At 63.6% G+C, this 115,343-nt stretch carries 90 protein-coding genes and 7 tRNA genes (1 of these 97 running past the window's edge); 64 read left to right on the forward strand and 33 right to left on the reverse strand.

Annotated elements, in window-relative coordinates:
• Positions 1-606: 606 nt before the first annotated feature.
• The 12 genes from Q3866_RS00005 to Q3866_RS00060 form a co-directional block, all read right to left on the reverse strand.
• Positions 607-4,164 (reverse strand): LPXTG cell wall anchor domain-containing protein, encoded by a 3,558-nt coding sequence (locus Q3866_RS00005; RefSeq protein WP_301828671.1) that lies wholly within the window; start codon positions 4,162-4,164, stop codon positions 607-609.
• Between the two features lie 682 nt (positions 4,165-4,846).
• Positions 4,847-4,922, reverse strand: a tRNA-Arg gene (locus Q3866_RS00010).
• A 58-nt stretch (positions 4,923-4,980) separates the two neighbouring features.
• Complete coding sequence (locus tag Q3866_RS00015) at positions 4,981-5,595, reverse strand: Yip1 family protein (protein ID WP_301828672.1); 615 nt, start codon at positions 5,593-5,595, stop codon at positions 4,981-4,983.
• Positions 5,582-6,478 carry a phosphoribosylaminoimidazolesuccinocarboxamide synthase gene (locus tag Q3866_RS00020; protein WP_301828674.1) on the reverse strand — a complete coding sequence of 299 codons (897 nt, stop codon included), beginning with the start codon at positions 6,476-6,478 and terminating at the stop codon, positions 5,582-5,584. The genes Q3866_RS00015 and Q3866_RS00020 overlap by 14 nt, the downstream gene beginning before the upstream one ends.
• Positions 6,479-6,630: 152 nt before the next feature.
• Entirely contained in the window at positions 6,631-8,232 is a 1,602-nt protein-coding gene (locus Q3866_RS00025) for an ATP-binding protein (protein WP_367881355.1), read from the reverse strand.
• Positions 8,233-8,256: 24 nt separating this feature from the next.
• Positions 8,257-8,976, reverse strand: coding sequence for a response regulator transcription factor (locus Q3866_RS00030; protein ID WP_293824451.1), 720 nt, complete (start codon positions 8,974-8,976; stop codon positions 8,257-8,259).
• A 123-nt stretch (positions 8,977-9,099) separates the two neighbouring features.
• Positions 9,100-10,329, reverse strand: a complete 1,230-nt coding sequence (locus Q3866_RS00035; protein WP_301828676.1) for a twin-arginine translocation signal domain-containing protein — start codon at positions 10,327-10,329, stop codon at positions 9,100-9,102.
• 7 nt (positions 10,330-10,336) lie between these two features.
• Complete coding sequence (locus Q3866_RS00040) at positions 10,337-10,603, reverse strand: TIGR03905 family TSCPD domain-containing protein (protein ID WP_293673072.1); 267 nt, start codon at positions 10,601-10,603, stop codon at positions 10,337-10,339.
• 114 nt (positions 10,604-10,717) lie between these two features.
• Entirely contained in the window at positions 10,718-12,064 is a 1,347-nt protein-coding gene (gene purB, locus Q3866_RS00045) for an adenylosuccinate lyase (RefSeq protein WP_301828681.1), read from the reverse strand.
• Positions 12,065-12,336: 272 nt separating this feature from the next.
• Positions 12,337-12,413 (reverse strand) — tRNA-Lys (locus tag Q3866_RS00050).
• A gap of 75 nt (positions 12,414-12,488) precedes the next feature.
• Positions 12,489-13,766, reverse strand: coding sequence for an aminopeptidase (locus tag Q3866_RS00055; RefSeq protein ID WP_301828682.1), 1,278 nt, complete (start codon positions 13,764-13,766; stop codon positions 12,489-12,491).
• Positions 13,767-13,936: 170 nt separating this feature from the next.
• Positions 13,937-14,011, reverse strand: a tRNA-Gly gene (locus tag Q3866_RS00060).
• 691 nt (positions 14,012-14,702) lie between these two features.
• Between Q3866_RS00060 and Q3866_RS00065 the strand changes: the two genes are divergently transcribed.
• From Q3866_RS00065 to Q3866_RS00080, 5 genes are read left to right on the forward strand one after another with little or no spacing between them, the layout of a single operon-like run.
• The gene (locus Q3866_RS00065; RefSeq protein ID WP_301828684.1) at positions 14,703-15,206 is read left to right on the forward strand and encodes a hypothetical protein; all 504 of its coding nucleotides are present in this window, start codon (positions 14,703-14,705) and stop codon (positions 15,204-15,206) included.
• Positions 15,207-15,266: 60 nt separating this feature from the next.
• Positions 15,267-15,944, forward strand: a complete 678-nt coding sequence (locus tag Q3866_RS00070) for a hypothetical protein (RefSeq protein ID WP_301828688.1) — start codon at positions 15,267-15,269, stop codon at positions 15,942-15,944.
• A complete protein-coding gene (locus Q3866_RS07780) occupies positions 15,941-16,213 on the forward strand; it encodes an LPXTG cell wall anchor domain-containing protein (protein WP_367881356.1) in 273 nt (90 codons plus the stop codon). Before Q3866_RS00070 ends, Q3866_RS07780 begins: the two co-directional genes overlap by 4 nt.
• Positions 16,203-17,534 (forward strand): hypothetical protein, encoded by a 1,332-nt coding sequence (locus Q3866_RS00075; RefSeq protein WP_301828690.1) that lies wholly within the window; start codon positions 16,203-16,205, stop codon positions 17,532-17,534. Before Q3866_RS07780 ends, Q3866_RS00075 begins: the two co-directional genes overlap by 11 nt.
• A gap of 53 nt (positions 17,535-17,587) precedes the next feature.
• Entirely contained in the window at positions 17,588-18,301 is a 714-nt protein-coding gene (locus Q3866_RS00080; protein WP_301828691.1) for a class B sortase, read from the forward strand.
• Here Q3866_RS00080 and Q3866_RS00085 read toward each other — a convergent pair.
• Complete coding sequence (locus Q3866_RS00085; protein ID WP_301828692.1) at positions 18,298-20,907, reverse strand: M28 family peptidase; 2,610 nt, start codon at positions 20,905-20,907, stop codon at positions 18,298-18,300. The two genes, Q3866_RS00080 and Q3866_RS00085, sit on opposite strands and share 4 nt — an antisense overlap.
• 155 nt (positions 20,908-21,062) lie before the next feature.
• The gene (locus tag Q3866_RS00090; RefSeq protein ID WP_301828695.1) at positions 21,063-22,037 is read right to left on the reverse strand and encodes a hypothetical protein; all 975 of its coding nucleotides are present in this window, start codon (positions 22,035-22,037) and stop codon (positions 21,063-21,065) included.
• Between the two features lie 292 nt (positions 22,038-22,329).
• Between Q3866_RS00090 and Q3866_RS00095 the strand changes: the two genes are divergently transcribed.
• Together Q3866_RS00095 and Q3866_RS00100 are read left to right on the forward strand one after the other, a co-directional pair.
• Entirely contained in the window at positions 22,330-23,370 is a 1,041-nt protein-coding gene (locus tag Q3866_RS00095; RefSeq protein WP_301828696.1) for a YafY family protein, read from the forward strand.
• Positions 23,367-24,476 carry a WYL domain-containing protein gene (locus Q3866_RS00100; protein WP_301828698.1) on the forward strand — a complete coding sequence of 370 codons (1,110 nt, stop codon included), beginning with the start codon at positions 23,367-23,369 and terminating at the stop codon, positions 24,474-24,476. The genes Q3866_RS00095 and Q3866_RS00100 overlap by 4 nt, the downstream gene beginning before the upstream one ends.
• 99 nt (positions 24,477-24,575) lie before the next feature.
• Here the strand turns inward: Q3866_RS00100 and Q3866_RS00105 are convergent, their stop codons facing one another.
• Positions 24,576-27,548, reverse strand: a complete 2,973-nt coding sequence (locus Q3866_RS00105) for a helicase C-terminal domain-containing protein (protein ID WP_301828700.1) — start codon at positions 27,546-27,548, stop codon at positions 24,576-24,578.
• Between the two features lie 84 nt (positions 27,549-27,632).
• Positions 27,633-28,592, reverse strand: a complete 960-nt coding sequence (locus Q3866_RS00110; RefSeq protein ID WP_301828702.1) for a D-alanine--D-alanine ligase — start codon at positions 28,590-28,592, stop codon at positions 27,633-27,635.
• 120 nt (positions 28,593-28,712) lie between these two features.
• On the opposite strand from Q3866_RS00110, the gene rlmN reads away from it, so the two are divergent.
• Positions 28,713-29,771, forward strand: a complete 1,059-nt coding sequence (gene rlmN, locus Q3866_RS00115; protein ID WP_301828704.1) for a 23S rRNA (adenine(2503)-C(2))-methyltransferase RlmN — start codon at positions 28,713-28,715, stop codon at positions 29,769-29,771.
• Between the two features lie 317 nt (positions 29,772-30,088).
• On the opposite strand, the gene Q3866_RS00120 is transcribed toward rlmN, so the two are convergent.
• The 8 genes from Q3866_RS00120 to rpmH form a co-directional block, all read right to left on the reverse strand.
• Positions 30,089-30,970, reverse strand: coding sequence for a ParB/RepB/Spo0J family partition protein (locus Q3866_RS00120; protein WP_301828706.1), 882 nt, complete (start codon positions 30,968-30,970; stop codon positions 30,089-30,091).
• The gene (locus tag Q3866_RS00125; RefSeq protein WP_293824431.1) at positions 30,963-31,763 is read right to left on the reverse strand and encodes a ParA family protein; all 801 of its coding nucleotides are present in this window, start codon (positions 31,761-31,763) and stop codon (positions 30,963-30,965) included. The genes Q3866_RS00120 and Q3866_RS00125 overlap by 8 nt, the downstream gene beginning before the upstream one ends.
• A gap of 49 nt (positions 31,764-31,812) precedes the next feature.
• Positions 31,813-32,568, reverse strand: a complete 756-nt coding sequence (rsmG, locus tag Q3866_RS00130) for a 16S rRNA (guanine(527)-N(7))-methyltransferase RsmG (protein ID WP_301828709.1) — start codon at positions 32,566-32,568, stop codon at positions 31,813-31,815.
• A gap of 756 nt (positions 32,569-33,324) precedes the next feature.
• On the reverse strand, positions 33,325-33,876 hold the full coding sequence (locus Q3866_RS00135) for a R3H domain-containing nucleic acid-binding protein (RefSeq protein WP_301828711.1): 552 nt from the start codon (positions 33,874-33,876) through the stop codon (positions 33,325-33,327).
• A gap of 81 nt (positions 33,877-33,957) precedes the next feature.
• Positions 33,958-34,716, reverse strand: coding sequence for a YidC/Oxa1 family membrane protein insertase (locus tag Q3866_RS00140; RefSeq protein ID WP_301828713.1), 759 nt, complete (start codon positions 34,714-34,716; stop codon positions 33,958-33,960).
• A 25-nt stretch (positions 34,717-34,741) separates the two neighbouring features.
• Complete coding sequence (gene yidD, locus Q3866_RS00145) at positions 34,742-34,984, reverse strand: membrane protein insertion efficiency factor YidD (RefSeq protein ID WP_293824424.1); 243 nt, start codon at positions 34,982-34,984, stop codon at positions 34,742-34,744.
• A gap of 2 nt (positions 34,985-34,986) precedes the next feature.
• Positions 34,987-35,301 carry a ribonuclease P protein component gene (gene rnpA, locus Q3866_RS00150; RefSeq protein ID WP_293673052.1) on the reverse strand — a complete coding sequence of 105 codons (315 nt, stop codon included), beginning with the start codon at positions 35,299-35,301 and terminating at the stop codon, positions 34,987-34,989.
• A gap of 8 nt (positions 35,302-35,309) precedes the next feature.
• Positions 35,310-35,444: a 50S ribosomal protein L34 gene (rpmH, locus tag Q3866_RS00155; protein WP_293673051.1), complete on the reverse strand. Its 135-nt coding sequence runs from the start codon at positions 35,442-35,444 to the stop codon at positions 35,310-35,312.
• Positions 35,445-35,954: 510 nt separating this feature from the next.
• Here rpmH and Q3866_RS00160 point away from each other — a divergent pair.
• The 7 genes from Q3866_RS00160 to gyrA all read left to right on the forward strand — a co-directional run bounded on the left by Q3866_RS00160 (position 35,955) and on the right by gyrA (position 46,914).
• On the forward strand, positions 35,955-37,163 hold the full coding sequence (locus Q3866_RS00160; RefSeq protein WP_301828715.1) for an ATP-binding protein: 1,209 nt from the start codon (positions 35,955-35,957) through the stop codon (positions 37,161-37,163).
• Positions 37,164-37,300: 137 nt separating this feature from the next.
• The gene (locus tag Q3866_RS00165) at positions 37,301-38,914 is read left to right on the forward strand and encodes a DnaA/Hda family protein (protein WP_301828716.1); all 1,614 of its coding nucleotides are present in this window, start codon (positions 37,301-37,303) and stop codon (positions 38,912-38,914) included.
• 245 nt (positions 38,915-39,159) lie between these two features.
• Positions 39,160-40,263, forward strand: a complete 1,104-nt coding sequence (dnaN, locus tag Q3866_RS00170) for a DNA polymerase III subunit beta (protein ID WP_301828717.1) — start codon at positions 39,160-39,162, stop codon at positions 40,261-40,263.
• A gap of 3 nt (positions 40,264-40,266) precedes the next feature.
• The gene (locus Q3866_RS00175) at positions 40,267-41,358 is read left to right on the forward strand and encodes a DNA replication/repair protein RecF (protein WP_301828719.1); all 1,092 of its coding nucleotides are present in this window, start codon (positions 40,267-40,269) and stop codon (positions 41,356-41,358) included.
• The gene (locus tag Q3866_RS00180) at positions 41,342-41,938 is read left to right on the forward strand and encodes a hypothetical protein (RefSeq protein WP_301828720.1); all 597 of its coding nucleotides are present in this window, start codon (positions 41,342-41,344) and stop codon (positions 41,936-41,938) included. The genes Q3866_RS00175 and Q3866_RS00180 overlap by 17 nt, the downstream gene beginning before the upstream one ends.
• Before the next feature lie 123 nt (positions 41,939-42,061).
• Positions 42,062-44,098, forward strand: coding sequence for a DNA topoisomerase (ATP-hydrolyzing) subunit B (gene gyrB / locus Q3866_RS00185; RefSeq protein WP_293673045.1), 2,037 nt, complete (start codon positions 42,062-42,064; stop codon positions 44,096-44,098).
• A 50-nt stretch (positions 44,099-44,148) separates the two neighbouring features.
• Positions 44,149-46,914 (forward strand): DNA gyrase subunit A, encoded by a 2,766-nt coding sequence (gene gyrA, locus Q3866_RS00190; protein ID WP_301828723.1) that lies wholly within the window; start codon positions 44,149-44,151, stop codon positions 46,912-46,914.
• A gap of 154 nt (positions 46,915-47,068) precedes the next feature.
• Here the strand turns inward: gyrA and Q3866_RS00195 are convergent, their stop codons facing one another.
• Positions 47,069-47,632 (reverse strand): bifunctional nuclease family protein, encoded by a 564-nt coding sequence (locus Q3866_RS00195; protein WP_301828725.1) that lies wholly within the window; start codon positions 47,630-47,632, stop codon positions 47,069-47,071.
• Between the two features lie 213 nt (positions 47,633-47,845).
• On the opposite strand from Q3866_RS00195, the gene Q3866_RS00200 reads away from it, so the two are divergent.
• The 7 genes from Q3866_RS00200 to typA all read left to right on the forward strand — a co-directional run bounded on the left by Q3866_RS00200 (position 47,846) and on the right by typA (position 60,156).
• Positions 47,846-47,922, forward strand: a tRNA-Ile gene (locus Q3866_RS00200).
• Positions 47,923-47,984: 62 nt separating this feature from the next.
• A tRNA-Ala gene (locus tag Q3866_RS00205) sits at positions 47,985-48,060 on the forward strand.
• A 249-nt stretch (positions 48,061-48,309) separates the two neighbouring features.
• On the forward strand, positions 48,310-49,563 hold the full coding sequence (locus Q3866_RS00210) for a hypothetical protein (RefSeq protein WP_301828726.1): 1,254 nt from the start codon (positions 48,310-48,312) through the stop codon (positions 49,561-49,563).
• Positions 49,445-49,771, forward strand: a complete 327-nt coding sequence (locus Q3866_RS07785) for a LuxR C-terminal-related transcriptional regulator (RefSeq protein WP_367881358.1) — start codon at positions 49,445-49,447, stop codon at positions 49,769-49,771. Before Q3866_RS00210 ends, Q3866_RS07785 begins: the two co-directional genes overlap by 119 nt.
• Positions 49,772-49,875: 104 nt before the next feature.
• On the forward strand, positions 49,876-57,297 hold the full coding sequence (locus tag Q3866_RS00215; protein WP_301828727.1) for an FctA domain-containing protein: 7,422 nt from the start codon (positions 49,876-49,878) through the stop codon (positions 57,295-57,297).
• Between the two features lie 332 nt (positions 57,298-57,629).
• Complete coding sequence (locus Q3866_RS00220; RefSeq protein WP_293673331.1) at positions 57,630-58,082, forward strand: hypothetical protein; 453 nt, start codon at positions 57,630-57,632, stop codon at positions 58,080-58,082.
• A gap of 235 nt (positions 58,083-58,317) precedes the next feature.
• Entirely contained in the window at positions 58,318-60,156 is a 1,839-nt protein-coding gene (gene typA / locus Q3866_RS00225; RefSeq protein ID WP_301828731.1) for a translational GTPase TypA, read from the forward strand.
• 81 nt (positions 60,157-60,237) lie between these two features.
• Here the strand turns inward: typA and Q3866_RS00230 are convergent, their stop codons facing one another.
• Positions 60,238-60,969: a trimeric intracellular cation channel family protein gene (locus tag Q3866_RS00230; RefSeq protein ID WP_301828733.1), complete on the reverse strand. Its 732-nt coding sequence runs from the start codon at positions 60,967-60,969 to the stop codon at positions 60,238-60,240.
• 148 nt (positions 60,970-61,117) lie between these two features.
• On the opposite strand from Q3866_RS00230, the gene Q3866_RS00235 reads away from it, so the two are divergent.
• The 19 genes from Q3866_RS00235 to purN all read left to right on the forward strand — a co-directional run bounded on the left by Q3866_RS00235 (position 61,118) and on the right by purN (position 79,052).
• Positions 61,118-61,208, forward strand: a tRNA-Ser gene (locus tag Q3866_RS00235).
• 43 nt (positions 61,209-61,251) lie between these two features.
• Positions 61,252-61,342: transfer RNA gene (locus Q3866_RS00240), tRNA-Ser, on the forward strand.
• A 131-nt stretch (positions 61,343-61,473) separates the two neighbouring features.
• The gene (locus Q3866_RS00245; protein ID WP_301828735.1) at positions 61,474-62,448 is read left to right on the forward strand and encodes a DUF4013 domain-containing protein; all 975 of its coding nucleotides are present in this window, start codon (positions 61,474-61,476) and stop codon (positions 62,446-62,448) included.
• 502 nt (positions 62,449-62,950) lie between these two features.
• On the forward strand, positions 62,951-63,244 hold the full coding sequence (gene rpsF / locus Q3866_RS00250) for a 30S ribosomal protein S6 (protein ID WP_293673335.1): 294 nt from the start codon (positions 62,951-62,953) through the stop codon (positions 63,242-63,244).
• A gap of 93 nt (positions 63,245-63,337) precedes the next feature.
• A complete protein-coding gene (locus Q3866_RS00255) occupies positions 63,338-63,829 on the forward strand; it encodes a single-stranded DNA-binding protein (protein WP_293673336.1) in 492 nt (163 codons plus the stop codon).
• A gap of 122 nt (positions 63,830-63,951) precedes the next feature.
• A complete protein-coding gene (rpsR, locus tag Q3866_RS00260; RefSeq protein ID WP_301828739.1) occupies positions 63,952-64,218 on the forward strand; it encodes a 30S ribosomal protein S18 in 267 nt (88 codons plus the stop codon).
• 13 nt (positions 64,219-64,231) lie between these two features.
• Positions 64,232-64,756, forward strand: coding sequence for a 50S ribosomal protein L9 (gene rplI / locus Q3866_RS00265; protein ID WP_301828741.1), 525 nt, complete (start codon positions 64,232-64,234; stop codon positions 64,754-64,756).
• A gap of 651 nt (positions 64,757-65,407) precedes the next feature.
• Entirely contained in the window at positions 65,408-66,808 is a 1,401-nt protein-coding gene (gene dnaB / locus Q3866_RS00270) for a replicative DNA helicase (RefSeq protein WP_293673338.1), read from the forward strand.
• Positions 66,809-66,948: 140 nt separating this feature from the next.
• Positions 66,949-68,235, forward strand: a complete 1,287-nt coding sequence (locus Q3866_RS00275) for an adenylosuccinate synthase (RefSeq protein WP_301828742.1) — start codon at positions 66,949-66,951, stop codon at positions 68,233-68,235.
• 146 nt (positions 68,236-68,381) lie between these two features.
• On the forward strand, positions 68,382-69,683 hold the full coding sequence (purD, locus tag Q3866_RS00280; RefSeq protein ID WP_301828743.1) for a phosphoribosylamine--glycine ligase: 1,302 nt from the start codon (positions 68,382-68,384) through the stop codon (positions 69,681-69,683).
• A gap of 6 nt (positions 69,684-69,689) precedes the next feature.
• Positions 69,690-70,391: an NUDIX domain-containing protein gene (locus Q3866_RS00285; RefSeq protein ID WP_301828745.1), complete on the forward strand. Its 702-nt coding sequence runs from the start codon at positions 69,690-69,692 to the stop codon at positions 70,389-70,391.
• Positions 70,392-70,395: 4 nt separating this feature from the next.
• Positions 70,396-72,189, forward strand: coding sequence for an ABC transporter ATP-binding protein (locus Q3866_RS00290; RefSeq protein WP_301828746.1), 1,794 nt, complete (start codon positions 70,396-70,398; stop codon positions 72,187-72,189).
• A gap of 134 nt (positions 72,190-72,323) precedes the next feature.
• Entirely contained in the window at positions 72,324-73,178 is an 855-nt protein-coding gene (locus Q3866_RS00295) for a hypothetical protein (protein WP_293673343.1), read from the forward strand.
• Between the two features lie 4 nt (positions 73,179-73,182).
• Positions 73,183-74,055, forward strand: a complete 873-nt coding sequence (locus Q3866_RS00300; RefSeq protein ID WP_301828747.1) for a PfkB family carbohydrate kinase — start codon at positions 73,183-73,185, stop codon at positions 74,053-74,055.
• A gap of 90 nt (positions 74,056-74,145) precedes the next feature.
• Positions 74,146-74,607 (forward strand): 5-(carboxyamino)imidazole ribonucleotide mutase, encoded by a 462-nt coding sequence (purE, locus tag Q3866_RS00305; RefSeq protein WP_301828749.1) that lies wholly within the window; start codon positions 74,146-74,148, stop codon positions 74,605-74,607.
• Between the two features lie 9 nt (positions 74,608-74,616).
• Entirely contained in the window at positions 74,617-75,654 is a 1,038-nt protein-coding gene (locus Q3866_RS00310; protein ID WP_301828750.1) for a class B sortase, read from the forward strand.
• Positions 75,655-75,668: 14 nt separating this feature from the next.
• Positions 75,669-77,228: an amidophosphoribosyltransferase gene (gene purF, locus Q3866_RS00315; protein ID WP_301828752.1), complete on the forward strand. Its 1,560-nt coding sequence runs from the start codon at positions 75,669-75,671 to the stop codon at positions 77,226-77,228.
• Positions 77,229-77,337: 109 nt separating this feature from the next.
• Positions 77,338-78,435 carry a phosphoribosylformylglycinamidine cyclo-ligase gene (purM, locus tag Q3866_RS00320; RefSeq protein WP_301828753.1) on the forward strand — a complete coding sequence of 366 codons (1,098 nt, stop codon included), beginning with the start codon at positions 77,338-77,340 and terminating at the stop codon, positions 78,433-78,435.
• Positions 78,432-79,052 carry a phosphoribosylglycinamide formyltransferase gene (purN, locus tag Q3866_RS00325; RefSeq protein ID WP_301828754.1) on the forward strand — a complete coding sequence of 207 codons (621 nt, stop codon included), beginning with the start codon at positions 78,432-78,434 and terminating at the stop codon, positions 79,050-79,052. The genes purM and purN overlap by 4 nt, the downstream gene beginning before the upstream one ends.
• Positions 79,053-79,276: 224 nt before the next feature.
• Here purN and rlmD read toward each other — a convergent pair whose 3' ends face one another.
• Positions 79,277-80,482, reverse strand: a complete 1,206-nt coding sequence (rlmD, locus tag Q3866_RS00330) for a 23S rRNA (uracil(1939)-C(5))-methyltransferase RlmD (RefSeq protein ID WP_301828755.1) — start codon at positions 80,480-80,482, stop codon at positions 79,277-79,279.
• 147 nt (positions 80,483-80,629) lie between these two features.
• Here rlmD and Q3866_RS00335 point away from each other — a divergent pair, with 147 nt between their 5' ends.
• The 7 genes from Q3866_RS00335 (at position 80,630) to Q3866_RS00365 (ending at position 92,124) form a co-directional block, all read left to right on the forward strand.
• Positions 80,630-81,604 (forward strand): L-lactate dehydrogenase, encoded by a 975-nt coding sequence (locus tag Q3866_RS00335; RefSeq protein ID WP_301828757.1) that lies wholly within the window; start codon positions 80,630-80,632, stop codon positions 81,602-81,604.
• A gap of 336 nt (positions 81,605-81,940) precedes the next feature.
• Positions 81,941-85,129: an FctA domain-containing protein gene (locus tag Q3866_RS00340; RefSeq protein ID WP_301828758.1), complete on the forward strand. Its 3,189-nt coding sequence runs from the start codon at positions 81,941-81,943 to the stop codon at positions 85,127-85,129.
• 294 nt (positions 85,130-85,423) lie between these two features.
• Entirely contained in the window at positions 85,424-87,409 is a 1,986-nt protein-coding gene (locus Q3866_RS00345; protein WP_301828759.1) for an InlB B-repeat-containing protein, read from the forward strand.
• Positions 87,410-87,784: 375 nt separating this feature from the next.
• A complete protein-coding gene (locus Q3866_RS00350; RefSeq protein WP_301828761.1) occupies positions 87,785-88,090 on the forward strand; it encodes an HTH domain-containing protein in 306 nt (101 codons plus the stop codon).
• A 161-nt stretch (positions 88,091-88,251) separates the two neighbouring features.
• Complete coding sequence (locus tag Q3866_RS00355; protein WP_301828763.1) at positions 88,252-88,476, forward strand: helix-turn-helix domain-containing protein; 225 nt, start codon at positions 88,252-88,254, stop codon at positions 88,474-88,476.
• Positions 88,477-88,861: 385 nt separating this feature from the next.
• The gene (locus Q3866_RS00360; RefSeq protein ID WP_301828764.1) at positions 88,862-90,919 is read left to right on the forward strand and encodes a translation factor GTPase family protein; all 2,058 of its coding nucleotides are present in this window, start codon (positions 88,862-88,864) and stop codon (positions 90,917-90,919) included.
• A 119-nt stretch (positions 90,920-91,038) separates the two neighbouring features.
• Positions 91,039-92,124: a hypothetical protein gene (locus Q3866_RS00365; RefSeq protein ID WP_301828765.1), complete on the forward strand. Its 1,086-nt coding sequence runs from the start codon at positions 91,039-91,041 to the stop codon at positions 92,122-92,124.
• A 300-nt stretch (positions 92,125-92,424) separates the two neighbouring features.
• Here the strand turns inward: Q3866_RS00365 and Q3866_RS00370 are convergent, their stop codons facing one another.
• The 3 genes from Q3866_RS00370 to deoC (Q3866_RS00380) all read right to left on the reverse strand — a co-directional run bounded on the left by Q3866_RS00370 (position 92,425) and on the right by deoC (Q3866_RS00380) (position 95,084).
• Positions 92,425-93,312 carry a sugar nucleotide-binding protein gene (locus Q3866_RS00370; RefSeq protein WP_301828766.1) on the reverse strand — a complete coding sequence of 296 codons (888 nt, stop codon included), beginning with the start codon at positions 93,310-93,312 and terminating at the stop codon, positions 92,425-92,427.
• A 12-nt stretch (positions 93,313-93,324) separates the two neighbouring features.
• On the reverse strand, positions 93,325-94,260 hold the full coding sequence (locus Q3866_RS00375; RefSeq protein ID WP_301828767.1) for a type I phosphomannose isomerase catalytic subunit: 936 nt from the start codon (positions 94,258-94,260) through the stop codon (positions 93,325-93,327).
• Positions 94,261-94,355: 95 nt separating this feature from the next.
• A complete protein-coding gene (gene deoC / locus Q3866_RS00380) occupies positions 94,356-95,084 on the reverse strand; it encodes a deoxyribose-phosphate aldolase (protein ID WP_293673359.1) in 729 nt (242 codons plus the stop codon).
• Positions 95,085-95,377: 293 nt separating this feature from the next.
• On the opposite strand from deoC (Q3866_RS00380), the gene Q3866_RS00385 reads away from it, so the two are divergent.
• The 7 genes from Q3866_RS00385 to Q3866_RS00415 all read left to right on the forward strand — a co-directional run bounded on the left by Q3866_RS00385 (position 95,378) and on the right by Q3866_RS00415 (position 101,058).
• Positions 95,378-95,803: a PTS sugar transporter subunit IIA gene (locus Q3866_RS00385; RefSeq protein ID WP_301828768.1), complete on the forward strand. Its 426-nt coding sequence runs from the start codon at positions 95,378-95,380 to the stop codon at positions 95,801-95,803.
• 126 nt (positions 95,804-95,929) lie between these two features.
• Positions 95,930-96,424: a PTS sugar transporter subunit IIB gene (locus Q3866_RS00390; RefSeq protein WP_293824354.1), complete on the forward strand. Its 495-nt coding sequence runs from the start codon at positions 95,930-95,932 to the stop codon at positions 96,422-96,424.
• A gap of 152 nt (positions 96,425-96,576) precedes the next feature.
• Positions 96,577-97,380 (forward strand): PTS sugar transporter subunit IIC, encoded by an 804-nt coding sequence (locus Q3866_RS00395; RefSeq protein WP_301828769.1) that lies wholly within the window; start codon positions 96,577-96,579, stop codon positions 97,378-97,380.
• A gap of 15 nt (positions 97,381-97,395) precedes the next feature.
• Complete coding sequence (locus Q3866_RS00400; RefSeq protein ID WP_301828770.1) at positions 97,396-98,241, forward strand: PTS system mannose/fructose/sorbose family transporter subunit IID; 846 nt, start codon at positions 97,396-97,398, stop codon at positions 98,239-98,241.
• A gap of 250 nt (positions 98,242-98,491) precedes the next feature.
• Entirely contained in the window at positions 98,492-99,418 is a 927-nt protein-coding gene (locus Q3866_RS00405) for a type I phosphomannose isomerase catalytic subunit (RefSeq protein WP_301828771.1), read from the forward strand.
• Positions 99,419-99,457: 39 nt separating this feature from the next.
• A complete protein-coding gene (locus Q3866_RS00410; protein WP_301828772.1) occupies positions 99,458-100,108 on the forward strand; it encodes a ribulose-phosphate 3-epimerase in 651 nt (216 codons plus the stop codon).
• Between the two features lie 233 nt (positions 100,109-100,341).
• On the forward strand, positions 100,342-101,058 hold the full coding sequence (locus Q3866_RS00415; protein WP_293673366.1) for a GntR family transcriptional regulator: 717 nt from the start codon (positions 100,342-100,344) through the stop codon (positions 101,056-101,058).
• Positions 101,059-101,302: 244 nt separating this feature from the next.
• Here Q3866_RS00415 and deoC (Q3866_RS00420) read toward each other — a convergent pair whose 3' ends face one another.
• Positions 101,303-102,031, reverse strand: coding sequence for a deoxyribose-phosphate aldolase (gene deoC / locus Q3866_RS00420; RefSeq protein WP_301828773.1), 729 nt, complete (start codon positions 102,029-102,031; stop codon positions 101,303-101,305).
• Between the two features lie 474 nt (positions 102,032-102,505).
• On the opposite strand from deoC (Q3866_RS00420), the gene Q3866_RS00425 reads away from it, so the two are divergent.
• The 8 genes from Q3866_RS00425 (at position 102,506) to Q3866_RS00460 (ending at position 112,492) form a co-directional block, all read left to right on the forward strand.
• The gene (locus Q3866_RS00425) at positions 102,506-103,828 is read left to right on the forward strand and encodes a hemolysin family protein (protein ID WP_301828774.1); all 1,323 of its coding nucleotides are present in this window, start codon (positions 102,506-102,508) and stop codon (positions 103,826-103,828) included.
• A gap of 339 nt (positions 103,829-104,167) precedes the next feature.
• Positions 104,168-104,827 carry an RlpA-like double-psi beta-barrel domain-containing protein gene (locus Q3866_RS00430; RefSeq protein WP_301828775.1) on the forward strand — a complete coding sequence of 220 codons (660 nt, stop codon included), beginning with the start codon at positions 104,168-104,170 and terminating at the stop codon, positions 104,825-104,827.
• A gap of 93 nt (positions 104,828-104,920) precedes the next feature.
• Positions 104,921-105,541 carry a hypothetical protein gene (locus tag Q3866_RS00435; protein ID WP_301828776.1) on the forward strand — a complete coding sequence of 207 codons (621 nt, stop codon included), beginning with the start codon at positions 104,921-104,923 and terminating at the stop codon, positions 105,539-105,541.
• Positions 105,542-105,622: 81 nt separating this feature from the next.
• Positions 105,623-106,084 carry a YtxH domain-containing protein gene (locus Q3866_RS00440; protein ID WP_301828777.1) on the forward strand — a complete coding sequence of 154 codons (462 nt, stop codon included), beginning with the start codon at positions 105,623-105,625 and terminating at the stop codon, positions 106,082-106,084.
• A 72-nt stretch (positions 106,085-106,156) separates the two neighbouring features.
• Positions 106,157-107,062, forward strand: coding sequence for a PRC-barrel domain-containing protein (locus Q3866_RS00445; protein ID WP_301828778.1), 906 nt, complete (start codon positions 106,157-106,159; stop codon positions 107,060-107,062).
• 67 nt (positions 107,063-107,129) lie between these two features.
• On the forward strand, positions 107,130-108,926 hold the full coding sequence (locus tag Q3866_RS00450) for a polysaccharide deacetylase family protein (RefSeq protein WP_301828779.1): 1,797 nt from the start codon (positions 107,130-107,132) through the stop codon (positions 108,924-108,926).
• 409 nt (positions 108,927-109,335) lie between these two features.
• Positions 109,336-111,177 carry a magnesium transporter gene (locus tag Q3866_RS00455; RefSeq protein WP_301828780.1) on the forward strand — a complete coding sequence of 614 codons (1,842 nt, stop codon included), beginning with the start codon at positions 109,336-109,338 and terminating at the stop codon, positions 111,175-111,177.
• Positions 111,178-111,301: 124 nt separating this feature from the next.
• A complete protein-coding gene (locus tag Q3866_RS00460) occupies positions 111,302-112,492 on the forward strand; it encodes an Nramp family divalent metal transporter (RefSeq protein WP_301829100.1) in 1,191 nt (396 codons plus the stop codon).
• A 127-nt stretch (positions 112,493-112,619) separates the two neighbouring features.
• Here Q3866_RS00460 and Q3866_RS00465 read toward each other — a convergent pair whose 3' ends face one another.
• Positions 112,620-113,594, reverse strand: coding sequence for a hypothetical protein (locus Q3866_RS00465; RefSeq protein WP_301828781.1), 975 nt, complete (start codon positions 113,592-113,594; stop codon positions 112,620-112,622).
• Positions 113,595-113,895: 301 nt separating this feature from the next.
• The gene (locus tag Q3866_RS00470; RefSeq protein WP_293673500.1) at positions 113,896-114,651 is read right to left on the reverse strand and encodes a DeoR/GlpR family DNA-binding transcription regulator; all 756 of its coding nucleotides are present in this window, start codon (positions 114,649-114,651) and stop codon (positions 113,896-113,898) included.
• Positions 114,652-114,824: 173 nt separating this feature from the next.
• Between Q3866_RS00470 and Q3866_RS00475 the strand changes: the two genes are divergently transcribed.
• On the forward strand, positions 114,825-115,343 hold the 5' portion of the coding sequence (locus tag Q3866_RS00475; RefSeq protein WP_301828782.1) for a transaldolase family protein. It continues 150 nt past the right edge of the window; the window shows 519 of its 669 coding nt (coding positions 1-519); its start codon is at positions 114,825-114,827; its stop codon lies beyond the right edge, outside the window.

A 115,343-nucleotide genomic window follows, 5' to 3' on the forward strand; every position in this document is an offset into this window, starting at 1 on the left:
CACGGGCGGCAACAACTCGGGTACCACGGGCGGCAACGGCTCCACCTCCTCCGGTGACTCGAGCTCCACGGGCGACTCCGAGGCCAGCGGCTCCGACGCGTCCACCCAGTCGAACCACTAGAGCAGCTCGACGCATAGGCAAGCCAGCTTCGAGGCCATCCTCTCCCGAGGGTGGCCTCACTTCTTATATGCGCAACGTGTCGGCAGCGAGAAGCGCAGTGTCACCGACCGCAAACGCCCCATCGGTTATGCACGTCTCGCAGCAGTCAGACATGTCAAACCAATGGCCAGATATGCCCACTCAAACCTGTCATCAGTTGTGCACGTTCAGCGTCTCCCAAACATGTCAAACCGATGGTTCCAATCAGGCTGGACACGACCAATGCCGAGAAGGACGCCGCCGCTTAAACGCACCATCGGTTGTGCACGTCCAGCGCGCCTCAAACGTGCCAAACCAATGGTGAGAACCACCCATCCCAACGCCCCATCAGTTATGCACATTCCACGCCAATTTAACGTGTCAAACCAATGGCGAGAAGCGCAATATAGCGAGGCCCTCGGCTCACAATCGAACCGAGGGCCCACACACCCGCTATGCAGCTCTCTCTAACTGCGACGGCGACGCATCAGCATGCCAACGCCCGCAACGGCGGCACCAATCACGGCTGCGGCAACGGGCGCCACGTACGAAGTCTCGTCACCCGTCTGCGGAATGGCATTCGAGCCGTCCTTCTTGTCGTTAGCCTTGTCACCAGCGGGAGACACCTTCGAGCCATCGTCCTGGCCCTGCTCCCCAGAGTCTCCGCCCTTGCCCGTATCACCGGTACCAGCGTTACCACCCTGGCCGCCAGGGCCACCATGCTCGCCCGAATTCGCCTTCTGGTACATCAGGGCAAACGGCGAGAAGGAATCGACCGCAAACTTCACGTAGCTCTTGCCGCCAATCTCGACCTTCTCGGCATCGATGGTCTCGGGAGGATTGCTCTCGAGGAAGATGCTCGGATCATCATCAGAGTCGCGGTCGAAGCCCTTGAAGTGCACAATCTTAAAGCTCGAATTGGAGCCAGCGTCCTCGGGCACGGGCCAGTAGACGTTCATCTTCTGGCCCTCGCCCATCGTCACATAGGCATTGCCGTTGGCCGTATCGACGAGGTCGAGGTACTTGAACTCGTAGGCGTACTTCCCGTCGGGATTCATCTTCTCGTCGAGATAGCTCTTGAGCGCAGAGTCATCCAGGCTCTCATCGACCATGAGCTTCACGCCCTCGGGCTCGGCGCTGATGCCAGAGTCATTGACGAAATACTCAGTTCCATCCTGAGCCACGCCCGCGAGGAAGCCATCGCCCTCGGCAGCGGCGGGCTCGCCATTGGCGATGTCCGCATAGACCTCGTCAGTGTTGGCACGGATCGTGAGGGTGCTCGAGCCAAGCTTTACCGGGCGGGAGATAGTCCTGCCATCGACAGTTGCAGTGATGCGCAGCTTGCTCACGTCGAGGCCGCCCGCATACGCGTTCACCTTGAACTGTCGGAACTGGTCGGTGACCGAGGCGACGAAGTCGGTGTTGTCCATGACGTTGCCGCTCTCGTCCTTAAATTGAACGCGGAATGGAATCGTCTCGCTGGTGCCATCCACCTGGCTCGGCAGAATCTTGTAGATGTAGACCTTGCGGCCGTTCATCGTGACGTGGCTCTGGTCCTCATTGCCATAGAGCTCGAGCGACCAACTGCGCGTGATTCCGGTGCTTGGGTCATTGTAGGTAAGCGCCACCTTATCCGTGAGATTCACGGCAGTGCCACCCGTGCTGCCAAGAAGGTCGTTGATGCTCTGAGGCAGCACAAAGTAGAAGCCCATCTCGGGGAAGTCGTTGCTCACGAACTTGCCGTCATCGCCAATGACACCGCTGTAGCCCTCGCCACCCGTGTAGACGGTGAGGTTCATCGGAGCCACCGTAGCCGAAATGGCGTCGACGTCGCCCTTGGCAATCTGCCACATGTGATAGGAGTCGTGATCGATGGGGTCGGCGTCCTCAACGCGCTTGAGGTAGAGGCCATCGCAGATTGCTTCGTCATTGCCCAGCACGAAAACCTCCTGAACGGGAGCGTCGTTATCCTGGGCGGCAGAGAGCACGTAGTTCTGCCCCACCTCGGGCATGGCAAGGTTCTCATAGTTGTCGGCCGCAACGGTATAGACCGTGCTGGAGCCAGTCGAGGTGCCGTCGACGCACAGCGGGATGTCTCCCCCATCGCTCGTACCGTCATAGTTCTTGCTCACAACGGGGAGGCGAATCTCGGCCTTGTTGCCCTGATAGTCGCCGCCAACCTCAGAGGCATTCATGAGGGCCATCGCGCCAGCATTGGTCACGTTACCATTAAACGTTGCCGTGCCCTTGCTTGCGAGAAGACCCTGCTCGCCCACGGAGGTATTGCCCTGAATCCACAGGTCAAAGTTGTGATTCTTTGCTCCCGACTCAGACGTGAACTCCTGGTTCCACGTACCGTCGATGGACGCGTTGCCATAGACCCACATGTGGTTGTCGCTCGTCGTGGTAAGCGTGCTTCCCTGCTCGATGTCGACGCCACGAACCCAGTCATGGTCCTCGAGGGTGACGTCGGAGCCATTGACCAGGTTCACGCTCTCACATTCCTGTACAAAGGAAGCGGTGGCCTCGGCACCATCAAAGGTCACTGTGGGCATCACGCCATGGTCGGGCAGCTTGCTTGCCCGTACGCCCGAGACACCAAGGCGGATGTTGGGCTTGCCTGTCACCGTAATGGTGGAATTGGCCGGAGCCGTCGCGGAGTCAGTACCAAAGAGCAGGGCCCAGTCGCCGCCGTTAACCGTAATCGATAGAGCGCCGGCGGACGAATCACCAACCTCGGTGTAGAGGCCAAAAATGCCAGCCTGGTCGTAGTCGCCGCCGTAGTAGCTATCCTTCAGCTCGACATTGGTCAGCGTCATGGAGAGCGCACCCGTGACGGCCGTGTCGTCGGCGCCATAGATGTTGCCAACATGGCTGCCGCGCACATTTACCTCTACATTGCCCTTAACGTCCGCATGCTTGGAGCCATAAATCTCAGGAGTATCGCCGCGGGTTGGCTCGGAGCCACGGTCCCAGCCCCAAACGTTCTCGTAGGCATCGACGGTCACGCTGCCGCCAACCTGGTACTGGCTGCTCTCAAAGTTAGACATCATGTCGCCGGCACCAAAGATTCCCCAGTTGGCGTTAATCCTGAGCACGCGATCGGTATTCTCATAGTCCGGCGAACCCGCGATGATATGGGCGCTGCCGTCAACGACGGACTTGTCGACGTACTCGCGCTGGGCGCTGATACCGTTGCATCGACCGGCACGCGCCTCAATGGTGAGGTCGCCTTTGATCTCGCAGCCGCTCGTTCCGTCAATTGCCGGGGTGCCGGTACCACCGTTGTCATAGACAAGCTTGGCGTTGCCGTCGACGGAAACATAGCTGGCAGCGGTGCTCGAGCTCGTTCCGTCTCCCAGCACGCTTGCCGGCGTCAGCTTGTTGCCGCCGCACATCGCAACGTTGCCGGAGACCTCGAGGTAGGTATCCCCGTGAACCGAGCCGGCAAGGCAACCACCCACGATGTTGTGAGAGCCGTTGGTGGAGCCAACGTTAACGGAACCGGTGCCGGCAATCACGAGATAGGTGCTATCGACATCGGCACCATTCGCGCCAGCGTACATCGTAATAGAGAAGTCGAACGTGCTGGCAGTGGTAAAGACCGTGCGATGACCGTTGCAGAACAGCATGCTGCCCTTCACGTGCACGTTGTCAAATGTGCAGTCGCCGGCAAGGTAACCGGTGTAATAAAAGTCGAGCGTAGCCTGGGTGTCGCCCGAGCTCGTCACGGTAATGCTCTTGCCCTCCGCACCAAAGGTGGCGCGGTAGTTAGACGCGGGGACCCTAAACGTTTCTCCACCTTTGAGTTCAATCGTTGCCCCGTCATCTGAGGATGAGGCAATGGCGGTCAGCGCCTGGGTCAGATCGTCGTTCGTCTCGACCGTATAGGTAGAGCCACTGACGGCGACGGACTGAGCCGCTGCGGCTGCCTGGGGCTCCACCTGTGGCGTATGGGCCTCCGGCTGGTTGGCCGAGGCATCGACCTCGTCGTTCGCCTCAGCATCATCGGTGGGCGCGGGCAAGGTGGGCGAGAGGGGAACCGGATTGGAGTCGTCTCCGCCATCGGAGGGCGCGGCGGGATTCTGCGCCTGAGCATCCTGAACGATATCGCTCAGTTGTTCGGCAAAAGCCGAGGTAGGAAGTGTGCTAAGTGCAAGTGTGACTGATAACAGGTACGCCAAGGCGCGCCGAGCCTTCGGCTTTTTCACGGGGCAGTCCTTTCTCCTTTGCGATATGCCAGTTAGTCGCTCAGTCAATGACACAGAAGGAGAAACCGATTGTCATACCGCCCCCAGTAGCAATTAAGTTCTAGCACCGTTGTATGAGGGCCGTGACAAGGGGGGGGGGTTAAAATTCCGCGAACGGTAATAGATTTGCCTCGTCTTACAACCGCGTTTTTGAGGACGGAAAGGCTGGTATGGCATTCATTCGACGGCCAACCTGACACGAAGGGACCGACGCACAAACCTGCCATCGGTTGCGCACGTCCAGTGCCTCCCAAGCGTGCCAAACCAATGGCGAGAAGGGCTTCCCCTAACGCGCCATCGGTTGTGCACGTCCAGTGCCTCCCAAACGTGCCAAACCGATGGGACGTTGTCGCAAACGTACGCAACCGATGGGACGAAAACGTGCGCTGCGGCACTCGTACCCACCACGCGCACAACAAAGCGGGCCGGGGAACGTATCCCCGGCCCGCGTCATGTCTGGTGCCCCCGGCGCGATTCGAACGCGCGACACCCGCTTTAGGAGAGCGGTGCTCTATCCCCTGAGCTACGGAGGCGGTTATGTCACCGGCCGGGCCGGCACGCGCGCAAGTGCGAGCGAACTATTATTCTACGCTACTTGCTCGACTTCTTCTCGGCGCGCTCGCGCTCCTCCTCATCGTGGAGGTTGGCAAGCTGCTCGCGGCGCTTCTTGGGACTCAGACTCGCGACCTTGTCCTGGGTCTCGTTGCGCAGCGGACGAATCTTCATCCACTCGTACACGAGCGAGGTGATGATGAACACATAGGCCAGCGCAAGCGAAATCACGGACAGGATGCCGCCGGTCGTCTGCAGGTTGTACATGTTGGAGCCATCGGACGCTCCAATGTAGCCGGAGGCAAACGAGCAGACCACGAAGACGAGACCCAGTACCAGGAAGACCCACCAGACGCGACGACGCTTCGCGTATAGCTCGTTGCGCTTGAGCAGGGCGTTGGTGAGGGTGTTAAAGATGTCCTCCTCCTCGCGCTCAGCGCGGCGGACCTCCTTCTTCTCCTCCTTCGTCATGCCGGCGGTCGACGTGGAGCCGTCAGGGTTCTTCTTCTTGGTGACAATGCGCACCGACGAGCCGGCATCGCGGACGGGCTTGGCCTTGGTCGGGCTCTTGCGCGTCATGCCAGACGAGACCTGCTTCTTCTCGCCCTCACCCTGAGGCATGTTTCGCTTGTTGAACGGACTACGCTGGGACATTGCTCTCCTTCATTGGAACGAACTTCTCGCCGGTGATGATCTCGTAGGCCTCCTGGTAGCGCTTCGAGGCACCCTCAATCACCTCGGCGGGCAGATGCGGCGGCTCGCCCGTCATGTCCCAGTTTGCGCACAGCCAGTCACGGACGTACTGTTTGTCAAAGCTGGGCTGGACGTGACCCTCGCTGTAGCCCTCCGCGGGCCAGAAGCGGCTGGAGTCGGGCGTCAGGCACTCGTCAATGATGGCGAGCTTGCCGTCAATGAAACCAAACTCGAACTTCGTGTCGGCGATGATGATGCCACGCGTCGCGGCATACTCGGCCGCGGCGTTGTAGATGGCCAGGGACGCGTCACGCAGCTGCGTGGCAACGTCCTCGCCCACGATCTGGGCGCAGCGCTCGAACGAGATGTTCTCGTCGTGGTCACCAAGGGCGGCCTTGGTCGAAGGGGTAAAGATGGGCTCGGGCAGCTTGGACGCCTCGGTGAGGCCCTCGGGCAGCTTGATGCCGCAGACGGTGCCATTCTCGTCATAGGTCTTCTTGCCCGAGCCGGTGAGGTAGCCGCGAACGATGCACTCGATGGGCACCGTCGTGGCCTTCTTCACGAGCATGGAGCGACCCAGCAGGTAGTCGGCGTACTCGGCGTACTCCGCCGGGTAGGTGGCCGGGTCGAGAGAGATGACGTGGTTGGACAGGATGTCTGCAAACTTGTTGAACCAGAACGCAGAGATGCGGGTTAGGATCTCTCCCTTGTACGGAATCTCGTCAGGGAGGATGAAGTCGTACGCGCTGATACGGTCGCTCGCGACCATGAGCAGCGAATCCCCGCAGTCGTAGATGTCACGGACCTTGCCTTGCGAATCTGGGCGCTTACCCATTGCTGCCATTCGATACCGCTTCCCCTCGGTTGAGTGACGCAAAACCGGCAATAACCCTTCCATTGTAGTAGAAAAAGCACCCCTCACCTTGCGATAAGAGGTGCTCGTATGCAGTCGCTCCGTTGTCGGCGAACCATCGATTCGTTGCCGAGTGGAGCGGCCTACTTGTCCTTCTCCTTGTCGTCGCCAGGAAGGGCGAACGGCTTCTCCTGGGTGCGCGGAATGTGGAGCGTGAACTTGGTACCCTTGCCCAGCTCCGACTCAACGCCGATGAAGCCGTGGTGGCGGTCGATGATCTCCTTGGTGAGCGCCAGGCCCACGCCCAGGCCTCCGCTCTCGCGCTCGCGGCTGGCGTCGGAGCGCCAGAAACGGCTGAACACGCGCGCGAGGTCCTCCTTTGCGATGCCGATGCCCGTGTCGGTGACCGAGACAATCGCGTCGCGGCCCTCCTGCGACACGGCCACCACCACGTAGCCGTCCTCCGGGGTGTAGCGCAGGGCGTTGGACATGAGGTTGATGACGCACTGGCGGATCATGTCGCGGTCGACCTCACAGAAGATCTCGCGGCGGCCGTTTTGCACGTCGAACTTGAGCTTGAGGCCGCGGTCGGCAAAGAGCTGCTCCTGGGCCTCGACGACCGAACGAACCAGCAGGACGATGTCGGTCTTCTCGGGATCGAACTTGGTGGTGCCGTTCTCGATGCGCGAGAGCTGCAGCATCGCCGAGACGAGGCGCGAGAGGCGACGAACCTCGCTGGCGACGGTCTCGAGGTGCTCGTCGTCGGCGGGAAGCACGCCGTCCTGCATGGCCTCGACCGTGGCGAGCATCGCCATGAGCGGGGTGCGCAACTCGTGGGCAACGTCGCTCGTGAGGCGGTGCTCGAGCTTGAGGTCGCGCTCGAGCGAGGTCGCCATGTCGTCGAACGTCTCGCCCAGCTGACCGATCTCGTCGTCACCCACGATGCCCGTTCGGGCCGTGAGGTCGCCCGAGCGAATCTGCGAGGCGGTCGAGGTAATCGACTTGATGGGCTTGGCGAGCTTGCGGCTCACCATGACGCCGGCGATGACGGCGAGCAGCACGGCCACGAAGCCCGCGTAGACCACCGCGTTGTACGAGAGGGTGCGGAACTCCGCGTCGCCCTTCGTGAGCAGCGCCTCGCTGCCGTAGGCCCACAGGCGAACGGAGCCCACGGTCTGGCCGCTCATGGTCACGATGCTCTTGTCGACCACAGACTCGGCGTTGGTGGGGGCCAGTGAGGTCGCACGGGTACGCGTGCCCGAGACGGACGCGCTGGTCTGGGCGGCGGGGTCGTCCTCGTGCTCGGAGCCGCGCGACCACGTGTCGTCGTAGATGATGTTGCCGTTGGCGTCTGAGACCTGGACGCCAACCTCGCTCGAGATTGACGAGGACTGCACCGAGCGTTCGACGTCCTCGTCGTTCCAGCCGGTGGTGGCGTCATAGGACTCCCCCAGGCTCTCGGCGATGACCGCGGCGTAGCGCTCCATGTTGGAGCGCGTGTACTTCATGAACTGGGCCTCCCAGTTCACGGCCAGCACCACAACGAGAATCACCGCCGTCATGCTCGAGACGGCGGCGAACATCAACGTCATCTTGCCGCGATACGACATGTGGCGCGGCTTTTGGTTGGAGAGCGTCTTCCACGACGCCTTCGAGGCATCAGAAGTCCTGAGCGCCTCGGGGATGTCATCCGCGGGGCGCTCCTGACGAATCTTCTTGCCTACAACGAACTTAGCGGGAACCAACTGGCCTCCCCCTCAGTTGTAGTTCTACTTGTCGCTCTTCTTCTCGGGCTCGGGGGCGTCGAAGCGGTAGCCCACGCCGTGAACCGTGTAGAGCCAGGTGGGGTTGCGCGGGTCGTCGCCGAGCTTGGCGCGCAGGTTCTTGACGTGCGAGTCGATGGTGCGCTCGTAGCCCTCGAAGTCGTAGCCCAGGACCTTCTCGACAAGCTCCATGCGGCTGTAGACCTGGCCGGGGTAGCGGGCCAGCGTCACGAGCAGCTTGAACTCGGAGGCCGTGAGGTCGACCTCCTTGCCACGCACGGTGACCTTGTGCGCCGAGATGTTGATCACGAGGTCGCCGTAGTCGAGCACCTCGAGCGTGGGTTCGTTGTCGACGCGGGCGCGGCGAAGCAGCGCGCGCACGCGGGCAACGAGCTCGCGGGGCGAGAAGGGCTTCACCAGGTAGTCGTCGGCACCAAGCTCGAGGCCAATGATGCGGTCCTCGACCTGGTCCTTGGCGGTGACCATGATGATGGGCACGTCGGACTGGTCGCGAATGGCGCGGCAGACGCGCTCGCCGGAGAGCTTGGGGAGCATGAGGTCGAGAACGACGAGGTCAAAGCCGTGCTTCTCGAACTCGTCGACGGCGGCCTGGCCGTCTCCGACCGAGCGCACCCAGTAGCCCTCGCGCTCAAAGTAGGCGGCGACGGCCTCGCGGATGGCCTTCTCGTCCTCGACCAGCAGAATCTTCTTTGTGTCCGAAGCCATGACGGCCTCCCTGTCAGCATTAGCGCCGCGACGCTCGAAACGAAGCGGCATTCCTATTCACAAAGTTTACCCCATCGGGGCACCTCGATAACCATCTTGGCCGCGAGCGGCGCAAACGCCCAGCTAGAGCGCCCAGGCGCGCACCTGGACGGACGCCGGGTAGCCGGTCTGCTCATCCTTGACGGTGGCAAAGGTCACAAAGGTCGAGGTGGTTCCCATGCTTGCGGGGTAGTCGCCGTAGTCGAGCGCGCGGCTGGGGGCGGCAAGCGTGGCGTAGGTCTGGGCGTTGGTATCGACGATCACGTGGCCTGCGCGCGTCTTGATGAGATAGACGCCGCCCTTGCCCGCGCACACCGCGGCCGGCTCGCGCGGCAGGGCCACGAAGGAACCGTCGCCCGAGCCGATGTAGGTGCCCATGTTGCCCAAAAGACCGCCCGTGCCGTAGTTGGCCTCGATGGAGAAGACGAAGTTGCCGTCCATGAAGGTGGCATACATGGGCGAGACGGACGCCGGCAGCACCAACTGGTTTACCTGCGTGGACAGCCCGCTCTCGAGCGTGTAGGCCGTGATGCCAAAGTAGCGGCCCTCGTTCGCGCGCACGCGCGGCACAAGCGTCACGTTGCCGTCCGAGACGGTGGGGGCGCAGGCAAAGCGGCCAGAGGAGCGCACGACCTCGTCGGCCGAGGAGGCACCTGCCTGCCACAGGTAGCACGAGGAGCTCTCGCTTGTCTTGCTTCCGCTGGTAGAGGGCATCACAAGCCAGATGACGCTCGAGCCTGAGCAGCACACGAGCGGCGGGTCGTAGTCTGCGTCGGCCTTCCACAGCGTGTTGACCGTGCCCAGCGCACCGTCGGCAAGGGAGGCAGCAAACAGGCGCCACTCATGACTCACGATGTCGAGCTCAGACCACGCGAACACGGAGTCAGAGCACTGCGCGTCATAGATCACGAAGTTGCCGCCCGTACGCGCCACGTCTACCAGCACCACGTTGGCGCCCGAGGCAACCGAGATGGCTCCGGCGCTCGTCATGGCCGAGGGCGTCTGGCTGGGAACCACGTAGGGCTTCCAGGAACCCTCGCTGGGGCGCAGCGTGCAGCCCAGCGGCAGGTTCCACGAGCCGGCCTCGGCAAGCGACGTGGTGCCCTTGCCGTCCTCGGCCTGACTGTATGAGCCCTCGATGTCGCCGGAGCCCACCACATAGGTTGCCGTACCCGAGTCAACGACGACCGGGTCGGACGTGGTTTCCGCGGGCTTCGAGCAGCTCGACAGCACCGACACGGCCGCGGCGCCCGCGGCGGTCGCGGCCGTGCCCGCCAGGAACGAGCGGCGCGATATGTTGGGAAGGATCGACATGGGTCCCTTACGCCTGGGCCGCGGCACGGGCCGCGGCAAGGCCAACCGTAAGCTGGTCTGCGCAGGAGGTCTTGCGCGGGCCGCAGGTGTTGCCGGCCAGGATCTGCGAGATCTCGTCGACGGAGTGGCCGGCGACGAGCTTGGAGATGGCCTTGAGATTGCCGTTGCAGCCACCCTCGAAGGAGACCTGCTCGATGGTGTTGCCATCGTCGGACAGGCCGATGTGAATCATCTGAGAGCAGACGCCGCGCGGGCGGAAGTCATAGCTAAACATGTATCTCTCCTTGGTTAGACAGGCGGAGCCGTGCCGAGAAGTATCCCCGCTTCCCGGCACGGCGAGTCAGACGGTTGCCTGCCCCACGTGGAACACGGGGACGGGGCGGCTGGCCTACTCGAACGACAGGTCCTCGAGGCGGTCGAAGACGCGGTCGATGCGGGTGAGGAAGTCCCACGGGTCAAAGATCTCGTCGAGCTTCTCGGCGGGAACGGTGCAGCGCGGGTCGGCCTCGAGGCGCTCCTTGAAGGTGGGGCCGCTCACGCAGTCCTGCACCTCGTGCCAGGTGGCCATGGCGTTCTCCTGAACGATGGCGTAGGCCTCCTCGCGCGTGATGCCCGTGTCGACGAGGGCGAGCAGCACCTTGGAGGAGTAGATGAGGCCACGGGTCTTGTTGAGGTTGGCCATCATGCGGGCCGGGTAGAGCTGCAGGCCGTCAATGACGCGGATGAGGCACTGGAACATGTGGTCGAGGGCAATGAAGCTGTCGGCCTGCGCCACGCGCTCGGCGCTGGAGTGCGAGATGTCGCGCTCGTGCCACAGGGCCACGTTGTCAAAGGCAACCTGGGCGTTGGCCTTGACCACGCGGGACAGGCCGCAGACCTTCTCCATCGTGATGGGGTTGCGCTTGTGGGGCATGGCCGAGCTGCCCTTCTGGCCCTTGCGGAACGGCTCCTCGGCCTCGAGGGTGTCGGTCTTCTGGAGGTTGCGGACCTCGGTCGCGATGCGCTCGCAGGTGGCAGCCGTGGTGGCGAGCACGCCGGCGAGGTAGGCGTGGTGGTCGCGCGAGATGACCTGCGTGGACAGCGGGTCGTGGACGAGGCCGAGGTGCTCGCAGACGTACTCCTCGACGAACGGGTCGATACTCGAGTAGGTGCCCACTGCGCCCGAGATGGCACCAAAGGCAACGTTCTTGCGGGCGTCGCGCAGGCGGTCGAGGTCGCGCTTGAGCTCCCAGGCCCAGGAGCCAAACTTCATGCCAAACGTCATGGGCTCGGCGTGGATGCCGTGGGTGCGGCCGGCACACAGGGTGTTGCGCTCCTCGAAGGCACGGCGCTTGCAGATCTCGCCCAGCTTCTGGACGTCTTCGATGATGAGGTCGCAGGCCTGGGTGAGCTGGTAGCACAGGGCGGTGTCGCCAAGGTCGGAGCTCGTCATGCCGTAGTGGACCCAGCGGCTGGGCTTGGGCGTGCCCTCCGGGACGTCGGCGTCGATGTACTCCTTCATGTTGGTGAGGAAGGCGATGACGTCGTGGCGGGTGACCTCCTCGATTGCGTCGACCTCCTCCTTGTTGAATTTGGCGTGGTCGCGGATCCAGGCGGCCTCATCCTTGGTGATGCCGCAGGCACCGAGCTCGGCCTGCGCCTCGCAGGCGAGCACCTCGATCTCCTGCCAGATGGCGTACTTGTTCTCGAGCGAGAAGATGTTGCCCATTTCGGGACGGGTGTAGCGATCGATCATGCGGCTCCTCCTGTGCGGTCGCGGCTGGCCGGCGTGTCTTTTGCACAACACTTTGATTTTAGCGCGATGAGCTGGGAGGGCGCGAGCGGGGCGGCCATGGAGAGGGCAACTTAACGGGCTTCGCGCCAACCTTCGCGCCCAACTTAACAGCTGCGGAGTTGGGCAAAAAACAAACGTTAGGTTACTGCGAAGTGTGGCGACCATCAGGCCCTGCGCACTTCTCGCACAAAATAGCGGGCCGAGAGGCAATGCCTCCCGGCCCGCGAACATGCTGGTACGCCATCAGGGATTCGAACCCTGGACCTTGGGATTAAAAGTCCCCTGCTCTAACCAGCTAAGCTAATGGCGCGTGCTCTCTAATTCTAGCCGATGTGCAGCGGTCGTGCCGACTCGGGACAGCGGACGGGCACGGCCGGCCCCTTCGCTACTCCCAGCTCCACTGGCCATGGATGAAGATGGGCTCCTCGGTGCCATCGGCCTTGATGCCCGTGATGTCGAGGTCGTCGGCGCCGATCATGAAGTCGACGTGCTGGGCACTCTCGTTGACGCCATGGGCCATGAGCTCGTCCTTGTCCATGTCCATGCCGCCCTCGTAGCACTCGGGGAAACCCATGCCCAGGGCAAGGTGACAGCTCGCGTTCTCGTCGTAGAGGGTGTTGTAGAAGAGCAGCCCCGTCTGACGGATGGGCGTGTTCTTGGAGATGAGCGCGCACTCGCCCAGGTAGTGGGCACCCTCGTCGGTCTCGATGATGCTGCGCAGCACGTCTACGCCCTTCTCGGCACCAAAGTCGACGACGCGGCCCTCCTCGAACCTCAGCCAGAAGTCGCGAACGACGGAGCCGTTGTGGACGAGCGGCAGGGCGGAGTGAACCACGCCGGAGGTACGGGCGCGGTCGGGCGAGGTGAAGACCTCCTCGGTGGGCATGTTGGGGAAGTAGAGCGAGCCGTCGCGGAGCTTGCCGGCGCCGCCCTCCCACACGTGCTTGGGCGTCAGGCCAACCACGAGGTCGGTGCCGTTGCTCGAGGTGTAGTGGAGCGCGTCGTAGTGGGCCTCGTTGAGGCGGCGCTTGCTCTTGGCGAGCATGGCGTTGTGGGTCTCCCACTCGCTCTCGGGGTCATCGGCCACGCGCGTGGTGTCGAGAATGGCAATCCAGAGGCGGTACATCGCCTCCTTGTCGGAGAGCTTGGGGAAGACCTTGCGGGCCCAGGCGAGCACCGGGGCGCCGGCGATGCACCAGGCGTTGCCGCCAAAATCGAGGCCGCGACGGTACTCGGCACACTGGCGGTGCGAGGCCAGCGCGCGGGCGGCGGGCTTGGAGGCGTCGACGCCGAGCATGGCGTCTGGGTCCTCGCCGTCAATCCACAGGAAGGCGGCACCCTCGCGGGCGAGCGAGTTCATCTGCTCGGCCTTCCAGCCCGGAAGCTGCTGGAAGCGATCGAGCGGGCAGGAGTCGTACTCGAGGCGCGTGAGCTCGTCGTCGCACCAGATGTGGGTCACGTGACCAGCTCCGGCCTCGTAGGCAACGCTCGTGACGATGCGCACGAACTTGAGGCTCTCGACGGGCGCGGTGATAACGAGCTCCTGGCCCGGCTTGAGCGCAACGCCGCGTGAGACGAGCAGCTCGGCGTACTGGCGAAGCCTGGGCTGAAGGCGGCGCATGGCAAGCATGCACTCCTCGTCGGTCATGGGAAGAGAGGCCATGATGGTCCTTTCGTTCTTGGTATGTCAGGCGCTTGCGCGCCGATACGTCTTGACAGCCGCGGGCGCGGCCACAGGGTTGTTACCCCTTGGCGCGGAGATGTAGTCGAGAGAACCGTTCGCAGAAAAACGCAAAAGCCCCGGCACCTTGAAGTGCCGGGGCCTGCCGTTTCTGGAGCGGGCAACGGGATTCGAACCCGCGGATGACGGCTTGGGAAGCCGTTGCCTTACCACTTGGCGATGCCCGCGCTATGGAGCGGTTTTGTCCGCGCCGCCTGTTCAGTGTACCCAGCGCGGCGGGTTTGGGCAAGTTGGCGGGCGCGATGGCTCGATTCTGGTGTCAGTCACGCAGGGCCATCGGTGATTGGACGCGCGGGTCGAGGAGGGTGCCATCACCTGGCCCTGGATTCAGTTTTATCACCTCGGTTATTTGCATAACCACCAGCCCGGCACGCGCTGGGGACTCCAGATGCGCCGCCCACCGAGAAACGCACGGAGGGGTTGTCGCGAACAAGCGATTTACCTGCGGTGTCAGGTCTGTGTCAGCACGCTCACGGGTTTGTGTTGGATGCCCTTCCTATGCTGCCCCCAACGAATCGGCCAAGAAGAGGGGAGTGCCATGGAAGCTAAGCGCTTGTCATCACATAGCCCGGGAGCAGCAAACGGATTGTCCCTGTCCAAAGGCGGGGACGGAGGCATCGCTATCGTGCCCTGCCCCGGGTTAAAGGAAGTGTTTGGGGAAGCGTCCGACGCAAGCGATCAGCGCAGCTGGCGCTCGCGTCCCGAGGCCTGGCCCATGCCCATGCCCCTGCCGGACTCGGCCCGATTGGTCGTCCGATGAGGGCGGGGCAGTTCCGCGTGCCCGAGCGCAGGCGCGCGGCGAGGAGGGCACGGCAGAGCAGCGGCGAGCGCCGGCCACGAGGGAAGCGCACGTGGGCGGTGCTCGGCGGACTGCTCGTGCTGGTCTTGGGTATCGGCGGCGCGGCGCTGCTGCTTCTTGGCGGCAGCGACCTCACGGGAACAATCCTCGGCGCGGCGCGGGAGGGCAAGAGTCGCGCGGAGCTGCAGGCCGAGCTCGACCAAGAGGTGCAGGACAACATGATGACGGTGAGCGTACTCCCCTCACCGCGACTGAGCTCGAGCGGGCTGCTTGAGGTTGGCTTTGAGAACGACGCCGAGAACAAGTTCTCGCAGCGCTTCACGCTCACGCAGGACGGGGTCGAGATCTATCGCAGCGACCCGCTCGAGCCGGGCAAGCGCATCGACTCCATTCGCCTCAAGGACGTCGCGACAGGCAAGGCGATGGTCGAGGTGCAGGCCGTCGACCAGGAGAGCGGGGCAGACCACGGCTCCCCCACCGCCATCGAGGTCAACGTCGTCAATGACCCCGCCGAGACTCAAGCCGCAGATACGGCCGCTGCCGCGGCCGAGGGCTCGGCATAACGGCTAACCAGGTACCCCGCGGGGCTCATAAGGAGGCCCGCACGCAGAGAGGAGAGCAGCATGTTGCACGAGAGCGATCGCCCCAGGAAGACAACACGCACGACCAGGGGCTGTGCCAGGGCTGGCGCCGTCATGGCCGGCCTTACGCTCGTCGCAAGCCTCGGGTGCCCCGGCGCCGCGATTGCCGAGGAGGTCACCCAGGGCAGAACGGGGTCGACCAAGGTCACCGTCACGGCAGACAACGAGAACCTACGCTTCCGCGTTCCCACGGTCATCCCCTTCGTCGCGGCAAGCGACGGCACGCTCACGGGCCCCAGCCCCGAGGCAACGAGAATCGAGAACCTCTCAGCCTTTGGCCTCAAGGTCACCAACGTGCGCGTCGAGGGGTCGAGCGGATGGACCCACTCCTCAGACGTCAACGGCGCCGACAACTCCATCGACTGGGTGCTGGGACCGCAGGGGGCGCAGGTAAGTGCCGCCGAGGCCAGCAAGGGCGAGGGCACGGCCATCTCCGATGCCAAGTGGAACATGACCTACCAGAGCGACAGTACCGAGACCGACGACATCCTGCTCTACACCTCGGGAACCGTGGGCAGGGTCACGCAGGACATCAGCTCGCCCGTACACATCGGTACCGTGACCTTCACGCTGGCGCCGGGCGCACACGCCCAGTCCCAGGCAAACGATGTGGCGCAGGACGAGCCCACGCCCGAGGCGCCCACGGGTGAGCAGTCATGAGAAGCCTGGCAAGACGCCTAGCCGCACTGCTTCCCGCCGCGCTTCTCGGCCTTCTGCCCAGCGCGGCGTGGGCGGCGGGAGGCAGCACCGACGTCACGATACGCAGGCTCGAGGAGCAGACGCCCAATCCCCCGGCGCCCTTCATACCCCTTGCGCAGACGGGTGTTGACAGCCAGGGCTGGTGGGTCGTTGCGGGAGGTCTCGCCCTCATCGCAATGGCGCTCGTAGCCTGGCGCATAGCGAAGGGAAGGAGTCGCGATGCACACTAGGCACCTGGCACGCCTTGGTCTTGGGATGCTGTCCGGCGCCTGCGCGCTGGCCCTTGTCATGGCTCCGGCAGGCGCACAGGCAGATGACATCGACTACTTCTGCGAAGACGTCGTGGTCACGACGCCCCAGAGCCAACGCCCCATTGCCAGGCAATCTGCCATAGCCATCCAGTCATCGCCGGTGGGCACCTGGGTCGAGGTCAAACGCAGCACGTCGGCGACAATCATCCAAACGTGCCTGTACTACATCTCGCCCAACGCTAACAGCGACGGCTCGGTGCAGGTTACGGTCAAGACGGTCCTGCAGAACAACAACTACAACGGAGCCATCTTCTGGACCACGACCAAGACCATCTATGACAATGGCACGCAATGCGCCTTCATCGGCGAGGACTGGAACTCCAAGGCCTATCACAACGAGTCGATCTCGGCCGAGGCGACCTTCGCCGTTCGCGGCGGTGGACGCCACCGCATCACCTCGATAGAGACGGGCTTTCGCGGCAGCTCCGAAACCTCGGCCGGCTGGGACTTCACCATCGACATCCCCTACACCATCTCGTCGAGTTGCGAGCAGGGCGGCTCCATCTCCCCCGCTGGCAACACGCTCGTGGGCGTTGGCGCCTCACAGGGGTACAACGTCTCGGCAAACGACGGATGGCGTATCAGGGACATCGAGGTAGACGGCACGAGCGTGGGCGCGCGCAGCAACTACACCTTCACCAACGTGAGCGGCAACCACACCATACGCGCCAAGTTCCAGAAGGTCTGGAAGGTCAAGTTCGTCGACGGCATAACCGGAGAAACCCTCTTCGAGCAGGTCGTCGACGAGGGATCGGGCGCCACGGCACCCGAAGTCCCTGGCCACAATGGATGGCACTTCTCGGGATGGGACGGTGACTTCTCCCACGTGGGCAGCGACCTGACCATAACGGCAACGTACGAGCCAACCATCTCGGTGAGGGTGCCCTCGCTCATCCCCTGCCGCATCCTGGCAGACGGGTCGGTGGCCGCACCCAGCGGCTATGCCATCGAGAACCTGTCGGTGGTACCTGTGAGGGCCCAGAGCATCACCACGAGCGGCATGCCAGCCGACGCAAGCTACACGCTGCGAGACGGCGACACGGTGGTTCACGAATGGAGCGGGGCCGACAAGAACGGCAGCGATCTGCGCATTGGTAGCTCTGCCAGCAAGGAGCTTGCGCTCAGTGTCTCGAACGTGACGGGCGCGGGCGAGTGGCGGGCGCTGGCCGAGGCGGCGGCCGCGTCGGGAAACGCCCAAGAACTCTGCACCATCACCTACACCTTTGAGGCAGCATCATGAGAGGAGGTCCCCGGCGGCCGGGACGCGCCCCCGGCCGCCGCGGGCCACGCGGCTTGGCAGCGTTCCTTGGAGCGAACGTTCTCGCGGGCCTTGCTCTCATCCTGGCGGGAGGGCAAAGCATTGGTCCTCGCCTCGTCTCCGAGTTTCGCTACCAACAGGCAAGAGATGCCCGCGACGCCATGGACGCCGGTGGGAGCTCCGAGAAGGAGGCCCAAAAATGGGCCAACCCCAACCAGGCCGCCTGGCTCAGCGTCGATGGAACGCCCATCGACTATCCGGTGGCCCAGGGGGCCGAGCAGGAGCCCGGGTTCTACCTCGCCCATGATCTTTGGGGGCAGCCGTCACAGGTAGGATGCCCCCACCTGGACTGGCGCTGCAGCGTCGCAGATACCCACGCCCTCATCTACGGCCATCGGGTTGGTACCACCGACCTGCAGTTCTCTCCCATCGCCAACGCTTGGGACCAGGGGGTCTTCGACGCCCTTGGAGCGGCCACGCTCGAGACGCGAACGGACACGAAATCCTACGTGCCCTGCTTCGCCCTCAAGGTCGACAAGTCATACGAGCAGATCCAGCGCTTCTCGATGAATCGAGATGAGCTGCGCTCGTGGCTCGAGGACATGCTCGGCGAGGCATCGGCCGCAAGCCCGCGGGCACAAGACCTGTGTCGACATGCCACAAAAGCACTCACGCTGGCCACCTGTGCCTCATCACAGGCCGGCCAGCGTGAGAGAACGCTGCTCGTATTTGTTGGGACGTCCGCCTAGGAGCGCCTGATGGCCTCGAGCACGAGGGCGGCAACGTCCTCTACGCGCTCGGGATTCACGCACTCGGAAACGTCGTCGGCGGTACCGGCGCAGGCGCGCGACTCGCCGGGGCCCATGCCCATGATGGTCACGGAACGGAGGTGACGGCGCATGAACATCGTGGCATCGCTGTTTGCCCACGGACGGGCAGCCTGGCCGAGGGCCATGTGCAGGTCGTCGGCGACGGACTGGAGAACGTTGCCAAAGCGACGGTCGCTGCGGCGCGGGGTGCCATAGCCCTCTTGGGTGAGCATCGTGAGGTCACCGGCACCAACGCAGTCGAGGTTGATGACGATGGCGCCGCGCAGGGCCTTGCGGTGGGCGGCCACGAACTCGGCGGCACCGGCGTTGCAGAGGTTGGAGGCACCCGTGGCAACGAACCAGATGTCATGGGTCTTCAGGTCGTCGTCACCCATGGCGAGGATGGCATCGCGCAGGTCGCGGTTGTTGGCAGAGGCGACAAACTCCGAGGGAGCCGGGGCCTCGACGCCCTCGTAGGACGAGAGGTCGTAGGACTGATCGGCCTGCTGGCCGGACGCAGGGGCAACATCGGAAGCCTGGGTCTGCTGCTCGACGGGCTGTTCGCTTTCGGCATCGTCGCTAGAGCCACGACCGGGAACGGACGGGAGCTTGTCCTTGAGCTTGCGCAGGTTCACGTTGAGCGCGGCGCCGCCCTTCCAGTGGCCGCCCTGGCTGTCGTTGCCAAAGTTGTCCCACGAGCCGATGTTCTCGCCCGAGGTCTTGGCATCGTAGTTGTCATCGACGCCCAGCCACTCGGACATCGACTCCTGCTGCTTGTTCTTCCTGCCAAGGAAGCCAAGGCCGCGGTGGCCAGAGGCCTTGGCAGTCTGGGGAGTGGCGGGCTGCGGAGCCGCGGGGGCGCTCAGGACCTCGATGTCATCCGGCGCGGTGGGCTGAACCTGCTGGCGCGCGGGAGCCGTAGCCACGCGGGTGGCCTGCTGGCTGGCATCGGCGAGGCGCTGGGCCATCTGTGAGCGGGACGGAAGCTGCTGCTGAGCGGGCGCGGCATAGGCTCCGAGGGCGTCAATGCCAGAGTTCTTGGGGTCGGGCAGATCGAACAGGGCCGCACGGCGAGCAACGTTGGAGACGTTCTGCCGGCGCGTGGGCTTGTAGGAGCTCTTGCCCCAATCGGGGTCGGAGATGGCCGCGGGGGCAGGGCGCGTGGCACGGGGAGCCTCGGAGGCGTCGTTGGCATCCTCGGGGGCCATGGTGAAGAGGCCTGAGTGATCCGTCTCAGTGAGGGGACCCTCCTCGGCGTTCTGGCCGTCCTCGAGCTGGCTCATGTCGGCCTGGACATTCGCGGCAGGCGCCGTCTCAGAAACGTCCTCCGTGTCGATACGCGGGGCGGAGACGGGCTCCATCGGGCGAGTGGCACCAGCGGGCTCGTCATCGGAGGCGGGGGCGTCCTCGTCCTTGGTGGGCTCAGGCACGGCCAGGTCGCACGTCTCGTCGGAAGGAACGACTACGGGCTCGGCCGCACGGGTGGCGTCGACGTCACCTGGAGTGAAATTGTCCGCGGGAGCAGCCTGGGGCTCGGGCTCGTCATCGGCGGCAACGTCAAAGGAGCGTGTCTCATCGGCCGGCTCGGAGACAGGTGCCGCCACGGGCTTGGGAGCAGGCTTTGCCACGGGGACCATGCGGACCTCGGGCTCGATGTAGGTGATGGAGCAGGTCTCGGGAAGAATGCCAAGCTCGCGAATCACCTGCTCGCCATGGCGAACGCCCACGACCTCCTCGACGACGCGGCGCATCTCGGGCTCGGCGGGCTCCTGCTCGGCCTCGTCGGCCTGTTCCTCGGCGGCCTCAGCAGGCTTGAGGCCACCCTTGCCCTGCGTCACGCGATCGAGCACGCCAAGCATGGCGGCCACGGAAGACTTGTTGTCAACAGCGCCGGAGGTGTAGGGGGTAAAGCGGCTGGCGACGATGCACGCGCCCCAGATCACGAGCGGCAGGGAGGCGATGATGCCAATGATCCAGAAGGTGCGGCGGGCGGCCTCGGGAAGGAAGACGAACAGCTGCAGGATCGTGCAGGCGGCAACGGCAATCATGAGGTACATCGAGTAGGAGGCGAGGTACTTCTTGATAACCGCAATCTTGGGGTTGGCCAGGGGGTCAACGCGCGCCGTGTCGTAATGGGCAACGATCACGATGGGGCGGTTGCGCAGCTCGGGCTCGACCTCGGCCTCGCGATAGCCAACCACGTTCTGGCTGTGGGCGCGCGAGCCCAGCTTGCCAAAGACGTCCTTGCCGCTGCGGACCATGCTCAGCAGCGCGATGGAGCCAAAGACCAGTACGAGGCCAATGATCGTGGCAACGATGTTGCCCAGACCAACGAGCAGCATGCCAAGGAACATCGCCACGAGGGTCGCGCCATAGGGAAGTTTGCCCAGGCTCGGGGCAGTAAAGTCCTGAATCTCAGGGGCAAGGCCCTGAGCTGCGAACTCATCGGCCAGTTTGTGGGCGCAATCGAGCTCTTCCTGGCTTCCCGCGGGCGCAATGCCAACTTCGGTATTAAGACGCTCGAGGTAATCCTTCGTGATGCTCATCCGTTCACCTTCCAAATAGCGGCTGGCCGCTAGGTACAGTCATGCTAGAGAGTATACGTCTACCTCGCACATTCGCGGGACCGGGGGCAACTCCTGCACACGACCAGCGCCGCGGGCAGCGACTATCCCCCGCCCAAACGCATCGAAGCGCTCGTCTACGCCCGTGCGGCACCGCTCGTTGCCGCACGGGCGAGCACGCCCTGATACTTGCGCACCACCGCATCGGCATCGGCGGCCTTGGCCGCAGACTCCGCATATTTCTGGCGCTCGGCAGACGTAAGACGGGCGTAGGAATCCACAAAGATGTCTGAGAGGTTTGCGGGCAATGTGGCGGCAAACGTGGCGGCCTCGGCATCAGCGGCGTTGTACTGGCTCACAAGCTGGCCCGCACGCTCGAAGTCGCCCGAGACCACGGCCGAGTCGGCGTCGAGCATAAGCTGAGCAGCCTCGGCCCTCTTGGCAACATAGGACTCGTAGACGGCGTAGTCGGCATCGCCAAATGCTTGCTTTGCCTTGCCAAGAAGGTCGCTCGCCTCGGCAATGAGTGACGCTGCCTCGTTGTCGAGCGACACGGCAACGTTGGCATCTTGGATCTGCGTCTGCTCCCCCGCGAGGAACCGGGCGTATTCGTTTGCGGCGTCGCTCGCGGCCTTCGCCTTCTCGTCGGCGCTCTCAAGCCTGTCCCGCGCCTGACCAAGCAGCCCCAGCGCAGACGAGACCGCGTCGTCGACGTCCACGATCACCTCACCGGCGCCAATCATCCCACGGCGTGCCTCGATGGATGCAGAGAGGGCGTCGAGCACCTCCCTCCCAGAGTCGTCGAGATGGTCGGCCAGGGCCTGGGCGCGTTCGAGGTGAGACGAGGCCTCCGTGAGCAGCGAGGTCGCGGAGTCAATCTTTTCCGAGAGCCCCTCATGGGAGGAGGTGTCACCGCCAATCTGGGACGAGACGGCCTCGTTGAGCGGAACGATGGCGGCGTCGGCCTGGGCAACGCAATCGATGGCATCGCCAAGCTCGGCTTTTGCCCTTGAGGCGCTCGAGAAGTGGCTCCACAGGAGATAGCCGGCGCCTCCAAGGGCGCCCACCACGAGCACCACGATGAGGACGCGCAGGCCAAGGGGAGTCGCCACGCGGCCACGCGGGCGAGCGCGGCGGCGGTGCGGGCGGGCAAAGGAGCCCGCTCGGTGGGAGGCATCATGCAAGCCGCGAGCGGCGTCACGCCTGCTTCTTTTCACATTCGTCCCCTCGCGCAAGCGCCGCGGCGCATAAAGCTTCATAATCTACGAGAGACGGGACACTAACCCGTCCACCACATGGTACCAGCATGAAGACGGGCCCACTCAAGGCAGGGGGAACGGCATGGCTAGGCAGTCGTCAAAAAAGGGGCAGACACTCGGACATCGAGACATCACGCGCGCTCGTGTGGCCTTCAGATTTCTCGACAGCAGCACGGCCCTGAACACCGACTACATCTATGACCACTTCTACAAGGGCTCGGTGACAAAGACCTCGCTGCACAAGACGCTCAAGCGCGACCGCGACGAGCTGGCAAGCGAGGGCATCTACCTAGTCGAGGAGCAGGACGGCACCGCCAAGAAGTGGCACCTCGACGAGCAGCGCACGCGCAGCGACAAGATCCTCAGCAAGAGGCCGGCCATTCCCAGCGATGACGAGCTTCTGGCCCGCGGCTTCACCAAGTCGGACATCGACAAGCTCAAGATCATCGAGGAGTACGAAAAGAACCTCGACGACGCGGCTTGCATCTACGCCACCCTCATGCGCGCCCTTCTCGACGACCCACAGACCACCAACCCGCGCGACCTCGGCTTTGCCATCGCCCGTCTGGCGCTGGGGACGGGCCGCGGCACCGGAGGCGTTGCCCCGCAGAAGGCTCCCTCTGAGGGCGGCAGGCACCTCTCCTACTTCACCAAGGCGCGCTACGAGCGCAAACCCATCAAGATGATGTATCGCGCCAAGGCCGACGACGCCCCCATCGAGCGCGTCCTCAAGGTCTACGGGCTCTTCACGTTCCAGGACGGCATCTACGTGGTTGGCTCACGCTCCAAGAAGGACGAGGCCGACAGCATCCGCACCTTTAACCTCGAGCGCGTCGAGGGCGAGCCCATCATCCTCGAGGACGAGCCCACTTACGAAATCCCCGCAGACTTCAGCGTCGACAAGTACCGCAAGCTTCCCTTTGAGATTGGCCCAGGCGACAGCGAGGGAAGGTCAATCAACGTCACGTTCTACTTCCAGCGCGGCGTCAAGGAAAGCCTGCCCGACCGCATCAAGAAGCGCGACTCGTTCAAGACCCACCAGGGCGGCAGCGCAGAGCTCACACTCGACGGCGTGCGCGACATCGACAGGGCAGCACGCTGGGCAATCACCATCGGAGCCATACCGCTCGACCCACCTGAGCTTGTGGGCAAGTGGGAGGAGCTTCTCGAGGAGGCACGGTCATGACGAACAAGCCAAAGAGGCGCGGGCCGGGGCGTCCGCGCGAGCATCGCCTCGCCGAGGACCTCGCGGTGGCGCTGACGCTGCAGCGAAACGGCTACGTCACCAGCTATGGCGACCTCGCCCAGCTGCTCATGCCCAACGAGAACTACGAAAAGGCAAAGGCACGAATCCAGGAGATCGTCGAGAACCTCGACAACACGAGCAGCCTTGGCGAGGGCAACTCCAAGCCCATCAACATCGTCACCAGCACCATCAACTCGGACACGGACAAGCGCGTCGTCTCGCACATCAACGACGAGGGAAGGCCTCGCGCCCGAGGCATTCGCCTCTCCCCGCAGCAGGCCGCGGCGTGCAGCGAGGCCTTCTGGCGCCTGGGCGTTCCGCGCACCAACATGACCCGCGCAATCATCGAGAAGACGCTCTACCCCGAGGACCTCGAGCTCAAGCCCGCCGACAACGAGTCCCTTCTCGAGAGCAACGAGCTCGTCTACCTCAAGTACTGCGCCTACTCCATCATCAAGGCCAAGCCCGGCAGGGACGAGAACCACGTAAGGCAGCTCCCCGTCAGCTTCCTCTATGACGGCGAGAACGACGCGGACTTCAAGCGGAAGTCGACGCGCCTCGTCATTCCCCTCACGATTCGCCTCAAGGACGGCGAGTGGGACATCGACGCCTTCGATTGCGACGCAAGGGACAACCGCACCTACCAGCTGAGCCGCATCACCGACCTCAAGCTTGTGGGCTCATGCAGCAGGGACGCGGACTATCGGGAGGCCGTGGCCTCCCAGGCACCCTGGGAGTGGGACGAGGACGACTACGTGAGCATCACGTACCTGGACCCCGCAGACGTCGACTCGCTCAACTTCCTCCTCTCGCTTGACGGCGCAGCCTATTCGCATGAGGAGAACGGCCTGTCGGTAGTCAAGATTCCCTACAATCGCGGCGACTGGCTCCCCCGCCAGCTCCTCTCGCTGCAGGGCAAGATCAAGATCGACGAGAGCGGCAAGAAGGCCCCGGAGCTTATCGAGGAGATGCAGGAGGTCGCCAAGCACGACCTGCTGGAAGCGAAGAAGGTCCGCGCCCGCAAGGCGCCGGCCACCGAGAAGTAGGCGCGCCCCGCCGCCAGCAAGACGAGGACGCAACACCAGTTAGCACTCAAACGCAAGGGCGCCCGGTGCGAGACCATCCGCACCGGGCGCCCTGCTCGTCTACTTGTGGCTCGCGCACCAAGACTCGAGGTAGCGGCCAATCGTGTCGGTCCCCAGCGTCGTCACGTTCGAGGTGGGCATCGACTTGAGAAACACCTTGCCATAGCCCTTCGAGCTCACGCGGCTGTCGGCAAGCACGAGCACGCCCGAGTCGCTCGACGAGCGAATGAGGCGTCCCGCCGCCTGCTTGACGGCCAGCACCGCCTCGGGCAAGCTCCACCTGCGCCACGCGGCGCGGTCGCGCTCGCCACGCTCCTGCACGAGCGGGTCCTTGGGGCTCGCAAACGGCAGCTTGGGAATCACCACGCAGCGCAGCGTATCGCCCGACGCGTCGAAGCCCTCCCAGAACGACTTGAGCGCCATGAGCGACAGGCTTTGGTCCTCGATGAAGCGCTTGCTCAGGCGGCGCACGGAGGAGCCCCTCTCTTGCATGGCAACCGAGAGGCCGCGCTCGGCAAGCCTTGGCTCGAGCTTGGAATATGCCATCTCCATCTCGCGGCGGTTGGTGAACAGCGTGAGCACCGAGCCGCCCATCGATACGTGCACGTCAAACAGCAGTTCGACGAGGGCGTCGAGGTAGCCGCGCTCGCGCGGATCGGGCAGGTCCCTCACGGCCACGACGCTCATGTTGCGGTCGAAGTCGTAGCACGAGGGCAGCGAAACCTCTCGGTGCTGCGACGCGTCAAGGCGCGAGAGGCCCGTGGCGTCGTTGAAGTGGGCAAAGTTGCCGTCGACGCTCATCGTGGCCGAGGTGAACGTGACGCTGCGCATCTCGGGGTACCAGCGGTTGGCAAGCTCGGCGCCAATGTCGAGCTTCTCGGCCACCAGACGCTCGCTACCCACGCGGCGCTGCGTCATGGGCAGCTCGGCATAGAAGACGTAGGAGTCGTCGGTGGCATCGGTGATGACTTCCGCGGAGGCAATGAAGTCGCGCAGCTCGCGTACGGCGTCGTCAATCTGGGCGGCCACGGGGTTGGCCGGGTTGTCCTCGCTCGAGGTAAGCCCCGATATGATCTTGCCCGCGCCCTCGAGGTCGTGGCGCGCGCCATCGAGCCTGCGCACGAACTCACCCGCGGCCTGCACCACGTTGGCCCACTCGTCGCTTGCGCGGACGTCCTGGCCCAGCCATAGCGTCGCCATGTCGTAGCCGCCACGCGAGGCCAGGTTCGAGAGCTTTCGCACCTCGTCGAAGAAGTCTGCCGAGGACACCATGGCCGAGCTTGCCGAGCTCGCGGCCTTAGACAGCAGCCCCATCGCGGGCGTTGCCGCCTCGTGGGACGAGGCAAACGAGAGCGCCGTACCAATGGCACCCGTCTTTGAGCCGCCGAGCTGCTCGAACAGCAGGCGCACACGCTCGGCGGAGACCTCGCGCGCCCACTGGCGACGCGCCTCGCCCTCGAACGAGTGGGCCTCGTCGATGATCCAGTTGCGGATGGGCGGAAGCACCATGCCGTCTGCCTCGACGTTCTTGAGCAGCAGTGAGTGGTTCGTCACCACGACGTCTGCCGCGGCAGCGCGGCGGCGCGCGCCGTGGAGCAGGCAGAGGTTGGGGAAGAACGGGCAGTCACGGCGCTTACAGTCCTTGTAGGTCGTGGTTAGCAGGCGGCGCGGCACGCTCCCCCATCGAATGCCCAGGGCATCGATGTCGCCCTCGACGGACTGGCACACGTAGGCATAGGTTACGGCGATGGCCGTCAGCATGTCGGCGGCAACGACGTTGCGCGAGCGGCCGTTGGTCATGGCCTCCTCGATGGGAAGGTCTGCCGTAACGGCGCGGTTCAGGCGGTTGAGACAGGGATAGTGGTCGTATCCCTTGAGGCAGGTGTAGGTGATGCCCTCGGGAAGGGCGGCGGCGAGCGCGGGCAGCTCGTGAGTCACGAGTTGGTCGGTGAGTGCGTTGGTCTTGGTGGCAACGCCGCAGGTGACGTTGTTGAGCTTGGCATAGATCGCAAGCGGCAGCAGGTAGGCCATCGACTTGCCCACGCCCGTCCCCGCCTCGATCGCGCGAAACGTCTGGGTCTCGATCGCCTCGCGCACCTCCTGGGCCATGTCGGCCTGGCTCGGGCGCGGCTCAAAGCTCTCATACATCTTGCTCACCACGCCCGAGGGCCCAAAGGCGCGGGCGATCTTCTCGGCACTCGGGGCATGGGGCATGACCTCGAGGTTATCGACGTCGGCGCGGGCCTGGGCGGGAGCGGAGGCCACGAGCTTGTGACGGGCGGCAACCAGCGAGAACTCCGCATCGGGGTCCTCGAGCGCCAGGAACGACAAGATAGGGCGATAGGCCCACTCCACCTCGGGATGCATGTTGGAGAGCGTGGCGAGAAGGCCGCGCGGCAAGTCGGTGAGGGCACACAGGATGATGCGCCACATGCCCGCCAGCGCCTCGACGTCATCGAGGGCGCGGTGCGAGACGCTGGCGCAACCAAAGGCCTCGGCCATGTCCTGCAGCTTGTGGGTCGCAAGGCGCGGCAGCGCGATGCGCGAGAGGGCCAGGGTGTCGACCCACAGGTCGCTGACCTCATGCCCCCCGGGAACGCGCTCGATAAAGGTGCGGTCAAAGGTCGCGTTGTGGGCAAGCACCGGGGCACCGCCCACGAACTCGGCAAGCTGGGCCACGGCCTCGCGGGGCGCGGGCGCGTCCGCCACGTCGAGGTCGGTGATGTGCGTGAGCGCCTGGATGTTCTTTGGGATTGGCTGCCCCGGGTTCACGAACGTGCGGAACGTGTCGACGATCTTGCGGCCGCGCAGGCGGGCGGCGGCAATCTCGGTCAGTTGGCACTCGGAGAACGACAGACCCGTCGTCTCGGTGTCGAGCACCACGACATCGTCCTCTATCAGGCCAAAGTCCTGCGTGCGAGCGCGCTCGGCCAGCGTGCGGTAGCCAGCCTCGACCTCCTTGGGCGTGTCGGGCAGCAAGATCTCGCCCAGCAGGTCGCGTGGCTGCGTGGCCTTCTCGATGGAATCTGACAAATGCTTCTCACTCTCTATCGACATGGCGAGGGACGGACCCATGTTGCGGAGCTGAGTCCGCGGCAAGCCCGCGCCTGGCCAAAGCTAGTTCTGGGTCGTGCGGGCACCGCGCTCGAGTGCGAGCTCAATGAGCTTGCGGCAAAGCTCCGGAAATCCCAGACCCATGCGACGGGCGGCGTCCGGCAGCAGCGACTGTGGCGTCATGCCCGGAATCACGTTCGTCTCGATGATGTAGGGAATGCCGTCCGCATCGACCATGAAGTCGCTACGCGAGGCACCCGAGCAGCCCAGCGCCTGGTGGGCCCTGCAGGCAAGCTCCTTGGCGCGCTCGACGACGTCCTCGGGCAGCTCGGGGGGGGTCACGTGGTGCTTCGACGGGTCGTCGTACTTGACGCTCAGGTCGTAGAACTCGGTCTCATAGCGCACCTCGATGGCCTCGAGCGCCTGCGTGCGCTCGTTGCCCAGCACCGGCACCGTGATCTCGGTGCCCACCACGGCGGCCTCGACGAGAATCCTCGTGTCGAACTTGAAAGCCTCCTCGATGGCATCGGCGAGCTCAGAGGCCTCCTTCACGTGCGTGATGCCATAGGACGATCCGCTCGACACCGGCTTCACAAAGCACGGCAGGCCAACGCGCCCCACCAGGTCAACGACGTCGTACTCGTCGCCCCTGAGCAGACAGACCTCCTTTGGGGTGGGGATGCCGTGCTCGCGGTAGATGTCCTTGGCCATGGCCTTGTCGGTGGCAAGGGCGCTCGCAAGCACACCAGAACACGTGTACGGTATTCCGAGAAGTTCGAGGAAGCCCTGCACGCAGCCGTCCTCGCCATAGCGGCCGTGCAGAGCCACGAAGGCAACGTCATAGCCTCTGTCGGCGATGTTGTGCACGAAGTCCTTGTCGGCGATGTCGAGCAGATCGACCTGCGCAAAGCCCGCCTCGCGCAGGGCCTGGGCACTCGCCGTGCCGCTGGAGATGGACACCTCGCGCTCGTCAGACCAGCCACCACACAGAACTGCGACCTTCTTGCTTTCGATACCCTCCATGTGGTGCTCCATTCCGCATCGACACACCGCCTCTAAAACTCGAGGAAGATGCTGCGATACACTCGTTGCTGCACGATTTCGTGCATTGCCTCACTAACGTCACGCCAGAAAGGCCGCGACATGCCCCTTTATGATATCGACTCCAGCAAGTCCAAGGTCGACCTTCGCAACGTTTCCCATGAGCAGCTCGTCGAGCTCCTCGAGGGGCTTGGCTACCCCAAGTTCCGCGCGAAGCAGCTCGAGGATTGGGTGTGGAAGCACCACGTCACCGACTTCCAGGACATGACCAACGTCCCTGCCAAGCTGCGCGCCGACCTTGCCGAGCGCTGCACCCTTGGCGGAACGGTCGAGGTTGCCCGCCAGATCTCCAACGACGGTAGCCGCAAGTACCTGCTCGGCTATGATGACGGCACCCAGGCCGAGTGCGTTGGCATGCCCAACCGCAACCGCCTCGCCGTCTGCGTCTCCACCCAGGCGGGCTGCCGCATGGGCTGCGTCTTCTGCGCCACGGGCCAGGGCGGCTTCTCCCGCTCCCTCAAGGCAACCGAGATCTACGACCAGGTCATGCACGTGAGCGAGGACTTCCAGACCCGCGCCTCCTCCGTTGTCATGATGGGCCAGGGCGAGCCGTTCAACAACTACGACGAGGTGCTTAAGGCCCTGCGCATGCTCAACTCTCCCGAGGGCGCCGGCATTGGCGCACGCCACCTCACGGTATCTACCTGCGGCATCATTCCCATGATTCGCCGCTTTGCCAAGGAGCCCGAGCAGTTCACGCTGGCCGTCTCGCTGCATTCCGCCGTCCAGTCGACGCGCAACACCATCATGCCGGGCGTCAAGAAGTACACCCTCGCAAGGCTGCATGACGCCATGGCCGAGTACGTCGAGGCCACCGGCCGCCGGCCGACCTACGAGTACGCCCTCATCGGGGGAGTCAACGACAACAACCTCGAGCTTGACGCCCTGTGTAACTTCACACGTGGCACGCTTGCCCATGTGAACCTCATCCAGCTCAACGACCTCGAGGGCTCTAAGCTCAAGCCCTCCACCGCCGAGCGTGCCGAGCAGTTTGTGCGTCGCCTTGCTCAGGTTGGCGTCGAGGCCACAATCCGCAACTCGCGCGGCAACGACATCGATGCCGCCTGCGGCCAACTCTCTCAGAAGCACCGCGTCGAGTAAGCACGAGTCTCAGACATACGTAAAGAGGGGAGTAGCGAACCCATGTTCGCTACTCCCCTCTTCTATTATATGTTTCCACAGCTAGAAGCCTATGTTCTTCCACTGCTGGTCTACCCATTCCCTATTTTCTCTTGCAGCCTGCTCACTCGAGTATTGCGAGGTGGGCTCCATATAGTCCCTCAAGAGATACAGGGCGAGGTCAGACGTAACGCGTCCTGCTTGACGCACACTATCACGCGCGCGCTCATCAAGCAGAACCTTCCAGACAAGTGAGCAGCCTGCCGAGACAACAGCGAGGCTTCTCAGAGCTCGGGTTGCTACTCCCACGTCTCGTCCTCTTCCTCAACCTCAGCTCCCGGCTGAATCTGAGCCAGGATCCTCGCTAGCTGGTCCTCATCCTTGAACTCAATCTCGATCTTGTTCTTGCCGCGAACCTGCTTGACCTTAACGTTGGTATCAAGCATGCGCCTAAGCTCTCGGGCAGCGCGCTTAAAAGACTGAGGAGCTGCCTGGCGAGGCTTTACCTCGGCGCGCTCGACAGAAAAGAGCGGAGCAAGATGTTCTGTCTGCCTCACCGTCAAGCTCTCCGTGATAACCTTCTGGGCAAGCTTGATTCGACCTTCCTCGGTTGGCACGGCAAGGATGGCGCGAGCGTGACCAGCAGTCAGCAGGCCCTGCTCCATCATGTCTTGAACCTCAGCGGGAAGATCCATGAGTCTCAACGTGTTTGCGATTGCAGAACGAGACTTCGAAAGAATCTTGGCAAGACCCTCTTGGGTCAACCCCTGAGACTCAAGAAGTTGCTTATAACCCTTTGCCTCTTCAATGGGAGATAGGTCTGCACGTTGCAGGTTCTCAATGAGGGCAAGCTGAAACACCTCGTCATCATTGATTTCACGAACAACTGCAGGAATCTCCTTGAGTCCTGCCAGCTTGCTAGCCTGGTAGCGACGTTCGCCTGCAACAATCTCGTACTTGTTGCCCTTCTTGCGAACAAGAATTGGCTGAAGTACACCATTCTGCTTTATCGAGTCAGCAAGCTCTGCAAGCGCGTCCTCGTCAAAGTTCTTGCGGGGCTGACCAGGGTTGCGAACAATCTTTTCGATTGGAAGCGTTGCCTCCGGTTCGCTGCCAGTCTCAGCATTGGCTTCGCTAATCAGGGCATCGAGGCCTCTTCCAAGTCCACCACGCTTAGCCACGACGAATCACCTCTCTAGCAAGTCCACGGTAGGCAATGGCACCCTTATTCGTTGCAGAGTACATTGCAATCGGCAGACCATGGCTTGGAGCCTCAGAAATCTTGATGCTTCGAGGAATCAGAGTCTTGAACATCTTGTTGCCAAAGTACTTCTTAACTTCTTCAACAACCTCGTTAGAAAGCGTAGTGCGCTTGTCATACATTGTCATGAGCACGCCAAAGACGTCAAGATCCCTATTCAGACTCGACTTAACGAGCTTCATCGATTCAAGAAGTTTCGTTACGCCTTCGAGTGCGTAGTACTCGCACTGAATCGGAATTAGCAAGCCGCTTGCTGCACATAGAGCGTTAATCGTCAGAAGGCCAAGTGAGGGAGGACAGTCGATGAAAACGTAATCGAACTCATCCTTAACCTCATCAATGAGATTCTTGAGGATGCTTTCGCGTGCAATCTTGCTCACAAGCTCAATTTCCGCACCCGCAAGTTGAATAGTTGCAGGAACAACAAACACACGAGGTTCTGGAGTGTCGACAATGAGGTCACTGATTGGATAACCGTCGAGAAGAGCATCATAAATGTCGTGATCGAGCTCATCCTTATCGATACCATAGCCACTTGTTGTGTTTCCCTGAGGGTCAAAATCGATAACAAGGCACTTCTTGCGCTCTTCTCCAAGAGCTGCAGATAGGTTAATTGCAGTTGTCGACTTTCCGACGCCACCTTTTTGGTTGATAATCGCCAGAACCTTGGTAGGCTTCGTGGGATTGCTGCGTTTTACGTCCTTATAACCCATTACTTTCCAATCTACCAGTCGATTTGGTCCACTGTTTCACGTGAAACACTCATCGATTAGCCAGTGGATGATTTCGAGCCTCGCCGTTATTTCTTGGTAGCTTTACTCTACTCTTCTTATCCTTCTTATATACAAAGATCTCTCTATGTCCCAAATCATTTGGAAGTTCGAATGTTTCACGTGAAACATTCTCAAAACCGCACATCTGTGCAACCTTAGATGCATCAGCAAGCTCTTCGTGCTCAGGATTCGCCTTTCCAAAGAAAAGATAACCACCCTTCTTAACGTAGGGCTCAGCATATTCAATCAGAATGTCGAGCTTTGCTAGAGCACGCGCAGTCACACCATCATAGATGCGACCAGAAGTCTTAACGAATTCTTCGAGACGCCCATGATAAGCAGAAACCCTGTCAGACATACCAAGCTCGTCAACAAACTCATTGCATGCGTTGACCTTTTTGCCAACAGAGTCAAGTAAGTCAATGTCAAACTCACTGACGCAAGCAAGAGGAATACCAGGAAAGCCACCACCGGTACCCATATCAAGGAAACGAGCTCGTTGGTTAAGACCGATGGCCTCAGAGATAACCTTTGCAAACAGAAGTGAATCAAAAGCATGGAGGATAAGACCATCAGGCATCGATCGAATGCTTGTAAGGTTAACGACCTCATTCTTCTTATACATGAGATAGAGATCTGCAACAACCATTTCAATCTGAGAATTGGTCAAATTGAGTGAATAGCTGTCAGACAGCTCCTGAAGCGTTCTAATGGCATCTTTAACAGTATAGGTGGAATTAGTCACGAAAGTTGTTTTCGTGTCACAGAGAGCCTCTGAGAGGCTCGAATTTAGTTCGTTAAACTCTCTTTGACTTAGAGTCATGAAGCTACCCAATCACTTTGACAAAACTTCCCGAGACGGGAACTCTTGTCAGGAACTTATGTCTGAGTGTGATTGAGCTGCGAATGCTTCTAGTCTACTTGAAGTAGGGTCACCAAGCTGGAAATGCTCGGAGAATTACAAAGCTTGGAAATGGCCAGATTAACTAGGTCCTAAAGCCCACTAGAGACCAGATACATATCGAGCCAAACCTAGCGTTCACTTCCGGCATGGCCCAAAGCCAGAAACATAGAGAAATCATCAAGCCACCAAAGCAGTCATAGCCATTTGAGACATTGAGAGAGCTATAGGAAGACTCGTGTAAGGTGTGTAGCTCACTGGAAGACAGGGGGCCAGAATAACCTCATAGCTATCAAGCGGAACTGATTAGATACCAGATACGGCAACCAAGTATCGAGGGCAGCCCCAACCAAAGACTCGTCCCATCTATCAAATCTCAAGACGCGCAGCAGCTTGAACAAACTACACCGCACACGCAACAACAAAGATGTGCCCAAACGGCTATCGATTCACATGAAACAGACGCGGTATATCTCTGACACAAAAGAGCCACCGCAAGCCGTATCAGCTGGCACACAAAAAAGGAGGCCCGAAGGCCTCCCAGTAAAACACCGAGTTCTAAGCCCAGCGCAGAACTACGCAAACGGCGCCGCGCGCAGATTATTTGCCCTTAACCGGAGTAATGACAACATAGCGCTCGGGATCGGTGCCCTCAGAGTGAGTCGTCACCTCAACGGAGTCCCTCAGGGCAAGGTGAACCAGACGGCGCTCATAGGCATTCATAGGGGCAAGGCGCATAGCGCGGCCAGACTTCACGGCCTTCTGGGCGCTGGAGCGAGCCATGCCCTGGACCTTGTCCCTGCGACGGCTCTTATAGCCCTCGATGTCGACGACGATGGGATAGTGGAAGCCGATGCGCTTGTTGAGAAGCGAGGTAAAGACAACCTGCAGGGCATCGAGGGTGACACCGTGACGACCAATGAGGATGGCAAGGTCGCCGCCGCTCACGTCGAGGATGAGCTCGCCCTCGTCGCCATCATACTCATCAATCGAACAGGTGTTCTCGCCAAAGCAGGCGAGCAGGGAGCGCAGAATATCAATGGCAACGTCGGCCACGACGTCGAGCTGCTCGTCCTCAAGCTCGCCCTTCTCCTCAAAGGCGGCCTTGATGGCCTCGAACTCAGCGCCCTTCTCCTGCATTTCCTCACTCATGGCAACCTCCAGATAGACAATGTCGCGCACCTTCTATTGAGAGGGCGCGCGACATGGAATTACGTAGTGTCAGCGGATCCGCTAGCCCTTCTTGTGGGGACGCGGCTTGTGCTGCTTGCGCACGACGTCAACCGTGATGGGCTGGTTGGCCATGCGCTCAGCCTCGTCGGCCTTGGCCTTCTCCATGACCTTGCGGGTGATGAAAACCTGCTGCACGACGCCCCAGGCAGAGGACGTGACGTAGTACAGAACGACACCCACGGGCACGTTCCAGCCGAACCAGATCATCATGAGGGCCATGACCACACCCATGATCTTGGTCTGGCTGGCCTGCGGGGAATCGGGCTGGGTGTTGAGCAGCATCGGGACGAGCGTGAGCACGCCAAAGGCAAGCACGAACAGCACGTAGACCCAAGCGCCCAGGAAGCCGAGCTGCGTCACCGCGTCGTTGGTGGTGACGGCGAGCGACTCGAAAATGCCATAGAAGTGGGCGCCCTCGGGAATCTGATAGCGCAGGACCGAGAACAGTGCAAAGAAGACGGGCATCTGGATGAGGGTGGGCAGGCAGCCTCCCAGCGGGTTGAACTTGTTCTCGCTGTAGAACTTCTGCATCTCCTCGTTGAGACGCTGGGGATCGTCGGCGTAGCGCTCCTGAAGCTCCATGAGCTTGGGCTGGAGCACCTGCATCTTGGCGGTCGAACGCGTCGAGCTCACGGTGAGCGGCGTCAGCAGAATACGAATGATGGCGGTCAGGACGATGACGGCCAGGCCCCAGTCTCCTACGACGTTAGCGAGAAACGTGAGGATCCGGGCAATGATGTAGATAATCCCATCCCACATGGACAGTACCTCCGGTTGCCCGCCCCTAGGGGACGGGATCATAGCCTCCCTTATGGCGTGGATTGCATCTGACGACCCTCGTCAGAGCAAGCCAACCACCTCTGAGTGCGCCATATCGAGAAAGTGCCTCTATGGCGTACTCAGAACAGGTTGGTGTGTAAATGCAGCAAGGGGGGAGAACAGGCGAGATGAACCGCCGATACACCCTCACCAAGAAGATGAGGGGTCGTGCGAGAACACTCGGCCTGCCTTCCCCCGTTTTGCTCATACCTAAATTCGCTCCACAAGCTTCGCCAAGGCGGCTGCCACCTCGGTTGAGGAGGCAGCTCGCGTTGCCGGAGTCGAGAAGAGAATTACCTCGTACCCGTCGAGCGGAAAGCCTACCTGCTGAGCCGCGGCTCGAAGCACACGCTTGCACCGGTTGCGACACACGGCGTTGCCGAGCCTCTTGGCACAAACAAAGGCGACGCGGCTCCGACCCTCCTGCTCGCTCTCCATGACGGTGAGCCTCACGAGCCGGTGGTTGAGCCGCTTTCCACCCCGAAAGACCTTCTCAAAATCCTGCTTGGACTTGATGGTCTCCATGGGCATTCCTAGACGGTGAGCTTCTTGCGGCCCTTGGCGCGACGACGGGCGAGAACGGCGCGGCCGTTCTTGGTGGCCATGCGAGCACGGAAGCCGTGGCACTTGGCGCGCTTCCTCTTATTGGGCTGGTACGTACGCTTCATAGCAAATCCTCCTGAGTGACACAGATCACTGCGTAAGCAGTCAAGCCCCAAGATTGTAGGGGTCTGAGATAACCGAGGTCAAGTTGATTATTGACTTTTTCACGAGGTCAACTTGCATGAGCGGCTCGTGAAAACATCCCTCAGAGGCCTTCGACCACAAGCGAGGGGCACCAAGATGTCAACAACCACAACAGGTTGCGCCGGCCGCTGGTGAAAAGATGCCACAACTTGCCCAACTTTCCAACATCTTTCATCAAGAGAAGAAAACATGGCGATAACTTTTCACCGCTGATGGAAAATCTCAGCTCAGAAGTGAAATTTTCTGTTCTTCTCGGCTATCTTTTCATTCGCTTGCACACGATATTCCAGCAGGTTATCAACACGCTTTCATCGTTTGTTAATAACTTTTCGCCTGTGGAAGAAACATTGCGCAAGTTTTCACCATTTGACGGAAACTTGTTAAAAACGGTGAAATGTAGTGAAAAGCAAGCGCGGACGAAAGAAGCACCCATGGCAGACGCCTTCTACCCCTTCGTCGGAGAGGGACCAACCGGCATCAACGGAGAGACGAAGCCCCAGGTAGTGGGCGAGCAGGGCGCCGCCACCGAGCCCAGGCTCGGTTCCGTGGTAACAAACCCAGCGCGCATCGCCGTCTTTGACGACGCCTCGGCGGCTCCGCGCGTCGTGGTGGTGCAGCCCAACGACGTGCGCACCTACCTCGAGGAGATCACCACGACCGTCACCAGGCTCGCCAAGGAGCAGGGCGGCTCCATCTCGTTTACCGTGATCCGCGAGGTTGTCGAGAACTTCGTGCACGCCTACTTCATCGAGCCAACCATCTCGATCCTCAACGGCGGAAACACCATCCGCTTCTCGGACCAGGGGCCCGGCATCCAGGAGAAGGACCGCGCGCTCGAATACGGCACGACGTCTGCCACCGAGGAGATGAAGCAGTACATCCGAGGCGTGGGGTCGGGGCTGCCCTACGCGCAGCAGTACATGGAGGACCACGGCGGCACGCTGACAATCGAGGACAACCTCAACGCAGGCACCATCGTGACCATCTCGATGCCATCTCCCCAGGCAGCAGCGCAGCCCATGCCAATGCAGCCGCAGATGGCCCAGGCCATGCAGCAGACGCAAGAACAGGGGACCATGGTGACTCCCGAGCAGATGCAGCAGGGAATGGACCAGGCCGCGCAGGTGCAAGCAATGCAGCAGATGGGCCAGATGCAGCCCCAGCAGCCGTGGGCCGCGCAGCAGCCTGACTACGCCCCGCAGCCCATGCAGCAGCCGAATGTACAAAACCCCTATGGCTATGGCATGCCCCCGCAGACGGCCCAGCGGGGCACCTGGCCACGACAGCCCTACCAGCAAATGCCAAACCAGAGCTACTACCAGCAGGGATATCCCATGCAGCAAGCATGGCCCCAGCAGGACTGGCAGCAGCCGATGATGCAGCCCATGGGCGGCATGCAACCCCAGCCCTGGGCGCCGCAGCCCCAGCAGCAGGTGCCGCTCGAGCTCAGCGAGCGCGACTCGCAGGTACTCGTCTTCCTGGCGCAGCACGAGTCGGTGGGTCCAACGGACCTCGTCAACGCCTTTGGCGGCTCGCTCTCGACCTGGACGCGCAGCCTGCAGTCACTTGAGGAGCGCGGCCTGCTGACGAAGATGGGCCAAAAGCGCTACCTCACCGACGCGGGAAGGGCCTTCCTCTAGCGGGTTTTCGACACGCGCTTGCCCCGCTCGCCAAGTTTTCAACAATCACGATGGATGAAAACCCACGCTCCCATATAATGAGTTTTCATCAAACACGTGGTTAAAGCACCAAACGGCTACGACAGGATGTCAGCAACATGGCAGAGAACGCAAACATGGAGTCGGACGCCCAGATCTTGTGGGAAGATGTCGTGAACATGCTCGAGGCAGACGGCCTGGCTCCGTCGACCCTCGCCATGTTCAAAAGCTGCCAGGCCGTCGACATCGACGGCAACACGCTCGTCATCTCCGCAGGCAGCGGCTTTGTTCGCCGCAACGTCGAGAAGAATGCCGCAACGATCAAGGCAGCCCTCGAACGCGCGGCGTTCCAGCCCATGGAGCTGAGCGTTGGCATCAACCGCACGGGAGCCGCGGCCCAGCCGGCCATCCCCGTGACGTCCACGGCCGGCGCGCCGCAGGCACAGGAGCAGACGGCGCAGGCTGACGGCGCGGTGACGTCTCCGCAGCCTGCCACCGCGCCGGCACCCATCCCGACGCCGGCGCCCGCCTCGCGTATCCAAACCTCCATCACGCGCGAGGAGTTCGAGCGCATGATGAGCCCGGAGGTAGCCGCCCAGGAGGAGCCCTCCGAGGAAGACGTGGCCGCGAGGCGCAAGAAGAATCCCCTCATCCAGGACATCGCGCCCTCTGACTCCCAGCTCACCTTTGACACCTTCGTCGAGGGCGAGGAGAACCAGCTGGCGTTCCAGGCCGCCAAGGCCGTGGCAAACGGCAGCCGCGGTTACAACCCACTGTTCATCTACGGTGGCCCGGGCATGGGCAAGACCCACCTGCTCAAGGCCATCCAGAACTACCTTGCCGTGAACGACCCCGACCGCATCTGCGTCTACCGCGCGGCCCGCGAGTTCGTGAGCGACTACACCGACGCCATGGTCGACACCTCGAGGGACGTCAAGCGCGCGCTCGAGCAGAACTACCACGACATCGACGTGCTCATCATCGACGACATCCAGGGCTTCAAGGGCGCCGCGAAATCCATCAACTTCTTCTTCGACACCTTCAACTACCTCACGAGCCACGGCAAACAGATCGTGCTCGCGGCAGACGAGAGCCCGGCCGAGCTGGGCCTCGAGGAACGCGTGACGACCCGTCTCGACTCGGGCGTGACCCTCTCGATCCAGGTGCCCAACTACGAGCTCAAGCTTGGTCTCATCAAGGCGTTCTACGAGCGCATGAAGGCGGACGCCATCGAGAACGGCCAGCACGACTACGATGGCACGCTCTCCGACGACGCGCTCGAGTTCATGGCCCAGAGGGCCGGCGCTTCGATCCGCACCATCAAGTCGTTCTGCCAGCTGTGCCTGCTCGAGGCCACCAGCAAGCAGGCGCGTGGCGAGGAGTTTGGCCGCGAGGATATCTCCCAGATCGCCGTCAAGAAGTGGGGCGCCGACACGCGCACCTTCACGATCGAGCAGATTCAGAAGTTCATCGAGCAGCGCTACTCCATCTCGCACGCCGACCTCATCAGCAACAAGCGCAACAAGGGGCTCATGGAGCCCAGGCACGTCGCCGTGTGGCTCGCCCGCGAGCTCACGGACTCCACCCTCGCCCAGATTGGCGAGCGCTTTGGCGGCCGCACCCACGCAACCGTGAAGCACAGCATCAAGTGGGTTGAGGACCGCAGGAGCGAGGACCGCGTCGTCCACGACAAGATTGCCCGGATGAAGGAGGACCTGATGGCCGGCGCATAGCCTTCAACATGCCCTGTTTACAAGCGCGAAGAAATGCGTTGAAAACCCCGTCGCAGATGTTCAAAGAGTTTTCCACACGTCTTCAACGTTCAAAACAAGACAGGTTTCTCGACAGTAAAACAGGTCATGAAATAGCCTCTGAGCTGGCACTTTGCAGAGTTATTCACATTTGAACACGCTTTACTACTTCAACTAGCTTTATATCTACTTATATATACATAGATAGATAGGACAAGGAGAGACACATGCGCTTCACCGTCAGCCAGTCTTCGCTCGCCAAGGCTCTCTCCGTGGTCTCGAAGGGAATCGCCTCCCACTCCACCATCCCCGTTCTTGGCGGAGTGCTCATGCGCGCCACCGGCGGCACCCTTGAGATGCAGACCTCGGACCTCGACACCTCCATCAGGCACAAGATCGCCGCCAACGTCGAGGAGGAAGGCGAGACCGTCATCTCGGGGCGCATGCTCTCCAACGTCGTCAAGAACCTTCAGGACAGTGCCGTGACCTTCGATGGGGGAGAGGGCACGATCAACATCACGTGCGACAAGAGCTCCTTCCACCTCAACACCCTCAACGCGGCCGAGTTCCCCAACTTCCCCGAGGTCGCCATGGAGCGCTCGGTCGAGCTGCCCGTGGGCGTGCTGTCCGAGATGGTCGACAAGGTCTACAAGGTGACCTCGCGCGACACGAGCCGCCCGGTGCTCTCGGGCATCCTACTCAACGTCGAGGAGAACTGCGTGCGTCTCGTGGCCACCGACTCCTACCGCCTGGTGGTCTGTGACACCAACGTCGAGACCTCCTCGCTCGACGGCACCTTCGAGATGATCATCCCGGGCACTGCCTTCCACGACGTGCTCTCCCTGCCGAGCGACAGTCCCACCGTCATCGTGGGCGCCACGACCAACCAGGTCATCTTCGTGTCGGGCAACACCACCTATGTGTCGCGCCGCATCGAGGGTACCTTCCCCAACTACAAGCAGCTGCTGCCGTCGAGCCGTCTCACCTCGATGAAGGTCAAGGTCTCCGACCTCTCGGGCGCCCTCAAGCGCGTGAGCTCCATCGCCACGTCGAACTCCTCGGTGCGCTTTGACGTTGATCCCGACGCCGCGCTCGTGACCCTCTCGTCCACCTCGCCCGACCAGGGCGACGCCCGCGAGCAGGTCAACGTCGAGGTCGAGGGCGAGGCCAACTCCATCTGCATGAACTACCGCTACGTGGGCGACTGCGTGAGCGCCCTTGCCCAGGACAGCGAGGTGACGCTCGAGCTGCAGCAGAGCATGCGCCCCGGCGTCTTCAAGAGCTACGGCAAGATCAACTACCTCTACCTGCTCATGCCCGTGCGGATGTAGCCCGTGTCGCTCACCGTCTCGTCCATATCGTTCAGGAACTACCGCAACCTCGCCGCGCTGGAGCTGCGCCCCAGCGCCGGCGTCACCGTGCTCGTGGGGCCCAATGCCGTGGGCAAGACGAACACGGTTGAGGCACTGCAGTACGTCACGAGCGGCCAGTCGTTCAGGCGCCCCTCGCCCTCCGAGCTCATCGCCCCCGACGCCGTCGAGGCGTCGGTGGCGGCTCGTCTCGAAGGCGATGGCCGCGTCATCGATGTCGAGATGCGGGTGACGCCCCAGTCGCGTAAGTTCCTGCGCAACGGCAAGCCCTGCCGTGGCGCCGACCTCGCGGGCACGCTGCTTTCGGTGCTCTTCTGCCCCGATGACCTGTCGCTCGTGAAGGGGTCGGCCTCGCGCCGCCGCGGCGAGCTCGACGCCTATGGCGCGCAGGCCAACGTGGGCTACCGCAAGGTGCTCTCGAACTACACGCGCTCGGTCGAGCAGCGAAACCGCCTGCTCAAGGATGGCTGTGACGACGCCCTGCTCGACGCCTGGGACGAATCGGTGGCGCTGGGTGGTGCCACGCTGCTCCACCACCGCCTCAACCTCTTTCGCCGTCTGTCGGGCATCGTGAGCGAGGTTTATGCCGAGGTGGCCTCGGGCGAGTCGCTCGCCTGCACTTACGTGCCAAGCGTCGAGGGCGCCGAGGCGGGCATGGGCCGAGACGACCTGCGCGACCTCATGCTTTCCCAGATGCGTGACCGCCGTGCCGACGACGTGCGCCGTGCGCAGACGCTCATCGGGCCCCACCGCGACGACGTGCTCTTTGCGATCGATGGCCGCGACGCGCGCTCCTTTGGCAGCCAGGGCCAGCAGCGCTCGGTGGCCCTGGCCTGGAAGATGGCCGAGGTGCGCCTGTGCGAGGACCTGCTGGGAGAGCGGCCGCTGCTGCTGCTCGACGACGTCATGAGCGAGCTCGACGCCTCGCGCCGCTCGTGTGTAACGCGCTTCGTCGAGGGCGGCATCCAGACGATCATCACCACGACGAACCTCTCGTACTTTGACGACGAGTTGCTCTCGAGCGTAAAGGTGGTGCCCTATGGGACAGAGCCGTAAGCGCTGGCTCGAGCGCATGGAGTACGACCCGCTCGACCCCGCCAAGCAGCACAAGCCCGAGACGGCCGCCGACCTGGTGTCGGGCTACCTCGACGCGCGCCTCGCCAGGGGCGCCAACAAGACCCTGCAGGCGCTCACCATCTGGCGAAACATCGCCGGCAAGCGCGCCTCCAAGCACACCGTGGCCGTGTGGCTGAGCGATCCCGCCGGCCCCCGCAACCTGCCTGACCTCGTGGTCTACCTCGATGGCAACGCCCTCATGGTCGACCTCTCCACCAACGCCGAGCTTTACGGCGACCGCCTGGCCCACGCAGGCCTCGAGGTGGCGCACGTGCGCTTCAAGCTCTCGCGCAAGGCCGGTCAGATTGCCCAGCAGCGCATGGCCGCGGCCGAGGGGCCCGCCGACGAGCCCCCCGAGCTGCCGGCGCTCACGCCCTACGAGCGCACCCGCATTGCCGCCGACGTCGAGAGGATTCCCGCCTCGATGCGCGAGGACGTGTCTAAGGCGATGGAAATGTCGCTGCGCCGCGCCAAGGTTGCACCCACGCAGGAAGCCAAAAGCGCCCCGCAGAATCCCTGAGAGGCGGTATCAGGCGCAAATGATGCGTTTTTGCCGCGTCGTATGTGTTGGGGATTCAGCAAATCGAGCCGATGCCCTAAACTAGGAAAGATTGACGTTTCATCCTAGGGAAAGGACGGTCGGGTGGCAAAGTCTCCCAAGAAGACGGACTACGACGGCGGCGAGATTAAGATTCTCGAGGGCCTCGAGGCCGTTCGCAAGCGTCCGGGCATGTACATCGGTTCGACCAGCGCCAGCGGTCTGCACCACCTCGTGTGGGAGATCGTGGACAACTCGGTCGATGAGGCCATGGCTGGCTACTGCACCAAGATCTCGGTGACGGTGCATGCCGACAACTCGATCACCGTCGTCGACAACGGCCGAGGCATCCCGGTCGACAAGCACCCGGTGAAGAAAATCCCGACGCTCGAGGTCGTCATGACGATCCTGCACGCCGGCGGCAAGTTCGACAACAACGCCTACAAGGTGTCCGGCGGCCTGCACGGCGTGGGCATCTCTGTCGTGAACGCCCTGTCCAAGAAGGTCGTTGTCCAGGTCAAGCGCGACGGCAACATCTACGAGATGGCCTTTGCCCGCGGCAAGACCACCGAGAAGATGAAGGTCGTGGGCAAGTCCTCCACGACGGGCACCACCGTCACCTTCTGGCCCGACGACGAGATCTTCGAGACCTGCGTCTACGACTTCGACACCCTGAACAACCGCCTCCAGGAGACGGCGTTCCTCAACAAGAACCTCAAGATCACCCTGACCGACGAGCGCGAGCTCACCCCGCGCGTCGTCGAGTTCTGCTATGCCGGCGGCATCATCGACTTCGTCAAGTTCCTCAACGAGGGCAAAGACATCCCCGACGGCCTCAAGCGCCCAATCTACATCGAGGGCAAGACCGACCCCGACACCCCCACCGAGAAGATGGGCGAGGTCGAGGTCTCGCTGCAGTGGAACACCGGCTATGGCGAGAACGTGATGTCGTTCGCCAACGACATCTATACCCCCGAGGGTGGCATGCACCTCGAGGGCTTCCGCACGGCCCTCACCCGCGTGATCAACGACTACGCGCGCAAGCAGAACATCCTTAAGGAGAAGGACGCCAACCTCACCGGCGACGACGTCCGCGAGGGCCTGTCGGCGGTCATCTCGGTCAAGCTCCCCGACCCGCAGTTCGAGGGGCAGACCAAGGCCAAGCTCGGCAGCTCCTACATGCGCACCCTCACCAACAAGGTCGTCGCCGACGGTCTGAGCGAGTACCTCGAGGAGCACCCCAAGCAGGCGCGCACGATCGTGAACAAGGCCCAGCAGGCGAGTAAGGCCCGCACCGCCGCCCGCAAAGCCCGCGAGGCCACGCGCCGCAAGAGCCTGCTCGAGACCGCGAGCCTGCCCGGCAAGCTCGCCGATTGCTCCGTCCGCGATGCCGAGCTCACCGAGCTCTTCATTGTGGAGGGCGACTCGGCAGGCGGCTCGGCCAAGGACGGCCGTCGCCGAGACATCCAGGCGATCCTGCCCCTGCGCGGCAAGATCTTGAATGTCGAGCGCGTGGGAGACCATCGCGCCTTCTCGTCCGACACGATCCAGTCGCTCATCACGGCCATCGGCACGGGCGTCACCACCGGCAACGGCGATGGCGGCGACTTCGACATCTCCAAGGCGCGTTACCACAAGATCATCATCATGACCGATGCAGACGTCGACGGCGCCCACATCCGCATCCTGCTCATGACGTTCTTCTACAAGTACATGCGCCCGCTCATCGACGCCGGCTACATCTACGCCGCGTGCCCGCCGATCTTTGGCATCAAGGTGCGCAAGAAAATCCACTACGTCTACCCCAACGGCCGCCAGCCCGAGGAGGAGATCCTGCGCGACACCATTCGCTCGCTGGGCTTCGACCCCGACGACGACGGTGACGGCAAGGACGACTCCGGCAAGCTCAAGAAAAAGAAGAAGGGCTACGACGTCCAGCGCTACAAGGGCCTGGGCGAGATGGACCCCAAGCAGCTTGCCTCGACGACCATGGACCCCAAGACCCGCATCCTGCAGCGCGTCACCATCGAAGACGCCGCCGCGGCCGACCGAGCCGTGCGCGAGCTCATGGGCAGCGAGGTTGGCTACCGCCGCGACTACATCGAGCGCCACGCCCACGACGCGCGCTTCCTCGACGCCTAGTCAGCGCCTGACATTTCGCAAGTTTGGTTTAGCAACGAGAAAGGCCAGAAGTGGCAGACGATAACAACACCCACGACGAGAACCAGCAGGCGGGCGACAACGCCAACCTGCCCGAGGATCTCCGTCGCCTGCTCGACCGGGCGAGTGCCGAGGACGAGGGCACCGACGTCTACGTTGAGTCTGACGACGACACCGAGGACGACGATGACGGCGAGCTCGAGGAGGAGTTTGGCAACGCCGGCCGCGGCACCGACACCGGTGAGGTCGACGAGCACGGTGGCGCGCTCCAGATCAAGGAGTTTGGCCACGAGATGCGCCAGAGCTTCATCGAGTACTCGATGTCGGTCATCACGGCCCGCGCCCTGCCCGATGTGCGCGACGGCCTGAAGCCGGTCCACCGCCGCATCCTGTACGCGATGAACGAGAGCGGCATCTTCCCCAACCGTCCGCACAAGAAGAGTGCGTGGACGGTCGGCGAGGTTATCGGCAAGTACCACCCGCACGGTGACTCCGCCGTCTATGACACGATGGTCCGTCTCGCGCAGTGGTTCTCCATGCGCACGCCGCTCATTGACGGCCACGGCAACTTTGGCAACATCGACGGCGACTCGGCCGCAGCAATGCGTTACACCGAGAGCCGTCTGGCCAAGCCTGCCATGGAGCTGCTCCGCGACCTGCAGAAGGACACCGTCGACTGGCAGCCCAACTACGACGAGTCGCTCTCCGAGCCCTCCGTTCTGCCTGCGCGCTTCCCCAACCTGCTGGTCAACGGTTGTAACGGCATCGCCGTGGGCATGGCCACCAACATCCCGCCGCACAACATGGGCGAGGCCATCGAGGCCACCTGTCTGCTCATCGACAACCCCGGTGCCACGACCGACGAGCTCATGCAGGTCATGCCTGGTCCCGACTTCCCGACGGGCGCCATCATCATGGGCGTCGACGGCATCCGCCAGGCCTACGAGACCGGCCGCGGCTCGCTCACCGTGCGAGCCAAGGCCCACGTCGAGACGACCAAGACCGGCCGCTCGCGCCTCGTCTTCACCGAGATGCCCTACCAGGTCAACAAGGGCACCCTGCAGGAGAAGATCGCCCAGCTCGTGAACGAGAAGCGCATTGAGGGCATCTCCGACCTGCGCGACGAGTCGAACCAGAAGGGCATCCGCCTGGTCATCGAGCTCAAGAAGGACGTCATCCCGCAGGTCGTGCTCAACAACCTGTACAAGTTCACGCAGCTCCAGACCACGTTTGGCGTCAACAACCTGGCGCTCGTCAACGGCGTGCCCAAGCTGCTGTCGCTGCGCGAGATTCTGCAGCACTACATCGACCACCAGGTCGACGTGGTGACCCGCCGCACGCGCTTTGACCTCAAGAAGGCCCAGGCCCGCGCCCACATCCTCGAGGGCTACCTCATGGCCCTCGACAACATCGACGAGGTCATTCACATCATCCGTTCGAGCCAGACCGATGCTGAGGCCAGCTCGCGCCTCGTCGAGCGCTTTGGCTTCTCGCCCGAGCAGACCCAGGCCATCCTCGAGATGCGCCTGCGCCGCCTGACTGGCCTGTCGCGCGACCAAATCCAGCAGGAGCTCGACGGCCTGCGCAAGGCCATCGCCTACTACGAGGACCTGCTCGCCAACCCCGAGAAGATCCTGGGCGTCATCAAGGACGAGATGCGTGAGATCGAGCGCAAGTTCGCCGACAAGCGCCGCACCGAGATCTCGGTCGAGGGCACCAAGGAGCTCAACGTCGAGGACCTCATCGCCGACGAGGACATGGTCATCACCGTGACGCACGCCGGCTACGTGAAGCGCACCCCGGTTGCCACCTACCGCGCGCAGAAGCGCGGCGGCAAGGGCGTCCAGGGTGTGAATCTCAAGGACGAGGACTTCGTCGAGGACCTGTTCGTGGCAAGCACGCACGACTACGTGCTGTTCTTCTCGAACAAGGGCAAGGTCTACCGCCTCAAGGTCCACGAGCTGCCGATTGGCCAGCGCACCGCCCGCGGCACCGCCATCGTGAACCTCGTGCCGTTCTCCGAGGGCGAGCACGCCACGGCCGTCATCACCTGCCGACAGTTCCCCGAGGACGAGTACCTGATGTTTGCCACGAGGAACGGCACCGTCAAGAAGACGGCCATGAGCGCCTATGACCGCACGCGCCGCGACGGCATCATCGCCATCAACCTGCGCGCCGGCGACGAAGTGGTCAACGTTCGCCGCGTCCGCGAGGGCGAGAAGGTTATCCTCGTCTCGACCGACGGCAAGGCCATCATGTTCCCCGAGAGTGATGTGCGTCCGATGGGTCGCGACACGAGCGGCGTTCGCGGTATTACCCTCAAGGGCGACGCCAAGATGCTGGGCATGGAGATCACCAACGGCAACGGCGACCTGTTTGTCATCACCGAGAAGGGCTTTGGCAAGCGCACCCCGGTTGCCGAGTATCCCGAGCACAAGCGTGGCGGCCAGGGTGTCTTCACCATCACGATGACCGCCAAGAAGGGCCAGCTCGCGGCCTGCCGCGTCGTGGGTCCGCAGCATGAGCTCATGATCGTGAGCAGTGACGGTGTCGTCATTCGCGTGAGGGCCAACGACATCTCCAAGCTCGGCCGCTCCACGCAGGGCGTCAAGGTCATGAACGTGAGCGACACCGACACGGTCTGCGCGCTCGCTCGCATGGTGGCCGCCAAGAAGGCCGCGAAGGTCGACCCGAACCAAACCACGCTCGACCTGGCCGCGGCAGGTGCCTCGAGCGAGGAGGACCCGGTCGACATCGGTGGTGACGAGGAGATGGACGAGAGCCTCATCGACGAGTAGCCGCCGCAGGCAAGCCAGCCTTGAGGAGTGCCTCCCGGAACAATTCTGGGAGGCACTCCTTTTGTTCTGTCGTTCGTGCGGCGAGTAGGGCGAGCAAAGCAGGCGGCCCCGCACCGTCTAGGTGCGAGGCCGCCTGCTTGTGTGACCGCCTGCGCTAGTTTTGGCGAGGCGCCTTGAAGTCGTCGGGGGAGAGGCCCTCGACAAAGTCATGGAACTTGGCCTCCTCGCGGGAGCGCTCGTCCTTTTCGATGGCGTCGAAGTCGGGCGAGCCGGCACATTCGAGCACCTCGCGGGAGGCGAAGATGGGTTCGTCGCAGGTGATGGCCAAGGCCACGGCGTCGGAGGGGCGGGCATCGATGTGATGGTGCTCGCCCGTGGCGTTCACGACGTCGAGCGTGGCAAAGAACGTGGCGCCCTCGACGCGCTCGATCGTGACGCCCGCAAGGCTTGCGCCCAGCACCTCGAGCGTGGCTGCGAGCAGCATGTGCGTGGTGGGCCGCTTGATGTCATCGGAATCGATGGCCCGCGCGACGTTGGCGGCGTCGGCGGTGCCAACGCCGATGGGTAGCGTGATCTCGGTGCCAACGGCCGCGAGGTCTGCCGGATCGCTGAGATTCTCTACGTCTGAATCGTCGCTAATGGGGGCTGGCTTCAGGATGATAGCCGACGGAATGGGACCACCGCCCACGATGAGGTTCTTGAGCGTCATCTCGACCATGTCCTGCGCCTCCTTTGCGTGTCTGCCCGAATGGGGCGAAGGGGCTATCCCCCCGTCTTATTCGGGCTAATTCCTGCTTATCGGTAGGGGGTTATCCTACCCCTCTTTGGCTCTGTAGGAAAAATCGAAAATTTTTTCCAAAAAGCGGTTGCGCTTCCGAATCAGCCTGTTGTATTATAGCCAAGCGCGATGGCGAACACACCAATCGCACGTGGGCCCGTAGCTCAGTTGGTCAGAGCGTCCGGCTGATAACCGGGAGGTCACAAGTTCGAACCTTGTCGGGCCCACCACCTTTTCGCCAATAAACGCCCCAGCGTGAGCCGAGTCGCCGCTGGGGCGTTTATTACTAAAAGGGGACGTAGCTCAGTTGGGAGAGCGCGGGCTTTGCAAGCCTGAGGTCGTGGGTTCGATCCCCATCGTCTCCACCAGACTGGATTGCCGGGGGTTTCGCTCCGGCTTTTTTGTTTTCAAATTTTCTTACCAGGCCCCCTTCAGTTACAGTGAGGTATAACGGCAATTGGACGCCCGCGAGGCGCTGGTGCGCTGTAGCCGCGTTGTCAGCCTGAACCCGCCCTCGTCCCGCGCCACCCGATTAGTTTGGGACAACTGTTGCGTTTTACTGTCTCCCGATGCAAATGCTATGGGAGAAAGGCGAAAAGAGAAGAGGGGGGTCCAGGATGAGCGAGGCCAGCAAATCCCGCCGCACTGGCTTTCCTTATGCCGCTTCCTGGCCCCTCTTGATTGAGACGGCGGCCTTTGCGCTCTACTTCTTCACCTGGAAGCTCTGTATGGCCGTGACGCTTGCCCGTGCGCCTCGTTTGGCGGAGGTTGGCGTCCTTGGTTCTGCATATGCGCTCCTGCTGGCTTTCACGGGCCTTGGCTATGTCCTGTTCTGGGTTGCCCGCTCCTATCTGCCTAGCTCAAAAGAGAAGAAGAGCTTAGCGGCGGTCGTCCTCGCGCTCTGTTTCGTCGGCTCCATCGTGATGATGACCACCCAACGCATCGAGATCCTTCTCGTTGCGAGTTGCGTGACGGTTCTTGCGCTCGGCTACACCGGCAGCGGTATTCACTACGGATTTAGCCTGGTGTCTTATGGCAGCGAATTCTCCGGCAGGGCCCTCGGAATTGGGATGGGTGCGTCTTCCCTGCTTCAATATGTTGTAGAGGCGATGGGGCTGACACCCGTTGTGTTTGTCATATGCGTGGTCTTGAGTTTGCTCACCATCATGTGGTTCGCCACGCGCCCCGCCAAGAGGTGGCGGGGCGATCAGGACTCCGCCGCGAAGCAGGCTCCCACCGTGGGGAGGAGCCCTATCACCATCCTCGTGATCGCCGCGGTTGCCATGACCCTCGATTATGGTCTTCTCGATAGCGTTCTCGTCTGGAAGTATGCGAGTGGCGAGATCGTCACTGCGGGTCTGTCTAAGATCATCAATGCGCTGTCCCTCCCGCTTGTGGGTGCGCTCTTTGACCTAAAGAAGGGTAATCTCAGGTCCCTCATCACGGTGTGCGCGATGTTTCTCGTCGCTGTGGCAACGCCCGCCGCCGCGGAGGACGAGTGGGCGGGTGTGGCCACCGTCATGGCGGGGGTCTACGGTGCCTTCTACGTCATGTATCTCAGTGCGACCTTCATGAGAATCGCGCCGGATACGTCGCGCCCGGAGGTCATCGCGAGCGTGGGTAGAGTCGTCAGCTGCTTCATGGGCGCCGTTGGTGCGTTGTTCGCGCGGGCTTTCTTCGAGTCGTGTGGCGTGGTGGCGACGGTGGGCGTGTCGTGCCTGCTTTCGATTATCTGCCTTCTGGTCCTTCTTCGTGACATTGCCTGGGGCGTCACGAAGGGCCTGGGGGGGGGAGGATGGCGCGGCGTTTGGCGGTGGCCTTCCGCGGCCTTCCGGCTCGTCTCGCGAGGAGGCTCTCGATACTTATATTGAGAAGCTCGGCCTTACCGCCCGAGAGGCGGAGGTGTGTGGTCTTCTCCTTTCCACAGACCTTGGCGTTCAGGAGATAGCCGACGAGATTTTCATCTCTCGGCGCGTCGCTCAGCGACACATCGCCGCCATTTATGAGAAGGCGGAAGTGACAACGCGACTTGGTCTCTATCGCGATTTTGTCGCCTGGTTTGACGAGGGTGCCAACTAATCTACCTGCGGGTATCTAAAGTTGGCACATGTGTGACCTATCAGTTTGGCTTCAGCTCCCTGACGATAAGCTCGGTTAGCTGGCTTTCGCTGGAGGAGGTCACCATGAAGCGTCTGAGGCTTTTGTTGTTGTTTGTCGCACTTCTCGTATTGGCTCCGACGACGGCGCTTGCTGCGACGGTGGGTGCCACGACGTTGGCAGACCCCTCCTCCGCGTCGACATGGCGCGACTGGGGCCTCGATAACTCGACGGAGAACGTCGGCCGCATCTGGACGGACAAGACCGTCTCCGACGGCGATATCGAGCTCACGGGCGCCGGCGGAACCATGAGGATTCAGAAGGGCGACTCGGACTTCCTGACCGCCCTCTCCGCCATCTCCTCGACCTCGAACCTGACGACGACGTCGACCACGCCGCTCGACATCGTCCTCGTCCTTGATGCCTCTGGTTCGATGAATGAGAAGATGAGTGGTGGAGGGACGAAGATCGCCGCCCTGAAGGCTGCCGCGAATGCCTTCGTCGACGAGATCGCAAAGGCAAACGAGGGAATCGACGACCCGGAGCTGCAGCACCGGGTTTCCATCGTGAAGTTCGCCAGTGACACTACCGACCGCGTAGGCAATAACTTTACCTGGGACGGCTACAACTACAGCCAGCGCATGATTGGCCTCACGCCGTGTACGCAGGATGGCAAGGGCGCCATCAGCTCGCAGATCAACGCGCTCGATCCTGCCGGCGCCACGCGTGCCGACTATGGCATGAACCATGCGCAGAAGGCGCTGAACGATGCCCGCCCCGGCGCAAAGAAGGTTGTCGTGTTCTTCACTGACGGCACGCCCACCAAGCACAGTGACTTCGACTCGAACGTCGCCAACTCTGCCGTCAGCACTGCCAAGGCGCTGAAGGACGGCGGCGCGACCGTCTACACCGTTGGCATCCAGAATGGCGCGAACCCCTCTGCTGACCCCACCACCTCGGGAACCTCCAAGGAGAATCGCTTCCTGCACGCCGTTTCCAGCAACTACCCCTCCGCGACCGCTTACAACAAGCTCGGCGCGCGTGCGGAAGACTCCGACTTCTACAAGACGGCGACGAGCGCCGCCGGCCTCAAGGACGTATTCAGCGGCATTTCCCAGGACATCGCGAAGGCCGCCGGCCACCCGACGGACGTGGTCGAGGGTGCCGAGGATACGTCTGGTTACGTTACGTTTACCGACCAGCTCGGCGACTACATGAAGGTCGATAGCTTCGAGAGCATCGTGTTCGCCAAGCAGGTCTTCTCCAATCCGACCGTCTCCACCTCCGGCAACGTCGACACCTACACGTTCCATGGCACGGCCGGTAACGTCCTGTACCCCACTGGTAACCTTGATTCTGTGCTCATTCGCGTCGAGCGCTCTGACGACGCCCGCACGGGCGACAAGGTGACCGTCTCAATCCCGGCCTCCCTCATCCCCCTTCGCCACTTCAATGTCGACGAGGACGCGGGCACGGGAGACGTGACGTTGACGTTCCCCATTCGCGTGTTCTATAACTCAAGCCTCAAGAAAGAGGCCGTCGAGCTGCTCGCGAACCCCGACGATGACATGACGGACTACATTGCCTCCCACACGGATTCCGAGGGTAAGGTCTACTTCCTCGCGAACGAATACACCGGTGGAGAGAGCGGTAACACGACCGCCTCGTTCACTCCGGCGACGGGCAACGGCTACTACTTCATCACCGAGGACACGCCCCTGTATCTCGATGCCGAGTGCACCCAGCGCGCCCGCGGGCCGCTGAGCGCCTCAACGACCTATTACTACAGCCACTCTTGGTACGAGCTTGAGGGTGGCTCGGCAACGAGGGGCTCGAGCGTTGTCTCCTTCCCCGGCAGCGTTGTCGAGGGAATCACGGGCGGCATCACGACCGATGAGTCCGGCTACCTCATTATGAGGAAGGGCTCGCGTCAGCTCACCCGTATCAACGAGCTTCACACCGCCAAGGGCAGTAACCCCACCGCCACTGCCTCCACGATCATCGACCCGAGGTGGAGTGGCAAGACGATCAACGTCCTCCTCGGCAACAATGGCCGGATCTCGCTCGAGCAGCCCTCCACGCTCGCGATTTCCAAGAAGGTCGTCACTCCCGACGGCTTTGACGAGAGCTACTACAACAACCTCGACTTCGCGTTCGACATCTTGATTCCCGAAGCGGCCGGTAAGACGTTCAAGGCCGTCGTCAAGGGAACCGACGGCAAGGTTCACGGCGACGAGTCCTGGGACCTCACGCTCGACGCGACCGGCCATGCCGAGCACACGCTCAAGCACGGCGAGACTCTCTACGTGTACGGCATCCCTTCCGGCACGGCCTACTCCGTGGCCGAGCGCGCCCTTGACGGCTTCGAGACCACGCCCTCCGCCCTGCGCGAGGGTGTGACCGAGGCTGGCCTCGAGGCGAAGGCGGACTTCACGAACACGTATTCCGCGACCAGCACGCTCTCCGGGCGCGATGCTCTTCTTGGCGAGAAGGTGCTCGACGGCCGCGACTGGTTCGCCAGCGACAGCTTCACATTCATTCTCCAGGGTCTCGACGGTGCCCCCATGCCTGAGGGTTCCGAGGGAGACATCTATAGGCTGGCGGTCACGAGCCCCGAGGGCACGCCCTCTGGCACTCCCGTCGCCTTCAACTTCGGTGACATCGCCTACGAGAAGCCCGGCACCTATGTCTACCAGGTCTACGAGCCTGCCGAGGAAGCCGGGACGACTGGCGTCACGACGTCCCTCTCCCTCTACACCGTGACCGTGACGGTCACGGACAACCACGACGGCACGCTCGCGGTTTCCTCCGAGATCACGCGCGTCCACGACGACCTTGGCTCCGACGTGGCTCCCGAGGCCGCGGCCGCAAACGTCGCCTCCTTCGTGAACGTCTTCGACGCCACCTCGCAGGACTGGACGCCCGTCGCCATGAAGAAGCTGAACGACGCCTCTGGCGCGCTGCCTCTCCAGGCCGGCATGTTCGAGTTCACCCTGACGCCTGTCGGCGATGCTCCCATGCCTGGCGACGCGACCGAGATTGTCGGCCACAACAACGCCCATGGAGCCGTCGTCTTCAACGCCATCACCTTCACGGGCGAGGACGTGGGCAAGACCTACCAGTACAAGATCACCGAGAAGACTCCCGATGGTGCTCGTCCCGGCATGACGTATGACGGTACGGTTTGGATTGCGACCGTGACCGTGAGCCATGAGACGGTTGACGGCAAGAACATCGTCAAGGTCAGCGCGTCCTATGCCCGCGACGGGGAGAGCGAAAAGGTCGAGGAGATCACGTTCGAGAACTCCTATAAGCCGACGTCTCTCACCGAGACCGGATTCATCAAGGGTGAGAAGCGCCTCGTTGGCCGTGACATGCTCGACACGGACGACTTCAAGTTCTCCATGAGGCTCGTCTCTGGCCCCGAGAACGGCGTCGCCTCCAAGATGAACCTCGATTACGAGACCAATGGAAACGTGGTCAGCTTCGAGTCCGGCGAGATGACCTTCAGCAAGCCTGGCGAGTACACCTTCGATATTCGCGAGCTCTCTCCCGACACCGATAGCGCGGGTATCACGTGGGACCGCCACGTCACTACCGCAACCGTCACTATCGTTGACGACAACGGCAAGCTCGTCCTTGGGGACGTCTCCTACGACAACACGACCTCTGCGATCGATGCTGACAAGGCCGTTACCGACCACGCGGCCTTTACGAACGTCTACGCGCCCACCGAGGTTGCCTACTATCCCGGTCTTACTGTGAGCAAGGTTCTCGCCGGCCGCTCTATGGATATGGGTATGTTCTCCTTCAGCATCACGGGCAAGGATGCCACCGCCGAGAACGGAACCACCGCGGCGACGGCCGACGAAGCAAATGCCTTGCTCGCCGATTCCGACAAGAGCTTCACGAACACTCAGAGGCGCGCGAGTGGCATCGCCGAGGATATGGCGAAGCTGTCTGACGTGGTCTTTACTGCGGAGAACGCCAACAAGACCTACGCGTTTGACGTGGCGGAGGTCATCCCCAGCGACGCCGACAAGCTCCCTGGCGTCACCTATGACGAGCGCGTGCGCGAACTCGTCATCTCCGTCGTCGACAACCTCGATGGCACCATGACGGTTACGACGAAGATCGACGGCCAGGTTGTGGATGACGACAACCGCAAGATTCTGTTCGAGAACACCTACAAGGCGGCGGACGCCAACTTCGCCACGGCCGACCTCGGCCTGACGAAGGTGCTCGAGGGCGTTGACGCCTGGCGTGAGAACGACCACTTCGCCTTCCTGCTCGAGGGCGTCGACGGTGCTCCTGTCCCCATGGGTGACGACGGCGCTCCCTCCACGAGGGTCGTCCTCGGTCCCGATGACGTTGTCGACGGCGCGGCGAAGATTGACTTTGGCTCCATTGTGTATACGCAGCCTGGCCAGTACGAGTACAGGGTCACCGAGGAGCGCGGAAGCGCCGGTGGCATGAGCTACAGCGACAACGTCGCCGCCTTCCGCGTCACCGTGCGAGACAACACGGACACTGGCAAGCTCGAGGCGACCGTCAGGCTCGTCTCCGGTGACAGGGAGTTCGTCAACACGTATGACTCCAGCATCCCGACCGATCAGCTCGTGAACCCGCACTTCTCCAAGATTCTTAAGGGCCGCGATTGGCAGGATGGCGACGAGTTCAGCTTCACGATTAGTGCCAAGACCGACGGTGCGCCCCTCCCCGTTGATGCCAACGGCAAGGAAGTCACCACCGTGTCCGTCCACAACAAGAGCGAGGCCGATGACTTCACGTTCGGCACCATCCCGTTCACCTATGACATGGTGCGTGAGGGTCCCCGCACGTTCGAATACGAGGTCCGCGAGAATGCCTCCGGCATCCCCGGAATCTCCGATGACACCCACGTCGCGACCGTGACCGTGAAGGTCTCCGACGAGGGCAACGGCACGATGAGCGCTGTCGTGACGAACGAGAACAACGTCTTCACGAACACGTATCGCTCGCAGCTTGACTACACCGCGGCTGGCGGACTGAGCGTTACGAAGAGGATGAGCGGCCGCGCGCTGACCGCGGGCGAGTTCGGGTTCGACGTCGTCGCCACGGGCGACGGTGACAAGCTCGGCATTGCCGGGCACCACACCAACGCCGAGGCGCCTGCCGGCGAAGAGGCGCTCGTGGTGAACTCCTCCTCCGCCACGTTCACCCAGGAAGACGTGGGTAAGACCTACTCCTACACTATCACCGAGGCGAACGGCGGCCTTGGCGGCGTCGCCTATGACGCCACGACCTACTACGTCACCATCACCACGGCCGACGATCCCGCCACGGCTACCCTTACGGTGACGACCAACGTCACGAGCACGTCCGGAGCCGATGAGACGTACGTCTATGTCGCTGGGTCTGACGCGGCCGCGGCGGCGAAGGTCACCTTCGAGAACTCCTACGCCGCCGCCGGCGAGACGACGCCTATCGTGGGCACGAAGTCCATGACGAACGGTCTCATGTTCGACGGCGACTTCACCTTCCGCCTCGCCTATGGCGCGGGTAACCACGAGGTCGTCTCCGTCGCAAGGAACGCTTCCGGCCAAGTGAACTTCGGCTCCCTGTCCTACGACAGCAACAAGCTCGCCAGCCTCGTTGCTGACGGCCTTGCCACCCGCACCGGAAACACCTGGACCATCCCGTATGTCGCCTATGAGGTGACCGACGGCCTGGGTGACCGCGGCGTGACGCCTACGGCGGCGAACTTCCGTCTTACCGTGGATGTTACAGACAACGGCAACGGAAAGCTGAACTGCACGGTCAACCTCCCCGATGGCGGACTTGCGTTCCTCAACACGTACGCAACGGGAGACCCCGTTTCTATCGGACTCGCGGGTACCAAGAGCCTGAGCGTCCCCGATGGCCTTGAGGGCGCCGACATCGCCGGCAAGTTCACGTTCACCGTGGAGGGTGAGGCCGGTGCGCCCGTGCCCGAGCGCACCAACACGACGAACGACGCGAACGGTAACGTCGACTTTGGTTCGATCACGTTCACGCTCGACGACCTCCTGAGGGCCCTGGGCGAGGCTCGGGATGCCGCGGACGAGGCTGGCGAGACGCAGGACGCCGCGGCGGCGAACGCCCTTGAGGCCACGCCTGACGTACAGGCTGGAGAGCCTGTTGTAGCCGCGGGGAACTCCGGCGACGGAACCGAGCCCGAAGGCGCTGCTACCGAGGCGGCCCCTGAGGCCCAGGAAGAGGCTCCTGCCGCGCCCGACGCAAGCACGCCCTCTCCTTCTGCCGAGGAAACCGGCATGGCTCCCATTGCCGAGGTCGAGGCCATCCCCAACCACGACGCCCAGGCCGAAGTCACCACCACGGCGTCCTGGCGCGGCGCCCGCAGGCTGATGCGTGTCGTCTCCGACACGCCCGAGACGGATGGCGCCACGGCCGAGAATGACGCCACGCCCATCCGCGAGCGCTCCCACACCTACCGCTACGTCATCACCGAGAGCGGATCTGCGGCGGGCGTCACGAACGACGCCCAGTCCACGCGCGTCGTCTACATCAGGGTTACGGATGACGGCCACGGCAAGCTCACGGTCGCCCATGTCGACGCGAACGGCAACGAGCTCTCCGGCCCCGCGTTCGCCTTCACGAACTCCTATAACGTCAAGCCCACCACCTCGAGCGTCACTGATCAGATCAACGTTCACAAGACGCTGGCCGGCCGCGACCTTGCGGCAGGGGAGTTCACGTTCGAGCTCCTCGAGGACGGCAGTGTCGTCGCCACTGGCACGAACGATGCCTCTGGCAACGTGGCGCTGAGCGGCATCGAGTACGGACGTCCCGGCGTCCACCACTACACGATCCGCGAGCGCGGTCACGGAACCGTCGAGAGCGGCGTTACGTTCAGCGACGCCTCCTACCACGTGACGACGACCGTCGTGGATAAGGGCGACGGCACCCTCGGCGTCACGCACGAGCTCAAGGACGCCCGCGAGGCGGAGTTCGTCAACGCCTACGAGGCCAGTCCCACGAAGCTTGCTCTGACCGCGACCAAGGTTCTCGAGGGAGCGGATCTCAAGGCTGGGCAGTTCACCTTCAAGCTCTCTGGTGGCGGCGTTGAGGTCACCGCGAAGAACGACGCGAACGGCCAGGTCAGGTTCGAGGAGCTCTCGTTCACCCGAGCCGGTACCTACACGTTCACCATCACCGAGGTGAACGACGGCCAGCAGCACGTCACCTATGACGAGACGGCCCGCAAGGTCACCGTCACCGTCACCGATGACGGCAAGGGCAACCTCATCGCAAGCGTCAACCAGGATGAGGCAGGTGCTTGCGTGTTCCGCAACACGTACACCAAGCCCGTGGAGCCCGCAAAGCCCACGACGCCCATCACGCCCACGAAGTTCATTCCCCAGACGGGCGACCCCATCGAGTCCGCGCCCATCATCGTCAGCGCCGTTCTCGGCATTGCGTTCCTCGGCATCGCCCTCGTCGTGAGCAAGAGAGGCAAGCGGGGCTAGCGATTAGGGAAACCAAGCCGACGGGCGTGCCGGTGAGGGATAAGCCCCCTGCCAAGCGGGGAGTTGTCAATCTCCTCCCTTCTACTCCCGCGAACCCCACTTGGCAATTTGGGAGCCGAAGCCCTCGTGGCCTCGGCTCCTTCCTTTTGGTGCGCCCGGGCAGTGGGCATCTCGCCCGGCGGCGCCGTCCGAGCCCGCTGCTGTCCGGCTTCCGGCTCCGCACGCACGCTTCGGGCCTTGGTTCCCCTGTGTTTGCGGCGCGAGACGGTCAACGACAGGTGAGGATGCGTTACCATCTCTTCGATATCACGGCGAAAGTGGAGGGTGAACTCATGGCGGACAATCACGGCAACGGCGGCGTTTCCGCCCAGACCGACGAGCTCGGCAGCACCCTCATGGGCGAGGCTCTCGACCGCCTCGCTGCGGGCGATGACTTCTCCGTCGTAGCCACCGCCGCGGACTCCCAGGGTCAGCGTATGACCTGCGAGTTCGATGATGATTCTGCCGAGCAGTGCCTCGAGGCCGCTCGCACGTGGGTGCGTAACGGCGCTCGCGACGAGAACAATGCTTGCGTCATCGGCAAGCCCGCCTGCTACGCCATCGCCTACCTCGGCGCAGTCGCCGACGATGACGACGTCTTCCGAGATGCGCTCATCCTCGAGTTTGGCGAGCGTGGGGCCGAGTGCGGCTACTCTGCCTTCTCGCTTGTCGAGGGGATTGGCGCCGGTGATAACCTTGCCTGGAGCGATCCCGCACCCGCCGGGGAGACCCCTAGCCTCCTGTAGGGCACAGCGGCGTCCTTCGCCGCCGCCTCACCGCAAACTCAGAGCACCCGCTCCAGCGTCGCTGGAGCCTGCCAAGCCAGGGAAGAACGGTCTCAACCGTGATACCTCGATGGATGCGCTTGTGAGGAAAGCAACCTACCGTCTACCGCGCTAAACTAAGCCATTAGCCGAGAACTCGGCCCAAACATGCCATATTGCGCGTAATCCCACGCGCCGCACGAGATTGAGGATAAACATGCGCCAGGAGAACCTACGCAACATCGCCATCATCGCCCACGTCGACCATGGCAAGACGACGCTCGTGGACAAGCTCCTGCGCGCCACCGATGCCTTCCGTGCCAACCAGCAGGTCGAGGAGCGCGTGCTCGACTCCAACGACCAGGAGCGCGAGCGCGGCATCACCATTCTGGCCAAGAACATCTCCATCGAGTACAAGGACGTCAAGATCAACGTCATCGATACCCCGGGCCACGCCGACTTTGGCGGCGAGGTCGAGCGCGTGCTCAAGATGGCCGACGGCGCCCTGCTGCTCGTCGACGCCTTCGAGGGTCCCATGCCCCAGACGCGCTTCGTGCTGCGCCACGCCATCGACGCCGGCCTGTCGATCATGATCGTCGTCAACAAGATCGACCGTCCGGGTGCCAACCCCGACAAGGCCTACAACGACTGCCTCGACCTCATGGCCGACCTCGGCGCCACCGACGAGCAGCTCGAGTTCGCCATGGAGCACGTCGTCTACGCCAGCGCCATGAACGGCTTTGCCCGTCTTGACCCCAACGACGACAACGACAATATGTACCCGCTGCTCGACATGATCGTCGAGGACATGCCCGCGCCCGAGGTCGATCCCGACGGCCCGCTGGCCATGCAGTGCGTCACAATTGACCACTCCGAGTACGTGGGCCGTATCGGCATCGGCCGCATCTACTCCGGCACCATCCACGACGGCGACAAGATTCTCGTCGTGAAGAACGACGGCAGCCGCGCCAACGCCACCGTCAAGCAGCTCTTCACCTTTGACTACCTGGGCCGCAAGGAGTGCAGCGAGGTTGGCGCCGGCGACATCGCCGCCGTCGTGGGCATCGACCGCACCGACATCGGCGACGTCTACACCGACCCCGAGAACCCCGTCGAGCTCGAGCCCATCGAGATCGACCCGCCGACCCTGGCCATCGTCTTCGAGGCCAGCACGAGCCCGCTCGTGGGCCGCGAGGGCGACATCGTGGGTGCCCGTCAGCTCAAGGAGCGCCTCATGACCGAGGCCGAGAACAACGTCACGATGCGCATCGAGGAGCTCCCTGACAAGACGGGCGTCGAGGTTGCCGGCCGCGGCATCCTGCACCTGTCCGTCCTCATGGAGTCCATGCGCCGCGAGGGCTTCGAGTTCCAGGTGGGCCGTCCCCGCGTCCTCATCAAGAAGGACGAGAACGGCAACCGCATCGAGCCGATCGAGCAGGCCGTCGTCGAGTGCCCGCCCGAGTACTCCGGCAAGGTCATCGAGGTCTTTGGCAACGCCTCCGGCACCATGACGAGCATGGAGCAGGGCGAGACGATCTGCCACATCGAGTTCCGCATCCCCACCCGCGGCATCATGGGCCTCAAGAACCGCATCCTCAACGTCACCCACGGCGAGGGCGTCTTCTACCACACGTTCCTCGAGTACGGTCCGTTCGTGGGCGACCTTGGTACCCGCAACAACGGCGCCATGATTTCGATGACCACTGAGAAGGCCGTCGCCTACGCCCTAGGCACCCTGCAGGAGCGCGGCCAGCTCTTCGTGGGCCCCGGCGACGAGTGCTACGAGGGCATGCTCGTGGGCGAGCGCTCCAAGCCCGGCGACATGGTCGTCAACATCGCCCGCTCCAAGCAGCTCGGCAACCAGCGCAGCTCCACGGCCGACATCGCCGTTCAGCTCACCCCGCCGCGCACCTTCACGCTCGAGGAGGCACTCGAGTACATCATGGACGACGAGCTCGTCGAGGTTACGCCCAAGAGTGTCCGCATGCGCAAGCGCATCCTCAACGCCATCGAGCGCAAGAAGGCCAACGTCCGCAACGGCCTAGTCAACAAGTAGGTTGTCCGTCGGATGACATCGCAAGCAAAAGGGCCCGTCACCTAGGTGGCGGGCCCTTTCTTGTGCGTGTCATGGTCTGCGTTACTGGTTGGTCCTCCGCGAGTGCTCTTGGGCTCGCTCGGCCACGCGGCGCATGGGGGCGAGCAGCTCGTTGGTGTAGTCGTGGCTGGGGGAGGAGACGAGCCCAAAGCGCAGGCTGAGGCGGCGCAGCGCCACCGTCACGAGCGTGCAGACGATGGCAACCCAGGGGTTCATGACGTGGAAGTAGCGATACAACACGAGGTAGACGAGTGAGCCACCAAGCGCGCTCACGGCATAGTAGTTCGTTGACGGCTGAAAGATCTTGGGCACGTCTCCCAAAAAGACGTCGCGCAGCATGCCGCCGCCCACGCCTGTGATGACGCCCATGAGCACGGCCTGCACACCGCCAAGCCCATACATGAGTGCCTTGTTGACGCCTGCGGCGCAAAAGAGACCAACCGAGAGGACGTCCGCCCACTCGATGGCGTTGGGGACGCGCCGCAGCGCGGTGGGAAAGTGAAAGACGATGGCGCCCGCCACCACGCACAGCACGATGGCCGCGGTGGAGTTGAGCATGTAGACGTCGCCCTCCTGCATGATGACGTCGCGGATGAGACCGCCACCTAGGCCGCAGATGAGCGATAGGGCCACGCAGCCCGTGAGGTCGAGCTGTCGCTCGATGGCAACGAGCGAGCCCGAGAGCGAGCCCACCACCACGGCCGCGAGCTCGAGCCATGCGGGCAGCATGAGCACACGGGTTCCCTGGGCAAACAGTGAGATCGCATCTGGCACGGGGACTCCTCCCCAACTCTCGTGCTTGCATTATGGTCCCGCGCGGCTTCGCGGACCCTCTCAATGGGCCCTTGGGGCGAGAAAAGATTTCTCAAATTCCTCTCGCATGGTGCAATTCTTTTTGCTACCATAGTCAACGCACGTTTTTGGAGAGTTGGCCGAGTGGTCGAAGGCGCACGATTGGAAATCGTGTAGGCGTCTCAAGCGTCTCCGGGGTTCAAATCCCCGACTCTCCGCCAGAGTCTTCCGCGGCGCCCAAGCGGCGCCGCTTCCATATTCTCTGGAGAGGTGGCAGAGCGGCTGAATGCGGCGGTCTCGAAAACCGTTTAACCACTTTGTGGTTACGAGGGTTCAAATCCCTCCCTCTCCGCCAGAGCATGCAGGGCCCGGCTCGCAAGAGTCGGGCCCTTTTTCTTACCTCTCTGTTAGGGTGAACGACGGACCCCTGCACACAAGGTCATATACACTCAAGGGGTACGTATAGTTTGGCGCATGGAGGTTTCCATGGAAGACAAGAAGTACTTCTCGCGCTCCTGGGCGCTCATGACCAAGGAGAAGGGCTGGATCAAGCCCATCCTGCTCATGGCCCTCGCGTGCTTCGTGCCCATCGTGGGCGCACTTGGCGTTCTGGGCTATGCCTGCGAGTGGGCGAGGCTCTCTGCCTGGGGCGTTAACTCTTCGCCCAAGCAGAAGGGCGTCAAGGTTGGCGCCTGCATCGCAAGCGGCTGGCGAGCGTTCGTCGTCATTCTCGCATGGTCGCTCGTCGTGGGCATCCTTGGCGGTATCGTGAACGCCATCCTGTCATTTCTCCTGCGCGGCCTGGGTTCGACCCTCGTCACCATCGCCGAGTTCGTGCTTGCGGCCCCCATCATGGTGGCTGCGCTCCATGCCTGTGTGTACGAGAAGATTGGCGCTGGCTTCAAGGTAAGCCGCTTCGTCGAGATGATTAAGCGCGATCCCTCGGGCCTGTTCAAGACGCTGCTCATCCCCCTTGCCGAGTGGGGCATCGTTGCCGCCGCGTCGACGCTCGTGTTCTCCGTGATGATTGGCTTTGCCCTGCCCGACATCATGCGCCTTGTCTATGAGGCCCAGTACTACGGCGACTCGTACACCATGGCCTCGATCATCGCCTCCATCCTGCGCGGCGTGCTGCCCGGCACCATTCTCTTTCTCTACGCCACGCTCGTGGTCAGCAGCGCCGCCAGTCTGCTGTTCGTCAACAGCATTGGCCTGTGGATGAGTCAGTTTGACGTGCGCTCGTGGGGCGGTCCCGACGAGCCGCTGCCGGCACAGGCCAACACGCTGCCCCCGAGCCCGCTTCGGCTGTCACGCCGGAGCCCGTTTCGGTTCCCGAGCCGCCCGCTGAGCCCGCTCCCGCCGAGGCGTCCGCTCCCGCTGCGACGCCTGAGCCTGCTCCCGCGTCTGAGGCTGCAGCCGCCCCCGCGTCCACGCCGCAAGAGGAGGCTTCCAAGCCTGTGAGCGTTCCCGCTCCCGACAGCGAAGAGGCCGAGCGGCTCCAGAACGACAAGGGCGAGACGATCGTTCCGCTCGTGAAGCTTCCCCGCGACAACGAGGAAGACCAGCAGTAGGGAAGCATCAAAACAAGTTTGTGAAGGACGGGTGTTCGTGCAGAGGCTGCGCGGGCACCCGTTTGTCATGAGCGGCGCGTCTGCGGCCGCGAGCGGCGAGTTTTTAACCACGGCACGAGGACATCCAAAACGGACAAGTCTCTGAGCTGCGGTGTCAGGTTTGTGACAGCCGGACAACCCAAATCTGTCAGATTCGACTGCTAGCCTGGAGCAAGGAAGGGGCGGCTTGGAGGTGTCCATACATGTGTTGGCTCTGTGCAGGTTGAGAGATGGAGAAACAAACAAGGCTCCCAACCGGCGCCTAGACCGTGGTATGATTCACCACCGAACCTTTCCTGTCTCGGGCGCAAACCTTCACGACCCGAGGCCACATGCCCAGAGGAGGTGACCACATGAAGGCTTATGAACTGCTGTTTTTTGTCGACCCGACGATCACCGATGAGGCTCGCGCTGGCGTTATGAAGCGCATCGAAGTTGCCATCACCGAGAACGGCGGCCAGGTCGACAACGTCGACAACTGGGGCAAGCGCAAGCTCGCTTACGAGATCGACAAGCTCACGGAGGGTGACTACACCCTCGTCAACTTCCAGGCTGACCCCACGCAGATCGCCGAGCTCGATCGCGTTCTCCGCATCAACGATGCTGTGAAGCGCCACATGATCGTGCGTCGTCCGGATCACGAGTAAGACAGTCATGGAAGCGAGCCCACAAGGCTCGCGTGTGCGAGACGAGAAGCGACTCGCTCAAGTCTTGCGCGCGTATGAAAGGTAGTGAGTATCGTGAGCATCAACCGAGTGAACATCACGGGCAACCTGACCAGGGATCCCGAGCTGAGGGCCACGCAGAGCGGCACGCAGGTGCTGCACCTGGGCGTGGCGGTCAATGACCGTCGCCGCAACCCGCAGACGGGCAACTGGGAGGATTACCCCAACTTCATCGACTGCGTGATGTTCGGCACCCGTGCCGAGGCGATTCAGCGCTATCTTTCCAAGGGAACCAAGGTCGCCATCGAGGGTCGCCTGCGCTACAGCTCCTGGGAGCGCGATGGCCAGAAGCGATCCAAGATCGAGGTTGTCGTCGACGAGATCGAGTTCATGAGCTCTCGTCAGGGAGGCGGCAACTCCAACGGTGGTGGCTACGCCCAGCAGCAGGGTGGCTATGCCGCCCCTGCCCAGCAGGCTCCCTACCAGCAGGCCGCTCCGGCGCCTGCGCCCGTCCCCGTTGCCGCTCCGCCCGCGGCGGACGTCTACGACGAGGACATCCCGTTCTAGGCCACCTACGTCTGGAGCATTCCAGATCACGGTGGCTGGCCTGCCCGCCTGCGGGCAGTGTCTCCGAGAGAACCGGCGTCCGGCCGAAAGCCGGCCGCACGCCAACAGAAAGGTATTGAGACATGGCTACTGAGTACCAGCGTCAGCCGCGTCGCAAGTTCTGCCAGTTCTGCAAGGAGGACACTGAGTTCATCGACTACAAGGATACTCAGCTCCTTCGCAAGTACATGACCGACCGTGGCAAGATCAAGCCCCGTCGCGTCACTGGCGCCTGCACGCGGCACCAGCACGACATCGCCAACGCCATTAAGCGCGCCCGTGAGATGGCCCTTCTGCCGTACACCGTTCCCGTGGTGTCCAGCCGTGGTGGCCGTCGCGACCGCAGCTAAGTAAGGAGTGTCCATGAAAGTCATCCTTCTGGGTGAGCTGAAGGGCAAGGGCGGAGAGGGCGACGTCGTCGAGGTCGCCCAGGGGTTCGCTGAGAACTACCTGTTCCCCAACCGCATGGCCCTGCCTGCCACCAAGGGCAACATCAAGCAGCTTGAGGAGCGTCGTCACAACATCGAGAAGCGCGAGGTCAAGCGCATCGCCGATGCCGAGGCTCTGAAGGAAGTCATCGATGGCAAGACCGTCCTCATCGACGCCAAGGTCGGCGAGGAGGGCCAGCTCTTCGGCTCCGTGACCAACACCATGGTCGCCGACGCCATCAAGAACGAGCTGGGCGTCGAGGTCGAGCGCAAGCGCATCGAGCTCAACCGCGCCATCAAGACCTCCGGTCTGCACACCGTCAAGGTGAGCCTGTACCGTGAGATCGCCGCCGAGCTTCACCTCCAGGTCGGCAAGCCGGCCGTCGAGGAGGTCGTCGAGGAGGCTCCCGAGGCCGTCGAGGCTGAGGCTGCCGAGGAGACCACCGAGGCCGCCGAGTAGGCTCGTCTGCTCACTTGCAGCGCAAAGCTTTGCTTATGCGAGGACCCGCAGCCATTTGGCCGCGGGTCCTTTTTCATCCGAAGTTATTAACGAAATGGTGCTGAGCTGGGGCTATTCAATAGTGGGCTGCTTGCGTGGCATACCTACCCCACCGAGTGATTGTCTCGGGCAAAACAGATTGTTTGGATGGAGTAAGCCATGTACCTGCGGTTTTAGGTGGCTCTGCCAAGCAGTTTGATTACTTGGGATGAACGAGCTCCCTGCGGTCGCCCTGCTCGAACAACTGTGCGAGATGTTGATAACCGCTCGCGGATGAATTCCAAGAATGTTGAAAAGTGTGAAAACTCGCATAGCGCGTGGTAGGTGGCTCGGGCTTTCATCAACCCGCAGGTAAGCGGGATGCGGGCCTTCGTCATGCGTCTCACGGTTTTGTGCTAGGCCTTCCTGGCCAGGACGTGGCTCGCTTGGCCCGGCGGACCCCTCATCGCGTCCGTCGAGTGCCGTGACTGCCCACGTTGCGCTTGTCATCAGGTCATTCGGCGCCGCCGCCCTTCTCGCGCAAATCATTCTTGCTTGCCAACATGCCTCAGTTGAATGAGTTACGATTCAAAGTTGCACCTTGCTGTCGACGAGAAGACCTTGGGAGGACACTTGGACGAGATCGTGTACGATGCCACGCCGTCTCCGGCGGCCCTCGCATCCATCAAGACGATGCCCTCCGACGTCCCCGCCGAGCGCTCGGTTCTCTCGGCGATGCTGCTGTCGCCCGAGGTGCTCGAGAGCGCCATCGTCGAGCTGACCGACGAGGACTTCTTCCTCGAGTCCAACCGCATCATCTTCGCGGCCATGCGCACGATGTTCGAGCGCAGCAACCCCGTCGACCCCATCTCGCTCGCGGACTACCTCACGAGCACCGGCGACCTCGAGCGCGCCGGCGGCATCCAGCAGCTCGCCCGCCTGGGCGAGGACTCGTTTGCCATCGCGAGCTGGCGCCACCACGCGGAGATGCTCCACCGCGACACGACGCTGCGTCTCATGATCGACGCCTCGGCCAAGATCGCCAACCTTGCCGCCAACGCGCCCGAGGACACCAAGGAGGTCGTCGACACCGCGGAGAAGATGCTGCTTGACGTCACGAACCGCGACATCAAGACCACATACGTCAAGCTCGAGGACGCCATGATCAAGCTCTACCAGGAGCTTGCGGAGCAGGCGCAGAGCCCCGACGGCACGGTGGGCATCCAGACCGGCTTCCCCACGATGGACCGCATGTTCCTGGGCCTGCGCCCCGGCCAGATGATCGTCGTCGGCGCCCGACCGGGCGTGGGCAAGACTTCGTTCGCCCTGAACCTGGCTGTCCAGATGGCCCAGGCCGGCACGACCGTCTGCTTCTTCTCGCTCGAGATGAGCTCCGAGGAGGTCGCGCAGCGCCTGCTGTCGACCTACTCGCAGGTGCCGCTGCAGAAGATCCGCTCGGCAGACATCAAGCCCGAGGAGTGGCAGAGCCTGCTCACGGCCACCCAGGACCTCGCGGCCCTCGACCTCATGATCGACGACACGCCGGGCACCACCGTCACCGAGGTGCGCGCCAAGGCCCGCCGCATGCTGCGCAACAAGGAGAAGGGCATCGTCATCCTCGACTACCTGCAGCTGGTCTCGCCCCCGCCAAACCGTCGCTCCGACTCGCGTGCCACCGAGGTGTCCGAGATGAGCCGTGGCATCAAGATCATGGCCAAGGACCTGGGCATTCCCGTCATTGCCCTGTCGCAGCTGTCGCGTAAGAACGAGGAGCGCACCGGTTCGCGCGGCAAGCGCCCACAGCTGTCCGACCTTCGTGAGTCCGGCGCTATCGAGCAGGACGCAGACATCGTCATCCTGCTTGACCGCTCCATGACCGAGGAGGAGGGCGCCCGCGAGGACCGCCCGGACTACGGCGTCACCGAGTTCGTCGTCGCCAAGAACCGTTCCGGCCCCCTGGGCATTATCCCCATGGCGTTCTTCGCCGAGAAGACCAAGTTCATGGAGGTCGACGCGCACCACGACGACGCGTAGCGAACCTGATGCGGCGCCCCGAGCGAACTGCCTGGGGCGCCGCTTGCGTTTTTGTGGCCTGACCCGCGATGTTAGGAGCGCCCACAGCTTGTTGGCGTATACTCAAATGGTTTGCTAAGCCGTGAGAGAAGGAGCTCTTCATGCCGGCATCTGTTCTGGTGGGAACCCAGTGGGGCGACGAGGGCAAGGGTAAGATCACCGACCTCATCTCCGGTGGCTTCGATGTGGTCTGTCGCTATGGCGGCGGTGCCAACGCCGGCCACTCGGTTGTCGCCAATGGTCACCACCTCGCACTTCGCCAGATTCCGTCTGGCATCGTCCACGAGGACGTCCTTTCCATCATCGGCAACGGCTGCATCGTCGATCCCGTGGTCGTTCTCGAGGAGCTCGAGCACCTCAAGGGCGAGGGCCTTTCCTGCAAGGGCCTGCGCATCTCGGGCAACGCTCACATCGTCATGCCCTGGCACAAGGTTCTCGATGGCGCCCACGAGCAGAAGCTCGGCAAGAACAACATCGGCACCACAAAGCGCGGCATCGGTCCCTGCTACATGGACAAGATGAACCGCACGGGCATTCGCATGCAGGACATGCTTGACGACGACACCTTCCGCGAGAAGGTCGAGGCGTCGCTCGCCTACCAGAACCCCATCCTCGAGAAGGTCTACGAGCTGCCCACCTATGACGTGGACGCCGTGTGCGAGGAGTTCCTCGGCTATGCCGAGCAGCTGCGTCCCTACATCATCGAGAGCGGCAAGCTACTCAACGAGGAGCTTGCCGAGGGCAAGAAGGTCCTGTTCGAGGGTGCCCAGGCCACGATGCTCGACATCGACCACGGCACCTACCCGTTCGTGACCTCCTCCAACTGCACGGCCGGTGGCGCGGTTACCGGCTCCGGCGTTGGCCCCACCAACATCGACCGCGTGCTGGGTATCGCGAAGGCCTACCTCACGCGCGTGGGCTCGGGCCCGTTCCCCACGGAGCTGAGCCTTGACGAGGGTATGGGCAAGTTCCTGCTGGAGACCGGCCACGAGTACGGCGTGGTCACGGGCCGCAAGCGCCGCTGCGGCTGGTACGACGCCGTGGTGGTCAAGTACGCCGCGCAGGTTAACGGCCTCACCGACCTCGCCATCACCAAGCTCGACGTGCTCACAGGCCTTGACACCATCAAGGTCTGCACCGCCTACGAGTGCGATGGCGTGGAGTACACGACGGTTCCCGAGCACCGCTCGGTCTTCGACCACGCCAAGCCCAAGTACGTCGAGGTCCCAGGCTGGAAGGAAGACATCACCGGCTGCAGGAGCTTTGACGAGCTGCCCAAGGCCGCGCAGGACTACATCGAGCTCATCGAGAAGCTCAGCGGCGTGAAGGTCTCCTTCGTTGCCGTGGGTCCCGACCGCGAGCAGACGATCAACCGCTTCTGGGAGTAGAGGCAAGCTAGCAAGTCCAGGCGGCCTCGGCAGACATGGCCGGGCCCGCCTTTGGTTTTATGCGCGTTACGACCGTGCCACGTGCGCGGACGCGGCGCTACGATAGGCGTTGGGAAATAACGTAGAGCCGACGATCAGGAGCAACCATGGACGCATCCGAGAAGATCGACATCCTCCTTCTGGGCGCGGGCGGGCGCGAGCACGCCCTCCTGCGCAAGCTGCTCGAGAGCCCGCGCGCGGGCAAGGTCTGGGCGGCGCCGGGCAACGGCGGCATCCTCGCCGAGGCCGCCTATGCCGGCATCGACCAGGAGAGCCCGCAGCAGGTGGCCGACTTCGCCACCGAGCATGGCGTGAGCCTCGTGGTCATTGGCCCCGAGGCCCCGCTCGTCGCCGGCGTGGCCGACGCGGTGCGTGCCGCGGGCATCGCCTGCTTTGGCCCAAGCGGCGCGGCCGCCCAGATGGAGGGCTCCAAGCTCTTTGCCAAGCAGGTCATGGAGCGTGCCGGCGTTCCCACGGCCCGCTACGCGAGCTTCACCGAGGCGGCTCCCGCCGAGGCCTACGTGCGCGAGCTCGCCGGTCCCTGCGTCGTGAAGGCCGACGGCCTCGCCGCGGGCAAGGGCGTCATCGTGGCGCAGACCACCGAGGAGGCCCTGGCGGGCGTGCGCGAGTGCTTCGCGGGCACGTTTGGCGAGGCGGGCAGCACCGTCGTGGTCGAGGAGATGCTCAAGGGCCCCGAGTGCTCGCTTCTGGCCCTCACCGACGGCAAGACGGTCGTTCCGCTCGCGAGCTCGCAGGACCACAAGCGCGCCCTCGAGGGCGACCTCGGTCCCAACACGGGTGGTATGGGCGTCTACTCGCCCGTCCCGTTCGTGACGCCCGAGGAGCACGAGGCCATGGTCGAGATCGAGCGCAAGGTCGTGGCCCAGCTCGCGAAGGACGGCATCACCTACTCCGGCTGCCTCTACGGCGGCTTCATGCTCACCAAGGACGGCCCCAAGGTGCTCGAGTTCAACGCGCGCTTCGGCGACCCCGAGACGCAGGTCGTGTTGCCGCGCATGAAGGCCGACCTTCTCGACGTCTTCCTGCGCTGCGACAACGGCACGCTCGACGAGGCCAACGTGAGCTGGGACGACGACTGGGCCGTCTCGGTGGTGCTCACGAGCGCGGGCTACCCCGGCTCCTACGAGAAGGGCAAGCCCATCCGCGGCATCGCCGACGCCGAGGCGCTCGAGGGCGTCACGGTCTACCACGCCGGCACCAAGCTGGTGGGCGGCGAGCTCGTCACCAACGGCGGGCGCGTGCTCAATGTCACGGCCGTCGCCGACACCTTCGAGCACGCTCGCGAGCAGGCATACCGAGCCTGCGAGCTCATCGATTTTGAGGGAAAGACGCTGCGTCACGACATCGGGGCGCGCGCCCTGCGAGGCCGCGACGCCTGGGAGGTCTAGCACCACATGAATCACAAGGACACCGACGAGTTCCTCGACACCGTCGAGGCGTTCACCTATGACGGAGACCGCTCGACGCACGATCACAAGAGCGGCGAGCCCGAGCGCCGCGAGTTCGTGCGCGGTGACGACGACCCGCGCGACGCCGCGTTGGCCGAGCAGCCCCTCACGGAGGAGACGGCCTGGACGGGCCGCATCTTCTCGGTGAGCCGCCTGCACGTGCAGCTGCCCGACGGCCGCGAGGCCGTGCGCGACGTCGTGCGCCACCCTGGTGCGGTCGCCGTCGTGGCGCTCACCGATGACGGCCACATCTGCCTCGTGCGCCAGTACCGCACCGCGCTGGGCCGCGTCACGGTCGAGATCCCAGCCGGCAAGCTCGAGCCGGGCGAGGACCCGCTAGCCGCCGCCCACCGCGAGCTCGAGGAGGAGACGGGATTCACGGCCGACAAGATGGCCTACCTCACCTCCATCGCGAGCTCGGATGGCTTCTGCGACGAGGTCATCCACCTCTACATGGCCACGGGCCTCGTCTTTACGAGCTCCAACCCCGATGCCGACGAGTTCATCAACGTCGACCTCGTGGAGCTCACCGACCTCGTCGACGCCGTCCTCGACGGCCGCGTCGAGGACGCAAAGACCGTCGTGGGCGCCCTTGCCTGCGACGCCGTGGCCCGCCGCCTTGCTCCGCCCGCACCAACCGAGGACTAACTGAATGCAACAGACCAGCACCAACGACCGCCCGCACGGCGGGTCGGTACCGCACGCTTCCGGCAAGCTCTACCAGAAGTTTCTCTCGTACTACCGCTCGCAGTGGCACCTGTTTGCCATCGACTCCGTTGCCGCCGTTGTCATGACGGCGGTTGACCTGGCGTTTCCCATTATTCTGCGCGAGCTCACCGGCGGCCTGTTCACGCAGGGCGCCGGCGCCATCATGGGCGCGCTTGGCACGCTTGCCCTGGGCCTCATCGCCATGTATGCCGTGCGCTATGCCTGCCGCTACTTCGTGGGCTACTGGGGTCACGTCATGGGCGCGCGCATGGAGAGCCGCATGCGCCAGGACCTCTTTGACCAGTACGAGCGCTTCAGCTTCTCGTACTACGACCGCCACAACACCGGTGACCTCATGAGCCGCGTGGTGTCCGACCTGTTCGACATCTGCGAGGCCGCCCACCACGGTCCCGAGTATGCAATCATCTGCGGCATCAAGATTGTGGGCTCCTTCGCGATCCTTGCCACGATCAACTGGAAGCTCTCGTGCGTGCTGGCTGTGATCACCGCCGTGCTGTGGGCCTATAACTCGCGCGCCAACAAGCGCATGCGCGCCGTGTTCATGGAGAACCGCAAACGCATCTCGGGCATCAACTCGCAGCTCGAGGACTCGCTGAGCGGCATCCGCGTGGTGAAGGGCTTTGCCGCCGAGGATGTTGAGCGCGAGAAGTTCGCCCGCTCCAACGAGGCCTACCTCGAGAGCAAGCAGCGTATGTATCACGTCATGGGCGGCTACCAGGCCATGATTGCGGCCCTCATGGGAGCCCTGTTCACCGTGGTCATCGTCTACGGTGGCTACCTCATCGCCGTGGGCGAGATGCAGCCGGTGGACCTGTCGACCTATGCCCTCTACATCACGACGTTCACGGCCGCCATCGAGCAGCTGCTCAACTTTACCGAGACGTTCCAGAAGGCCGAGGCGGGCTTCCGCCGCCTCGACGAGATCCTCGCCACCAAGCCCGACGTCCTGGATGCCCCCGGCGCCAAGGACCTCGAGGTGAGCGAGGGCCACGTGACCTATGAGGGCGTTCACTTCTCCTATGACGGCGAGCATGACGTCATCTGTGGCCTTGACCTCGACATCCACCCGGGCGAGACCATCGCCCTCGTGGGCCCGTCGGGCGGCGGCAAGTCGACCACCTGCAGCCTGCTGCCGCGCTTCTACGACGTGGCGTCTGGCTCGATTGTCGTCGACGGGCAGGACGTGCGCGACGTTACGCAGAAGAGCCTGCGCGAGGCCATCGGCCTGGTTCAGCAGGACGTCTACCTCTTCGACGGCACCATTGGCGAGAACATCGCCTATGGCAGACCATCGGCCACCTTCGAGGAGGTGCGCGAGGCGGCACGCCTTGCCAACATCGATGACTTCGTGATGAGCCTGCCCGAGGGCTACGAGACCCAGGTGGGCGAGAGGGGCGCCCGCCTCTCTGGTGGCCAGAAGCAGCGCATCTCCATTGCCCGCGTGTTCCTCAAGGACCCCAAGATCTTGGTGCTCGACGAGGCCACGAGTGCTCTCGACAACGAGAGCGAACATGCCGTGCAGGAGTCACTCGCGCGTCTCTCCCACGGCCGTACCACGCTCGTGATTGCCCACCGCCTCTCGACCATCCGCGATGCCGATGAGATCGTGACCGTCGACGGCGGACGCGTGGCCGAGCGCGGCACGCATGATGAGCTCATGGCCCTGGGTGGCACCTACGCGAGCTACTACCGCATGCAGTTCGGGCACCACGCCTAGGTTTCGAGCGTATGTAACTTGAGCGTAGCCGCGCCGGGCCTTAAGGAAACCTCCAAGCCCGCTGCCTATACTGTTCTGCGACCAATTTGACGACCGCGGCCAGCCGGCTGCCGATATGCCTTACGAGGAAGAGCATGGCAAAGAAGGACAAGAGTGCTAACGTTCCCACCCCCGACGAGGTCGAGGCCATCTTCGCCGACGTCGACGAGACAGGCCACACGAATGCGTCGAAGGCCCGCAAGGAGCACGGCCGCCGCCGCGCCCGCAAGGCCGCCGTCGAGGTCGATCCCCTCTCGGGCGATGATCCGTCCGGCTCGAGCGTGGGCAAGGTCATGACGCGCACCGCCGTCGTGGTCGTCGCTATCATGCTCGTCCTCGTAGTGCTCTCGCAGGTGGCCTGCGGCCTCGTGCGCCGCGCGGGCACCTCGCAGCTCGCCGAGCACGTCGACTCCGCGAGCGTGTCGCTCGCACTCAAGAACGGCGTCGAGTGGGGCGACGGCTTCACGCAGTTCCCCGAGGATTACACCGTGCTCGAGGCCAACGAGGAGTCCGGCCGCATCGAGGTGAGCGTCGTCGACACCTCGGCCAAGGACGAGCTCGAGTGCCTCGCCGGCTCGCAGATCCAGGCCGCCGCCCTCTCCGTGAACGCCCTGCTCAACCCCAACATCAACCAGGTCGTCTACCATGTCGACGTCCACATCGACGAGGACGGCAAGATCCAGCAGTCGTCGCTGTTTGGCTTCCTCAAGCCCACGGGCATCATGAAGCGCTTCGCCACCTTCGTGTGGACCAAGAGCTCCGGCGCCGACGGCGGCTTCAACTTCAACTGCATGATCACCGACATCGATGCCACCGCCTCGGAGAACCTGCGCGAGAAGGTCACCCTGCCGCGCAACATCATCGACGCCGTGATGGGTGAGGCCGCGACCACGAGCGCGGCCACCACCGACACCGCCGACGCCGCTACCACCGAGACGGCCGCGGAGTAGCCACGTGAGCGACGCCTCTTCCTTGCGCCTCTACCAGCGGCAGGGCAACTACCTGCCGCGCGTTGCCGCTGTACACGACCTGTGCGGCTACGGCAAGTGCTCGCTGGGCATCGCGATCCCCGTGCTCTCGTGCGCGGGCATCGATGTGTGCCCCGTGCCCACGTCGCTCTTCTCGGGTCACACCAAGTTCGACCACTTCTACAAGCTCGACACCACGCCCATGCTTGAGCCCTACCTCGATGCCTGGCGCGCCCACGGCATCGCCCTCGATGGCGTCTACTCGGGCTTTCTTGGGTCGGCCGAGCAGGTCGCCACGATCGAGCGGCTCTACCGCGAGTACCCGCGGGCCCTGCGCATCGTTGACCCCGTGATGGGCGACGGCGGCCACAAGTACCCCACCTACACCGACGAGATGTGCGAGGCCACCCGCGCGCTCGTGGCAAGCGCCGACGTGCTCACCCCCAACCTCACCGAAGCCTCGATCCTTACGGGCATAGCCTACGAGGGCCAGGACGTCGACGAGGCCTACGTGGCGCGCGTGCTCGACGCCCTGCTTGCCATGGGCGCCAAGAACGTCGTGCTCAAGGGCATCGTCCATGAGGGGGACAACCTCATTCGCAACTATGTGGCCAGCGAGGGCGCGCCCGTGGCCGAGGTGGCTGGCGACTTGCTGCCATTTATGACGCACGGCACGGGAGACCTGTTTGCGAGTGGCCTCACGGCGGCGATCTTTGCGGGCAAGAGCCTGCTCGAGGCGGTGCGCTTTGCCGGCACCCTCGTGCGCGATGCCATGGCCATCACGCCCGACCAGCCCGACTACGAGGTGCGCGGCGTGAGCTTCGAGTCTGTCCTCGGAGACGTTACGGCTCTTATCTAGGTTCCAAAAAAATGCTGTTCGCGACTATACTGAGAGACTGTGCGCATTGCGCGAAGTCATCACATGCGGTTCCAATTCAAGGGAGCGAACATGGCAGACAAGCCGCTCGTTGGCATCATTATGGGTTCAAAGTCTGATATGCCCACCATGGAGGCGTGCACCAAGCAGCTCGAGGAGCTCGGCGTTCCGTACGAGCTCGTCATCGCGAGCGCCCACCGCACCCCCGACAAGGTCCACGAGTGGGCCGCGAGCGCCGCGGACCGTGGCCTCAAGGTCATCATCGCCGCCGCCGGCAAGGCCGCGCACCTGGGTGGCGTCGTTGCCGCCTATACCCCGCTGCCCATCGTGGGCGTGCCCATGAAGACGAGCGACCTGGGCGGCATGGACTCCCTGCTCTCCATGGTGCAGATGCCCAGTGGCGTGCCCGTTGCCTGCGTTGCCATTGGTGGCGCCAAGAACGCCGCCATCTACGCCACGCAGATTCTGGGCGCCGCGATGCCCGAGTATCGCGAGAAGATGGTTGAGTTCAAGCGCGCCATGGCGCAGGGTTAGGCCCGGCAGATGGCAAACGCGTCGAGCGGCAAGCATTTTAGGCGGGCAGGGGAGGCGGCCCCGCGCGCCGCAGCGCCGCAGCACACCCAGGCCATGCCCACGTCTGGCGAGAGCAACCCCTATGCGCCTAACACGGGAAACGCCGTGGGGTTCGTCTCGACAAGGCCCGCCTCCAAGGGGGCTGACCATGCCAAGGCACCACGGGGCGATCGCAAGCAGCCCAAGCGCGCCAAGCGGGTTGACCAGGGTGGTAAGCCGCGTCGTCGCGGCAACGTCCTCTCGACGGTCCTCATCGTCATTGGCGTCGTGCTGCTGCTTGTTGCCGGTGGCATGTGGGGCTATGCCCAGTGGCAGTACCACGTGCAGGACGTCAACAACGAGAAGCTCGCCGCCTACGCCACTGTCTCCGACGACGCGGCCGGCGCCCCCACGATTGACTGGGAGGGCCTCAAGGCCGTGAACGCCGACGTCTGCGGCTGGATCTACATCCCGGCCACGCACGTCGACTTCCCGGTCTACCAGGGCCAGACCAACGACACCTATCTGCGCACCTCGGCCACGGGCGAGTACGCGGTGGGTGGGCAAATCTTCATGGACTGCGAGAACAGCCGCCCCGGTCTCGTTGACCGCCAGACCCTCATCTACGGCCACCACCTCAACAACGGCGCGATGTTCACCGACATCGACGACATGGCGACCCAGGACAACTTCGACAAGGTCGACACGGTCTGGTACCTCACCGAGGACGCGAGCTACGAGCTCGAGCCGCTGTTCTTCTACAAGAGCGCGGCCACCAACGGCGCCGCCCGCCAGATCGCCTTTGCTTCCGATGACGACTTCCACGCCTACCTGGCAGACGCCCTCTCCCAGGCAACGGCCCAGCGCGCGGGCGCGAGCGGCTCGGTCAACAACATCTCCAAGGTGCTCACGCTGTGCACTTGCGACTACGAGAACGACTTTGGCAAGGGCAACGGTCGAGGCCTGCTCGTCTGTGCCCTCAAGAGCGAGGTGTCCAACACCACATCGTCTGACGTATCAGCCAGCTAGCGGAGGGGAACCGCATGTCTGACCGTTCGATGTACGAGTACGAGAGCTGCGAGGCAATCGAGGACGAGGACGTCCTGCACGACGAGTGCGGCGTCTTTGGCATCTGGGCGCCGGGCCGCGACGTGGCCCGCATGACCTACTTTGCCCTGCATGCCCTGCAGCACCGAGGCCAGGAGAGCGCCGGCATCGCCGTGGGCGATGGCAGCACCGTCATGGTGCGCAAGGACCTGGGCCTCGTTACGCAGGTCTTCAGCGACTCAGACCTCTCGGCCCTGCCCGGCAAGGTCGCCATTGGCCACGTGCGCTATGGCACGGCCGGCTCCAAGGGTTGGGAGAGCGCCCAGCCGCACCTCTCGGCCATCAACGACGTCATCATCGCGCTGGCCCACAACGGCACGCTCGTCAACTTCGACCAGCTGCGCATCGAGCTCATCAACATGGGCGTGCCCTTCCGCACCCACACCGACTCCGAGGTCGCCGCCCGCCTCATCGGCTTCTTCACCGAGAAGAAGCACCAGCTGCGCGCTGGCATCGCCCACGCCATGGCGATGATGGAGGGCGGCTACGCGATGGCTCTCGTGCGTGACAACGCGCTCTATGCCTTCCGCGACCCGCACGGCATCCGCCCGCTGTGCCTGGGCAAGCTGGCTGACGACCAGGGCTGGGTCGTGGCGAGCGAGACCTGCGCCCTCGACATCGTGGGCGCCGAGTTCGTGCGCGACGTGAACCCCGGCGAGATCATCCGCATCTCCGACGACGGCATCTCGTCGTCCCAGGCGCTCGAGACCGAGGCGCGTGCCGAGTGCATCTTCGAGCACGTCTACTTTGCGCGCCCCGACTCGCGCTTCCACGGCAAGAGCGTCTACTCCATGCGCTACAACATGGGTCGCCGCCTGGCTCAGGAGGCTCCGGCCGACGTCGACCTCGTGATTGGCGTGCCTGACTCGGGCCTGCCGCCTGCGGAGGGCTTTGCCCATGAGCTGGGACTTCCCTTTGGCGAGGGCCTCATCAAGAACCGCTATGTTGCCCGCACCTTCATTCAGCCCACGCAGGAGCTGCGCGAGATGGGCGTGCGCCTCAAGCTCAACGCCCTCATCGACAACGTGGCCGGCAAGCGCCTCGTGGTGGTAGACGACTCGATCGTGCGCGGCACCACCTCCAAGCAGATCGTCCGTATGCTCAAGGACGCTGGCGCCACCGAGGTTCACATGCGCATCAACTCGCCCGAGGTCACGTGGCCGTGCTTCTATGGCATCGATACCGACACCCAGGACCAGCTCATCTCGGCGAGCAAGTCCGTCGAGGAGATCTGCGAGTACATCGGCGCGGACTCCCTGGCGTTTCTCTCGCCCGAGGGCCTGCGCGCCTGCGTGCCCGACCTCTCTGGCTGCGCGGGGTGCGCCGCCGGCCGGAGCGGCTACTGCGAGGCCTGCTTCACCGGCGAGTACCCAGTCGAGATCCCGGCGAGCTTCTCGAAGGGCAAGTTCCTCGAGGGCTATACGCCGCGCAACCTCGCCACTGCCCGCGCCGCGTCGAAGATGCACGTAGACGACGTGGCCGAGGCCAACCTCTAACTTGGTATTACGCGCGCCGCCGGACGTCTGCCGGCGGCGTTGCGCCTTGCGTGCGGCATGGCTTGCGCGCAGGGCGGCTCGATTGTCCCAACCCACGAAAGGACCTCTCATGAGCACTGACAAGCACGTGACCTACGAGGACGCCGGCGTTGACACCGCCGAGGGCGGCCGCGCGGTCGACGCCATCAAGCAGATGGTTAAGGAGACGAATCGACCCGAGGTCATCGGCGGCATCGGCGGCTTTGGCGGCCTGTTCTCCGCCGCCGCCCTCAAGGACATGGAGGACCCGATTCTCATCTCGGGCACCGACGGCGTGGGCACCAAGCTTGTGCTGGCGCAGCTGCTCGACCGCCACGAGACCGTGGGCCAGGATCTCGTGGCCATGTGCGTCAACGACATCCTCGCCTCGGGCGCCGAGCCGCTGTTCTTCCTCGACTACGTGGCGATTGGTCACATCGAGGCCCAGCACATGGCAAAGATCGTGAGGGGCGTGGCCGATGGCTGCAAGCTCGCCGGTTGCGCGCTCGTGGGCGGCGAGATGGCCGAGCACCCCGGCGTCATGCGTCCGGACGACTACGACCTCGCGGGCTTCACTGTGGGCGTCGTCGACCGTCCCAAGATGCTCGACCCCGCAAACGTCAAGGTGGGCGACGTCATTATCGGCCTGCCCTCGACGGGCGTGCACTCCAACGGCTACTCGCTCGTGCGCAAGGTCATTGGCGTCGACGGCATCGTGCCAGGCACGCCCGAGGCCGAGGCCAAGCGCGCCGAGCTCGAGGCGCCCCTGGCCGAGCTGGGCAACAAGTCGCTGGCAGACGCCCTGCTCGCCCCCACGCGCATCTACGTGAAGCCCATCCTCGAGCTGCTGCGCAGCGGGGTTGCCCCGGTCCACGCCATTGCCCACATCACGGGCGGCGGCATCACCGAGAACCTCAACCGCGCGCTTGCCGCCGATGTCGACGCCGTGGTCGACCGCCCGAGCGGTCAGGTTGCCTGGGACGTTCCGCCCGTCATCACCTACGTGGCCGAGCACGCGGGCCTCACGCCCGACGAGGCGTGCAAGACGTTCAACATGGGCGTGGGCCTGTGCCTGATCGTCGATGCGGCCGACGAGACGGCCGTGGTGGCCAAGCTCGAGGAGCTCGGCGAGCACCCGTTCCGCGTGGGCGAGTGCGTGCCGGGTGAGGGCAAGGTGACCTACCGATGAACGAGCCGCTCAAGATTGGCGTGCTGCTGAGTGGAAGCGGCACCAACCTGCAGGCCATCATCGACCGCATTGCCGATGGCAGCCTCAACGCGAGCATCGAGCTCGTGGTGTCGAGCCGCCCGAGCGCCTATGGCCTCAAGCGCGCCGAGGCCGCAGGTCTGCAGACCCTCACCCTCTCCAAGGAGATCTACGCCGACCCCGAGCAGGCCGACGAGATTATCGCCGCCGAGCTCAAGAGCCATGGCTGCGAGTACGTGATCATGGCCGGCTACATGCGCATGGTCCATGCGCCGCTGCTCGCGAGCTATCCCAACCGCGTGGTGAACCTGCACCCGGCGCTGCTGCCAAGCTTCCGCGGTGCGCACGCCATCCAGGACGCGTACGACCGTGGCGTCAAGGTCACGGGCGTCACCGTGCACTTTGCCAACGAGGAGTACGACAAGGGCCCCATCATCGCCCAGCGCGCGCTGGCGGTGGAGGAGGGCTGGAGCGTGGATGAGCTCGAGGAGCACATCCACGCCATCGAGCACGAGCTCTACCCCGAGGTCATTGGCTGGCTCGCCGCCGGCCGCGTGCATGTGAGGGACAACCTCACGGTGAGCGTCGACCCGGCGTAGGACCGTCTGGGACAATTACTCTGGAGGGTATTGTCCCACCGTGTGGTGGCTCGAATAGCGGAAGACCCCCGCGTACCAGCAGATACGTGGGGGTCTTGCCTATTAGTTTTGTTCTCATTTTATCTTCTCACTTGGTGGGAGAGGTGAGAAAAGAGCGCCGAAGCAGAGCGATGGGGCGATAAAGTTCCGGGCTAATTTGTCCCGGCTGTGGACGCGCCCGCCCGTTACGACCTTGCCAGGACGGCGACAGTCTCGGCGTGCTTGGTGTGGGGGAACATATCCACCACGTCGAGGCACTCGATGCGGTAGCCGCCCCCGTAGAAGAGGTCGAGGTCGCGACGCTGGGTCACGGGGTTGCAGCTCACGTAGACCACGCGCGAAGGCGCGAGCCCCAGCACGCCGTTGATGAACGTGGGCGTGGAGCCCGCGCGCGGCGGGTCCATGATGACTACGTCAAAACCCTCGCGACCGGCCTTGGCCACGTCCTTCATGTAGGCGGTGGCATCGGCGCAGACGAACTTGCAGCGGTCGGCCAGGCCGTTTCGCCTCGCGTTGGCGCGGGCGTTTGCCACGGCGCCCTCGACCTGCTCGACCCCCACGACCTCAAGGCCGTCGACCTGCCTGGCCGCGCACATGCCAATCGTGCCAATGCCGCAGTAGGCGTCGAGCACGCGCTGCCCGCGCTCGAGCTGGGCTCCCTCGATGGCAAGCGAGTAGAGCACCTCGGTCTGCGCGGGGTTGGTCTGGTAGAACGACGTGGGGCCAATCTCGAACTCGCAGCCCAGGAGCTCGTCGACCATGCGACCGCCGCCGTAGAGCGCGCGGGTCTCGTGACCCAGGATCGCGTTGGTGCGGCGCTGGTTGACGTTCTGCGCAATGGCGCTGACGAACGGGGCGCGGCGTAGGATGGCGTTCACAAACTGGTGCTCGCGCGGAATCTGCTTGCCGTTGGTGACGATGGTGAGCAGGCACTCGTCGGTGGCATACCCCATGCGCACCACGGCGTGGCGCAGAAGGCCGCGACCGTGGTCCTCGTCGTAGGGGGCAATGCGCAGCTCCTCGGCGGCACGCGCCACCGCAAGCAGCGCTTCGCGGGCGTGTGGTGCCTCGACGATGCAGTTCGAGCAGGGCACGATGCGGTGCGTCCCGCGGGCGTAGAAGCCCGAGCGCACGCTCGCGCGCTTGCCGGGCGCAAAGGGCGTCGCCGCCTTGTGGCGGTAGCCGCGCGGCTCCATGCCCTCGGCGTCCATGCCGTGGATGGGAATGAGGTCGTCAAGGTCGTCCTCGGTGGCACCCTCGGGCAAAAAATCCGTCATGAGCTCGGCGATCTGCGCCTGCTTACGGCGCAGCTGGATGGGATAGGGAACGGCCAGCCACTCGCATCCTCCGCATGACTTCGCGATTGGGCACGTGTAGGTCTTGAATCCCATATCTCTCCTGCTCGAACGAGCGATTCCGTGGCCGGTGGGGCAAGCCCGGGAGCCATGGAGTGCTAAGGTGGTTCCACTATTCATAGGGGGCGGGAAGCGCGGCCGCGCGGCCGTGGTCTCGCGAGCCACTAGAGAAAAGGATACGACATGGCATACATCCGCAAGGTCGGCGTCCTCGGCCAGGGTCACGTTGGCGCCCACGTGGCCAACTCCCTGCTCATGCAGGGCCTCGTTGACGAGCTCTACCTGTGCGACATCAATGACCAGAAGCTTACGAGCGAGGCACAGGACTTCCGCGACGCCCTGTCGTTCTACCCGCACAACTGCAAGATCGTCACCTGTGGCGCCGAGTACGAGAAGCTCGCCGGCTGCGACGTCATCGTGAACGCCGCCGGCCAGGTCTCCGCCGCCGCCGGCAACCGCGATGGCGAGCTGTTCATCACCACCGACATCGCCCGCACCTTCATCGCGCGCATCGCCGACGCCGGCTTCAAGGGCGTCTGGGTCTCCATCTCCAACCCCTGCGACGTCGTCTGCACCGAGATCTGGCGCCTCTCCGGCTGCGACCCCAAGCGCGTCGTGGGCTCGGGCACCGCGCTCGACTCCGCCCGCCTGCGCAACGCCATCTCGTCCAAGGTGGGCCTGGACCAGCACTCGATCAACGCCTACATGCTGGGCGAGCACGGCGCGTCGCAGTTCGCCGCGATGTCGTGCGTGAGCTTTGGCTGCAAGACGCTCGCCGAGCTTGCCGCCGAGCAGCCCGAGCGCTTTGGCTTTGACCAGGCCGAGGTCGAAGATCTTGCGCGCCAGGGCGGTTACGTTACCTACGCCGGCAAGGGCTGCACCGAGTACGCCGTCGCGCAGGCTGCCGTCCGTCTCGTCCAGGCGGTCCTGGGCAACGAGCACTACGTCACCTGCTGCTCCACGCTGCTCACGGGCGAGCACGGCGAGGAGGGCATCTTCTCGTCCATCCCGTGTGTCGTGGGCGCCAACGGCATCGAGGAGACCTTCGAGCTGCCGCTGAACGAGCGTGAGAAGGCCGCCTTCCACGCCAGCTGCGAGCACATCCGCGGAAACATCGCCAAGCTGGGCGACTGGTGGAACACCGAGGCCCGCGCGTAGTCTCGCGGGCTTCTTGGCCAATCGAATAGATGAGCCTTTGGGGCCAGCTGCGTGTGCGGCTGGCCCCTTTTCTGTGCGAGGGGGTGCTGGGCGCTCGTCCCGTCTCCGCGCTTGTTGCGCTTGGCTCGCTCCAGCCAGACCTTCTCTGTCCAATGCGTCCGGGGTTTCCATTCGGTCCACTCCTCCCTCAAATGCCCAGCAACGTGCTTGGTTATGTCGCGATATGCATATAAGTTATATTTCCGCAGGTAGATTGCTGTGTCACTTAACTTCGACCCTGTATAGCCAGCTTCAGGCGCAGGGACGGACCCTCGCCTGGCGAGGGAGAGGGACCCTATGGAGAGAAGAAAGACAAGGCGCTGGGGAGGTGTCCTGGCGTGCGCGCTGACCACGGCCCTCGCGCTCGTGCTGGGCGTCGCCCTGCCCGCCACGCAGGCCTATGCGACCGACGTGAGCCTGGACGAGCCCGACCACGCCAAGACCGTCACCGACAACGGCGACGGCACCTACAAGCTGAGTCTCACCGTCAAAGGAGACTCTCAGAGCTCGTCCGAGAGCACGCCGGCAGACGTTGTCCTCGCCATCGACACCTCGGGCTCGATGAATGACAACGGCAAGCTCGACAACGTCAAGAGGGCAGCGAAGGCCCTCATCGACGAGCTGCTCACCGACGACAACGCCAAGCTCGATGCCTCGAAGCAGATTCAGGTCTCGGTCATCAGCTTTGACACGAGGGCCGACACCCCCACGAGCTTCACGGCCAACGCGGGCGACGCGACCCAAGCCATCGATGGACTGAAGGCAGGGGGCGGTACCAACTGGGAGGAGGCGCTGCAGAAGGCCAACGCCCAGAACAGCGGCCGTACCGATGCCAGGAAGTACATCGTGTTCTTCTCCGATGGCGCACCGACGTATCGCATCAGCTCGGTCCAGACGGGAACAAAATTGGGTTTTTCGTTCAGCGAGGGCTTTCACAAGGTTCCTGCCTATGACGAGGACGACACCTGGGCTACCCCGCACGGCATTCACGGCTCCGGCAACGACGATCCCTACAACGCCAACTACAACAGCGCCGTGACCGAGGCCAACAAGCGCGACGTCGACACCGTCCAGCTCTTTGCCGTGAGTGGCGACACGTCCGCCAACGCCTCGATGACCAAGTTCGCCAACGACGTCACCGGCGACTTCCTCGATGGCACTGATGCCGACAAGCTGAACGACGCATTTGCCGAGATTGCCCAGACGATCACCAACTCGTGCTACTACCGCGACGTCAAGATCGTTGACCAGCTCTCCGACTACGTCGACTTCAAGGATGCCGTCTCCGCAGATGGCACGCTTGCCTCCGCGACCATCACCAAGACCGACGCCTCGGGCACGAGCCCCGTTGCTGGCGCCGTGGCCAAGGTCGACGGCAAGAAGCTCACGGTCGACCTCTCCGGCGAGCGCGAGCTCGAGGCCGATGCCACCTACACCGTCAGCTTCGACATCAGGCCCACGGCGGACGCCTATGACGCGATTGCCGCGGGTACGCTCACGAACCCCGTTCCCACCAACGTCAACAGAGACCACGACGCCACGACGCTCGAGTACAAGACCGTCACCAAGCGCACCGGTGCCACCGACGTTGTGAGCGACACGCTCTATGCGGACTACGACATTCCCACCATCGCTCTGCCCACCAAGCAGCTCACGGTGACCAAGACCTGGGAGAACGCCCGCGATGACGCCCGCGCTACCCAGCCCGTCCACGTACAGGTCACGCGCAACAGCGCCGACTATGGCACGCCTGTCGAGCTCTCTGCCAGCAACAACTGGACGAGCACCGTCACCGTGACGGGCAATCCCGCCGATGCCTCCGCCTGGGGCGCCCGCGAGACCGATGGTGACCTTTCCAGCTACACCACCAACGTCGCGGTCGATGGCCTGAACCTCTCGGTCACCAACACCCACAAGGCCTGGCCCGTCACGGTCGACGGCACCACCCAGCTTGCGGGCACCAAGACCCTCACGGGCCGCGCCCTCGTCGCCGGCGAGTTCAGCTTTACCATCACCCCGTGCGGCGTCGCGCCCGCGCCCACGCAGATGACCGCCGAGAACGACGCCGCGGGCAACTTCCACTTTGGCGACATCACCTTCGACGCGCCCGGCACCTACTACTACAACGTGGCCGAGGTCACCGACGGCCTTGCCGACAAGGGCATCACCGCCCAGACCTCCACGCTGCAGGTCGAGATCGACGTGGTCGAGAAGGACGGCGCCCTGGTGGCCCAGGTGAGCCTGCCCGATGGCGGCCTCAAGTTCGAGAACGCCTACAAGCCCAGTAACGTTACCGTCTCCGTGACGGCTTCAAAGCATCTCGTTTCCAACCAGGACGGTGTCACCGCCCCGAGCCTCAACGCCGGCGACTTCAACTTCACCATCACCGGCGATGGCCCGCTGCCTGCTACCACCACCGTCTCCAACGGCGCGGCTGGCAACGTCTCCTTTGGCGACATCAAGTTCACCAAGGATGACCTCGCTGGTGAGATGAGCAAGACCTTCACCTACACCATCACCGAGTCTGGCTCCAAGGCAGGCGTCAACAACGACTCCGACAAGCGCTTCACCGTTACCGTGACGGACAACGGCGACGGCACCATGAGTGCCAAGACCAGCAAGATCGCCCCGTTCGTTAACACCTACAGCGCGAACTCCGTGAGCTACAGCGTCTCCAACGACGTCAAGGTCTCCAAGAAGCTCAGTGGCCGCGACCTTAAGGATGACGACTTCACGTTCGAGCTCGTCGACGAGGCCGGCAACCAGGTTGCCACCGCCACCAACCAGGGCGGTACCGTCACGTTCCCGAGCGTCGACTACACCAAGCCGGGCGAGTACAAGTACACCGTCCGCGAGGTCAACGACGCCAAGGGCGGCGTGACCTATGACGCCAGCACCTACCAGGTGACGGTCACCGTGAAGGACAACGGCGAGGGCCGGCTCGAGGCCAACGCCACCTCCATCAGCGATGCCATCACGTTCAAGAACAGCTATGCCGCTGCTCCCACGTCCGTCGAGCTCAAGGCCACCAAGGCCTATGAGGGTGCCACGCTTGCCGAGGGCCAGTTTACCTTCGAGGTCGTCAACAACGGCAACGTCGTGGCCCGTGGCACCAACGATGCCAACGGCAACGTCTCGTTTGGCAGCCTCGCGCTCACCAGGGCCGGCACCTACGACTTCACCATCCGTGAGGTCAACGACGGCCAGGCGAACGTGACCTATGACGACAAGACCTATGACGTGAAGGTGACGGTTGCCGACGACGGCGTTGGCCAGCTTACGGTGAGTTCCGTCGAGGGCGACAACCCCACGTTCACCAACACCTACACCGAGTCCGCGAAGGCCGAGGAGTCTGACATGCCTGCGGAGGACAAGCAGATCCCGCAGACGGGTGACACCAACAGCGCCACCGTGCCCGTTGTGCTCGCCGTGGTCGCGGTCGTCTGCGTGGCCGCCGGTCTCGTGGTCGCCAAGCGCAGGAAGTAACTTCCTGAAGCCACGCGGCTAGGACAGAGCAATGCCCGGGGAGGGGTCAGCCAGGCGCTGACTCCTCCTTTATTGTTGCGAGTTTGCGTGCAACAAACGTTATATGCAAAAACGATAACGCCTTAATCGTGCCTGAAATGTCCACTAATATGTATATAAGTGATATTCCCGCATGTAGATGGCCCACGTTCCTAGAGTCATAAACGTGGGGCAATTTGCATATTCTAAACGCAATCAAATTTATGCATATCACGGGGTGCCTCACACGTTGTCAAAAGTGAGAGGTGCCTTCCCATGAGCCGTAAGAATTGGTCCGTCAGACCGTCAAAGTTTGCCGTTGCCGTTACGTGTGCCGGACTCGCCACCGCCCTTGGCGTGGCGCCCGTCTCGGCTATCGCCCTCGACGTCGACCCGCAGGCTCAGACCGAGGTCGCTCAGACGGCCGAGGCTCCCGCAACGGCTTCCGCGGCTACCGCTGACGCCGCCCAGGCCGAGAACCCCGCTACCACCGAAGCCCCCGCCGTTGCCGCCCAGGCCGCGACCGGCGTTGCTCGCATCGGCGACAAGGATTACGACTCGCTCGACGCCGCTCTCGCAGATGCCACGGACGGTTCCACGATCGAGCTGCTCGCAGACGCCTCCATTTCTTCTACCAACAAGCTGGCCAAGAACGTCACGATTGCCGGCGCGGGCCACACCGTGGCGGTCACCGCGCAGCCGAACACCGAGTCTGGCGGCCTCGAGGTGGAGGCCAAGCTCGTCTTCTCCAACGCAAAGGTGACCTTCTCGAACCAGTTGAGCATCAGCAGCAAGTGGGACGTCGTGCTCAAGGGCAACGGCGCCCTTGAGTTCAGGGATGGGGCTACGGCCACCTTCGCCGACTCTGGCCTCTACGTGCAGAATCCCACTGCGGCCTGCGGGCTCACGCTTGATGGCGCGACGACGTCCGTGACCTTTTCGGATCTCGGCTACACGGCAATCATGGCCGAGGGCAAGCCTGCTCCCACGGCCTCCGTTAACGTGAATAACGGCGCCTCGCTCATCGTCGAGAAGGGCGCCATTAACGGTATCACGGGAATGAACGTCAACGTGACCGGTGGCTCCAAGCTGTCTATCTGCGACAACGGGAACCAGGGCCTCGTGAGGTGCAATTTCGTGGTTGACGCCTCGACGGCAACCATAAGCCGCAACGATATGGGTATCACCGGCTATCGCAATACCAAGGTCCTGTCGCTCATCAACGGTGGCACCCTCACTATGGAGGACAACACCTCGAGCGGTATTTTCCTCTATGGTGGCAACGTTGACGTCCAGGCTGGCGCCCATCTGAGCATCTCTGGCACGGGTAAGGGATATACGGGCGAGCCCGATTACTACACCGGTGCCATTGCAACGTATCGTGCGGCTGCGAACGTGTCTTTCGCTGATGGCGCTACGGTTGAGCTCGTCAACAACCCCCTGGGTGCCGTCAACAACGCGGCGGGTACAGTGAGCTTTGGTGCTGGTACGGTCGTCACTGGCAACGGTGCCCGCGAGGGCTCGAACGTCGTGCAGCTCGGCGGCGGTATCAAGAACTCCCAGGGGGGTAAGGTCACGGTTCGCGAGGGTGCCGTTCTCTGCAACAACAGTGCCGTCGTGGCTGGCGACGACGTCTACAGCGACAGCGGCATGGTGAGGCTTCCCGCCACGGGCTCCAGCTGGACCCTCGACGAGCAGCACGACGGCACCGCCGTCCATGCGATCAGCGGCTGGTTCAAGGACGGTCTCGAGGGTGAGGTACCCGCGCGTTGGGAGGCTCACGCAAGCGAGGCTGCCAGCAATCGCATCGACCGCGTCGCTGCTGGTTCGTTTGAGCAGCCGATGGCGCTCAAGGCCGCCCATGGTCTGCTCGTGAACGTCGACTACAAGTATGTTGGCGACGCCAAGCCCGACGGTGCCGTGCCGCCCGCGGCCGACAACGACCTCGAGGACGGTAGCGCCTACATCGGCAAGACGGTCGACGTGCCCGAGGGCTGGACGTTCGACGGCTGGTACACCGACGAGGCCTGCACCACCAAGTGGGTCGACGGCACCGCGCTCGACGGATCGATGACGCTCTATGGCAAGTGGAGCAAGAAGCCCGAGAAGAGCGGCGAGAAGGGCGACAAGCCCAACAAGTCCAGGGACAAGAAGCTTCCGCAGACCGGCGACGCGAACAACGCGGCGGTGCCTGTCGCCCTCGCGGGTGCCGCGGCCGTCTGCGTGGCCGGTGGCCTCGTGGCCTCTAAGCGCAGGAAGTAGCAAACGGCGTCGAGTGGCTCGTTGCCCCGACGCATTGGTGGAGGGGCTGGCTTTGGCTGGCCCCTCCTGTTTGTTGCGAGCTTGCGCGCAACGATTCCCAGCTTTCTTAAGAGATGCCCGCAAATATGCATGTAAGTCATATTTCCGCAGGTAAAAGGTTCGAATTACTAGCGTAAAGAAGGGAGGGTGCCACCTGCATATTCTGAATGTCGATTGAAATATGCATCACGGCCGACATCCAAGAATCACGTTGCGAAACAAGGAGCCAGGCCATGCAGCGCCACCGAGTTCCCGAACCAGTCAGACCTGCCGTCCTCGTCCGCGCGACAGCATCCAAGTTCCGTCGCAGGAATCGGTAGGGATTCGGGGGGATCCATGACCAAGCGAGCCAAGGTCAGCGCCACGGCCGGCGTGCGCATCAACGAGCGAGAGCTTGCGGTGTTGCGGCAGATTGCCTGGGTGAACTCGACCGTTGTGAGCGTCAGCCAGCTATCCGCGGATTTTTCATGCAGCTTGGCTACGGTGCGAAACGTCATTCGTTCGCTCGAGCACAAGGGACTTATCAGCGTGCAGGCGCGCTTCCTTCGCAACGGCGGTCAGCTCGAGAACGAGTACGAGGTTACGCAGGAGGGCATCCGTGTTCTGGAGTGCGATGATGCACTCGCCAAGGACGAGCGCTAGACAACATCGTATATCCCTCCTGTTCGAAGAAGTTCGGGGGGGGGTGCCTCAGAGGTAAATGGCGTCTGCTTGAGCGCCGTTGCCCCTGTTGCTCCCGCGTCTCCCAGCCGCGGTGGCGGTGACGCGCCGTGGCTCGAATTCGAAGCGACGATAGCGAGTTAATGCGCAAGGTGGGCCAGGCCTTCGCCGACGCCCGTGCCGAGGCCGGCCTCACGCAGGTCGAGGTCGCGCGTCTGTCGGGCGTGCACCAGTCCTGCGTGAGCCGTCTCGAGCAGGGCAACGGTAACGCGACAGTCGCCATGATGGAGGCCGTCGCGAACGCCCTGGGCTGCCGCCTCGACGTGCGCCTGCTGTTCCCGGCGCCTCCGCACTCCTCCCACAAGTAGCGGGCCGTGGGGTCTGGCGGCGTGGCTGGATTCTATCGCCCTGCTCACGCTCACGTTTTGCGCCCTCGCTCGTCCTTGTTGCCCTGCTCGCGCTCGCCGTCCCGCTCACTTCGCCCGCGCTCCCCTCTCGCAAGATGGGCGTTCGGCGCTCTTCTCGCACAAGGCAACCAAGGGGTGGTCCACGCCGCCCGCCCGCAATCGCGCCCCGTTCGCCGCACGGGCGGCGAGACGTCTTTTTGTCCCGTATCCGATTGGGTACGGTTAATCCAACGAATGCCGTGGCGTATGTGGGCCGCGCGCCCACCCAAGCAGCGGTTTGGGTGCGCCAACTGCGGCGATTCTCCCTCCCGTCTGTGCCACGTGGACCTCAACGGAGGGAGTCATCATGAGCGAGAAGATTAGAAACGTTGCCCTCGTCGGCCAAGGCGGCGTGGGCAAGACCATGCTCGCCGAGGCCATGCTCCACCTTTCGGGCGTCACGACCCGACTGGGCGGCCACAAGGGCACCAAGCCCACGCTCGACTATGACCCCGAGGAGGAGAAGCGCTCCTTCTCGATCAAGCTCGCCATGGCGCCCGTTCCCTGGAACGGCGCGCGCCTGAACGTCATCGACGCCCCCTGCTACCCTGACTTTGTTGGCGATGCCTATGCCGCGATGTCTGCCGTTGAGACCGCGGTCTTCGTCGTCGACGCCGCCGGCGACCCCGGCGCCATCACCACGCGTCTGTGGTATGCGGCCGAGGATCTGTCGCTTGCCCGCGCCGTCTTCGTGAACCGCATTGATCGCTCCGAGGCCCAGTACGCCGCCACGCTCGCTGCGCTGCAGGAGCGCTTTGGCCAGCGCCTGGGTGCCGTGACCCTGCCGTGGGGCGTGGGCGACGACTTCAAGGGCATCATCGACGTCATTCGCATGCGGGCCCGTCACCTTGACGGCAACGGCAAGCCGGTCGTCTGCGACATCCCCGACGACATGCGCGCCGCCGCCGACGAGGCTCGTGCCCACCTCTGCGAGCTTGTGGTCGAGGCCGACGACGAGCTCATGCTCAAGTATCTCGAGGGCGATGGCCAGCTCACCCAGGATGAGCTGGAGGGCCTGCTCGCCAAGGCCATCGCCGAGCGCATCTTCGTGCCGGTCTTTGCCGGTTCGTGCACGCGCGAGGAGGGCGTCACGAGCCTCATGGACGACATCGAGACCTACTTCCCCGCGGCAAGCGACTTTGGCTCGGTGCCGCTGGTCAACGGCGACTACCTCGACATCGACGAGGACGACGACCGCCCGGTTGGCTTTGTCTTCAAGGTCCTCAACGACCAGCAGAACGGCCGCCTCGCCCTCGTGAAGGTGCTTGCCGGCACGTTCACCCCGGGCCTCGAGCTTACCTGCGCCCGCACGCGCAAGCCCGAGCGCCTCGCGCGCATCTACCGCATGGTTGGCCGCGACATGACCGAGGTTTCGAGCGTGGTTGCTGGCGACATCGTGGTTGCGCCCAAGATCTCTGCCATGGCGGGCGACACCCTGTCCGTGACGGGCAAGGTCGAGGCCGCGGCGTTCCGCTTCCCCAACTCGCTCTACCAGGTGGCCATCGAGCCCGACAAGCGCGGCACCGAGGACAAGCTGTTCAGCTTCCTCGAGAAGTCCTGCGACGCCGATCCCACGATGAAGGTCACGCGCAACGAGGAGACCGGCCAGACCGTCATCAGCGCGCTGGGCGAGGCCCAGGTGTCCGTCCTGCTCGACCGCATGGCCGCCCGCGCCGGCGTCTCGGCGCACGTGGTGCCCATTCGCGTGCCGTACCGCGAGACCATCCGCCGCACCTCGAGTGCCCAGGGTCGACACAAGAAGCAGACCGGCGGCTCCGGCCAGTACGGCGACTGCTGGCTGCGCCTCGAGCCCAACCCGGGCGGCGGCTACGAGTTCGTCGACGAGGTCGTGGGCGGCCGCATTCCCAAGGGCCTCATCCCGGCCGTCGACAAGGGCGTGCAGGAGACCATGCGCGAGGGCGTCGTCGCCGGCTATCCCATGATCGACGTGCGCGTTGCCTGCTACGACGGCAGCTATCACTCCGTCGACTCCAACGAGATGGCATTCAAGACCGCCGCGCGCATCGGCTTCCAGAAGGCTGCCGCAGACGCCGAGCCCGTTGTGCTTGAGCCCATGGCAAAGCTCGAGGTCACCGTACCCGAGGACTATGCCGGTTCGATCATGGGCGACGTCAGCGCCAGCCGTGGCCGCATCGAGGGCATGGACGCCGGCGAGCGCGGCACCACCGTCATCCAGGCGCGCGTTCCCTACGCCGAGGTGCTCGACTATGCCACGCGCCTGCGCTCGCTGTCTCGCGGCACCGGCGAGTTCGCTCTCGAGCTCGAGGGCTACGAGCAGGTTCCCCACGACGTGCAGGCCAAGCTTGCCGAGGAGTGGCAGGCCCGCCGCGGCGCCGGTAGGTAGGTGCGTCACATAGGTTCAGTTGGGGCGACGGCGCCGTTTGCGGGGTCGTCGCCCCTTCTTGTGTAGCGCCGCGCCCTGGCGCGCGTATCATCTCCCCAACTATTTGGGGAGGGGAAGCGATGGGCGAGGGGATTGGTTTTGGCGGCGTCTACGGCTCTGGCCTGGTGCGGCCGCAGCGTGGGTCTTCGATTGTGGTTGGGCACGAGAGCGCACTGAGGTTTTGGACCAACGTGCGCCGCTCGAATGCCGGGATGACAAAGGAGCTGCTTGGGGAGCTGTATCCCGACGACATGCTTGCTAGCATCGACACCGAGAGCGTCTGGGCCGACTGCTCGCTGCTTCCTCTCGAGCTTCCACATGACGTGGCACCCCGCATTGCCCATGCGTCTGCCGCGTTGGGGCTTGATGGCCAGCTCGACATAGTTGTTGGTAAGGACTCCGCACGCCGTGCGTCGGTGGGTGCTAGGTGCCATGTGTGGAAGGGTCCCGTTCCCGATGGGCTCATCTGCTGTCCCGAGCCTGGCGTTTACGTCGTGGCTCCTGAGGTTGCGCTGATGCAGGTGGCTTCTGGCCTTGGCTTTTACAAGACGCTTGCCCTAGCGATGGAGCTCTGTGGAACCTATTCGTGCGATGGCGTGCGCGGCTGCGAGTATGGGGTGGTTCCCGTGACAACCGCCGCGAGAATTGGGCATCTTGTGAGCATCGTTGGCAGGATCCGCGGGCTCGACGCCGCGCGCCAGGCTGCCAGATGCTGCATGGACAACTCGGCTTCTCCGAGGGAAACCGCCCTGGCCGCGATGCTAAGTCTGCCGCGGAGGCTGGGTGGCTGGGGCTGTCCGAGGCCAGAGCTCAACGTTGAGATTGAGCTGAGCGAATCAGCAGCGCACCAGTGCGGGCGTTCGCATCTCGTTGCCGACTTGCTTTACCGGCGTGCGAAGCTCGACATCGAATATCAGGGGAAGGAATGGCACACTGCAGACGAAGGCAGGTCGCGAGACGAGGCGAGGCAGAACGCCCTGATGCAGATGGGCTACTCCTGCGTCTTCGTGGCGGCCAGGCAGATCGCAGACGAATCGAAGGTCGACGACATTGCCGAGCTGATTAAAAGAAAGTCTGGCCTGAGACCGGAGAGAACGGAAGCGAATGAGCAGATGAGGGCTCGCCGGGCAGAGATGCTAGCGGCTCTGGGTATTTGCGATTTATAACAAGCCATCTACCGGAGCGCCCGAGAAAGAAATGGTCGTTCGACTGAGTTCTGAATGACCTTTGGGCCAGAAACGAGGCTAAACCCAAGGCCTGGGTGGCTCGCCGGAATTATTGCAGTCTGTCTACCTGCGATTATTAGTTTTCCCGATATGAAGAGCGTCCCTTAATTGCTCGATAGCTCGTTCAGAACTCGGTCGAACGACCAATTAAGGGAGTAATTGCTTGGTAGATGGCCTAAACGAAGCCGGGGAGGGCGCGAACGCGCCCTCCCCGGCTTGTGAGTTTCTGCAAATGGCGGCCTACGCCCAGCCAAAGTCGGCGAGGCAGTGGTCGACGTTGTCCTCGAAGGTGCCAAGCTCGATGCCGCAGCGGGCGATCTTGCCGGCATCGAGCCTAAAGTCGCGGAAACGGTCCGCGTAGCGCTCGGTGTTGGGAAGGATGTAGCGCTCGACCTCATCCGCGCCATAGCCAAACTTGCTCGCGACGAGCTTGGCGCACTCGTAGGTGCTCATGCCGTCGCTGACATCGTGCCCGTTTGCGGCCGCGAAGTGATACGTGCCGCTCTCGAGCTCGCAGATGCTCGCGAAGTTGTCTGCCAGCTGCTGCGCATAGGTCATGCAACGCTTCTCGTTCACGGTGAACATGGTGGGCGTGCGCGTGCGCATCGCGCGAAGCACGTTGCCAACGATGCCAGGCGAGGGCCTCACGCCCGGCATCGCCATGCCAAACATCCACGAGAGGCGCAGCGTCACGTGGTTGCTCGAGTTTGCCGTAAGCCAAGCGTCTACCTCGGACTTCTGGATGCCGTAGTTGGTGACGCAACTGGGCTCCACGCTCTCGTCGAACGGCCCGGGCTCGCTCTTGCCGTTGAACAGCTGCTCGGTCGAGATGAACAGCATGCGCTTGCCGCGCTCCTCGCACACCTTGGCGATCTCGATGGCCGAGTCGCAGTTGACAAGGTGTGTGCCGGCCGGGTCGTTCTCGCAGTCTGCCGTCGTGGCGTTGGCGGCCGTGTGGAACATCACGTCAAAGTCGAGGCCCTCAAAGAACGAGCGAACCTCCTGCGGCTTGGAATAGTCCACGTCGGCGCGGCTCACGCGCACGAACTCGAACTTGTCGCCGTTGTACCTCTGCACGAGACTTGCCAGATAACCGCTGGCGCCGGTAACGGCCACTTTCTGCTTCATGGGGCTTCCTCTCTAGGGCCGATAGCTCTGCAGCACGCGGCAGTTGCCGCGCACGGTGAACTCGCGCACGCAGGCCGGGATGACGCACGAGCGCGTGTACCCCAGCTCAACCGTGCCCTCGCTGGTCTCGATCGTGGCCGTGCCGTGGACGCAGGTGAGAATCTGGTAGCGCCCACCCTTCTCGACGTGCCACTCGCCAGCGACGTCTACCACGTTCGACTCGAACAGACGGTGGGTCACGCCTCGGCGCACGCGTGTGCCGGCTGCCTCGTCGTAGATCCCCAGGTGCTCGACCGTGGTTTCGTTGTCGGTCTTGAGCACGTCGAACCCCTTGTCGACGTGCAGCTCGCGGCCGCGGCCCCAGTCACACAGGCGATACGTGGTGTTGCCAAACGAGCCAATCTCGACGGCAAAGATACCCGGTCCCAGCGCATGCATCGTACCTGCGGGAATGAGGATGAAGTCGCCCTCGTGCATCTCGACGCGCCTGCCGTACCTGTCGCCGATCGTGTCGTCTGCCGCCGCCTCGCGCAGAGCGTCAACGTCACTCGTGGTGCAGCCGGCGATGAGCTCGGCGCCCGGCTCGGCGTGGAGGACGTACCAGGATTCGGCCTTCTCGTGGTCGCCCTCGGCTGCCTGGGCGTAGGTCTCATCGGGGTGCACCTGCACGGAGAGGAACTCCTTGGGGTCCATCGAGACGACCTGAATCGTGGCATCGTCGGCAAGGTCGCCGATGAGCTCGTCGTGGTGCTTGGCGATGAGCTCATCGAAGCGCGTGCCGTCGAACGGGCCGCCCTCGACCGAGGTACAGACGTCGGGGTGAGCCGAGACGTCAAATGCCTCGCCATTGTTGACGTCGTCGCCATGCTCGAGGCCGCGAGCCTCGGAGATGCGGGTTCCGCCCCAGATGGGGGAGATGTAGGTGGGCTTGAGCAGAATGGGACCCATGCCGCTTCCTTTCCTCTAGTGCCGGTGCGCACTCGTCGGCACTAACGACCTAACAAAAAGCGGCCACCGCCAAGGCGATGGCCGCAGGCACAACTCTACAGCTCGATGGACTCGATGCCCTGCTCCTCGAAGCGGCGGCGCAGCTCGTCGATGATCGGCATGCCCGCGCTGCAGCCGATGCGCGTGGCGCCCGCGCGCACCATGTCGAGGAAGGTGTCGGCGTCGCGAATGCCGCCGGCGGCCTTGACCTGCACCTTGTCGCCGCAGTGGGCCTTCATGAGCTCGACGTCGTGGACGGTGGCGCCGCCGGTGGAGAAGCCGGTGCTCGTCTTGATGAACGTGGGCTCGACCTCCTTGGCGATCTCGGCGAGCTTGACCTTCTCGTCATCGTTGAGCAGGCAGTTCTCGAAGATCACCTTGCAGGGAATGGCCTCCTCGCGCCCCTCGCTGGCCTCGCGGCACACGGCCACAATCTGCGTCATCTCGTCGGCGATGTAGTCCCAGTTGCCAGCCTTGACCTGGGTGAGGTTCACCACATAGTCAATCTCGGAGGCGCCGTTCTCGATGGCGTCCTTGGTCTCGAAGACCTTGGCAGCGATGGAGGTCTGGCCGAGGGGGAAGGCAATGGCGGCACCCGTGTGGATGTCGGTGCCGGCAAGCTGCTCGGAGCAGAACTTGGACTGGACCTGGTTGATGGCAACCATCTTGAAGTGATAGCGCTTGGCCTCATCGCACAGCTTGGCCATGTCGGCCTCGGTGGCATCGGGGTGCAGGTTGGTGTGGTCAATGAGGCGAGAGAGGTCGTCGAGCGTGTAGGTTGCCATCTGGTGCTCCTTCCCGAGCCCGTCTCTGGGCCCGAATCAGGCCGCTGTTGCGCGGCGATATGACGCGCCACCACCTAAGTATGCGCGCTTCGTGCTTTGCGCAAAGGATACCTCTAATGAGCTTACAAATCATGTGACAAAGACCAAAAGTAAGAACAATTGAGCCAATTTGACCCCAATAAGTACCGTCAAACCAGAAAAATCGACCGTTCGGGGAGAATCGCTCATATCTGCATATGTGGATGAAAGGTGAATATGTATTCTTCAGGTCAGGACAAGTCGAAAGGATATCGATGAACATTTTGCTTACATCTCACGGCGGCCTCTGCACCGGCATGCTCGATGCGTTCCAGATGTTTGCCTCGGGCGCCACGCATGTCAGTGCGGTGAGCCTCACTGACACCGGTATCGACGACTTCCGCGATCGTCTCACCGCTCGCGTCAACGAGCTTCTCACCCATGGCGACCTGCTGATCCTCGCGGACCTCGCGGGCGGCACGCCCTTCAACGAGTCCTACGCCCTGTTCCTCAACAACCCCGAGCACATCAGGCTCGTCGCTGGTGCCAATTTCCCGATGCTTCTGGAGGCCGGCGTGCTTGCGATGAGCTCTGATGACCTGGAGGCGGTTACCCAGGCCGCCCTCACGGCAGGTTCTGCTGGCGTTACTGCTGCGGAGATGCCCGCAGACAGCTCGGACGACGAGGACGATCTGTTCTAGCCGGCGGGGAGGGGCTGGCGCAAGCCGAAGGGGAGCCCCTCCCAACCGCGCCCACATGGGCGCCACTCAGGTATCCCGGGGCGCGTGCCCCGAGCAATAACAATCTGCATTTGGGAGGAACCTACTATGGCAATCACTCTCGCCCGCGTCGACGACCGCGTTATCCACGGTCAGACCATGACCCGCTGGGTCGCCAAGAAGCCGGTCGACTCGATCATCGTCATCAGCGACAAGGTCGCCAAGGACGAGCTCCGCAAGAAGGTTCTAAAGGCTGCCGCCGCCAACCTCAAGCTCGGCATCTATGACGTCGAGCAGGGCGTCAAGGCCCTCGAGAAGGTCCACGCCTCCAACAAGAACTTCTACATCATCTCCGACTCCACCACCGGCTTTGCCGACATCGTTCGCCACGGCGGCGACTTTGGCAAGGTCCTCAACATCGGCAACCTCAACGGCGCCCGCCCCAACACCAAGCCCATGGGCAACGCCGTGTGCCTCAACGACGACGACGTCGTGGCGCTCGACTACCTCGAGGAGCAGGGTGTCGAGGTCCAGTTCCAGCTCATCCCTGATGACAAGCCCATCAGCTGGCCCAACATGAAGGCCAAGTACCAGTCCGCTTAGCGATTGCGCCTGGCGCGCCCATTGGGGACGGACGCGCACAAACAGGCTTCAGTCAGCAAAGAAGCTCGCTTGTATAGCGAGCAAAGCCGGCCGCGAGCCGGAATAGTTCCATCGTTGAAGGAGGAGAAACGGAACTGCTTTTCCCAGCGCTTATGTGTGGCATCTTCTGCTACCTGGGCGCCATCGAGTCCGCGCCGATGTTCGGCATCACGGGCAGCTTCTACATGGTTGGCCGTCCGCTCGTCGGTGGCCTGCTGTGCGGCCTCGTCTTCGGTGACGTGACGGCCGGCGTCCTGTGCGGCGTTGCCGTCCAGGCCGTGTTCATCGCCAACCTCTCCACGGGCGGCGCGACGAACTCCGAGATCACCTACGCCACCTACGGCGGCATCGGCCTCGCCATGGCCACCACCAAGGATCCGGCCGTGGCCGTGACCCTGTCGGTGCTTGTCGGCAACACCTTCGGCCTGATCTTCTACAACACCCGTATGGCCCTCTACTCGTTCTTCAACAACGGCGCCCAGAAGGCCGCTGAGGAGAACAACGACCGTGGCATCACCCTCTGGCACGTCATCTACCCTCAGATCTGCACGTTCTTCCTTCGTGCCGTCCCCGTGTTCCTCGCCATCTACCTTGGCCAGGGCCTCGTCGACTCCCTGCTCGCCTCCGTCCCCGAGGTCGTCACGCACATCATCTCCGTCCTCGGCGGCGTCCTGCCCGCCCTCGGCATCGGCATGCTGATGAACATCGTCATCAAGGAGAAGATCCAGCTCATCTACTTCTTCGCTGGCTTCGTGCTCCTGGCCTTCGCCGGCCTCCCGATGGTCGCCATCGTCTTCATCGCTGCCCTCGTCGCCTACCTTGTCTACCAGTCCTCCGGCAAGGCCGCCGCTGCCCCTGCCGCTGAGGCCACCGACGACAACGCCGACGGTTCCTACGAAGACGACGACCTGTTCTAAGAAGGGAGACAACAAATGGCAACTGAAATCACGCCCAAGGTTGGCCCCAACGGCAAGCAGGGTCTGACCAACAAGGATCTTAACCAGCTCTGGCTGCGCTGGGCTTTCACTCACCTGTCCTCGATGAGCTACGAGAAGCTGCAGGCCCACGCCTTCGCCTGGTCCTACATCCCGTTTGCCAACAAGTACTACGCCGATGACCCCGAGGCCAAGCGTCGCCTGCTCGTTCGTCAGTCGGTCTTCTACAACACCGAGCCGCAGACCGGTACGCTCGTCAACGGCATCGTGGCCTCCCTCGAGGAGAACATCGCCCTCGGCGGCGACGTCGACGAGGAGATGCCCAACAACGTCAAGACCGCCCTCATGGGCCCGCTGGCCGGTATCGGCGACTCCATCGTCCAGGGCATCATCGTCCCGATCCTGCTCTCCATCGGCATGAGCCTCGCCGCCGGCGGCAGCCCGCTCGGCCCGCTGTTCTACATCATCTCCTGGGGCATCATCGGCCCGCTGATCTCGTTCGTCTGCTTCCGCACCGGCTACAAGCTTGGCGTCGGCGCGGTTGATATGATCGTTGGCGAGACCGCCCGCCGCCTGACTGACGCCTTCAACGTGCTGGGCATCATGGTCATCGGCGCCCTGTCGGCCGGCAACATCGCCCTCGTGACCACCCTGAACATCCCTATGGGTGGCGACTGGGCTCCGCTGCAGGACACCCTCGACGGCGTCTTCCCCAAGATCCTTCCGCTGATCGCCGTCCTGGTCACCTGGTGGATGCTCGACAAGAAGCAGTTCTCGCCCACGAAGGTCATCCTGGTCCTCACGGCCGCTGTCATCGTCTTCTGCCTGCTTGGCGTCTTCTAAGGATTGCCCCGCAACATCTGAGCGAGGTCACATAGCGAGCTCGCTGTTCCAAGGCCCCGGGGCACCCACACGGTTCCCCGGGGCCTTCCTAATTTATTAACCGGTTCACCAGCTTTGGCCTGTGGTGATGCTCGAACGTCGTCATGTGCGAGACGAGCCGACGTACGCGAATCGTCCCCATGAGCAACAAGGGACGGGGCATCGACCCGCCCAAGGCCGCAAGCAAAAGCACCTACGGAAAGGACGCGCCATGGCACTTCTGCGCTTCAAGCCCATCCCCAAGCAGACCGTCTGGGGCGGCAACACCTGCCGCGACTACTACCACTACGACTGGATGCCCGACGGCGTGGGCCAGGCCTGGGCGTTCGCCGACCAGGGTGAGCAGTCCAACGTCTGCGTCTCCGGCGAGTACGAGGGCAAGACGCTCGGCGAGCTGTGGCGCGAGCACTCCGAGCTGTTTGGCGACACCAACCGCCAGTTCCCGGTGATCATCTCGCTGCTGTGCCCGGTCGACGACCTCTCGATCCAGGTGCACCCCGACACCGAGCACGCCAAGCCCCTGGGCTTTGCGGCGGGCAAGAACGAGGCCTGGTACTTCCTCGAGGCGGCCGAGGGCTCCGAGCTGGTCTGGGGCCACAACGCCACCGACGAGGCGGACCTTCGCAACTACATCGCCGAGGGTCGCTGGGCAGACCTCATCGACCACCTGCCCATCGAGAAGGACGACTTCGTCTACCTGCCGGCGGGCCTGCTCCACGCCTGCTGCAAGAACGTTATCGCCTACGAGATTCAGCAGGCTACCGACGTCACCTACCGCTTCTACGACTACGACCGCGTGCAAGCCGACGGGTCGCTGCGCGAGCTGCACCTCGAGCAGGCCATCGACTGCCTGAGCTACGACAAGTCGCTGATGGTCAACCAGGCCAAGCCCTGGACCGAGGACCTGGGCAACATGAAGCGCACGCACCTCATCTCCAACGACTCGTTCACGGTCGAGAAGATCGAGGTTACGGGTCCGTGCACCCTGCCGGGCGAGGAGTACAAGCTCGTGACCGTGGGCCGCGGCTCGGGTACCGCCAATGGCGAGGACATCGCCGTGGGCGACCAGATCCTGCTGCCGAAGGGCGAGCCCCTCGAGCTCGACGGCAACGTCACGCTGCTTACCACGACCGCCTAGGCCAGTACGCCTGCAACCACGACTTCTCAAGGAGAGAACATGCTGCTACTGCCCTCTATGATGTGTGCCGACTTCCTTCGCTTGGGCGAGGAGGTCGACGAGCTGGTTGAGGCCGGCTGCGACGGCTTTCACCTCGACGTGATGGATGGCCACTTCGTGCCCAACCTGGGCATGGGCCTGGGCGACGTCGAGGCCATCTGCGGCCGCTCGAAGGTCCCCTGCGACGTGCACCTGATGTCGAACCACGAGCCCACGACCATCGACCTGCTGGTCAAGGCTGGCGTGCAGATCGTTTACGTTCACCAGGAGGCCGAGCCCACCATCAACTCGACCCTGCTGCAGATCGAGCGCCTGGGCGCCCACCCCGGCCTCGTCGTCGATCCAGGCGTCAACTTCGAGACGGTCGAGACGTCGCTGCCGGTGGTCGACTACGTGCTGGTCATGACCGTGAATCCGGGCTTCTCGGGCCAGAAGTACCTCGACTACGTGGACGAGAAGCTCGAGCGTTTTGTCGCGGCCAAGGAGAAGTATGGCTACAAGGTCATCATCGACGGCGCCTGCTCGCCCGCGGTGATTGAGAAGGCCTCCAAGATGGGCGTCGACGGTGCCGTCCTGGGCACGAGCGCCGTCTTTGGCAAGGGCCGCCCCTACGCCGACATCTTCAAGGAACTCCGCGAGCTGCAGGCGTGACAAAGGGGTCAGAGCCCTTTGTCACCTCTTCTGAAATGCGTGGTCTGGTGGGGCGGCGTGCCTGGCGCGCCGCTCCACCTCGTGACGCCGGGTCGTCCGTGCAAAGCGGATGGCCCTTAAATTTTGTGTGACGCCGCGCACTTCTCGCGTTATGTATGCAACAATAACTTACATATGTATATGTAAGAAACTTTACGAGGACTCGCCTCGTTCCATAGCAAGGACGGTGCACCATGGCCACGCTCTACTCCGCGATCAAGGACGACCTGCTCGCAAAGATCAAGGACGGCACGTACAAGGAGGGCGAGATCATCCCGCCCGAGATCGAGCTCGCCAAGAGCTACGGCGTGAGCCGTCCCACGATTCGCCAGGCCCTCCAGATCCTCGCTAACGACGGCTACGTCGAGAAGCGTAAGCGCCGCGGCACGATCGTCACGAAGCCCAAGGTGGCCCAGGGCCTCACGATGGGCGTGCGCAGCTTCGAGGAGGACATGAGCCGCGAGGGCCGCACCGTTCGCTCGACCGTCATCATCTTCAAGCGCGAGCGCGCGAGCGACGAGGTGGCAGCGAACCTCGAGCTCAAGCCTCGCGAGGAGGTCTACAAGCTGGTTCGCCTGCGCTACGTCGACGACAAGCCCAACGTGTTCGTCGAGAGTTACATCCCGGTCGAGCCCTACCCCGACTTCGAGCGCTACGACTTCACCACGCAGCGCATGTACAGCGCTATGACCGAGTGCGGCCACCCCGTGACACAGGCGCACCGCCGCCTCGACGTCATCAAGGCCGATGCCGCCACTGCGGCCCTGCTCGACGTCGACCCCGGCGACCCGCTGTTCCTCTTCCACACCGTGGGCCGCGAGTCCGACGGCCACGCCGTCGAGTACTCGATTGCCACCTACCGTGGCGAGAACAACACCTTCGAGTTCAACGTCAGCCGCGAGGAGCAGTAGCGCTCTGAGACAAATTAGCCCGGAGCTTTATCGTCCCAAACCACAGGAAAAGCAGGACAAAATTGCTCCGGGCTAATTCGTCCCATGCGGGCACATCGCCCCGGACCAAGCAGCCAAACAAGATGAGGCCCGCCGATCCTGGGTGAACGGCGGGCCTCCTGCAAAAGAGGGTGCTCTGTATGATTGGCGCCTGCCGCGCGGCCAACGCCGCGGATGCAGGCAAGCGCCGACTCGCGGTGCGCTCCTACAGCTCGATGGAATCGATGCCCTGCTCCTCGAAGCGACGGCGCAGCTCGTCGATGATGGGGATGCCGGCGCTGCAGCCGATACGCTCGGCACCCGCGCGCACCATGTCGAGGAAGGTGTCGGCGTCACGGATGCCGCCGGAGGCCTTGACCTTGACGGCGTCGCCCACGGTCTGCTTCATGAGCTTGACGTCCTCGACGGTGGCGCCGCCGTTGGCGCAGCCGGTGGAGGTCTTCACGAAGGTCGGCTTCACGCGCGTGGCGATCTCGCAGATCTTGACCTTCTCCTCGTCGGTGAGCATGCAGGTCTCGAGAATGACCTTGCAGGGGATCTCGAGGCCGGTGGCCTCGCGGGCCTCCTGGCAGGCGGCGACGATCTGGGCCATCTCGTCGGCGATGTAATCCCAGTTGCCGGCCTTGACCTGCGTGAGGTTCACGACGTAGTCGATCTCGTTGGCGCCGTTGGCCAGGGCGTCCTTGGTCTCGAAGACCTTGGCGGCGATGGAGGTCTGGCCCAGCGGGAAGGCGATGGCCGCGCCGGTGTCGATGTCGGTGCCGGCAAGCTGCTCGGAGCAGAATTTGGACTGGACCTGGTTCACGGCGACCATCTTGAAGTGGTAGGCCTTGGCCTCGTCGCAGAGCTTGGCCATGTCCTGCTCGGTGGCGTCGGCGTGGATGTTGGTGTGGTCGACGAGTCTGGCGAGGTCGTCAATGGTGTAGCGAGCCATGTGGTTCCCTTTCTATCGCTGGCGGCGTGTCCGCCTCTATGCCTAATGAATATGTCAATACAATACCGCTTATATAGCAACATGTCACCTACAAACGGCTGTGATTTGGCAATGAACGGTCATATTTGTAACGAGTTCACATTTTTATGTAAGAGGAACGGCCTAACAAACAGCATACACGCGAGACCCGCCTTCTCTATCGTGCGAGACGGGCGGCGCTGGGTATACTAATCCCCAATGCGCGGACCAAGCCGCGCCGCCGGGAAGGGCCCGGCAGCCACGCCGGGGCACATCCGGCACGCGCCGACGCGCTCGGCGAGCAAAGAGCGAGGAGAACATGAACGCCAAAAGCGACGCGGGAGACTGTCACAGTAGATGCCCCCTGGGCATGAGTGGCCACGTCTCTTCCAACCCCGCCAGCGACAATCAGGGCCTGCGCGCAAGCGCCGCCCCGCAGCTCAAGGGGGTGTCGTCATGGAAGTAGCGCTCAGCATCCTCTTTACGCTGCTCCTCACCATCGCAAACGGGTACTTCTCGATGTCCGAGGCGGCGCTCGTTGCCGCCAAGCGCGCGGTGCTCGAGCACGATGCGGACGAGGGTGACAAGCGCGCCAAGGTCGCGCTCGAGCTCTCCGGCGACTCCGGCCAGTTTCTCGCCGCCATCCAGGTGGCCATCACCCTCGTCGGGTTCTTCTCGGCCATGGTCGCTTCCACGACCCTGTCAGACCCGCTTGCCGCTTGGCTCATCTCGCTGGGCGCGCCCGCAGGCGTCTGCAACGCGCTGGCACCCATCGTCATCACGGTGATCGTCTCGTACGTCTCGATCGTGGTGGGCGAGCTCGTGCCCAAGCGCATGGCGCTGGCAAACGCCGAGGAGGTCTCTAAGTCGGTCTCGCCGTTCCTGCGGGGCTTCTCGCGCGTGGTGGCCCCGCTCGTGTGGCTCACCTCGAAGTCTGCCGACGGCCTGTCGCGCCTGCTGGGCGTCAAGTCTGCCGACGACCGCCAGGAGGTCTCCGAAGAGGAGATCCGCTACATGGTCACCGATGCCGATGAGCTCTCCGACAAGGAGAAGTCGATGATCCACGAGATCTTCGACCTGGGCGACGCCATCGCGCGCGAGGTCATGGTGCCGCGCGTGGACCTCACGGCCGTCGAGGACACCGAGACACTGGGCGAGGCACTTGCGCTCATGAGACGCACGGGCTTCTCGCGCATCCCGGTGTTTCACGAGGACATCGACCGCATCGTGGGCGTGGCGCACATCAAGGACCTGCTGGGCCCCATCGTCGACGACGACGCGCAGAACCGTCCCGTGAGCGACTTCGCCCGCGACCCGGTCTTCGTGCCCGACACGAAGGACATCATCCCACTGCTCTCCGAGATGCAGCAGCGCCATGACCAGATGGCGATCGTGGTCGACGAGTACGGCGGCACCGCCGGCGTCATCACGATCGAGGACATCGTCGAGGAGGTCGTAGGCGAGATAGCCGACGAGTTCGACCCCGACAACAAGTACCTCACGCGCCTGTCCGACCGCGAGTGGCTGGTCGACGGCCGCTTCTCGATTGATGACGCGCGCGACCTGGGCTGGCCCATCGAGGACTCCGAGGAGTACGAGACGGTCGCCGGCTTCATTCTCGAGCTCGCGGACTCCGTGCCGAGCCCCGGTGACTCGTTCGACGTCGAGGGCTACAACTTCCTCGTGCAGTCGATGCGCGGCCGCCGCATCGCCCTGCTGCGCGTGACGGCGCCCGAGCTGCCTGCCCCCGCCGGCGAGGACGAGACGCCCGACGAGTAGCGACCTGTGAGCCCACTGCCCGCGCTCGAGAGGTTCCGCGTGTGCCTCGTCAAGCTCTGCTCGGCAGACGGGATGCATAAAAATGCAGCCGTATTGTATATGCAATCTAGCTGCGGTTTATCAACGTCTCTTCATATCCGCTCCATAACTAGGGCACCGCCAGCCTTGTCGGTTGGTGGTGCCCTGCGCGTCTCAGGTATAATTTACCTCATTACATCGCCCTGCAGCCGTGGCCCGAGCCGCGCGCCGGCGGGCATCGGGGTATCACACACCAACCACGACACGCCTCGATTCATCACAGTCGCCGGGAGTGCCCGGCACAGTCGACGGGAGTCGTGCTTGGCCAGACGCGCAACAGGGCGCTTCAGGGTTATCCCCCTCACCGTGATGGTGGCGTTTGCCATCGTCGTGGCAGCAGTCTTTGCCGTCACGCACGTGGGCGCCGCTCAGGCGGCCCCGGGCCAGGACTCCACCACCGCCATTGGCGTGAGCGCCAACGCCAGCGAGGCAACGCTGCCCGCAGACGCGGCCTCCAAGTTCGCGACGGGCACCTCTACCAGCAACGCCTCGCTCTCGCAGGCCTCTGCCCGCACGGGCTACGAGGTCAAGACCATTGGTCCCGAGCAGGTGGGCGAGCAGACCGCCGGCATCGCGCTCGAGGGAGACACCGTCGTCGTCACGCGCGACGAGGGTTGGCAGCAGGGGAGCGCCTCTGCCTACACCCTAGCCTGCAACGATGGCTACGACGCCACGGCCTCGGGCGTCCTTCTCACCGAGAGCAGCATGACGGTCGCCGTGCCCGCCTCGCGAACCGACCTGCTGGGCCGCACGGTCGAGATCTACTACAACGGGCTCACCGTCACCGCGATGGTCACCGACACCGGCGGTTTTGCCCCGCTCGGCCGCGACCTCGACCTCGCCGGCGGTGTCTGGCGAGCCCTTGGCGCCTCCTCCACCGAGGAGTGGGGCGTGCGCACCGTGAGCTATCGCTTCCTGTAGGCGCGGCCCAATTCGGCTACCATGGCTGTTACGGAGCCCGTGCGCGTCGCGCGGGCCACACCCGCGCCGCTCACACCTAAAGGGAGCACAGAGATGGCACAGCTTATCGACATCCGCCGCGTTGCCGTGGCGCCGCAGCACTTCACCGCCCGCGTGACCATTGCCAACGGCGGCCCGCTCACCACCGACGAGGACCTCGTCGGCACCACCCACGTCTACAACCTCCTGCCCGACATCGTGGACCACGCCTGCCTGGGCGACGCCTCCGAGACGTTCCGCGACGTCATGGGCGCCACCGAGGTGGCGCACCTGCTCGAGCACGTGACCATCGAGCTCATGGCCCGCACGGGCCTGGGCGGCGACGTCTCGTGCGGCCGCACCTGGGAGGTGGCCGGCGAGCCGCGCACCTATGACGTGCAGCTTGCCTGCCCCGATGACGTGCTGGTCTCGTCCGCACTGTCGAGCGCCGCATGGATTCTGCAGTGGGCCTACTCCGGCGGCGCCGACCCTAAGCCTGACGTCGACGCCATCGTCGCGGGCATCCGCGACCTGGTCCAGAACGCCGAGCAGATTGCCGAGCGCGAGGCCGCCCGCGACGCCGCCGAGAAGGCTGCGGCCGAACAGGGCGAGCAGGCCGGCCCCGACGAGCCCGCCGCTTCTGCCGAGGACGTCGACGCGCCCGCCCAGGCGGGCGAGGGCGAGCTCGAGGCATAGCCCCGCGGCTGGGTATAATCGCCAACAACGTAGGACTGACGACGAGCGCCCGCGTTCTCGCGTGCGCCAAAGGAGGCAACTATGAGCAAGGGTGCAGTTGGATTTGTCCTGGGCAGCGTGTTTGGTGCGGCCGCTGGCGTTGTCGCCGGCATCATGCTGGCTCCGCGTTCTGGCGCCGAGAGTCGCGCCATGGCGGCCGACGTCGTAAATGACGCCTGGGATGCCGCGGCCGACGCGTACGAGAAGGGCGGCGCCGTCGTGAACGACCGCCTGGGCGGCCTGCGTCCCACCGTCGACGCCACGACCGACGAGCTGCGCGCCAAGATCGATCTGGCCCGCGAGCGCATGGACCAGCTGCGCAGCACGCTGTCCGACAACGTGGCCACCGCCGCCGACGCCGTGACCGCCACGGCCACCGCCGTCGCCGACAAGGTGGGCGCGGTTCCGCAGGCTCCTGCCACCGAGGCCGTCGACGTCCACGTCGAGGAGGCCGCCGAGGCAGAGCCCGAGCAGGACGGTGCCGATGAGGACGCCGAGGCCTAGGAGCCTCTAGACGCTGGTTCGTGGGGCGCCGCGGGAAACCGTTGGCGCCCCATTTCATGAGATGGGGTTGCGATGGCAAAGCAGATGATGAGCTCGATCGTTCGCACGAAGGTCTTCGTGCCGGGCAAGGCCTCGCGCAAGCAAGCGCAGGCCGGCGTCGAGCCCGATCCCAAGAAGTACGGCAAGGTCCACAACCTCGTCTTTGCACCCGACAGCCGCCGCATGGTGGGCATCATGGTGCGCCGCCCCGACGTCGCGGGCATGGTCAAGCAGGACGACCGCTTCGTTCCGCTCGATTCGGTCGAGTTCCACGAGGGCGGTCTTCTGTGCGCAGGCACCAAGGAGTCGTTCGACGCCGCCGCGTGCAAGCGCCTGGGCCTCGACCTCGACCACTGCATCATCTGGGAGGGTGCCGACGTCATCTGCGAGTCGGGCAAGTTCCTGGGCTACGTGATGGACGCGAGCCTCGACGTCACCACCGGCGAGGTCGACTGCTTCTGCGCCCAGGAAGGCAACACCGCTTCCGAGCTCGTGGGCTTCTTCGAGATCCCGGCGGCCTGGGTGGTTCGCTACGACAAGGGCCGCATGATCGTGAAGGACCAGGCGGCAGACCTCGAACTCTCCGGCGGCCTTGCCGCCAAGGCAGGCGAGGGCTACGCGCAGGCTAAGGACAGCGCCAAGAAGGCCACCGCGAAGTTCGACGAGAAGGCCTCCGTCGCGGTCGACAAGGGTGCCCACGGCCTGGGCAAGCTTATCGGCAAGGCCAAGCGCAGCGTCCAGCAGGCCTCGCAGGACTACCACGAGGCCGCCGGTGCGCCCGAGAAGGCCGCCGGTGCCTCGTCTGCAAAGCCCGCTGCCAAGCCGGCCAACGCCTCCGAGGCCGGAACCGCCGCGGCAAGGGCCGTGGGCGAGCAGCTGGGCAAGACCCGCGGCATGTTCTCAAGCTTTATGAAGGAATTCAAGGACGCGAGCAAGTAAGCTAGGGGTGAACGAAAAGTAGGGGGCGGCCGCAGGGCCGGCCCCTTGCGTGGCGAAACGGATAGCGATGTCGTACTCATCAGACTACAGGGGCAGAAACGACGGCCGCGGCCAGGGCAACCCCCGGCCCAGGCGCGACGAGGCGGGTCGCTCGGGCTCGTATCGCCCCGAGTCATATGGGTACCGCGAGCAGCGCCCGAGCTATGGCGACCGTCCTCGCGCTGCGCGCGGTGACCATCCCCAGGCCCGCCTGCAGCAGCGCCCCTCTCGCCCTGGCTATGGTGGCGCGGCGCGCCCCCAGGCTCGCCCGCGCTATGACCAGCGCCAGGGCTATGGCCTCGACTCGCGTGGCGCCCAGCGCCCCGGCGCGCGTCCGTCTGCCGCCCGGCCCCAGCGTGGCACTGCCGCCCGCCCCTCCGCACGCGGCGGCTACCAGGGACGTTCCGGCCAGCGACAGCGCTATGCCGGCCCGCCGCGTGACGCCCGCGGTCGCGGCCGTGGCCGCAACCCACTCGCGGGCGGCAAGGCCGTGCTCATGTCGGGCATCGTGGGCGGCCGCCGCACCGGCGACCTCATGGGACGCCGCCGCACCTCGTCGGGTGCGCGCAGCATCATCGCGGGCATCGTCTGCGTGGCCATCGTGGCCATCGTGGCGGTACTGCTGTGGTCAAACCGTAAGGTGAACATCACGCTCAACGGCGAGACGTACAGCATCCGCGTTGGCAGCACCTGCGAGCAGGTCATATCCGACGCCGAGCTTTCTCCCACTGCGGGCAACCTCGTCTCGGTCTCGGGCAACAAGCTCGAGGACGGCGCGGGCTATGCCTTCACGGCCACGCTCGGCGGCAACCAGATGAGCCAGGACGACATCTCGAACTACCGCGTGAGCGAGGACGACTCCCTCGACATCACTGACGGCGGCGACCGCACCGAGGACTACGACGTCCAGGTGATGGACGAGCAGCCGCAGCTCGAGATGGGTGGCGACGCGTGGGGCAACATCAGCTACATCTCCCAGTGGCCCAAGGTTGGCCAGTACGAGATGCGCACCGGCAAGCAGTCGGGCGAGACGGCCCGCGGCGACACCCTGAGCGAGACCCAGAACGCCGTCGTCTCGGTGCACCAGATCTCTCCCGATAATGGCAAGAAGCTCGTGGCCCTCACCTTCGACGATGGTCCCGCCGAGAAGTACACCGATGCCTATCTCGACATTCTTGACCAGTACAACATCCACGCCACGTTCTTCTGCCTGGGCCAGAACGTCGAGGCCTACCCCGACCTCGCCAAGAAGATCTGTGACCGCGGCAGCGAGGTCATGAGCCACACCTACCAGCACCAGCAGCTCACCGCCCTCGACGCCAGCGCCCTGCAGCAGGAGTTCTCGAGCACCTTCTCGAACATCGAGTCGACCACCGGCGTCAAGACCACGGGCTTCCGCCCGCCCTACGGCGCCTTCTCCGAGAAGGCCTGGCTCAACTCGGGCGGCCTCGCGAGCGTGAGCGTGCTGTGGAACCAGGACTCGCTTGACTGGAAGCGCCCCGGCGCCGACGCGATTGTCGAGAACTGCCTCAAGAACGTGACCTCGGGCAGCATCATCCTCATGCACGACGGCGGCGGCAACCGTGACCAGGACGTCGAGGCCCTGCCCCGCATCATCGAGTCGCTGCAGAGCCAGGGCTACGAGTTCGTGACCGTGAGCGACCTCATGAAGTCCGACAGCTCGATTCCGGCCGACATCGCCGGCGGCGACGCCACGATGCCCGACGGCTGCGTGTGGCCCACGCAGCTCAAGACCGACGACAGCTCCTCGAGCGATTCGTCGAGCTCTGATGGCTCGGACGGCTCCTCGGGCTCGAGCGACTAGGGGAGGGCTGCGGGGCTGCCGCGCCGGCGGAGCTCGACGCCCGCCCGGCCACGCGGCCGGCCCCCCGTCAAGGGTCGGCGGCTTTGCCGCTACCTGCTCCGCAGCATCAGCTTTTTGCAAGCATTGGGCGGTCGCTGCCGCGCCGTTCGCAGCTTCGCGTGTACAATGGGCGGCGCAGGGTCTCGATGACCTTGCGCCGCGGCCCCGCGTTCACACGCGCGGGCGTCCGCATCCCTCAACCCAAGAGAAGGGTCATTGATGAAACCCCGACCTGCGAGTCGATGACCCCGTGTGACGTGCCACGTTCGGACGCGCCGCATGGGGTGTCCGAGCCAGACCCGTGCCGCCCTCCGCGGCCGCGCCTGGCATGAGTGCCGCCGATTCTCGGCGCTAGCACGAAGGAGCACGTATGATCTACCTGTCCCAGCTTCTGGGCAACCCCGTTCTCGACGCCAACGGCGAGAAGATCGGCGTCGTCAACGACCTCGGCATTGCCACGCGCGAGGTCTTTCCCCGCGTCACCTCGCTGGCCTTCCAGGGCCCCGGCAAGTCGCCGTTCATGATCTCGTGGCGCAAGTACGTCGAGACCTTCGATGACAACGAGGTCCGCCTCGCCGTTCCCGCCACCGACATCCGCTTCTCCTACCTGCAGCCTGACGAGGTCCTCATCGCCCGTGACCTGCTCAACAAACAGATCGTCGACACGCGTGGCATGCGCGTCGTGCGCGTCAACGACCTCAAGCTGTCCGACACGAGCTCCAGCCAACTGCGTCTGCTGGGCGCCGAGGTGGGCATGCGTGGCATCCTGCGCGCGCTGTCGCCTGCCTTCGAGCGCCTCGTGATGCGCTGCTCGCACGCCCTGGGCCATGAAATTCCCGAGAAGATCATCGCGTGGAACTACATGGACCTCATCGACCGCGACCTGTCCAACGTCAAGCTGTCGGTCTCGCACCAGACGCTCGACGACCTGCATCCCGCCGACGTCGCCGACATCATCGAGCAGCTCGACCCGCGCCTGCGCGGCCAGGTGTTTGCCCAGCTCGACGACGCCCAGGCGGCCGAGGCCATGGCCGAGCTCGACGATGACGAGATGGCCGCCAAGATCATGGGCGACATGGCCGACGCCGACGCCTCGCGCATGCTGTCCGAGATGGACCCCGACGACGCCGCCGAGCTCGTAGGCGAGCTCGACTACGAGCGTGCCGAGAAGCTCCTGCGCCTCATGGGCATCAACGAGCAGCGCGCCATTCGCCAGCTGCTCGGCTACAAGGACGACACCGCCGGCCGCATCATGACCTCGGAGTTCGTCTCCGTCTCGCGCGAGGCCACGGTGGCCGACGTCGCCAAGATCATGCGCGACCTGCCCGACGACTTCGAGCCGGTCAACTACATCTACCTCACCGACGACAACGAGCGCCTCTGCGGAGTCGTGCCGGTGCGGCGCCTGTTCGTCTCCGACCCCACCGACACCCTGGGCAAGCTCGCCGGCGACGATGACGTACTCACCGCCAAGCCCGACGATGACCAGGAGGACGTGGCCGAGGACATCGCCAAGTACAACCTGCTCGCGATGCCCGTCGTCGACGAGAACACCGGTAAGATCTTGGGCATCGTCACGGTCGACGACGCCCTCGACGTCATGGAGGAGGAGCACGAGGAGGACCTGCGCATCGCGGGCGGAACCTCCGACTCCTCCGACTCCGACGCCAACTCCGATGACCTCATGCGCTTCCTGCGCAACCAGATGTGGTTCTTCTTCTGGATGGTGGCCGCCGTCCTGCTCGCCCTGGTGCTGGGTCCCTCGACCGGCGTGGCCGTGGCCTTCGCCGCCCCCGTGGCGCTGGTCGTGGCGGGCGAGATGATCCGCTACGTCACCAACTTCTTCCTCGAGTACGACGCCGACGACGAGGACGCCCCCTCCATCGGCGGCTTCGCGGTCAAGAGCGTGGCCATGGGCGTGCTGTGGGCAGCCATCGTGATGCTGGTCTGCGCGGCCGGAAACGGCGTGGTCAACGGAGCGAGCGAGGGCCTGGGCGCCGTGGTGTTCGAACTCATGCGCGGCTTCGAGGCTGCCGCCGTGGCCGTGGTCGCGAGCTTTGCCAGCGCGCCCGTCTACCTCAAGGTGCTGCGCGCCCGCGACGAACGCGGCAGCGACACGAGCGGCCTGGTGCTGCACGTCGTTGCCCTGGTCGTTGCGCTCGCCGTGTTCGTGGCCGTGGCCTGCGCCCTCACGATGCCGCTGCTTGGCTAGGGGTGGGCCGATGAGGAGCTTCAAGGTCTGGAAGAACCTGCGCGGCGTGCGCTCCGTTGGTGCCGAGGGCGCCATCAAGGCGCGCCGCCACGAGCCGCTGCGTGCGGCGGCGGTGCTGGGCGCCATGGGCCCGGGCCTGCTCACGGCCCTTGCCGGCATGGATGCCGGCGGTGTGGCGACGTTCTCCAACGCCGGCGCCGTGTTTGGCTACGAGCAGCTCTGGTCAATTCCCGTGATGTGCTTCCTGCTCATCGTGGTGCAGGAAACCGCAGCTCGCATGGGGTGCGTCACGGGCAAGGGCTTCGCCGCCCTCATTCGCGAGCAGTACGGCGTGCGCCTCAGCGCCTTCGCCATGCTCGCCCTCATCGTGAGCAACACGATGGTGACGCTCTCCGAGTTCGCCGGCATCGCCTCGGGCATGCAGCTGTTTGGCGTGCCCACCATCGTGAGTGTGCCCATCGCCGCCATTGCCGTGTGGCTGCTGGGCATGAGCGGCTCGTACAAGCGCATCGAGAAGATCCTGCTTGCCATTGCCTGCGTCTTCGTGACCTACGTGGCGGCGAGCTTCATGGTTGGTCCCGACTGGGGACAGGTCCTGAGCTCGACGTTCTTGCCGCAGGTCAACATGACGCCTGCCTACGTGAGCCTGCTGGTGGCAAACATCGGCACGACCATCTCGCCCTACATGATCTTCATGGGCCAGGGCAACGTGGTCGAGAAGAACTGCGACGTCGACGACCTGCCCTACCAACGCATCGACACCGTGAGCGGCGCCATCGTGGCGCAGCTCATCGCGTTCTTCATCGTTGTCTGTACCGGCAGCGTGCTGAACCCCGCCGGCATCGCCGTGAACTCGGCCGAGGACGCGGCACGCGCGCTGGCGCCTCTTGTCGGCCCCTATGCCGAGGTGCTCTTTGGCGCCGGCCTCGTGGGCGCGAGCTTCCTGGCCGCGTGCGTGCTGCCGGGCATCACGTCGAGCGCCGTGTGCGAGGCGTTTGGCTGGGAGCGCGGCCAGGACAAGAGCTGGGGCGAGGCGCCGGCGTATCGCGGCATGGTCACGGCCATCACGTTGCTGTCCGCGGCCGTGGTGCTACTGCCCCAGGTCGACCTGTTTGGCATCATGATGGTGGCGCAGGTCATCAACGGCGTGCTGCTTCCGGTCCTGCTCGTCTTCATGGTGCGCATTGCCGACGACCGCCACGTCATGGGCGCCTACGCTAACAGCCGCGCGTGGACCCTGCTCACCTGGTTCATCGTCGTCGTGGTCGCGATTCTCACCGTGGTGATGTTCATCCTCCAGGCCATGGGCTACTAGCTGCGTCTTAGCTACTAGCGGCGTCTTATCCCATTCTCTTCTACAGATTCCTAGGAAAATGCTCTTAACTATATTTAAGAGACATAGTTAACGGCATTTTCCTAGGAATCTGTAGCTGGCCGTATGCCTAGTGGCCGAGTTGTCTTGCCGTGGGTATTCGGTATGCATTCATGATGCTCGAGAACTTGGCGGAATCGAGCAAATCGGGCCAGCGGATGCGCATGATTTCTAGACCAAGAGATGAAAGCGCGGCCTCCCTCTGACGCTCGTCTAGGAGTACTTCAACCGTGTCCTTTCCATTCATGAACTCAGCGTCCGTATATTTGCGTCGACCGTCTAGCTCTATGGCAACCATGGTGCCGTCGGTTCGAATCGAGAGCAGGTCGACCCGATAAGGTTTGGTCGGCTCCAGCGGGTTATCAAAGGTAACCTGCAGCTTGGGTTCAGCATAGCCAAGCTCAATCATCCGTGCGCGTAGGACGGACTCGCCGCCGTTTTCGGCCAAGCCATTCATGTGCTCGAAAACATCCCGCGCTTTTCCGATTCCCTTGCGATTTCCTCCGCTGTCAATGAGCCTCCGAAGGCTGTCGGGGTCGAGTAGACCGAGCCTCAAGGCGGAATCGGCAATAGCGAGTCCATCGGGGAAGGCGAGTCCCCTTGCGCAGTCGAACACTGTCTTCTCTGGCGAGGAGACTCGCAGTCCCTCTGCGGTCCAAGCACCATCTGCCTCCAGCTTGAAACGGCGCAGGCCGGCAGATGAGCAGCCATTTGCTCCTCCCTTACCGGAGATGCAGACGGTTTTCACGTCGGTGCCAAAGGCTCCTGTAATTGTGAAGTCAAGACCATAGGCAAAAGCCGCTGTCACATAGCAGAAGAGATCGTCGGGGCACCTATCGGCTATCGTCCGAGCAACGAAGAGGTGGCGCTGGCGGACATCAAGCGATTCCCATAGGTCTCGCGAAGCGAACATTCCGTTTTTCGGTGAAACGACGACGCCCTTTCGGCGCCTCGTCAGCAATGCATGCAAGATACTCGGATTGCTCCGCAGACATTTCCCGAGGCGCGCTTGCTCGGCGAGCAGCTCGTCGATTTGGTTGTCCATTACTCGCCGTAGTCTCTGTGCCATGTCAACCCTTTCCCTATTTGAGATAGGATTGGCCAAACGTGGGCGGTCGACCTCGAGAAAGCAAAGAAAGTCCCGCGCGGGCTGACACGAACCTGACAGGAATCTAACCAGAATTGGCCGTTTTGGTACAAAAGCGGTCTGGCTTCCATCGTTGGTAACTGCAAAATCCTAGGTAAATGCTATTAACTGATAATAAGGGATACGGTTAACGGCATTTTCCTAGGAATGTGGAATTTGAGCTGGGCGAGCGAGGCGGGCGCGCGCCTCCTCCACCCCTCTACAGCACAGTGATGCCGCGGGAGCGCAGCTGCGCCACGGCGCCGGGGCGGTCCTCGTCGCAGATGGCGAGGTCAAAGTCGTCGAGCGACGCGTAGCGGTAGGTGCCTCCGCGACCCAGCTTGTCGGAGCTGCTCACGAGCACGCTCCGCTCGGCGCGGGCGAGCGCCGCCTGCTTGGCCGGGACGTCATCGAGGTCGAGCGTCAGCACGTCGTCGGAGTCCTCGCCAATGCCCACGGCGCCCATGAACGCCGCGTCGAAGCGGTAGGCGTCGAGCGCGTGCGCCGCGAGCGGGCCCACGAAGCCGTTGTACTCGGCGCTGTACGTGCCGCCCGGGCAAATGCCGCGCACCTCGTGGTTCGCCGTGGCGGCTCGCAGCACGTCAACGGAGTTCGAAAGCACCGTGAGCTTCATGCCGCTTTTGCCAATCAGGTCTGCCAGCAGAATGTTGATGGAAGAGAAGTCTAGGTAGATGGTCTGCCTAGGGCGAATCAGCTCGCATGCCTTCTCGGCGATGCGCTGCTTCTCGGGGCGCAGCGTGTCAACGCGCTCGGCGATGTTGCGGTTGATTTCGGCCTCGGCGCGGGTGGCGCCGCCATACACCTTGCGGCAACGGCCCTGCGCCACGAGCCTGCGCAGGTCTTTGCGGATGCAGTCCTCGGTGACGTCAAAGAGACGCGACAGATCGGCGACCGTGACGCGCCCCTCGCGCTCGATCATGCTGGCGATCTCGTTTTGTCTCTCGTCCGAATACATCGGGGCCTCCATCTGCTGATGCCCGTCTCACTTTCCAAGAAATACGATAAATCAATCCAAACTACTTGTAAAACAATAATTAACGCGATATCTTATGGGCGTGGAACAGAGCCGCCGATGTGCGGCGACCGCAGGGCAGAGGGCCTCGCGGCGAGGCAACGAAGGGATGTGCCATGGAAGTCATCATCGACACCGCCGACATCAACGAGATCAAGGAGCTCGACTCCCTGCTCAACGTGGCCGGCGTCACCACCAACCCGACCATCATCACCCGCAGCGGCCTTGCGCCCGAGCAGGCCATCCAGCAGATCATCGACTATCTGCGCCCGGACCAGAAGCTCTTCATCCAGGTCGTCGCCACGGACTACGACGGCATCATGGCCGAGGCCCGCAAGATCAACTCCCTGCGTCCCGAGAACACCTACGCCAAGATCCCGGTGACCCCGGCTGGCCTCAAGGCCTGCAAGGATGCCAAGGCCGAGGGCCTCAACGTCCTCTCCACCTCGGTGTACTCCTCCGAGCAGGGCTTCCTCGCCGCCGTCAACGGCGCCGACTACATCGCGCCCTACACCAACCGCATGTCCAACTACGGCGATGGCGTCCAGCAGGTCAAACATCTCATCGAGATGCTGCGCGTCCAGGGCCTCGAGACCAAGGTCATGGCCGCCTCGCTGCACAACACCAGCCAGGTG

Origin of the sequence: uncultured Parolsenella sp. (assembly GCF_958346945.1) — a bacterium.
In the GTDB taxonomy this organism is placed as follows: Bacteria; Actinomycetota; Coriobacteriia; order Coriobacteriales; family Atopobiaceae; genus Parolsenella.

Excerpts from the sequence above, each read along its gene's own strand:
- Q3866_RS00015 (WP_301828672.1), bottom strand. The coding sequence starts at position 5,595 with ATGTCCCAGCGTAGTCCGTTCAACAAGCGAAACATGCCTCAGGGTGAG.
- Q3866_RS00020 (WP_301828674.1), bottom strand. The coding sequence starts at position 6,478 with ATGGCAGCAATGGGTAAGCGCCCAGATTCGCAAGGCAAGGTCCGTGAC.
- Q3866_RS00030 (WP_293824451.1), bottom strand. The coding sequence starts at position 8,976 with ATGGCTTCGGACACAAAGAAGATTCTGCTGGTCGAGGACGAGAAGGCC.
- Q3866_RS00035 (WP_301828676.1), bottom strand. The coding sequence starts at position 10,329 with ATGTCGATCCTTCCCAACATATCGCGCCGCTCGTTCCTGGCGGGCACG.
- Q3866_RS00040 (WP_293673072.1), bottom strand. The coding sequence starts at position 10,603 with ATGTTTAGCTATGACTTCCGCCCGCGCGGCGTCTGCTCTCAGATGATT.
- purB (WP_301828681.1), bottom strand. The coding sequence starts at position 12,064 with ATGATCGATCGCTACACCCGTCCCGAAATGGGCAACATCTTCTCGCTC.
- Q3866_RS00055 (WP_301828682.1), bottom strand. The coding sequence starts at position 13,766 with ATGGCCTCTCTTCCCATGACCGACGAGGAGTGCATGCTTGCCATGCGC.
- Q3866_RS00070 (WP_301828688.1), top strand. The coding sequence starts at position 15,267 with ATGTTGCACGAGAGCGATCGCCCCAGGAAGACAACACGCACGACCAGG.
- Q3866_RS07780 (WP_367881356.1), top strand. The coding sequence starts at position 15,941 with ATGAGAAGCCTGGCAAGACGCCTAGCCGCACTGCTTCCCGCCGCGCTT.
- Q3866_RS00075 (WP_301828690.1), top strand. The coding sequence starts at position 16,203 with ATGCACACTAGGCACCTGGCACGCCTTGGTCTTGGGATGCTGTCCGGC.
- Q3866_RS00085 (WP_301828692.1), bottom strand. The coding sequence starts at position 20,907 with ATGAGCATCACGAAGGATTACCTCGAGCGTCTTAATACCGAAGTTGGC.
- Q3866_RS00100 (WP_301828698.1), top strand. The coding sequence starts at position 23,367 with ATGACGAACAAGCCAAAGAGGCGCGGGCCGGGGCGTCCGCGCGAGCAT.
- Q3866_RS00110 (WP_301828702.1), bottom strand. The coding sequence starts at position 28,592 with ATGGAGGGTATCGAAAGCAAGAAGGTCGCAGTTCTGTGTGGTGGCTGG.
- rlmN (WP_301828704.1), top strand. The coding sequence starts at position 28,713 with ATGCCCCTTTATGATATCGACTCCAGCAAGTCCAAGGTCGACCTTCGC.
- Q3866_RS00125 (WP_293824431.1), bottom strand. The coding sequence starts at position 31,763 with ATGGGTTATAAGGACGTAAAACGCAGCAATCCCACGAAGCCTACCAAG.
- Q3866_RS00135 (WP_301828711.1), bottom strand. The coding sequence starts at position 33,876 with ATGAGTGAGGAAATGCAGGAGAAGGGCGCTGAGTTCGAGGCCATCAAG.
- Q3866_RS00140 (WP_301828713.1), bottom strand. The coding sequence starts at position 34,716 with ATGTGGGATGGGATTATCTACATCATTGCCCGGATCCTCACGTTTCTC.
- yidD (WP_293824424.1), bottom strand. The coding sequence starts at position 34,984 with ATGAGCAAAACGGGGGAAGGCAGGCCGAGTGTTCTCGCACGACCCCTC.
- rnpA (WP_293673052.1), bottom strand. The coding sequence starts at position 35,301 with ATGGAGACCATCAAGTCCAAGCAGGATTTTGAGAAGGTCTTTCGGGGT.
- rpmH (WP_293673051.1), bottom strand. The coding sequence starts at position 35,444 with ATGAAGCGTACGTACCAGCCCAATAAGAGGAAGCGCGCCAAGTGCCAC.
- Q3866_RS00160 (WP_301828715.1), top strand. The coding sequence starts at position 35,955 with ATGGCAGACGCCTTCTACCCCTTCGTCGGAGAGGGACCAACCGGCATC.
- Q3866_RS00165 (WP_301828716.1), top strand. The coding sequence starts at position 37,301 with ATGGCAGAGAACGCAAACATGGAGTCGGACGCCCAGATCTTGTGGGAA.
- dnaN (WP_301828717.1), top strand. The coding sequence starts at position 39,160 with ATGCGCTTCACCGTCAGCCAGTCTTCGCTCGCCAAGGCTCTCTCCGTG.
- Q3866_RS00180 (WP_301828720.1), top strand. The coding sequence starts at position 41,342 with ATGGGACAGAGCCGTAAGCGCTGGCTCGAGCGCATGGAGTACGACCCG.
- Q3866_RS00195 (WP_301828725.1), bottom strand. The coding sequence starts at position 47,632 with ATGGTCGAGATGACGCTCAAGAACCTCATCGTGGGCGGTGGTCCCATT.
- Q3866_RS00210 (WP_301828726.1), top strand. The coding sequence starts at position 48,310 with ATGAGCGAGGCCAGCAAATCCCGCCGCACTGGCTTTCCTTATGCCGCT.
- Q3866_RS00215 (WP_301828727.1), top strand. The coding sequence starts at position 49,876 with ATGAAGCGTCTGAGGCTTTTGTTGTTGTTTGTCGCACTTCTCGTATTG.
- Q3866_RS00220 (WP_293673331.1), top strand. The coding sequence starts at position 57,630 with ATGGCGGACAATCACGGCAACGGCGGCGTTTCCGCCCAGACCGACGAG.
- typA (WP_301828731.1), top strand. The coding sequence starts at position 58,318 with ATGCGCCAGGAGAACCTACGCAACATCGCCATCATCGCCCACGTCGAC.
- Q3866_RS00245 (WP_301828735.1), top strand. The coding sequence starts at position 61,474 with ATGGAAGACAAGAAGTACTTCTCGCGCTCCTGGGCGCTCATGACCAAG.
- rpsF (WP_293673335.1), top strand. The coding sequence starts at position 62,951 with ATGAAGGCTTATGAACTGCTGTTTTTTGTCGACCCGACGATCACCGAT.
- rpsR (WP_301828739.1), top strand. The coding sequence starts at position 63,952 with ATGGCTACTGAGTACCAGCGTCAGCCGCGTCGCAAGTTCTGCCAGTTC.
- rplI (WP_301828741.1), top strand. The coding sequence starts at position 64,232 with ATGAAAGTCATCCTTCTGGGTGAGCTGAAGGGCAAGGGCGGAGAGGGC.
- Q3866_RS00275 (WP_301828742.1), top strand. The coding sequence starts at position 66,949 with ATGCCGGCATCTGTTCTGGTGGGAACCCAGTGGGGCGACGAGGGCAAG.
- purD (WP_301828743.1), top strand. The coding sequence starts at position 68,382 with ATGGACGCATCCGAGAAGATCGACATCCTCCTTCTGGGCGCGGGCGGG.
- Q3866_RS00285 (WP_301828745.1), top strand. The coding sequence starts at position 69,690 with ATGAATCACAAGGACACCGACGAGTTCCTCGACACCGTCGAGGCGTTC.
- Q3866_RS00290 (WP_301828746.1), top strand. The coding sequence starts at position 70,396 with ATGCAACAGACCAGCACCAACGACCGCCCGCACGGCGGGTCGGTACCG.
- Q3866_RS00295 (WP_293673343.1), top strand. The coding sequence starts at position 72,324 with ATGGCAAAGAAGGACAAGAGTGCTAACGTTCCCACCCCCGACGAGGTC.
- purE (WP_301828749.1), top strand. The coding sequence starts at position 74,146 with ATGGCAGACAAGCCGCTCGTTGGCATCATTATGGGTTCAAAGTCTGAT.
- Q3866_RS00310 (WP_301828750.1), top strand. The coding sequence starts at position 74,617 with ATGGCAAACGCGTCGAGCGGCAAGCATTTTAGGCGGGCAGGGGAGGCG.
- purF (WP_301828752.1), top strand. The coding sequence starts at position 75,669 with ATGTCTGACCGTTCGATGTACGAGTACGAGAGCTGCGAGGCAATCGAG.
- purM (WP_301828753.1), top strand. The coding sequence starts at position 77,338 with ATGAGCACTGACAAGCACGTGACCTACGAGGACGCCGGCGTTGACACC.
- purN (WP_301828754.1), top strand. The coding sequence starts at position 78,432 with ATGAACGAGCCGCTCAAGATTGGCGTGCTGCTGAGTGGAAGCGGCACC.
- rlmD (WP_301828755.1), bottom strand. The coding sequence starts at position 80,482 with ATGGGATTCAAGACCTACACGTGCCCAATCGCGAAGTCATGCGGAGGA.
- Q3866_RS00335 (WP_301828757.1), top strand. The coding sequence starts at position 80,630 with ATGGCATACATCCGCAAGGTCGGCGTCCTCGGCCAGGGTCACGTTGGC.
- Q3866_RS00340 (WP_301828758.1), top strand. The coding sequence starts at position 81,941 with ATGGAGAGAAGAAAGACAAGGCGCTGGGGAGGTGTCCTGGCGTGCGCG.
- Q3866_RS00345 (WP_301828759.1), top strand. The coding sequence starts at position 85,424 with ATGAGCCGTAAGAATTGGTCCGTCAGACCGTCAAAGTTTGCCGTTGCC.
- Q3866_RS00350 (WP_301828761.1), top strand. The coding sequence starts at position 87,785 with ATGACCAAGCGAGCCAAGGTCAGCGCCACGGCCGGCGTGCGCATCAAC.
- Q3866_RS00355 (WP_301828763.1), top strand. The coding sequence starts at position 88,252 with ATGCGCAAGGTGGGCCAGGCCTTCGCCGACGCCCGTGCCGAGGCCGGC.
- Q3866_RS00360 (WP_301828764.1), top strand. The coding sequence starts at position 88,862 with ATGAGCGAGAAGATTAGAAACGTTGCCCTCGTCGGCCAAGGCGGCGTG.
- Q3866_RS00365 (WP_301828765.1), top strand. The coding sequence starts at position 91,039 with ATGGGCGAGGGGATTGGTTTTGGCGGCGTCTACGGCTCTGGCCTGGTG.
- Q3866_RS00370 (WP_301828766.1), bottom strand. The coding sequence starts at position 93,312 with ATGAAGCAGAAAGTGGCCGTTACCGGCGCCAGCGGTTATCTGGCAAGT.
- Q3866_RS00375 (WP_301828767.1), bottom strand. The coding sequence starts at position 94,260 with ATGGGTCCCATTCTGCTCAAGCCCACCTACATCTCCCCCATCTGGGGC.
- deoC (WP_293673359.1), bottom strand. The coding sequence starts at position 95,084 with ATGGCAACCTACACGCTCGACGACCTCTCTCGCCTCATTGACCACACC.
- Q3866_RS00385 (WP_301828768.1), top strand. The coding sequence starts at position 95,378 with ATGAACATTTTGCTTACATCTCACGGCGGCCTCTGCACCGGCATGCTC.
- Q3866_RS00390 (WP_293824354.1), top strand. The coding sequence starts at position 95,930 with ATGGCAATCACTCTCGCCCGCGTCGACGACCGCGTTATCCACGGTCAG.
- Q3866_RS00395 (WP_301828769.1), top strand. The coding sequence starts at position 96,577 with ATGTGTGGCATCTTCTGCTACCTGGGCGCCATCGAGTCCGCGCCGATG.
- Q3866_RS00400 (WP_301828770.1), top strand. The coding sequence starts at position 97,396 with ATGGCAACTGAAATCACGCCCAAGGTTGGCCCCAACGGCAAGCAGGGT.
- Q3866_RS00405 (WP_301828771.1), top strand. The coding sequence starts at position 98,492 with ATGGCACTTCTGCGCTTCAAGCCCATCCCCAAGCAGACCGTCTGGGGC.
- Q3866_RS00410 (WP_301828772.1), top strand. The coding sequence starts at position 99,458 with ATGCTGCTACTGCCCTCTATGATGTGTGCCGACTTCCTTCGCTTGGGC.
- Q3866_RS00415 (WP_293673366.1), top strand. The coding sequence starts at position 100,342 with ATGGCCACGCTCTACTCCGCGATCAAGGACGACCTGCTCGCAAAGATC.
- deoC (WP_301828773.1), bottom strand. The coding sequence starts at position 102,031 with ATGGCTCGCTACACCATTGACGACCTCGCCAGACTCGTCGACCACACC.
- Q3866_RS00425 (WP_301828774.1), top strand. The coding sequence starts at position 102,506 with ATGGAAGTAGCGCTCAGCATCCTCTTTACGCTGCTCCTCACCATCGCA.
- Q3866_RS00435 (WP_301828776.1), top strand. The coding sequence starts at position 104,921 with ATGGCACAGCTTATCGACATCCGCCGCGTTGCCGTGGCGCCGCAGCAC.
- Q3866_RS00440 (WP_301828777.1), top strand. The coding sequence starts at position 105,623 with ATGAGCAAGGGTGCAGTTGGATTTGTCCTGGGCAGCGTGTTTGGTGCG.
- Q3866_RS00445 (WP_301828778.1), top strand. The coding sequence starts at position 106,157 with ATGGCAAAGCAGATGATGAGCTCGATCGTTCGCACGAAGGTCTTCGTG.
- Q3866_RS00450 (WP_301828779.1), top strand. The coding sequence starts at position 107,130 with ATGTCGTACTCATCAGACTACAGGGGCAGAAACGACGGCCGCGGCCAG.
- Q3866_RS00455 (WP_301828780.1), top strand. The coding sequence starts at position 109,336 with ATGATCTACCTGTCCCAGCTTCTGGGCAACCCCGTTCTCGACGCCAAC.
- Q3866_RS00460 (WP_301829100.1), top strand. The coding sequence starts at position 111,302 with ATGGGCCCGGGCCTGCTCACGGCCCTTGCCGGCATGGATGCCGGCGGT.
- Q3866_RS00465 (WP_301828781.1), bottom strand. The coding sequence starts at position 113,594 with ATGGACAACCAAATCGACGAGCTGCTCGCCGAGCAAGCGCGCCTCGGG.
- Q3866_RS00470 (WP_293673500.1), bottom strand. The coding sequence starts at position 114,651 with ATGTATTCGGACGAGAGACAAAACGAGATCGCCAGCATGATCGAGCGC.